The following is an 88,627-nucleotide window of genomic DNA, read 5'->3' as shown; positions in this document are numbered from 1 at the left end:
GTGCCCGCCGCGCTGGCCCGCGGCAACGCGGCGCGCAGCCCGCGCCGCACCGCCGGCGCCGCGACCGCGCTGATGATCGGCGTCGGCGTCGTCACCCTGCTCACGGTGTTCGTCGGCTCGCTGCGCGCGTCCCTGGAGGACGGCGTCGCCGGGTCCTTCAAGGGCCCGCTCGTCGTGGACGGCGGCGGCAACGAGACCGGCGGCTTCGCCCCGCGCCTCGTCGACGAGGCGGGCCGGCTGCCGGAGGTGCGCGGCGTCGCCGGGCTCGGCACCGGCGGCATGCGGGTCGGCGGCCGCGTCGCGACCGTGTCCGTCGGGGACCCGTCGGCGCTGCGCCGGGTCCTCGACCTGGACGTCTCGCAGGGCTCGCTCGCCGGCCCCGGCACCTTCGCGGTCTCCAAGAAGGTCGCCGACGACCGCGGCTGGCACGCCGGCTCCCGCGTCGGCCTCACCTTCGCCGACGGCGCCGCCCAGCAGGTCACCGTGGGCGCCGTGTACGACCGGACCGACCTGACCGGCGACTACCTCGTGCCCTGGACGATCTGGGACGCCCACACCGAGCAGCCGCTCGTGACCAGGGCGTTCGTCGACCTGAAGCCCGGCGCGTCCGTCGCGGCGGCGCGGCGCGCCCTCACCGCGCTCGCCGGGCCGTACGGGGCGCCCGAGGTCGAGACCCGCGACGCGTTCGTCACGGCGCAGACGTCCGACATGAACGGGTTCATCGCCGTCGTCTACGGGATGCTCGCCCTCGCGATCATCATCGCGCTGCTCGGCATCGCCAACACCCTGTCGCTGTCGGTGCACGAGCGGACCCGCGAGCTCGGCCTGCTGCGCGCCGTCGGCGCGACCCGGGCGCAGATCCGCTCGATGGTGCGCTGGGAGTCGCTGATCGTCGCGCTCTTCGGCACCGCCGGCGGGCTCGGCCTCGGCGTGTTCCTCGGCTGGGGGCTCGGCGCCGCGCTCGGGAACCCGTTCGCCGCGCCGCCCGTCCAGCTGGCGGTGATCGCGCTGGTCGGAGCCGTCGCGGGCGCGCTCGCCGCGATCAGGCCGGCCCGCCGCGCCGCCCGCCAGGGGATCCTCGCCTCGATCGCCGCGCCGTGATCACGCCCTCCGGAGCCCGCCCCGCAGGCCCTGCGGGGCGGGCTCCCGGGCGGATTCCGGCACCGCGGCGCGGATATTGTGTGTCCATGCAGGTCAACCAGTCGGGCAAGCTGACCAACGTCTGTTACGACATCCGCGGGCCGGTGCTGAAGCGCGCCAAGCAGCTCGAGGCCGAGGGCCACAACATCCTCAAGCTGCACATCGGCAACCCCGCCCCCTTCGGGTTCGAGGCTCCGCCGGAGCTGCTCCAGGACATGATCCGCAACCTTCCGGAGGCGCACGGCTACAGCGACTCCAAGGGCATCCTCCCCGCCCGCCGCGCGATCGTGCAGCGGTTCGAGGACAACGGCGTGACCGGCCTGGACGTCGAGGACGTCTACCTCGGCAACGGCGTGTCCGAGCTGATCGTGATGACCCTGCAGGCGCTGCTCAACGACGGCGACGAGGTGCTCATCCCGGCGCCCGACTACCCGCTGTGGACGGCGTCGGTGTCGCTGTGCGGCGGCACCCCCGTCCACTACCTGTGCGACGAGGCCGCCGACTGGGCGCCGAGCCTGTCCGACATCGAGGCGAAGATCGGCGACCGGACCCGGGCGATCGTGCTGATCAACCCCAACAACCCGACCGGGGCCGTCTACCCGCGCGAGGTGCTGACCCAGATCGTCGAGCTCGCCCGCCGCCGCAACCTGATCATCTTCGCGGACGAGATCTACGACCGGATCCTCTACGACGACGCCGTGCACGTCCCGGTCGCCTCGCTCGCGCCCGACCTGCTGTGCCTGACCTTCGGCGGGCTGTCGAAGAACTACCGGGTCGCCGGGTTCCGGTCCGGGTGGGTGGTGCTGTCCGGGCCGAAGGAGCACGCCGAGTCCTACATCGAGGGCCTGGACATCCTCGCCAACATGCGGCTGTGCCCCAACGTCCCCGGCCAGCACGCGATCCAGGCCGCGCTCGGCGGCTACCAGAGCATCGACGACCTCGTCCTGCCCGCCGGCCGGCTCGGCGAGCAGCGCGACCGCGCCTGGAAGCTGCTCAACGACCTGCCCGGCGTCAGCTGCGTCCGGCCCAAGGGCGCGCTCTACGTGTTCCCGCGGCTCGACCCGGAGATGTACCCGATCGAGGACGACATGCGCTTCGCCCTCGACCTGCTCGAACAGCAGAAGATCCTCGTCGTGCAGGGCACCGGGTTCAACTGGCCGTCCACCGACCACTTCCGCGTCGTCACGCTGCAGTACGCCGACGACCTCGAAGAGGCCGTCGGCCGCATCGGCGAATTCCTCGGCGCCTACCGCCGCTGACGGGCCGTCACGACCCGGACGCGGCGGCGTCCAGGCGCCGCAGCGCGCCGCGCACCACGTCCGGGTCGGTCGTCGCCCAGAACGGCGGCAGCGAGTTCTTCAGGAAGCCGCCGTAGCGCGCCGTCGCCAGCCGAGGGTCGAGCACGGCGACCACACCGCGGTCGTCCATCGACCGCAGCAGGCGTCCCGCGCCCTGCGCCAGCAGCAGCGCCGCGTGCGTCGCGGAGACCGCCATGAAGCCGTTGCCGCCGCGCGCGGCCACCGCCCGCGCGCGCGCCGACGACACCGGGTCGTCCGGGCGCGGGAACGGGATGCGGTCCATGATGACGAGCTGGAGGGACGGGCCGGGGACGTCCACGCCCTGCCACAGCGACAGCGTCCCGAACAGGCACGTCCGCTCGTCCTCCGCGAACTGCTTGACCAGCAGGGACGTGGAGTCCTCGCCCTGGCACAGCAGCGGGTGCGACAGGTGGTCCTTCAGCTCGTCGGCGGCCTGCCGGGCGGCCCGCATCGAGGAGAACAGGCCGAGCGTCCGGCCGCCCGCCGCCTCGATCAGCTCGGTGATCTCCGTCAGGTACGCGTCGGCGAGGCCGTCCCGTCCGGGCTGCGGCAGGTGCCGCGCCACGTACAGGATGCCGGACTTCGGATGGTCGAACGGCGAGCCGACGTCCAGGCCCGACCAGACGATCTCCTTGCCGTCCTTGTCCGCGTCCTTGCCGTCGGTGGCGGTCTGCGCGAGGCCCTCGGCGGCCGTCTTCGCGTCCTTCGGCGCGTTCTCGCCGAGCGGAGGCAGCCCCCACTGCCGCGCCAGCGGCTCGAACGACCCGCCCAGCGTGAGCGTCGCCGACGTCAGTACGGCCGTGCGCTGCTCGAACAGCGTCGTCCGGAGCAGGCCCCCGACCCCGATCGGCGCGACGTGCAGCGCCGGCGGACGCTTCGGGCGCCCGTCCTGGACGAACGGCTTCTCCAGCCACACCACGTCGAACCGCTGCGACATCTCGGGCTGGAACGACTCCAGCATCCGGACCGCCGTGTCGTGCAGCTCCTCCAGGGACGACCGCGCCGCCTTGCGGGCGGCCATGTCACCGGGGTCGGCGTCCTTCTTCTCCGGCCCGATCGCCGTGACGCAGGCGTGCAGGGCGTCCCGCGTGGCCGCGAGCGTCGTGCCCAGCGCGGAGGGCAACACGTCCATGCGCCCCGCGGGCAGGTCCTCCAGCAGGACGGCGAGCCCCTCCGCGGACTCCTTGAGCCGGTCGGCGACGCCCTCCTCGACCAGCCGCCCGCAGCGCCGCGCCGCCATCTCCACGCCGGCCGCGCTCAGGTCGCCCGTCGCGACGGACGTCACCCGGTCGACCAGCTCGTGCGCCTCGTCGACGATCACCACGTCGTGCTCCGGCAGGACCTGGAACTCCTCCAGCGCGTCGATCGCCAGCAGCGCGTGGTTGGTGACCACGATGTGCGCCTCGCCCGCCTCGGCGCGGGCCAGCTCGGCGAAGCACTCCGTCCCCTGCGGGCAGCGCTGCGCGCCCAGGCACTCCTTCGCGGTGACCGCCACCTGCCGCCACGCCTGCTCGCTCACCCCGGGGACCAGCTCGTCCCGGTCGCCGGTCGTGGTCTCCTCGGCCCACTCGTTCAGCCGCTTGACCTGGCGTCCCAGCGTGGACAGCTGCTGCGGGTCGAACAGCCCGCCGCCGCCCTCGTCCTCGTCCGGCGCGCCCGTTTGGACCCGGTGCAGGCACAGGTAGTTGCGCCGGCCCTTGAGGATCGCGAACTTCAGCTCCCGGCCGAGCAGCGGGTTCAGCGCCTCGGCCAGCCGCGGCAGGTCGCGGTCGACGAGCTGGCGCTGGAGCGCGATCGTGGCGGTCGACACCACCACGGTGGTCTGCTTCTCGACCGCGTACCGGATCGCCGGGACGAGATAGGCCAGCGACTTGCCCGTCCCGGTGCCCGCCTGCGCCGCGACGTGCTCGCCCGACGCGATGGCCTTCTCCACCGCGCCGGCCATCTCCACCTGACCGGGGCGCTCGGCGCCCCCGATGGCCTCGACGGCAGCGGACAGCAGGGTCGGCATGTCCGGAATCTGGGTGTCGCTGTCGGTCAGCAGATCAGGGGCGGGCACGTCGCCCAACGCTACAGCCCGCGGCGGACACCCGCGTCCGGACGCGGGGACGAGCACCGCGCGACCGGCCGGTCATCTCCGTGGCCGCCCCGCACCGGCCGGTCCGGGGGCGGTGCCGGGCCTGCGCGGGATCATCATCGACCTGTGGCCGGTCCGGTTAACGCCCTTTGCGGCGGGTCGGCCAAGATAGGGGCCGTGTCTGCTGAAAGAGAAGTCCTGACCTGGGAGTTGTTCGGCACCGCCGGACGTGAGCTGGCCCAGGAGATCGCCGCCAGCGGTTACCGGCCCGACCTGATCCTGTCCATCGCCCGCGGCGGGCTGTTCGTCGCCGGCTCCCTCGGCTACGCGCTGGACGTCAAGAACCTGCACGTCATGAACGTCGAGTTCTACACCGGCGTCGACCAGCGCCTCGACCTGCCGGTGATGCTCCCGCCCGTGCCGAACGCCGTCGACCTGTCCGGCGCCAAGGTGCTGGTCGCCGACGACGTCGCCGACACCGGCGCGACGCTCAAGCTCGTCCGGGACTTCTGCGCCGACCACGTCGCCGACGTCCGCTGCGCCGTCGTCTACGAGAAGCCGCACTCGACCGTCAAGTGCGAGTACGTCTGGCGGCACACCGACCGCTGGATCAACTTCCCCTGGTCGACCGAGCCCCCCGTCGTCAGCCGGCCGCAGCAGATCCTCGACGCCTGAGGTTATCCACATTCTCGGCGGCGCTTTCGCCCCTCGGGCGCGGCTGCCAGTGTCGAGGGCATGACAGCACTGGTCATCCGCTCCGCTCAGGACGCCATCTCCGCCGTCCCCTACCTGCTGGGGTTCCACCCGTCCCGCAGCCTCGTCGTCATCGGCTACGACGGCCCGCACGGGACTTGCGCGGTCCGGCTCGACTTACCGGTTCCCGCCGGGGCCGGTGAACGCGTCGCCGGGCTGCTCTCCGGCAACGGGTTCCGCAAGGCGCTGCTGCTCGGCTATGGGCCGGCGGACGAGGTCGAGGGCTCCGCCGGCTCCACGGCCGCCGCCCTCACCACCGCCGGCCTGGACGTCCTGGAGTCCGTCCGGGTCTGCGACGGCCGCTGGTGGTCCCTCACCTGCACCGACGCCTGCTGCCCCGCCGAAGGCACGCCCTACGACATCTCCACCAGCCTCATCGCCGCGCAGGCCACCCTCGCCGGGCACGTCGCGCTCGCCGACCGCGACGAGCTCGTCCGGTCCGTCCAGCCCGTCGAGGGACTCGCCCGCGAGTCCATGCGCCGCGCCACCGAACGGGCCGAGAGACGCTTCCTGCGCTGGGCCCGGGAACCCGGGCCCCGGTTCCGGTCGCGGACCACCGAGGAGGGCCTCGACCACGTTCCCCGCGTCCTCGCCCGGGCCCGCGGCGGCACCCGGCCCACCGACGACGACGTCGCCCGGCTCGGCTTCCTCCTCACCGACCTGCGCGTCCGCGACGAGGCGTGGATCCGCATCGACGAGGACGCGCCCGCCGCCGACATCGCCTTCTGGCGGGACGTCCTCCGCCGCGTCGAACCGCCCTACGTCCCGGCCCCCGCGTCGCTCCTGGCGTTCGCCGCCTACATCGCGGGCGACGGCGGCCTGGCCAACGTCGCCCTGGAGCGCGCTCTGGAGGCCGACCCCTCGTACTCCATGGCCGTCCTGCTCCGCAGCCTCATCGACGCCGGCATCCCTCCCGCCCAGGCCCGCATCGGCATGACGCCCGGCGAACTGGCGGCCGCCTACCACGACGAACCGACCCAAGAGGCCGGCTGACCCCTCGTTACCTCACGACGCGCGTGGAGCGCGGGTGGTGTTGCGAGGAAACACCGGCTCGGGTTACCTAGGAGAATTAGGGAGTTACTTTGAAGGCATAGGCATGTGAGGGGGCCCGATGGCGCGGGCGGGGCTGAGCGCCGAGCGCGTGACGCGGGCGGCGGCGGAGCTGGCGGACGAGGTCGGCTTCGAGAACGTGACGGTGTCCGCGCTCGCGCGCAGGTTCGGCGTCAAGGACGCGAGCCTGTACTCGCACGTCAAGAACGTGCAGGACCTCAGGACCCGGGTGGCGGTGCTGGCGCTCGCCGAGCTCGCGGACAGGGCCGCCGACGCGCTCGCGGGCCGCGCGGGCAAGGACGCCCTGGTGGCCTTCGCGAGCGCCTACCGGGCGTACGCGAAGGAGCATCCGGGGCGCTACACCGCGGCGCGGCTCCGGCTCGACCCCGAGACGGCGGCCGCCAGCGCCGCGGGCCGGCACTCGGAGATGATGCGGGCGATCCTGCGCGGCTACAACCTGGCGGAGCCCGACCAGACGGACGCCGTGCGGCTGCTGGGCAGCGTGTTCCACGGCTACGTGAGCCTGGAGGAGGCGGGCGGGTTCGACCACTCGCGCGCGGCGCGCGATGTCGACGCGTCCTGGCACCGGACCCTGGACGCCGTCGACGCCCTCCTCCGCCACTGGCCCCCCGCCTGACACCCCGACACGGGCCCGTCTCGGCACGGGCCCGTCTCGGCACGGGGCGTCTCGGCACCGGGCCTCTTAGGCCGGATCGCTTGGCCCGAGAGCTGGGGTCGGGCGTTCAGGGCCGGGCGGCTCGGGACTCGGGGTCTCGAGCCGGATGGCCTGGGCGGGCGGGTCAGGGGCGGACGGCTTGGCCGGGGGTGCCGGGGTCGATGCGGCGGTCGCGGTTGCGCTCGTTCCAGGCGCGCATCCGCGGCGGGTAGCCGACGATCTGGACGTCGTAGGCGGGGACGCCGAGGTCGCGGGCGACCTTGCCGATGACCTTGGGGGAGCCGACGCGGCGGCGGGTCCACTCGCCGTCGTGGGCGACCGCGACCGCGGTGGTGTCGGTGGCAAAGGTCTCCGGCTCGACGTAGAACTCGACGCCCCGGCGGTCGCGGGCGAAGGAGATCAGCGCCTCGATGTCGGCGGCCGTGGCCTCGCGGTCGAGCTTGGCCACCGTCTGGCCGCGGTGCCGGCGGATGCCGAAACGGTCCCGGAACCTCATCGCCTGTCCTGTCGTCGGGCGGCCCCGGAGGGGGAACGGGACCTGTGGGGTGTCTGCGGACAACGAACACGCGGCGCGGCCGGGTTCCCGACACAGCGGCGGCGTCCCCGGCGAGCCGGGCACAGCACCCTAGACTGGCCGGGCCTGGGAGATCAACAGCGGGGGGTGTTGATGGACGGGCCGATCGTGGTCCGGCGGGCGGCCGCCGCCGTGCTCGCGGCCACCGTGTGCGGGGCGCTGAGCACCCTGGGCCCGGGGCCGCGGCGGGTGGGGCTCGCTTCGGCGTCCGCGCCGGCCGCGGGGACGGGGCACGCCGGCCGCAAGAGCGCGCCGCGCGGTCCCGCGCCGCCCGCCGCACCGGCGCGGGTGGACTGCACGCGGGCCAAGTGCGTGGCGCTGACCTTCGACGACGGGCCCGCCGAGAGCACGGGCCGGCTGCTGGACATCCTCGCCGCGCACCATGTGCGGGCGACGTTCTTCATCGTCGGGGAGCAGGCCGCGAAGTTCCCCGAGCTGGTGCGGCGCGAGCACGAGGCCGGGCACCAGGTCGCCGACCACAGCTACACGCACGCCGACCTCGGCCGGGCGCCCACGAAGAAGATCATGTCGGAGCTGACCCGGACCCAGGAGGCGATCCGGCGGGCGTCCGGGGTCACGCCGACCATGCTGCGGCCGCCGTACGGGTCGCTGTCGAAGCGGCTGACCGGCATCGCCACGCGGATGGGGATGGCGCAGGTGCTCTGGACGGTCGACCCGCTCGACTGGGAGCACCGGGACACGAAGTACGTCGAGCGGCGCGTGCTGAAGGCGGTCAAGCCCGGCTACATCGTGCTGATGCACGACATCCATCCGACGACCGTCGCGGCCATCCCGGCGATCATCGAGAGGCTGGCGGCGCAGGGGTACTCGTTCGTGACGGTGCCGGACCTGTTCGGCGGCACGCTCACCCCAGGGAAGGAGTACCTCCGGCTGGACTCAGGGGATCGTCAGGGTCTTCCCTGATGGCCCGCGGCGGGCGCGCCGCCGAGCATGGAGGCATGGACAGCAGTGACGCGGTGGGGCGGTTGCGGGTCTCCGATGCCGAACGGGACGCGGTCGTCCGGCGGCTCCAGGACGCGTACGCCGAAGGCAGGCTCGACCACGACGAGTTCGACATGCGCGCGCATCTGGCGATGACGGCGAAGACGCGCGACGACCTCGCGGCGGTGACCCGGGATCTGGAGCCGGTGCGGGGGCGCGCGGGAAGCGGTCTGGAACTCGCGGAGCCGACGGGGGAGGACCGGATGCTGGCCGCGGTGGCGCACGCGGTCGCGGTGCCGACGCTGTTCGTGGGCCCGCTGGTGCTGATGCTGGTGAGCGGCAAGCGCTCGGAGTACATCCGGCGGCAGGCGATGGAGGCGCTGAACCTCCAGGTGACGCTGCTGCTGATCACGATCGTGACGTTCGGCGTCGGGGGAGCGCTGTACGCGGTGACGTGGATCCTGTCGGCGATCGCGGCGGTGTTCGCGCTCGCCGGGCACGGCTTCCGCTACCCGTGGATTCTGCGGCTGGTGAAGTAGCGGCCCGCGGACGGCCCGGGCGGGTTTGTCGGCGCGCAGGGGCGGGGAAAGGTCAACGTTGGCCGCCCCGCCGGCGGCCTGCCCCGAGGAACCGGACCGCACATGATCATCGCCGTGGCTTTATTCCCCTCCCTACCTGTGATGACCCTAACGTCCGGGTTATGTGGACGGTACATGGGATCATGGATTAACTATGCAAGGGAGGGGTAGATGACGGAGCTTGCGCTCAAGGGCGATCACCAGCGGGCGGTGGAGGCGCTCAGGCGATCGTACGAGGCGATCCCGGCCGGCACGCCGGTGCGGCTGGCGAAGAAGACCTCGAACCTGTTCCGGTGGCGCGACCCCTCGGCGGCCCCGGGGCTGGACGTGTCCGGCTTCGACCGGGTGCTCAGCGTCGACGCGGACGAGCGGACCGCGCAGGTCCAGGGGATGACCACCTACGAGGACCTGGTCGACGCGACCCTTCCGCACGGGCTGATGCCGACGGTCGTCCCGCAGCTGAAGACGATCACGCTGGGCGGGGCGGTGACGGGGCTCGGCATCGAGTCGACGTCGTTCCGGGACGGCCTCCCGCACGAGGGCGTCCTCGAGATGGAGGTGCTGACCGGCGACGGCCGGATCATCACCGCGACGCGCGACAACGAGCACGCCGACCTGTTCTACGGCTTCCCGAACTCCTACGGGACGCTCGGCTACTCGCTGCGGCTGAAGATCGAGCTGCGGCCGGTGCGGCCGTACGTCCGGCTGCGGCACCTGCGGTTCGGGGACGCGGCGGAGCTCGCGAAGGCGATGGGCGAGATCACCGAGTCCGGGGTGTACGAGGGCGAGACCGTCGACTTCGTCGACGGCACGGTCTTCGGCCCGGACGAGCAGTACATCACGCTCGGCTTCTTCGCCGACGACGCGCCCTACACCTCCGACTACACCGGCCAGGGGATCTACTACCGGTCGATCCAGGAGCGCTCGGTCGACTTCCTGACAGTGCGCGACTACATCTGGCGCTGGGACACCGACTGGTTCTGGTGCTCGGGCGCGTTCGGCGTGCAGAACCCGACCGTCCGGCGGCTGTGGCCCGACAAGTACAAGCGGTCCGACGTGTACCGCAAGATGGTCGCCTACGACCGGCGCCACCAGCTCCTCGCGCGCGTGGAGCGGTGGCGCGGGCTGCGCCCGCGCGAGGACGTCATCCAGGACATCGAGGTGCCCGTCGAGCGGCTGCCGGAGTTCCTGGAGTTCTTCCACGACAAGATCGGGATGAGCCCGATCTGGCTGTGCCCGCTGCGCGCGAAGGAGCAGTGGCCGCTGTACCCGCTGGAGGTCGGCCGCCCGTACGTGAACGTCGGCTTCTGGGGGACGGTCCGGCTGCCTCCGGGCCAGATCCCCGAGTACCACAACCGGCTGATCGAGCGCGCGGTCGCCAAGCTTGACGGCCACAAGTCCCTGTACTCGACCGCTTTTTACAGCAGGGACGAGTTCTGGCGGTACTACGACGGGGAGACCTACCGGCGGCTCAAGGGGGAGTACGACCCCGGCGAGCGGCTGCTGGACCTCTACGACAAGTGCGTGCGCGGACGCTGACCGGCGTCCGCGGTTTCGGGGGGTGTGCCCCGGAGGGGCCGGCGGTCGACCACCGTCGTCCCGTCCGGGGCGAAGAGACAGGAGGATCAAGATGACGCTGGCCAGGGTCTTCGAGCAGCTCGCCGGGGCTGAGGCGCCAGTGGAGTTCACGGCGTACGACGGTTCGCGGTCGGGCGTGCCCGGCGCGCCCATCCGGTTCGACGTGCGCTCGCCCTACGCGGTGTCCTATCTGGTGCACTCGCCGGGGGCGCTGGGGCTGGCCCGCGCGTACGTCACCGGCATGATCGACGTCAGCGGCGACATGATCGAGGCGCTGACGACGATGCAGCAGGTGCTCAGCGACGTGACGCCGCGCGACAAGCTGCGGATCGTGGGCGGGGTGCTGGGGGACCCGCTGCTGCGCGCGGCGATGTCACGGCGGCTGGACCCGCCGCCGCAGGAGGCCCCCTTCAGCCGCATCCCCTCGTGGCTGCGGCACTCCAAGCGGCGCGACGCGAAGGCGATCTCGCACCACTACGACGTGTCCAACACGTTCTACGAGTGGGTGCTCGGGCCGTCCATGGCCTACACCTGCGCCTGCTTCCCCGAGGAGCACTCGACGCTCGAGGAGGCGCAGTTCCACAAGCACGACCTGGTGGCCAAGAAGATCGGTCTGAAGCCGGGGATGCGGCTGCTGGACGTGGGCTGCGGCTGGGGCGGCATGGTGATGCACGCCGCCAAGGAGTACGGCGTGAAGGCGCTCGGCGTGACGCTGTCGAAGCAGCAGGCCGAGTGGGCGCAGAAGGCCATCGCGGACCGGGGCCTGTCGGACCTGGCGGAGGTCCGGCACATGGACTACCGGGACGTGACGGAGACGGGCTTCGACGCGATCAGCTCCATCGGGCTGACCGAGCACATCGGCAAGAAGAACCTGCCGTCGTACTTCTCGTTCCTGTACGGGAAGCTGAAGCGCGGCGGGCGGATGCTGAACCACACCATCACCCGCCCGGACAACCTGGCGCCTCCGCGCAAGGAGAACGGGTTCATCAACCGGTACGTGTTCCCGGACGGTGAGCTGGAGGGCCCGGGCTACGTCCAGCAGCAGATGAACGACGCGGGCTTCGAGATCCGGCACCAGGAGAACCTGCGCGAGCACTACGCGCGGACGCTCACGGGCTGGTGCCGGAACCTGGACGAGCACTGGGACGAGGCCGTCGCCGAGGTCGGCGAGGGCACCGCCCGGGTGTGGCGGGTCTACATGGCGGGCTGCGTGCTCGGCTTCAACCAGAACTGGATCCAGCTGCACCAGACCCTCGGTGTGAAGCTCGACGAGGACGGCAACAGCCACATGCCGCTGCGTCCCGACTGGGGCGTGTGACGGCGCAAGGACTCCCGCGAATCGGCGGTGGCGGGCCGGCCGGGTCATCCGGCCGGCCCGTCGCCGTCTTCGGCCGCCGATGCCGTCTTCGGCCGTAGCCGCCGTCTTCAGCCCCCGATGACGGCTTCCAGCCGGGCGAGCCAGGCGTCGACGGGGCCGAGGGTGAGCAGCCCGCTGCCGGCGCCCGCGAGCTCCCCGGCGGCGGGCCGGAGGCGGTCGCGGCCGCGCCGCAGGGCGGGCGGGTCGCCGAGCCGCAGGGCGGCCGCGGCCTCCAGGCAGCACGTCGCCTCGTACATCAGGTCGGCGGGCGGCTCCGGCAGGGCGTGCAGTGCCGCTCGGGCCTCGCCGTCCCGCCCGGCGTCCAGCAGGGCGAGCGGCTCGGCCCATGGGCGGTACGGGCCCCAGCCATCGGCCAGGTCGACCTCGAACGGCCTGCCGTAGGCCGGGTCGCGGGGATCGAGTAGGCGGGCACCGAGCAGGCGGGCGCTGAGCAGCGCGAACGGGAGCAGCCCGTCGGACAGGCCGGGCATGCCGGCCCCGTCGAGGGTCTCTGCCGCCGCCCGGTAGGCCGCCTCCATCTCCGTGACCGGAGCCCGTCCGGACGCGGCCAGGCGCAGGGCCTCGTACCACCGCGTGAACACACCGACGAGCGGGCGCTCGTGGCGCTCGGCCAGCTGGTCGGCGGCGGCCGCGTGGCCGTCGGCCGCCGTGAAGTCGCCGAGCGCGGAGCGCGCCTGGAGCCGGACGAGGTGGCCGAGGACCTCGAAGGTCGCCATCCCGTGCCGGGCCGACAGCCCGACCAGCTCGGCGCCGATGGCGTCGCGGCGGGCGGCGAGCCCGGCCCGCGTGCACGACTGCATGAACGCGCCGTTCAGCGCGAACGCCAGCACCGCCGGATCGTCCAGGTCGCGGGCCATCGCCTCGGCCTCCTCGGCGGCCTCTGGGCCCCGCGGCGACCGGGTGCCGCGCATCTCCAGCGCGATCGTGGCGAGCAGCCGCGCCCGCGTCGCGTCGTGCGCCGGACCCGCCGGGAGCCGGGGCAGGACGCGTTCGGCCGCCTCGACGATCCGCCGCGCGCCCTCCGGGTCGTCGCTGCGCGTCCAGATCGCCGGGACGTCGTAGGCGCCGATCACCCGGGCGGTCAGCTCCGGGTCGCCGAACTCCTCCGCCGCGGCGACGGCCGCCGGCCGGTGCTCGCGGGTGGCCTCCAGCCCGCCGCCCCCGCTCAGCGCCAGGTCGCGCAGCAGGCCGACCGTCGACTCCAGCCGCGCGCGGGCCCCGGCCGCGACCGTCCGGTCGTAGTCGGCCGCCGCGCGCGTCCACAGCCGCGCCGCCGCCGACTCCGGCTCGGCGGGACGGTCCAGCTCCGGGGCCTGGGCGAGCACGTCCGCCTCCATCCGCCGCAGCTCCGGGCCGGGGTCGAGGCCGAGCTGCCCGGCCAGGATGCCGCGGGCCCGGCGCAGCACCGCCAGCGCGTCGGCCTGCCGGCCCGTCCGGTACAGGGCGAGCGCCAGCAGCCGCCAGCCCGATTCGCGCCACGGATGCTCGCTGACGTGCGCGTCGAGGTCCGGGACCGTCTCGGCGGCCAGCCCGGCGTCCAGCCGCGCCTGCGCCCGCCGCTCCACCGCGTGCAGCCGCAGCTCGGCCAGCCGGGAACGCTCCGCGCGGGCCCAGGGCTCCTCGGCGAAGTCGGCGTAGGCGGGGCCCCGCCACCGGCCGAGCGCCTCGTCCAGCAGGTGCTGCGCGCGGTCGGGCGGCAGGCCGGCGGCGTCGGACACGGCCTGCTCGAACCACCAGGCGTCCACCTGGCCGGGCCCGGCGCGCAGCGCGTAGCCGGGGCCCTCGGTGACCAGCAGCCGGGACGGCGTGCGGGGCGGACGGCCGGGCTCCAGGGCCCGGCGCAGCGCGGCCACGAACGTCCGGACGGCGCCGACCGCGCCCTCCGGCGGGACGTCCCACAGATCGTCGACGAGCAGCCCGACCGGGACGATGCGCCGCCGGGCGACGATCAGCCGGGCCAGGACCGCCCGGTGCCGCGGCCCCTTCAGCGCGATCGGGTCGCCCGCGGCGTCCCAGGCCGTCACCGGCCCCAGCACCCCGAACACGACCCCCACCGGCCCGCCCCTCCCCAGGAACTCCCTCGAAGCTCACGCTAGCGCGCTGACCGGATGCTCATTCGCGCCCGGCAACCTGTGGACAACGGTTCGAGAGAGCTTTCGAGAGAGTTGAGGACGACCTCATGACCACGACCATCAGCGGCTTCGACTACCGGCGCGTGCCCGTCGCCGACGGCGTGTCCCTGAACGCGGCGGTCGGCGGCTCGGGCAGCCCGATCGTGCTGCTGCACGGGTTCCCGCAGACGCACCTGATGTGGCGGCACGTCGCCGCCGACCTCGCCGCGGACCACACCGTGATCTGCCCGGACCTGCGCGGATACGGCGCGAGCGACAAGCCGGAGGAGGACGGCCCGGACACCTACTCCAAGCGCACCATGGCGGCCGACGTCGTCGCCCTCGCCCGCGCGCTCGGGCACGAGCGCTTCGCGCTGGCCGGGCACGACCGCGGCGCCCTGGTCGCCTTCCGCGCCGGCCTGGACCACCCGGACACGATCACGCACCTGGCCTGCCTGGACGTGCTGCCGACCCTGGAGATGTGGGACGCGATGCACGGGGTGAGCGCCGCCGTCGGCTTCCACCTCTTCCTGATGGCGCAGACGCCCGGCCTGCCCGAGCAGATGATCGCCGCGACCGCCGACGCGTTCTTCGGCCACTTCCTCGACGCCTGGGGCACGGCCCCGGAGGCGATCCCCGCCGACGTCCGCGCCGCCTACCTGGACGCCTGCCGGGCCGCCGTCCCGTCGATCGTCGCGGACTACCGCGCGTCCGCCGGCATCGACGTGACCCACGACCAGGCCGACCGCGACGCCGGCAACCGGCTGCGGATGCCGGTCACCGTCCTGCAGCAGGACTGGGGCGCCGCGCTCGGCTACGACGCGCGGGCGCTGTGGTCGCGGTGGGCGCCCGACCTGGTGCACGGGACGGTGGACCACGGCCACTTCATGGCCGAGCAGGCGCCCGCCGAGATCGCCAAGGCCCTCCGCGACCTGGTCGGCCGCTGAACCGCCGGCCGAGCGCCGGCCGAGGAGCCGTTCGCATGGCCCCCTGGCCGGTGCCGACGGTCAGGCGGACAGCCAGTCGAGGATGCGGCGGTTGACGTCGTCGGGGCGGTCCAGCTGGAGGAAGTGGCCGCCGCCGGGGACGAGTTCCGCGCGCGACCCGGCGGGGAGCCCCGCCAGGACGCCGCTGACATCGTCCCCGGGGGCGACGATGTCGGCGCCCAGGCAGCCGTCTTCGGCGCCGTGCAGGTACAGGACGGGCCGGACACCGACCGAGGTGGCCGCCTTCTGCTCGGCCGCATAGCGTTCGATGTGGCGCGACGTGTCGAGCATGGCGCGGTAGTAGCCGAGCGCGGCCGACAGGTTGTCCGGCGTGGCGAGGCACTCCATGACGTGGTCGACGTCCTCGGCGGCGTAGCCGGTGTCCTTGGGGGACCAGTCGCGCCACAGGCCCTCGATGAAGGCGCGGTTCACGGCGGCCTCCGCCAGGGGCGTCTGGAACACGAAGATGTAGAACGAGCGCTTGAGCTGCTCGTAGTCGAAGAAGGCCGTCGCCATGACCGCGATGGGCGGGACGGACATGGCGACGGCCTTGCGCCAGCGGTCGGGGGCCGCCGCGGCGGCGCCGTAGGTGGCGAAGGCGCCCCAGTCGTGCCCGATGACGACGGCGTCGGAGCCGCCGCCGAACGCCTCGTGCAGCGCGTTGGCGTCGGCGGCGAGGGCGCCGCCCTGGTAGGCGCCGTCCTCGGGGACGGACGTGGGCGCGTACCCGCGCATGAAGGGCGCGACCGCGCGGTACCCGGCGGCGGCGAGCTCGGGGAGCAGGTGCCGCCAGGTGTGCGCCGAGTCCGGGAAGCCGTGCAGGCACAGCGCGAGCGGGCCGCTCTCGGGCCCGGCCGCGAGGTAGCCGAATTCCAGGCCGTTCGCCTTGACCGAACCGGTCGTGATGTCGCCCATGCGGTGTTCGCCTCCTTGATCCCGGGGCGACGCTACCCCGGCCGCCGTCCGGCGGTGCGGCCGGGGGTCGCGGCCAGGTGAGCACATCGCTACGGATACATGTGTCTGAATACGTATTTACATCGAATTTCGTCGTCGCTTAGCATCATCACAACTGGATCGCTCGCATCTGCGTGCGTCCTCGGGTCGTAGCAAGGGAAGCGTGATGACGGAGCCGGACGTGACCAGCCAGCAGAACGAACCGATGCAGAGGGCGGCCCGCGACCACCTGTGGATGCACTTCGCCCGGCACTCGGCGTCCCAGGACGGCGGCGAGATCCCGATGATCGTCCGGGGGGAGGGCCCGTACGTCTACGACGCGGCGGGCCGGCGCTACCTCGACGGGCTGTCCGGCCTGTTCACCGTCCAGGCGGGGCACGGGCGCGAGGAGCTCGCGCAGGCCGCCGCCAAGCAGGCCGCCGAGCTGGCCTACTTCCCGATCTGGTCGTACGCGCACCCCAAGGCCGCCGAGCTGGCCGAGCGGCTGGCCGGGCTGGCGCCGGACGGCCTGGACCGGGTGTTCTTCACGACCGGCGGCGGCGACGCCGTGGAGAGCGCCTGGAAGCTCGCCAAGCAGTACTTCAAGCTGACCGGCAGGCCCGCCAAGCACAAGGTGATCAGCCGCGCGGTCGCCTACCACGGAACCCCGCACGGCGCGCTGTCGCTGACCGGGCTCCCCGGCCTGAAGGCGCCGTTCGAGCCGCTGGTGCCGAGCGCGTTCCGGGTGCCGAACACCAACATCTACCGGGCGCCCGAGCACGGCGACGACCCGGAGGCCTTCGGCCGCTGGGCCGCAGACCGGATCGAGGAGGCCATCGAGTTCGAGGGCGCCGAGACGGTCGCGGCGGTGTTCCTGGAGCCGGTGCAGAACGCGGGCGGCTGCTTCCCGCCGCCGCCCGGCTACTTCGAGCGCGTCCGCGAGATCTGCGACCGGCACGACGTGCTGCTGGTGTCGGACGAGGTGATCTGCGCGTTCGGCCGGCTCGGCACGATGTTCGGCGCGCAGCGGTTCGGCTACACGCCCGACATCATCACCTTCGCCAAGGGCGTGACGTCGGGGTACGCGCCGCTCGGCGGGATGCTCGTCGCCGACCGGCTATTCGAGCCGTTCCGGCACGGCACGACGATGTTCGCGCACGGCTACACCTTCGGCGGGCACCCGGTGTCGGCGGCGGTGGCGCTGGCGAACCTCGACCTGTTCGAGCGCGAGGACCTGCTCGGCCACGTCATGCGCAACCGCGACGCGTTCCGGGCGACGCTGGAGCGGCTGCGGGACCTGCCGATCGTCGGGGACGTCCGCGGCGACGGCTACTTCTACGGCATCGAGCTGGTGAAGGACCGGGACACGCGGGAGACCTTCGACGAGGAGGAGTCGGAGCGGCTGCTGCGCGGCTTCCTGGACAAGGCGCTGTACGAGGCGGGCCTGTACTGCCGCGCCGACGACCGCGGCGACCCGGTCGTCCAGCTGGCGCCGCCGCTGACCTGCGACCAGACGCACTTCGACGAGATCGAGCAGATCCTGCGCTCGGTGCTGACGGAGGCGTGGGCACGGCTGTGACCCGTCCGGGCGCCCCCTTCCCGTGCCGGGGGCGGGGAGGGGGCGCCCGGAGGCGGAACGATCCACGGCGAACGTGCGGAACCGCCCCGGAGCCGTCCGGAACGGTCTAGGCTCGGGCTGCGGTGTGATGCGGGTCACCGCGCCGTCCGGTGTCGGTCGCGCACTTTACTTTGAGACAGTGCATGTAAACCGAATCGCGTTCGGACGAGGTGAAAGCACGTGCTCAACGTCGAGGACATCAACCTGACGGACTGGGAGTTCTGGCGCCGCCCGCACGACCAGCGGCACGAGGCGTTCAAGGCGCTGCGATGGCATCCCGAACTCGTCAGGTTCGAGGAGCCCGACATCGTCATCGCGCCGCAGGGGCCGGGGTACTACGCCCTCACCCGGCACGCCGACGTCGTCGAGGCGTCCCGCCGCCCGCAGGACTTCTGCTCGGGCCGCGGCGCGATCAGCATCCCGGACATGCCGGGCGACATGCACGAGTACTTCGGCTCGATGATCAGCATGGACGACCCCCGGCACGCCAAGATCCGCCGGATCGTGTCCCGGGCGTTCTCGCCGCGGATGATCCAGCGGTTCGAGGACCGCGTCGAGGCGGTCGCCGCCGAGATCGTCGGGAACGTCGCCGCGGGCGGCGGCAGCGGCGACTTCGTCGCGGACGTGGCCGCCCGGCTGCCCCTGAAGATCATCTGCGACATGATGGGCATCGCGGAGGACGAGTACCGGACCGTCCTCGACGCGACCAACGTCATCCTCGCCGGCAACGACGCCGAGTTCGTCCCCGCCGGCGACCCCGAGCAGCTCGCGCTCGCGCTGCTGAACGCGGGCGAGACGCTGCGCGGCCTGGTCGAGGAGCTCGGCCGGAAGCGCCGCGAGGACCCCACCGACGACCTCACGTCCGCGCTGGTCAACGCCAACATCGACGGCGAGTCGCTGACCGACCAGGAGCTGGGCTCGTTCTTCATCCTGCTCGTCGTCGCCGGGAACGAGACGACCCGCAACGCGATCGCGCACGGGCTGGACCTGCTCACCCGCAACCCCGACCAGCGCGCCCTGCTCACCGAGGACTTCGAGGGCCGGATCGCGGGCGCCGTCGAGGAGATCGTCCGGTACGTCTCGCCGGTCATCTGGATGCGCCGCACCGCGACCCGCGACACCACGCTGAACGACCACGAGATCAAGGAGGGCGACAAGCTCGTCCTCTACTACTGGTCGGCGAACCGGGACGAGTCGGTCTTCACCGACCCGGAGAGGTTCGACATCCTGCGCGACCCCAACCCGCACGTCGGGTTCGGCGGGCCCGGCCCGCACTTCTGCCTGGGCGCCCACCTGGCGCGGCGGGAGATCACCGTGATGTTCCGCGAGCTGCTCGCCAAGGTCCCCGCGATCAGGGCCGGCGAGCCCGACCGGCTGGAGTCCAACTTCATCAACGGGATCAAGCGGCTGCCGTACACGATCTGACCGGAGCCGCGCCCGGCGGAGCCGCCGGGCGCTGCGGCGGGTGCTTCGGCGGCTTTGTCCGGGATCGCGGCAACCGGTGGTCGACGGCTCGGTGAACGTTGCGCGACGTCCCGCCGGCCCCGGTCCCGGCCCGGTTAACGTGCGAAGAAGCCCAGTTCCGCACGTTCCGGGAGCGCCCGTGCCCGAGACCGACCCGACCGCCGAGCCGCGCGCGGCCCGGGAACGGGGCGACCGGCTCGCCGCCGACAACGCGGCCGTCCGGCTGCGGCTCGCCGAGCTGGAGCGCGAGCGGGCCGACCGGGACGAGCAGATCGAGCGGCTGATCGGCGCGCTCAACGAGGCGGCCCGGCGGATCGGCGACCTCGACCGCCGCCGGGCCCTCGCCGAGCACCGCGCCGAGCGGGCCGAGTGGGAGCACGAGGCGCTGCGGGCGCGGCGCTGGTCACGGCTCGGGCCGGCGCTGACCGCGCTGCGCGGGCGCCCGGCGGCGCCGGACTCGTACCAGCGCGTCCGGGAGGCGCTGCGCCCCCTTCCCCCGCCGCCCGAGCCCCCCGGGGAGCCCGCGCGGACCCGCCGTCCCGACGTCCTCGTGGCCGAGACCGAGCCGATCGAGGTGACGCCGCCCGCGGCGCCGGACGGCCCGGTGAACCGGCCCGGCCTCGTCGCGGCCGTCGTCCTCGGACCCGTCCTGGAGGCGAACCTCCGCTACGAGTGGACGCAGGTCACCGCGTCCGGCGGCTGGCGGGAGGCGTTCGAGGAGCGGCCGCCGGGGCTGCTGCTCGTGGAGTCGGTCGGGACGGCCCTGCCCGTCGCGGAGATGGCGGAGTGGTGCCGGGAGCGCGGCGTCCCCACCGCCTACTGGGACACCGGCGCCGGTCTCGGCGACGCCGCCGGGCACTTCGACCACGTCTTCACCGTGGACGCGGCGGCGGTGCCCGAGCACCGGCGCAGCCTCGGCCACGACCGCGTCCACCACCTGCCCTTCGCCGCGCAGCCCCGCCTGCACAACCCGACGCGCGTCCAGGACCACGGCCGCTACCCGCTGCTGTACGAGGGCGAGTACGACCAGGCCGCGGAACCGCTCATCGCGCCCGCGCCCCGGCTCGGCGCCCACTTCTACGCCACCGGCTTCCCCCGCCTGTACCGGCAGCGGGTGGCGCCCCCGCGCCCGTACGCGGAGGCCGTCGCGATCCGCAAGCGGTTCCGCGTGCTCATCGCGCCCGCGCCCCGCCTGGCGTACGAGGCGGCGGCGGCCGGCGTCCCCGTCATCCATCACCGGGCGGACGCGAGCCCGCTGTTCGGCCCGGCGGCGGAGGACACCAAGGCGGCCCAGCGCAGCCTGCGCGCGCTCCTGCGGGCCCCGGAACTACGCGACCGGCAGGCGCATCTGGCGCTGCGGCGGGTGCACGCCCGGCACACCTACCGGCACCGGGTCGACTCCCTGCTGGAGCGCCTCGGAACCGGCCCGGCGCCGGCGGCGCCGCCGACGGTGTCGCTCGTCCTATCCACCTGCCGGGCCGAGCAGATCGCCTCCTCGATCGAGCAGATCGCGGCGCAGACCTGGCGGCCCCTGCAGCTCGTGATGATCCTGCACCGCCTCGACCTCGATCCCCGGGACGTGGAGAAGCGGGCGATCGCCGCCGGGATCGACGACGTCGTCGTCCGAAGCGCCGACGCGTCCCTGTCCCTGGGGGAGTGCCTCAACCTCGGCATAGAGGCCGCCGACGGCGCGTACATCGGCAAGATCGACGACGACGAGCTGTACGGGCCGCACTACGTGTCCGACCTGCTTCCCGCCTTCTCCTACACGGACGCCGGCGTCGTCGGGAAGCTCGCCCACTACGCGCTGCTGGAGTCCATGAACGCGACCGTGCTGCGCTACCCCGAGCACGAGCACCGCTATGTGGACGTGGTGCGCGGCGGGGCGCTGCTCGGCGACGGCGACCTGATGCGCACGTACCGGTTCGCCGACCGCGGATGCGGCGAGGACACCGACCTCTTCCGGCGGCTGCGCGCGGACGGGGTCCGGGTGTACGCGGCCGACAGGTTCTCGTTCGTCACCGTCCGGCACGCGGACGCCACCCGCCACACCTGGCGGCCCACCGACCTGGAGCTCCTCGACTCCGGTCGGCTGGTGTTCTACGGCCTGCCCAAGGAGCACATCCTCTTCTGACCCGCCACTACCAGGGCACCGGCCCGTCCTCGGCGATGAACGCGCCGTTCGGTGCGGTGCCGGTCGCCGCCCCGGCGATCACGGCCGCGCCCTGCGCCGGCGTCCGGGGACCGGTGCGCCCGTTCAGGTCGGTGGCGCAGTACCCGGGAGCGGCCGCGACCACGGTGACCGGGGTGGCGGCCAGTTCCTTGGCGTAGGCGACAGTGACCGCGTTCAGCGCCGACTTGGACGCGTTGTAGGGAAGCAGGTTGACGCGGTTCACGGGGGCCGTCGGGTCGCTGTGCAGCGTCAGCGAGCCGAGTTCGCTGGAGACGTTGACGATGCGGGCGGCAGGGGAGCGGCGCAGCAGCGGGAGCATCGCGTTGGTGACGGCGACGACGCCGAACACGTTCGTCTCGAACGCCGCCCGGACCTGGGCGACCGTCGTCCGGCTCGGCGGGGTGGAACGGCGCGGGTCGGAGGCGTCCGTCGAGGTGATCCCGGCGTTGTTGACGAGGATGTCCAGCCGCCCGTACTCGGACCCGATCCGGTCGGCCGCGGCCGTGACGGTGTCCTCATCGGTGACGTCGATGCGGATGAACCGGGCGTCGAGGCCCTCGCCCGCCAGTTCCGCGGCGGCCTTCTCGCCGAGCTCCTCGGATCGCGCGCCGATCAGCACCGTCCTGCCGCCGGAGCCGAGGATGCGCGCCGTCTCGAAGCCGATTCCCTTGTTCGCGCCGGTGACGAGCGCGATCTGTGCAGTGGTCATGCCTTCAGCCTGTGGCCGCCGCGCGCGCGTGAGGAGAGACCGCCCGAAGCTGGGATCGGCGGTACCACCCTCCGCGTGGCGGCCGCTCGGCGGCATCGGCCATGCTGGAACGCATGGACAGGCAGGAGTTGGCCGCGTTCCTACGCTCGCGCCGGGCCCGCGTACGACCGGAGGACGTCGGGCTGAAGGCGGGGACGCGGCGGCGGACGCCGGGCCTGCGCCGGGAGGAGGTCGCCCAACTGGCCGGGATGTCGGTGGACTACTACATCCGGTTGGAACAGGGGCGCGGCCCGAGGCCGTCCAGGCAGATCCTCGCCGCGCTGGCGCGCGCGCTGAGGCTCACCGATGACGAGCGCGGCCACCTCTACCATCTGGCGGGCGAGGCGCCGGAACCCCCGGCAGGGCCGTCGCGGGAGGTCCCGCCAGGCATCCTGCACCTGCTGGAACGGCTGGACGACACGCCCGCCTACGTCCTGAACGCCCGCCACGACATCCTCGCCTGGAACCCCCTGGCGGCGGCGCTGATGACGGACTTCGCCGCGCTGCCGCCCGGGGAGCGCAACGTGATCCGGTGGCTGTTCACCGGTCCGGCCGCCGCCCGGTACGACACCGACGCGTACGTGGCGGAGCTGGCGGGTGACTCGGTCGCGGACCTGCGCGCCGCCGCCGGCCGCTACCCGGGCGACCCCGGTATCGCCGAGCTGGTCGCGGAGGTGTCCGCGCGCAGCCCGCTGTTCGCCCGCCTGTGGGACTCGGGGGAGGTGGGCATCAGGCGCAGCAGCCGCAAGCGCATGGTCCACCCGGTCGTCGGGCCGCTGGAGCTGCACTGCGACGTCCTGTACGTGCCGGAACGCGACCAGCGCGTGGTCCTCTACACCACCACACCCGGCACGCCGTCGCACGAAGCCCTCAAGACCCTGCGCGAAGCCGGGCGGGACGCGCTCGCCGCACGCTGAACCGCGAGCGCGCCGCGCGGCGACCGGCCCCGCGACCGGCCCCCGCGACCGGCCCCCGCGACCGGCCCCCGCGACCGGCCCCCGCGACCGGCCCCGCGAGCGGGTCACCAGGGGACGGGCTGCCCCGGCTCCTCGGCGCCGCCCTGGAAGGCGCCGTTCGGGCCGTCCTCGTCCAGCGTCGCCAGCAGCACGACCTCCGCCGCGCCCTGCATTGGCGTGCGGAACCCGCTGTTGCCGTTCAGGTCGGTGGCGCAGTAGCCGGGGTTGGCGAGGTTCACCTTGATCGCGGTCTCCGCCAGTTCCTTGGCGTAGGCGATCGTGACGGCGTTCAGCGCCGTCTTCGACGAGTTGTAGGCCAGCAGGTTGAACGGGAAGAAGGGGCTGGACGGGTCGGTCAGCAGCGTCAGCGAGCCGAGTTCGCTGGAGACGTTGACGATGCGGCCGGCGGGGGAGCGGCGCAGCAGCGGGAGCATCGCGTTGGTGACGGCGACGACGCCGAACACGTTGGTCTCGTAGGTCTCGCGCATGCCGGCGAGCGAGGTCTCGCTCGGCGGGCCGTACGCGGAGGCCGGCGAAATGCCGGCGTTGTTGACCAGGACGTCGAGCCGCCCGTGCTCCTCGCCGATCCGTTCGGCGGCGGCCTCGGCGCTCGCGGCGTCCGTCACGTCGATCCGGACGAACCGGGCGTCGATCCCCTCGCCGGCCAGGAGGGACGCGGCCTTCTCGCCGCGTTCGGGATCGCGGGCGCCGACCAGGACGGTCATGCCCTTCCCGCCGAGGAGGCGGGCGGTCTCGAAGCCGATCCCCTTGTTGGCTCCGGTGATGAGCGCGATCTGCGTGGTGTTCATGGCGTCACCGTGCCGCCGGCGGGCGGGCGGTGGGAGAGACCGCTCGAAGCTGGGATCGGCGATACCACCTTGGAGGCGGCCGACCGTCCGTTTCGTCCGCCATGCTGGAAGGCATGAACAGGCAGGAGACGGCCGCGTTCCTGCGTTCGCGCCGCGCGCGCGTGCAACCCGCGGACGTCGGGCTGCAGGCGGGGGTGCGCCGCCGGACGCCCGGCCTTCGCCGGGAGGAGGTCGCCCGTCTAGCCGGGATGTCGGTGGACTACTACATCCGGTTGGAACAGGGGCGCGGCCCGAGGCCGTCCAGGCAGATCCTCGCCGCGCTGGCGCGCGCGCTGAGGCTCTCCGATGACGAGCGGAGCCACCTGTACAACCTCGCCGGCGAACGGCTCGGCCCGCCACCGGGACCTCCTCAGGAAGTGCCGGCGGGCATCCTGCATCTGCTCGAACGGCTCGACGACATCCCCGCCTACGTCCTGGACGCCAAATACGACGTCCTCGCCTGGAACGACATGGCGGCGGCGCTCATCGTCGACTTCTCGAAGATCCCGCCAGGCGAACGCAACCTCGTGCGGGCCTTCTTCCTCCACCCCGACGCCTGCCTCATCGAGGGCGACGACGAATACGGAAAATTCGCCCAGCAGAGCGTTGCCGATCTGAGGACGGCGGCCGGGCGCTACCCGTGCGACCCCGGAATCGCGTCGCTCGTCGACGAGCTGAAAGGCGGGAGCGGGCTTTTCCGGCGGCTATGGGACCGGCACCAGGTCGAGGTACGGCGCGGCTCCAGGAAACGTATGCGGCACCCGGTCGTCGGCGAGCTCGAGGTGTTCTGCGACGTCCTCGTCGTGCCGGACCGGGACCAGAAGGTCGTCCTCTACAGCGCCACGCCCGGCACCCCGGCGCACGAGGCGTTGAAACTGCTCCGCGTCATCGGCACCCAGGACCTCACCTCCGGCTGACGCTCCCGCCGACGTGCGGTGAGCGGTCGTGATGGGACGCCCCATCACGACCGCTCACCGCGGGCCAGGGCATCCGGGGCTCAGCGCAGCTCGCGCTTGAGGATCTTGCCGGTGGCGGTCATCGGGAGCTCGTCGCGGAACTCCACGATGCGCGGGTACTTGTAGTTGGCGAACTGCTCCTTGCCCCACGCGATCAGCTCGTCTTCGGTCACCGTGGCGCCCGGCCTGCGGATCACGTACGCCTTGACCTCCTCGCCGTGGCTCGGGTGCGGGACGCCCACCACGGCGGCCAGCGAGACGTCCGGATGGGTCATCAGGACCTCCTCCAGCTCCCGCGGGTACACGTTGTAGCCGCCCCGGATGATCATGTCCTTGGAGCGGTCGATGATGTAGTAGTAGCCGTCCTCGTCGCGGCGGGCCACGTCGCCGGTGCGGAACCAGCCGTCCTTGATCGCCTCGGCGGTCGCCTCGGGCCGGTTGTAGTAGCCCTTCATGATGTTGTGGCCGCGCACGGCGATCTCGCCGGGGCCCTCGCCCTCGACGTCCTTCCACTCGTCGTTGACGAGCTTCATCTCCACGCCCCAGACCGGCAGCCCGATCGAGCCCGGCTTGGTCGGCCGGTCCGGCCGGTTGAACGAGCAGACCGGCGAGGTCTCCGACAGCCCGTAGCCCTCCAGGACGTTCATCCCGAACTTCTCCCGGACGCCCTTGATGACCTCCATGGGCAGCGCCGCGCCGCCCGACACAGCGACCCGCAGGTTCTCCCGGATCGTCGCGACGTCCTCGGGGGAGGTGTCGTCGCTGAGCAGCGCCCAGTACATGGTCGGGACGCCGGCGAAGATGTTCACCTTCTCCTTCACCATCAGCGCGACCGCCTCCTTGGCGTCGAACCGCGGCTGCATGACGAGCGTCCCGCGCCGGTAGAACCCGACGTTCATCACGCACGTCTGCCCGAAGATGTGGAACAGCGGCAGCGTCACCAGCGACGTGTCGTGCAGCGTCCGCGCGAACAGCGTGTCGTCGACCATCGCGTTCATCAGCAGGTTGCCGTGCGTGAGCTCGGCGCCCTTCGGCTGGCCCGTCGTCCCGCTCGTGTAGATGATCACCGCGGTGTCGGTGCCCTCGGTCCGCTCGGTGTCGAACGTGTCCGGCTGCCCGGCGAGCGCCGCCCAGAACAGCTCGGCGCCCTCGATGGGCGACTCGGTCGCGGCCGGGTTCGCCGGCAGCAGGAAGAAGTGCTCGCAGCCCTCGGCCTGCTCGAACCCGGCGCGGCCGGCCTCGCCGAGCGGCAGCTGCGGCGTGCCCTCGAAGCAGAAGAACGCCTTCGCCTCGGAGTCGCCCAGGTGGTAGGCGATCTCGCGCGGCTTGAGCAGCACGTTCAGCGGGACGACCACCGCGCCCGCCTTGAGCGCCCCGAAGTACACCATCGGGAAGTACGGCAGGTTCGGGCTGGACAGCGCCACCTTGTCGCCGGGGCGGACGCCGCGCGACCGCAGCAGGTTCGCGACCTGGTTCGCGACCGCGTCGACGAAGGAGTACGAGAGCCGCAGGTCGCCGAAGACCACGGCGTCGCGGTCGGGGGTCTCCCTGGCGGCGTCCTCCAGCAGCACGGACAGGTTGAGCATGGCACTCCTCGCGCGGAACGGTGACCGGCCGGTTGGTTACCGAGGAGTCTATGACCAGGTGGCCAGGTGACCAGGTGGCCAGGCGGGACGCGGGGTCCCGCCCGGCCACCTGGGGCGGGCGCCTGGAGCGGGGCGGCCCGCCGGAGGGGGGTCGGTCACGGCCGTGCGGCCGCCGCGGAGATCAGCCGAAGTCCACGTCCGAGCACTGGTAGAAGGCGTTGCCGGTGTCGGCGATGTCCCACACGGCGAGGATCATGTGCCGGCCGTGCTTGGCGGGCAGCGTGCCGCTGTGGCTGACGTCGTAGGGCGGCTGCTTCCCGCCGTAGTTGACCTGGAGGAAGGGCGCGGTGTCGAGCTGCGCCCGGGTGAGCGGCTGGGCGGGGTTCCAGCCGTCCCTGGTGATGAAGTAGCGGAACGAGGTGGTGGCGTGGGCGGCGGTCAGGTGCCAGGTGAAGGTGTACGGCCCGCTGGACAGCCTCGTGGCGGGCCAGGTGCCGCCGCGCGGGTCGTCGAGCGGGGCCCAGCGGCTGTCGCCGGCCGCGCAGATCGTCCCGTCGGCGGGACCGGACTGGGGGAAGCCCTTGGGGCCTTCCGTGCTCTGCGGCTCCCACTGGATGGGGCCGCAGTTCTTGACCACGCCCTGCTTGCACAGCAGTGCCCGGCTGGGCGGGGTGCTGGTGTAGCCGTGGGCGAGCGCGGGAGCCGCGGTCAGGACCGAGGCGCCGACGCCCACGGCGGCGGCGACGGCGAGGCCGGCCCTGCGGGGCATGCGGGGCGTGCGGAATCGGCGGGGCATACGCGATCCTCCTTGGCGGGGGGTGGGTCGGAGTCGGCAGCCGCTCACGAGGCGGGCGGGTGGGAGCGCCCGTCCGCCTTCTAATAGGAAACTTTCCTGTTTGAAAGGATCGACGATCCCGCGCCGCGCGTCAAGCCCCTCCAGCGCGCCGGATCCGGGCACCCCGTCCGGCCGCCCGCGCCCGCAGGACCCCGCGTGAAGGCTTGCGGTTGCGCTACTCTTGATGTATGTCGGCCAGGCTGCTCCTTCAACGACCACGTTGACGCATCGACGTCGACGTGGTGGCCCCTCCTTCGCGAGGGGTCGTTTCATGTGACGGACGGCCCGTTGGCCCTGTGACCCCAGATGGAGACCGGAGCGGAAGCGTGAGCAGCGACGAGCAGTACGACCCACGGGCGGTTCAGGACAAGTGGCAGGCCCGCTGGGCGGAGCTCGACCCCTTCGCGGCCGAGGACAAGGACGACGGCCGCGAGCGGCGCTACGCGCTGGACATGTTCCCCTACCCCAGCGGCGACCTGCACATGGGCCACGCCGAGGCGTTCGCCATCGGCGACGTCGTGGCCCGGTACTGGTTCCAGCGCGGCCACAACGTCCTGCACCCCATCGGCTGGGACTCCTTCGGCCTGCCCGCCGAGAACGCCGCGATCAAGCGCGACTCGCACCCCGCCGAGTGGACCTACGCCAACATCGAGACGCAGGCCGCCTCGTTCCACCGGTACGCCCCGTCCTTCGACTGGACGCGCCGCCTGCACACCTCCGACCCCGAGTACTACAAGTGGACGCAGTGGCTGTTCCTGCGCTTCTACGAGCGGGGCCTGGCCTACCGCAAGGGCGGGCACGTCAACTGGTGCCCGAAGGACCAGACCGTCCTGGCCAACGAGCAGGTCGTCGGCGGGCACTGCGAGCGGTGCGGCGCGCTGGTCGAGAAGCGCGTGCTGACCCAGTGGTATTTCAAGATCACCGACTACGCGGACCGGCTGCTGGACGACATGGCGCAGCTGGAGGGCAAGTGGCCCGAGCGCGTCCTGCTGATGCAGCGCAACTGGATCGGCCGCTCCACCGGCGCCGACGTCGACTTCGTGATCGAGGGCCGGGACGAGCCCGTCACCGTCTACACCACCCGCCCCGACACCCTGTTCGGCGCCACGTTCATGGTCGTCGCCGCCGACGCCGCGCTGGCCGAGGAGATCTGCCACCCCGACCAGCGGGCCGCGTTCGAGGCCTACCGCGAGGAGGTCTCCCGGGAGAGCGAGATCGAGCGGCTGTCCACCGAGCGCGAGAAGACCGGCGTGTTCCTGGGCCGCTACGCCATCAACCCGGTCAACGGCGAGCGGCTGCCGGTCTGGGCGTCGGACTACGTGCTGGCCGAGTACGGGCACGGCGCGATCATGGCGGTCCCCGCGCACGACCAGCGCGACCTGGACTTCGCGCTGAAGTTCGGGCTGCCGGTCCGCGTCGTCGTGGAGACCGGGCTGCCCGACCCCGCCGAGACCGGCATGGCCACCCCCGGCGACGGCCGGCTGGTCAACTCCGGCCCCATCGACGGGCTGGCCAAGGGCGACGCCATCGCGCGCATCATCGAGGTGCTGGACGAGCGCGGAACCGGACGCGCCTCCGTCAACTTCCGGCTGCGCGACTGGCTGGTGTCCCGGCAGCGGTTCTGGGGCTGCCCGATCCCGATCGTGCACTGCGAGGCGTGCGGCGAGGTCCCCGTCCCCGACGACCAGCTGCCCGTCCGGCTGCCGGACGGCCTGCGCGGCGCGGACCTGGCGCCCAAGGGCACCTCGCCGCTGGCCGCCGCGTCCGACTGGGTGAACGTGGCGTGCCCCAAGTGCGGCGGCGCCGCCAAGCGCGACACCGACACCATGGACACCTTCGTCGACTCGTCCTGGTACTACTTCCGGTACTGCTCGCCGGGGTACGAGGACGGCCCGTTCGACGTCGAGCAGGTCCGCCGGTGGATGCCGGTCGACCAGTACACCGGCGGCGTCGAGCACGCCATCCTGCACCTGCTGTACAGCCGGTTCTTCACCAAGGTCCTGTACGACATGGGCATGGTCGACTTCACCGAGCCGTTCACCCGGCTGCTGAACCAGGGCCAGGTGATCCTGAACGGCAGCGGGATGTCGAAGTCGACCGGCAACCTGGTCGACCTGGGCGACCAGATCGCCGAGTTCGGCGTGGACGTCGTCCGGCTGGCGATGCTGTTCTCCGGCCCGCCGGAGGACGACATCGACTGGGCCGACGTGTCCCCGCACGGCATGTCGAAGTTCCTGACCCGGGTGCACCGCATCGCCGCCGAGGTGTCCTCCGCGCCCGGCGCGGACCCGGCGTCCGGCGACACCGAGCTGCGCCGCGCCACCGCCCGCACCGTCGACGAGGCCACGAGGATGGTCGAGACGCAGCGGTTCAACGTGGCGATCGCGCGGATCATGGAGCTGGTCACCGCGACCCGCCGGGCGATCGACTCCGGCCCCGGCGCCGCCGACCCGGCCGTCCGCGAGGCCGCCGAGGCGATCGCGGTGCTGCTGTCGCTGTTCGCCCCCTACACCGCCGACGAGGCGTGGGAGCTGCTGGGACGCACCGCGCCGGTGATCCGCGCGGGCTGGCCGCAGGCCGACCCGGCGCTGCTGGTGGAGGAGTCGGTGACCTGCGTCGTGCAGGTCGCCGGCAAGGTCCGCGACCGGCTGGAGGTGCCGCCCGGCATCGCCGGCGAGGAACTGGAGCGGCTGGCGCTGGCCTCCGCCAAGGTCCAGGACGCGCTGGGCGGCGCGGAGATCGCCAAGATCATCGTCCGCGCCCCCAAGATCGTGAACATCGTCCCGAAGCGCTAGCGGACACCAGGGCGGCACGCTGAGGCGGCCGCGGGGATCGTCTCCCGCGGCCGCCTCTCAGCGTCGCCGCCGCGCCCTCACGGGGCCGCGTGCGCCCCTGTGGGGGCGCCGCGCTACATCTTGCGCAGGACCGCCACCACGCGGCCCAGCACGGACGCCTCGTCGCCGGGGATCGGCTCGTAGGCGGAGTTCTGCGGCATCAGCCAGATGTGGCCGTCCTTGCGCTTGAACGTCTTCACCGTCGCCTCGCCGTCGATCATGGCGGCGACGATGTCGCCCTGCTCGGCGACCGGCTGCTGGCGGACCACGACCCAGTCACCGTCCGCGATCGCCGCCTCGATCATCGAGTCGCCGGTGACCTTCAGCAGGAAGTGGGTTCCCTCGCCGACGAGCTGCTTGGGCAGCGTGAAGACGTCCTCCACGGCCTCCTCGGCCAGGATCGGGCCGCCGGCGGCGATCCGGCCGACGAGCGGGACGTAGGCCGGCGCGGGCCGCGTCGCGGTCTGCTGGCCGCCCACCGCCTCGTAGGAGTCGGGCTCGGTGCGGACCGGCGCCGCGCCGGGGACCCGCACCTCGACCGCGCGCGGGCGGTTCGGGTCGCGCCGCAGGTACCCCTTGCGCTGCAGGGCCCGGAGCTGGTGCGACACGCTGGAGGTGCTGGTCAGGCCGACCGCCTCGCCGATCTCGCGCATCGAGGGCGGGTACCCCCGGCGCTGGACGGAGTCGCGGATCACCTCCAGCACCATGCGCTGCCGCTGGGTCAGGCCCGTCTCGTCCATGGGCCCGTCGGGCAGCTCCCGGACCTTGCTCATCGCTCGTCGCCTCCCGGGCGCCTCGATCCGTCACTCCTTGTCATGAACGCTATCGCGTCCGGACGAAATGATCAAACAATTGTTCGAAGATGTGCTCGCGTTTCGCCGGTGTGCTGCGGTACAACATCGTACAGGCGTTCGATCGAAAATTCATTCGAAGTCGAGGAGGGTGGAGATGCCCGATTCGCCGTCCGGTGAACGCGCCCCGCTGCGGCTCACCCGCCGCGGGCGGGCGGTCCTGGTCGCCTTCGCCGCCGCCGTCACGCTCGCCGCCCTCTGGCTGGACGGCGGCACCGGCGCCTTCGCGGGCGGCCGCGCCGACCACCACGGGCGCTCCGGGCACGTCCGGACCGCCGTCGTCGAGCCCGGCGACACCCTCTGGGGCATCGCCGCCGCCGCCGACCCCGGCGCCGACCCGCGCGTCACCGTGCAGCGGATCATCGACCTCAACGGGATGGGCGGCGACCCCACCGTACAGCCGGGCCAGCGGCTCGTCCTGCCCGGCTGACCCGTTCCGGCCCGCCTCCGCGGACGCCCCGCGGCGACACGCCCGGGGCCGGAATCCGATCGTCCGACGTGACCTGGATCTACGCGGCGGATGTGACGCGGGTCTACTCCTGAGGCCGCGGATCAGGTTGCGTAGCCCTGCGCCGAGCCGTACGGTTGACCACAACATCTAGTAGTCACACCGATGTAAGTCACCTATATATGGCGGGTCGTGGGTGTGACTCGTTTCCGTCAGGGGAGGGATAGCGCGTGCACTGCCCGTTCTGCCGCAACCCTGACACCAAAGTGATCGACAGTCGCGCCACCGATGACGGCGGCGCCATTCGGCGCCGCCGCGCGTGTGCGGAATGCGGCAAGCGATTCACCACGCAGGAGAATGTGCTCGTGATGGTGGCCAAGCGCAGCGGGGTCACCGAGCCGTTCTCCCGGGAAAAGATCATCGCCGGGGTGCGCAGGGCCTGCCAGGGCCGCCCGGTGGACGAGGATGCGCTCGCGAAGCTGGGGCAGCGGGTCGAAGAGGCGATCAGATCGTCCGGATCCGCGGAAATCCCCTCGCACGAGGTCGGCCTCGCGATCCTGGGGCCCCTTCGTGAACTCGATGAGGTCGCCTATCTGCGATTCGCCTCGGTCTACCGGAGCTTCGAGTCGCTGGACGACTTCGCCAAGGAGATCGAGGCGCTGCGGAAGGCCGGTTCCTCGGGGGAGCCCGGCCCGCCCCGGTAGGGGCGGTTCCGGAAATACGAGAAAGCACATAGTGAAGGCGCCTCCGCACGGGCATGGCCCGGGCGGCGGCGGAGTTGTTCCTGTACAGGGCCCGGCGGGAGGGCCCGGGAGGGGGAAGGCATGACGGAGACGGTCAGCGGCCCGGCACGGCGCGGCAAGGGGGGCCGCAAGGGGCTGAAGGTGGAGCGGATCTTCACCACGCCCGGCGTCCACCCCTACGACGAGCTGCGCTGGGAACGCCGCGACGTCGTCATGACCAACTGGCGCGACGGCTCGGTCAACTTCGAGCAGCGCGGTGTGGAGTTCCCCGACTTCTGGTCGCTGAACGCCGTCAACATCGTCACGTCCAAGTACTTCCGCGGCGCCGTCGGCACCCCGCAGCGCGAGTGGAGCCTCAAGCAGCTCGTCGACCGCGTCGTCGGCGTGTACGTCCGGACCGGCCTCGAGCACGGCTACTTCGCCACCGAGCAGGACGCCGAGGTCTTCGAGCACGAGCTGAAGTACGCGCTCGTCCACCAGATGTTCAGCTTCAACTCGCCGGTCTGGTTCAACGTCGGCACCAAGTCGCCGCAGCAGGTGTCGGCCTGCTTCATCCTGTCCGTGGACGACACGATGGAGTCGATCCTGGACTGGTACAAGGAAGAGGGCGTGATCTTCAAGGGCGGCTCGGGGGCCGGCCTGAACCTGTCGCGCATCCGCTCCAGCAAGGAGCTGCTGTCCTCCGGCGGCACCGCCAGCGGCCCCGTGTCGTTCATGCGCGGCGCCGACGCGTCCGCCGGGACGATCAAGTCGGGCGGCGCCACCCGCCGCGCCGCCAAGATGGTCGTGCTGGACGTCGACCACCCCGACATCGCCGAGTTCATCGAGACCAAGGCGCGCGAGGAGGACAAGATCCGCGCGCTGCGGGACGCCGGGTTCGACATGGACCTCGGCGGCAAGGACATCGGCAGCGTCCAGTACCAAAACGCCAACAACTCCGTCCGGGTCTCCGACGAGTTCATGCACGCCGTCGAGTCCGACGGCGAGTTCGGGCTGCGCGCCCGGATGACCGGCGAGATCGTCGAGAAGGTCAAGGCCAAGGAGCTGTTCCGGCTCATGGCCCAGGCCGCCTGGGAGTGCGCCGACCCCGGCATCCAGTACGACGACACGATCAACGACTGGCACACCAACCCCGAGTCGGGCCGGATCACCGCGTCCAACCCGTGCTCGGAGTACATGTCGCTGGACAACTCGTCCTGCAACCTCGCCAGCATCAACCTGCTGAAGTTCCTCACCGACGAGGGCACCTTCGACGTCGCGAAGTTCGTCAAGCTCACCGAGCTGATCATCACGGCGATGGACATCTCCATCACCTTCGCCGACTTCCCGACCGAGAAGATCGCGCAGACCACCCGCGACTACCGGCAGCTCGGCATCGGCTACGCCAACCTGGGCGCGCTGCTGATGGCGACCGGCCACGCCTACGACTCCGAGGGCGGCCGGTCCCTCGCGGCGGCCATCACCTCGCTGATGACCGGCGTCGCCTACCGCCGCTCCGCCGAGATCGCCGGCGTCGTCGGCCCGTACGAGGGCTACGCCCGCAACGCCGAGGGCCACAAGCGGGTCATGCGCAAGCACGCCGCCGCCAACGACGACATCCGCACCCTCGACGACATGGACAAGGCGATCCACGCCGCCGCCGCCAAGCAGTGGCAGGAGTGCCTGAAGACGGGCGAGAAGCACGGCTACCGCAACGCGCAGGCGTCGCTGCTGGCCCCGACCGGCACCATCGGCCTGATGATGGACTGCGACACCACCGGCATCGAGCCGGACCTCGCGCTGGTGAAGTTCAAGAAGCTCGTCGGCGGCGGCTCGATGCAGATCGTCAACCAGACGGTGCCGCGCGCCCTGCGCAAGCTCGGCTACCAGCAGGAGCAGATCGAGGCGATCGTCGAGTACATCGGCGAGAACGGCCACGTCGTGGACGCGCCCGGCCTGCGGCCCGAGCACTACGAGGTGTTCGACTGCGCGATGGGCGAGCGGGCGATCAGCCCGATGGGGCACGTCCGGATGATGGCGGCGACGCAGCCGTTCCTGTCCGGGGCGATCTCCAAGACCGTCAACATGCCGGAGCAGGCCACCGTCGAGGACATCGAGAAGGTGTACTTCGAGGGCTGGCGGCTCGGCCTGAAGGCCCTGGCGATCTACCGCGACAACTGCAAGGTCGGCCAGCCGCTGTCGGCCGCCGGCAAGAAGGAGGAGGCCAAGACCGAGGCCGCCCCCGCGGAGGCCGGCGCGGCGGCGACGCGCCCCGTCCGCAAGCGGCTGCCGAAGCAGCGGCCCGCCACCGTCACCCGGTTCTCCGTCGCGGGCGCCGAGGGCTACATGACGGCCTCGTCCTACCCGGACGACGGTCTCGGCGAGGTGTTCCTCAAGCTCGGCAAGCAGGGCTCCACCCTCGCCGGCGTGATGGACGCGTTCTCCATGGCGATCTCCATCAGCCTCCAGTACGGCGTGCCGCTGGAGACCTGGGTGGAGAAGTTCACCAACATGCGGTTCGAGCCCGCCGGGATGACCGACGACCCCGACATCCGCATGGCCACCTCGGTGATGGACTACATCTTCCGCCGCCTGGCGCTGGACCACCTGCCCTACGAGGAGCGCGCGGGCCTCGGCATCTTCACCGCCGAGGAGCGCGCGATGCAGGCCAACGGCGAGGACCCGGCCACCCTCCACGCCGAGGAGGAGATCGAGCACGAGACCCTCGCGCAGTCGGCGGAGATCGCCCGTCCGGCGGCCCCGGCGCCCGCGCCCGAGGCGCGCTCGTCGATGGAGGTCATCGAGAGCCGCCAGGGCCGCACCGCCGACGCGCCGCTCTGCCTCACCTGCGGCACGAAGATGCGCCCGGCGGGCAGCTGCTACGTCTGCGAAGGCTGCGGCTCCACCAGCGGCTGCAGCTGATCCGGGGTAAGGCCGCGGGGCACGCGGCGTCCGGCGTCCGGATGCCGTAGGCGCCGGTCACGGGCGGTGGCGGGACGAGTCGTCCCGCCACCGCCCGAACCTGTCGGCGCGGGCCGGCCCGGCGGTTCAGCCCGTGGCCCGGACCGGCTGGACGTCGTCGTCCGGGCGGTCCCCGTCGAGGCGCGCCACGAGCCGCAGCTCCTCCTCGGCGGTGCTCTCGATGTGCCGCATCGCCACCCGCAGCAGCCACGGGGCCATGACCGAGGTCACGATCGCGATGAGCACCACCACGGTGTACGCGGCGGTGTTGAGCACGCCGAGCCGGAGCCCGACCATCGCGACGATGACCTCGACGACCCCGCGCGCGTTCATCCCCGCGCCGAGGGCGAGCGCCTCCCAGCGGTTCAGCCGGCTCATCCGGGCGCCGAGGTACGCCCCGGCGAACTTGCCGAGGACGGCGATGAGCAGCAGCGCCGCCGCCGACGCCAGGACCACCGGGCGGGCGAGCGCGCCGAGGTCGATCCGCAGGCCGGCCGTCGCGAAGTAGACCGGTGCCAGGAACGCCAGGATGAACGTGCGCAGCGGGGCGATCCGCGGCAGGTCGACGGCCCCGCTGGAGCCGATGACGATGCCCGCGACGAAGGCGCCGAAGACCGACTCCAGGCCCATGGCCTGTGTCGCCGCCGCCCCGAGCAGGATCAGCACCGCCGTCCCGGCGATGACCGGCATGGGGTCGGAGTGCCGGGCGAGCGGCCGCAGCGCCAGCCGGGCCAGCGGCCTGCCCGGCAGCGCCGCGAAGAGCACCACCACCAGCAGCCAGCCGGCGGAGCGGGCGATGTTCCCGGTGGTGACGCCGGACGTCGCCATCGCGGAGACCACCGAGAGCATGAACCAGCCGAAGGCGTCGTCGATCGTGCCGGACGCCAGCGTGAGCTGGCCGACGTTGCGGTGCAGCAGGTTCATGTCCGCCAGCGTCTTGGCGATCACGGGGATGGCGCTGACGCACATCGCCACGCCCACGAACAGCGGGAACACCGCGGTGTCGCCGTGGCCGGCGCGCAGCGCGCCCGGCAGCAGCAGGCCCGCCGCGATGCCGAGGGCGAACGGGATGACCAGCCCGGTCCCGCTGACCCACAGCGCGGTCCGGCGCTGCCGGCGCAGGAACCGGAAGTCCATCTCGGTCCCGGTGACGCCGACGAGCAGGATGACGCCGACCTGCCCGACGGCGTCCAGCATGTGCGTCGGTTCCGGCCGGTGCGGCAGCAGCCAGGCCGACAGGTCCGGCGCGACCCGCTGGAGGACCGACGGGCCGAGGAGCACGCCCGCGCACAGCTCGCCGACGATCGCCGGCAGGCCGAGCCGCCTCGCCAGCAGGCCGAGCAGGAGGGCGAGCAGGCCGAGCGTCCCGACCTGGAGGAGAAGGACCAGCAGGGAATGAGGGGGCATCGGGGGGACGGGCGCCGCGAGCACTCGAGCCTCCAGGGTGCGGGAACCGGCGGGGGACGGTCAGGCGTTCCGCTCGGTCTCGTGCACCCGCCCGTCCTAGCCAGAGGGTAAGGCGGTGCCTTGGACCCGCTCTGGTGAGTCGCTGGGGAACCGGTAAAGGCCCACGTTCCCGGGCCACTTTTCGTGGCCCGTGGTGTCAGGTGACGGGACTGCTCGGCGGGTTGCTGTGGCTGATCGCCGCCACCGCGCTGATGCCCGCACCCGCCACGAGGTGCGGGCGCGGGACGGGGTCGCGGCGCCGTGAACGTGCGATTCCCGCGTGCGGCGCGGGATCGCGCCCGGAAACCGGCGGCGGACGAGTCCGCCGCCGGTTTTCCATTGGCGCCGTCAGCCGCTCCGGAAACTGCCGGTCGGGGACACGTGCGCGCCGTAACCGGGGGAAATGAAGGTGAACGGCGGCGGGACGGGGACGGCGCAGAACGGGTCCGAGTAGAACAGCAGCCGGGCGGTGCCGTAGTTGGCGACCACGTGCGCGCCGGGCGGGAAGGATTGGCAGTTCGGCGAGGCCGGATATTCCTTCAGCCGGGTGCCGGCCCAGGAGACCTGCGCGCCCTCGGTGACGAAGACGACGATCTTGCCTTCCGGCTGCGCGGCCCGATCCCGCGCCTCGGCGGCGGGGCCGGCCGACGCGGCCAGGACCGCTGCCGTGAGCGCGGTGGCGACGGTTGCGATGCGTGAGGGCAGGGGCATACGGCTCCTTACGAGTCGGATGGGGGACGCCGCGATGATGCCCGGGCCGCGCCGACGCATAACGATGAGCAAGTGCCTTGTCACCGTTCGTGGTCAATGTCGACGAACCATTGGCCTCTGACGTGCGGTTTCCTTGTGATCGACATTTTCGGTCACGGATCGTCATTGACCGGTGACGATGGGTCAATTAGCTTGGCTCGCTGTCGGGAAGGCCGCTTCCCGGCCGCCCGAACCGCCTCCCGCGTGTGCTCTGGAAAGGGCTCTGACCTGCAATGTTGCATACTCTCATCGTCGGGATGGGCAGGGCGGGTCAGGGCCTGCACCTGCCCTCGCTGGCCAAGGTGCGCGCCACCGCGCCCGGGCTGCTGGCCCGGGGGCCGATCGTCGCCTTCGACCCGCTCCGCCCGCCGGCCGACGTCCCCGGCATGGTGCGGGCCGAGTCGCTGGAGGAGGCGGCCCGGTGCCGCCCGCCCGCGCGGACCGTGGCGCACCTGTGCACGCCGCCGCAGGCCCGCGCCGCGCTGCTGGACCGGCTGGCCCGGCTCGGCTACCGCAAGATCATCGTGGAGAAGCCGCTGGCCGTGGACCTGCCCGGGCTGGTGGAGGTGGCCCGGATCCGGCGCCGCTGGGGGCTGGACGTCACGGTCGCCACGCACTGGATCGACAGCGTCCTCACCCGGCGGCTGCGGACGGCGGTCGCGTCCGGCGAGTTCGGCGCGCTGCGGCGGATCCGCGTCGTCCAGAACAAGCCGCGGTTCACCCGCAGCATCGCGGCCCGCGACCACCCGACCGCGTTCGACGTCGAGCTGCCGCACGCGCTCGCCGTCGTGCTCAGCCTCGCCGGGGGCGCGCGGATCGTCGACGCGTCCTGGGACGACCTGGTCCTCGAACGCACGCGGGTCCCGCGCCTCGGCCGCGCCCGGCTGCGGCTGGAGCACGCCACGGGCGTCCGCAGCGAGATCGACTCGGACCTGACCTCCCCTGTCCGCGAGCGCAGCATCACCCTGCACTTCGACGAGGCCGTCCTCGTCGGCCACTACCCGTGCAGCGACGCCGACCACACCGCCCAGTTGCGCACCGTCCGCCCCGGGGAGGAGGCGACCCGGACCGTGTTCACCGACGACGCGTTCCCGGCGTTCCTGCGCGGCGCGTACGCCCGCTACGCGCGGCCGGCGACCTCGATGCACCGGACGCTTCCGGTGCAGGTCGACGCGGTCCGGCTGCTCACCGAGGCGAAACGGCTGTGCGCGGCGGCCGGCGAACGGCGGGAGGGGGTCCGGGGTGCCGGGGCGATCCGCTGAGGGCCCGCCGGACGGGATCCGGCTCGCCGGCATCGGCGACGAGGCCGCGCCCGGCCTCGCGGACCAGATCGGCGCCGTGGCCGAGCTCGGCTGGAACCGGCTGGAGCTGCGCACGATCGGCGGCACGCCCGTCGCGCGGCTGGACGAGCGGGCGTTCCGCCGGGCGGCCGACCGGCTGGCGGCGGCGGGGACGGACGTGGCGGCCGTCGCGTCCAAGATCGGCGACTGGTCGCGGCCGGTCACCGGCGACTTCGCGCTCGACCTCGACGAGCTCGACGTCCTCGCCCGCCGCTGCGCCGTCCTCGGCACCCGGCTGGTGCGGATCATGTCGTACCCCTCCGGCGGCCTGGACGACGCGGAATGGGGCCGCCGCGCCCGCGAGCGGCTGCGCGAGCTGGCCCGCCGCGCCGAGGACCACGGGCTCGTCCTGGCGCACGAGAACTGCGCCGGATGGGCGGGCGACCGCGCCGACCGGATGCTGGACCTGGTCACCGGCATCGGGGGCCCCGCGCTGCGGCTGCTGTTCGACATCGGCAACGGCGTCGCGCACGGGTATCCGCCGCTGCCCATGCTGCGCGAGATCCTCCCGTACGTGGTGCACGTCCACGTCAAGGACGCGCTCGTCGGGAAGGACGGCGAGGTCGCCTTCGTGCCGCCCGGGACCGGGCAGGCCGAGGTCGCCGAGTGTCTGCGGTCGCTGCTGCGCGGCGGCTACCGCGGAGTGCTGTCCATCGAGCCGCATCTCGCGCTGCGCCCCCACCTCGGCTCCGGCTCGGGCGACCCGGCCGCCTTCGTCGCCTACGGGCGGGCGCTCGAGAGCCTGATCGCCGGGCTCGGCGCCGCCGGAGGCGGGCGGTGACCGCGGCCGGGCTCCCCGCCCCGCTCGACCCCGGCGACCGCGACCTCCTCCTCCGGCTCCTCCGCCTGCCGACCGCCGGGCCGCTGGAGCCGGACGCGCCGCCGCCGCGGCTGGCCGAGGCCCAGGTCGCCTACCGGCGCCACGCCGCCCGGATCGGGCTGCGGACCGTCCGGCACGCCCCGGCCGGGCCCGCCGACCTGGACGGCGGGCCGGTCCCGGCGGCGGTCCGCGCGGCCGCGGCCCGTCCCGGGTTCCTCGAATGCCAGCCCAGCCTCGTGCTCCGCCTCGGGCCGGACGACCTCCCCGCCGAGCGCACGGTCATGTTCAACGTGCACCTCGACACTGTCGCGGGCCGGCAGCCGGTCTCGTTCGACGGCGACCGCTTCCACGGGCGCGGCGCGATCGACGCCAAGGGCCCCGCGGTGGCACTGCTCGCGGGCATCCGCGCCGCGCGCGCGGAACGTTCCGCCCTGGGCCGCGACGTCGGCGTGCTGGTGCAGGCCGTCGCGGGGGAGGAGGGCGGGGCGATGGGCGTGTTCGGCACCCGGCCCCTCGTCCGGCGCGGCTACACCGGACGCCTGAACGTCTTCTGCGAACCGACCGGCGGACGGTTCCTGACCCGCAGCACCGCCGCGATGACCGCGCGCATCGTCGTGGACGGAGACGACGCCGTCGACGACCGGCCGGGCCACGGCCACAACGCCAGCGTCCTGCTGGGCTTCCTGGCCCAGCATCTCGGCACCGCGCTCGGCTCCTCCGTGCCGGACGCGACCGTGTGCGTGGCCGGCCTGCACACCGGCACCCGGCACAACAAGGTCTACGGCGGCGGCTCCCTGCTGCTCAACCTCGCCTACGGCTCCCCGGAGGCCGCGCGCCGCCTGGAACGGCGCCTGCGGGACGCGCTGAGCGAGGGGCTGACGGAGTTCGCGTTCGCGTTCGCGGGCACGCCGCTGTTCGGCCGGACCGCCGCCGACGCCCGCGCCGTCACCCGGCTCGAATGGCTCAAGCGCGGGCTGCCGGTGCTCGACGACCGCGACGCCTGGGGCCACGCGCTGCTGCGCGACCGCGCCGGCGTCGCGCCCTGGCCGCCCGGCGAGCCCGCCTTCACCTGCGACGCGATCTGGATGTCGCAGGTCCCGGGCGCCTGCACCGTCGTGCTCGGCCCCGGGGACCTCGCCGCCAACAACGCCCACGCCGACGGCGAGTTCGCCGGCGCCGGCCAGCTCGCCGACTTCGCCGCCACCGTCTCCCGCGTCCTCACCGCCTTCACCGACGACCTGAATGGATCACCGTGACCACGACCTCGCCGTTCCGGCGCCCCTCGCCCGTCCCCGACCCGCCGGACGATCCCGGCACCGCCCCCCGGACGGCCGCCCCGTCCGTCCGGGCGGCCTACACCGACCTGCTCGACTTCGCCGCGGCCGTCTTCCAGCACCAGGGGCTGCCGTCCGCGCGGGCGGACGCGGCGGCGCGCGCGCTGTGTTACGGCGACCTCACCGGCATGACGTCCCACGGCCTGACCAACCTCACCCGCCTCTACCTGCCGCTGTTCGAGGACGGGCGGGTCGACCCCGGCGCCGAACCGCGGCCGGTCGCCGACCGGGGTGCGTCGGTCCTGCTCGACGCGCGGCGCGCGCTGGGCCTGTGGGCGGCGGAGGCCGCCATGGACCTCGCCGTCGAGCGCGCCGCCACCTTCGGGATCGGGATGGTGGCGGTGCGCGGGGCGACGCACTTCGGCTGCGCCGGGCACCACGCGCTGCGCGCGGTGCAGCACGCCATGATCGGGCTGGTCGCCGCCAACTGCGGCGGTCAGCGGATCGCGCGGCCGCCCGGCGGCGCGGTGGCGATGCTGGGCACCAACCCGCTGAGCGTCGCCGCGCCCGCCGGCCCGCATCCGCCGTTCGTGCTGGACATGAGCACGACCGCCGCCCCCACGGGCCGGGTCCGGCAGGCCGCCCGCGAGGGGCGGCCGGTCTCCGCCGGGGTGCTGCGCGACGACGACGGCGCTCCCGTCACCGACCCGTCCGCCTTCGACGAGGGGCGGGCGCACCTGATGTGGCTCGGCGGCGAGGCCGGGCAGCACAAGGGGTTCGGGCTCGGCATCGCGGTGGAGGTCCTCGCCGCGGTCGTGTCCGGCGCCGCGCTCGGCGCGCATCCGGACGCGCTCGACGGCGACGGCGGCCCCACCGGCCGCGACGACGGCATCGGGTTCTTCGCCGCCGCGATCGCCCCGGACGCGCTCCGCACCGGCGCCGCGCTCGACGCGGGCACGCTGTTCGGCGCCCTGCTCGGCTGCCCGCCCTCCGACCCCTCCGAACCCGTCCGGTATCCCGGCTGGCACGAGCACCGCCGCGCCCAGGAGCGCCTGCGCGACGGCGTCCCGCTGAGCGAGGATCTCTACCGGGAGTTGCGCCGCACCGCCGCGCGCCTCGGCGTCCCCGCCCCCGCGGCGCTGGAGCGGGCATGACCGCGCCGCTGCGGGTCGCCGTCATCGGCCTCGGCGTCATCTCCCGCTTCTACCTCGCGGCGCTGCGCGACTCGCCCTCCATGCGGCTGGCCGCCGTGTGCGACAGCGACCCCGCGAAACCGGACGCCTCGCCCGTGCCCGGCTACACCGACCACCTCCGGCTGCTCGACGAGGAGCGTCCGGACGCCGTGGTGGTCACCGTGCCGAACGACGTGCATCTGCGGGTGTGCGCCGACGCGCTGGAACGGGACGTCGCCGTCTGCGTGGAGAAGCCCCTCGCGCTGGACGTCGCGCAGGGGGACGCGTTGCGGCGGCTGGCCGACCGGCGGGGCGTCCCGCTGTTCACGGCCTTCCACCGCCGCTACAACGCGGCGGTCGCGCGGCTGCGGGAGCAGTGCGCCGGCTCCCGGATCACCGAGGTGACCGTCCGCTACCTGGAGCGCATCGAGGAGCACGCCGGCGACGACGGCTGGTATCTCGACCCGGGCCGCTGCGGCGGCGGGTGCGTCGCCGACAACGGCCCCAACGCGTTCGACCTGCTGCGGCTGCTGCTCGGGCCCGCCGACACGGCGCCCGAGGTGGTGTCCGCCCGGATCGAGACGGACGCCCGCGGCACCGACCGCCGCGCCGACGTCCGGCTGCGGAGCCGGACGGCCGCCGCGCGGATCCTGCTCGACTGGTCGTACCCGGGCGAGCGCAAGGACGTCGAGGTGCGCCTCGCCGACGGGCGCACGCTCCACGCCGACATGCTCGACGGCCATCCCGGTTTCAAGGGCTCCCTGTGGCACGAGTACGTGGGCGTGCTGCGGGACTTCGACCGGCGCATCCGGGCGCCCCGGACGCCCGACGGCGGCCTCGCGGCGCTCCGGTTCGTCCGGGCCGCCTACCACCTCGCGGAGACCCGGATCGCCGAGCGCCGCGCGCCCGCCTCCTCCGCGCCCTCAGCGCCCGCGGTGCCCGCTCCGCCGCAGGCCGGGACGGGGCCGGGGAACGGTGCGCGGACGGGAGGCGGCGGATGAACCCGTTCGAGGACGGCCCGAAGAGCGCGGTCGCCGCGACGCTCGTCAAGATCCTGGCGCACCGCCGGACGGACCGGGGCATGCGGCTGGAGCCGTTCGCCAGCCGCTGCGTCCGCGCCGGAGAGGTGCACGAGCTGGTGGCCACCGACCACGCCGAGACCGCGGCGGGCGCGCGCATCGACCGCGTCGCGTTCCTCGGGTTCGCCGAGATCGGCGCGGGCGGCGTGCTCGACCGCGGCGACGAGCTGTGGATCGCCGGGCGGCGCATCGGCGTCCTGCTCGGCTTCGACGGCTGCCACCTGCCCAACCACTACAACGTGCTGGTCCGCGCCGAGCCGCCGCGCAGCGGGACCGAGCTCGGCCTGGCGCCGGGCGAACGGCTGGCGTTCCGCCAGGGCGCCCCGCCGGACTGAGAAAGGGCCGAAAAGCGCCGGCGCCCGAAATGGCGGGCCCGGCCATTCGGCATGCCCTGAGGGCGATCCATTCCCGTGACGCGACATTCGTCGGAGAGATATCAATCCCTTACCCGCGGCGCATGTTCCGGCGGTGACGGGCTCGGGCAGAGTTAACGACGCGAAGCGGAATCCGGGCCACCGCCACGGATACGCGGAGTTTCGCTCGTCCACCCGGTTCACCGAATGGTGCAGGAGGAGAACGAAAATGGTCATGGCCACCACCCAGTCCAATCGCCTCGAAGAGCGGTTCCGGCTGTGGGACCGCAACGGCAACGGCGTCATCGAGCGGTCCGACTTCGAGCGCGAGGCCGACGACATCATCGCCCGGCTCGGCGCCCAGGGCACCCCCCAGGCCGACAAGCTGCGGGAGACCTACCTCGGCATGTTCGACAAGCTGTCGGAGGCGGCCGGCTCCGCGCGGATGACCCGCGGGGAGTTCCTGAACGCCGCGGAACAGGAGATCATCAGCAAGGGCGACGCGGGGTTCTCCGCCGTGGTGCGGCCGACCATCGAGGCCATCGTCGGCATCCTGGACCGCGACGGCGACGGCGAGGTGTCGCCGCCGGAGATGCACGGCTGGTTCGCCGCCATCGGCCTGGACGGACAGGTCGCCGACCAGGCCTTCCGCCAGCTCGACACCGACAACAGCGGACGGCTGACGGTGGACGAGCTGGTCGACGCGGTCCGCGACTACCACCTCGGCCGCAACGACATCCCGCTGCTCGGCCGCTGACCCGGACCTCCAGGAAAGAGCGCCGTCCGGGAGGATCCGCCGCCATTCGGCCCGCGGGGCCGGACCGCGGGCCGGGAAACCTCCCGGACGGCCCCCCGCCCTCTCATCTCCGGGTAGGAAATCGTGCAGACAACACCGTCGGAAGCCCCTTCCCCCGTTCCGTCGGCCGCCATTCCCTTCTTCGATCAGGCCGCGAGTTTCCAGCAGCACTGGGAGGGGATCAGAAAGCATCTCGACGACGTTCTGGACAACGGCAAGTTCTCGCACGGCGCGAAGGTCGCCGAACTGGAGGGCCGGCTCGCGGCGTGGACCGGGGCGGGCCATGTCGTGGCCGTCAACTCCGGCACCGACGCGCTGATCCTGCTGCTGCGCGCCGCGGGGCTGGAGCGGGGCGACGAGGTGATCGTCCCCGCCTACTCGTTCATCGCCACGGCCAGTGCCGTGGTCCTCGCCGGCGGCGCCCCGGTCTTCGCCGACATCGAGGAGCACGGCCACGGCCTCGACCCGCGCGCGGCGGACGCCGCGGTCACCGCCCGCACCCGGATGATCATGCCGGTGCACCTGTTCGACCGCATGGCGGACCTGCGCGGGCTCGGCGCGGTGGCGCGGCGCCACGGCCTGACGATCGTGGAGGACAGCGCCGAGGCGATCGGCATGCGGGCGGACGGCGTCCACGCCGGGCTGCACGGCGCCGGCGGGGTGCTGTCGTTCTTCCCCGCCAAGACGCTCGGCGGCATCGGCGACGGCGGCGCGGTGCTCACCCCCGAGGAGTCCGTCGCCGAGACCGCCCGGATGCTCTGCCACCACGGGCGCGGCGGCCGCACGATCGACAACTTCCCCGGCATCTCCAACGCCACGGTCGTCCCGGGACGCAACAGCAAGATGGACGACGTCCAGGCGGCCGTCCTCCAGGCCAAGCTCACCACCCTCGACGCCGACATCGCGCGCCGCGCGGAACTCGCCGCACGCTACGACGAGCGGCTGAGCGGGGTGCCCGGCGTCCGCCGCGTCCCCGGCTCGATCCCGCCGCCCCCCGGGAGCGACCGCGTCTCGTACGTCCACCTCCTGCACGTCGAGGACCGCGACGCCCTCGCCGCGCACCTGGCCGGCCGGGGGATCGGGACGGAGATCTACTACCCGGTCCCGCTGCATCTCCAGCCGTGCTTCGCGCATCTCGGCCACCGGCCCGGCGACTTCCCGCGCGCGGAGGCCGCGTGCGCGGGCGCGCTCGCCGTCCCCCTCTATCCCGACCTGTCCGACGAGCAGGTGGACCGCGTCTGCGACGAGATCGAGCGCTTCTACGAAGGGACGCCGCGATGACCGCCCCGCCCGTCGCGACGATCCCGTTCTTCTCACCGGACCTGTTCGAGGAGGACCGCGAGGCGCTGCTCCACATCGTCCATGCCGTCGGGACCGGCCGGGACCAGAAGTTCATCCTCGGCGAGCGGACCGCGCGGCTCGAACGCGCGCTCGCCGCCCGGATCGGCGCCGGCGACGTCGTCGCCTGCTCCAGCGGCACGTCCGCGCTGACCCTGGTGCTGGCCGCGATGGACGTCGGCCCCGGAGACGAGGTCGTCGTCCCGGCGTTCGGGTGCGCGCCGCTGGCCGCCACCGTCATCGACGCCGGCGCCCGGCCCGTGTTCGCCGACATCGACCCGGTCCGGCTCACCGTCGACCCCGCCGCCGCCGAGGCGCTGATCACGCCGCGCACCCGGGTGCTGCTGGCCGCCCACATGTTCTCGGTGATGGCGGACATGCCCGCGTTCCGGGCGCTGGCCGACCGGCGCGGGGTCCGCCTGATCGAGGACTCGGCGCTCGCCCAGGGCGGGCGGCTGCGGGGCCGGCCGGCGGGCCGCTGGGGCGACGCGGGGCTCTACTCCTTCGTGCAGGTCAAGACGTTCGGCATGCCGGGGGAGGGCGGCGTGGTGATCACCGACGACGCCGGCCTCGCCGCCGACGTGCGGATGCTCCGCAACCACGGCCAGGACGGCGTCCACCGCTTCGTCCACCACCGGATCGGCCACAACAGCCGCTTCGACGAGGTGATGGCCGCGTTCCAGCTGTACCGGCTGGCCGGCCTCGACGACCGGCTCGCCCGCCGCGCGGAGATCTGCGCCTACTACTCGCGCCGGTTCGCGCCGCTCGCGGAACGCGGCCTGACCGCGCCGCCGGAGGGCGGGGACGGCCGGTTCCCCTACGTGTACACCGTCCTCACCGACGACAGGGACGCGCTGGACGCCCATCTGGCGGCGCACGGCGTCACCGCGCACGTCTACTACCCGCGCCCGCTGCCGGCCCAGCCCGCGTTCGCGCCCTACGCGCGGCCCGGCGGGTCGTGGCCGAACGCCGAGTCCGCGGCGCGGCGCACCATCTCGCTGCCGCTGTATCCGAACCTGACCGACGCGCAGGTGGAGTACATCGCCGACACCGTCTGCGCGTTCACCGACGTCCACAGGGGGACCAGATGAACACGGGGGCCAGATGAGCCAGCAGACCGCTCTCCAGAGGTCCGGCGTCACCGGGCGCGGCGACCTCGCCGCGTACGCGCGCCTGGCCAAGCTGGACATCTACGACTACTACCTCGGTCTCCTGGTCGTGTGGGCGCTGCCGGCGTCCACCGCCCGCTGGAAGCCGCAGACGTTCGGGCTGCTCGCGCTGGTCCTCGTGGCGGAGGTGGTCGTGGTGGCCGCCATGGTGGGGTTCGACGACGTCACCGGGTACCGCGACGGCAGTGACGCGGCCAACTACGGGTCCGACGCCGCGCGCCGCCGTCTGGCCCGCAAGCCCCTCGTCGCCGGGACGCTCACCGAGGCGCAGGCGCTGCGGTTCTCGTGGGCGGCCACCGCGCTCGGTTCGGCGCTGTGGGTCGCGGTGGTCGCCGCCGCCCCGCACCGTCCGCTGTGGGCGGTCGCGCTGGCGGCGGTGTGCGTGGCGGCGTCCGTGCAGTACTCGTGGGGGCTGAAGATCAGCTACCGGGGGTTCCAGGAGCTGTTCCTCATCGGCCTCGGCGTCGGCTGGACGCTGGTGCCGTACGCCCTGCTGACCGGCGGGGCGAGCGGCTTCGCCGTCGTGCAGGCGGTGCTGTTCGGGTCCGGTCCGATGCTGTTCGGGCTGTACTCCAACACCAACGACGCCGACGGCGACCGCGCCGCCGGGCGCATCACCGTCGCCACGCTCGTCTCCGCGCCGGCGCACCGGGTGTTCGTCGCCGCGATGACCGGAGCGCAGGTCGCGCTCATCGCCGGATCGGCGGTGGCGGGCGCCGCGCCGTGGTGGTTCCCCCTCGCCCTGCTCCCGCTCGTCGGGATGCGGCTGGCTCACCTGGTGATCGGCTTCCGTGGCGACATCCTGCGCGCGCGCCGGATCGCCATCCATGCCCACCGCGTCACGGTGGTGCTGCTGGTCGTCGCCGATCTGATCGCCGGGGCACTGGCATGACGGCCGGGCGGCCCGCACTGGACGTCGCCGTGGTGGGCGCGGGCCCCGCCGGTCTCGCCACCGCGTACGCGCTGGCCGAGGCCGGGTGCACCGTCCGGGTTCTGGAGGCCGCCGATGCCGTCGGCGGCCGGACGCGGACCGTCCGCGAGCACGGCTGCCTGATCGACACCGGCGCCGAGATGTTCCCGGGCCGCGCCGGCTACCCCGCGACCTGGCGGCTCATCACCGCGCTCGGCCTGGACCGCGATCCCGCCGCCGTGCCGAACGTCCGCGGCGCCCTGGCGGTGTGGCGGGACGGCCGCCCGCGCCCGCACGCCGGCCGGCCCCTGGGGCTGCTGACCGGCGCGGGCCTCGGGCCCCGGGCACGGGTCGACCTGCTCCGGCTCCAGGCCCGGCTGGTGCGGATGGCGCAGCGCGGCGACCTCGATCCCACCCGTCCCGAGGCCTCCTCGCTCGGCGCGGACACCGTCGCGGACCTCGTCCGGCCCTACCACCGGGACGTGTCCGACCACCTCATCGGCCCGCTCGTCAGCGGATTCTTCGGCTGGGACCCCGAACGCTCGGCCGCCGCGCCGCTCGCCGCCCATCTGGCCACGTGCGGCAGCTCCGCGACCTGGCACACATACCGCGACGGCATGGACACCCTCGCGCGCGCCCTCGCCGACCGCCTGGACGTCAGCACCGGCCATCCCGTCGCCCGCGTGACACAGCAGGGCGACGCGGTCCGGCTGGAATCGCCGCGCGGTGACGTCGCCGCGCGCGCGGCGGTGCTGGCCGTGCCCGCCCCCGTCGCGGCGCGCCTGTACGCCGACGAACGTCCCGCCGTACGGGCCTTCCTGGACGCCTGCGGGTACACGCCGATGCTGCGCGTCAGCCTCGTCCTGGACGCGCCGCTGGCGCCCGGCGGATCGCGGGCCGGCTTCGCCACGCTCATCTCCGCCGCCGATGACCGGCTGCTCGGCGTCGTCACCGCCGACCACCACAAGCATCCGGGGCGGGCGCCCGCCGGCGGCGGCCTGGTGTCGCTCGTCGCCTCGCCGCTCGGCTGCGCCGACCTCTTCGGACAGCCCGACGGGACGGTGGCGGAGCGGCTGGTCGCGCGCGGCGAGCGCTTCGTCCCCGGACTGGCGGCGCACGTCGTCCACGCCCGGGTGCACCGGTTCGAGCACGGGCTGCCCGAGGCGACGCCGCGCGCGCTGGGGCTGCGCGGCGCGTTCGCCCGGCGCCCGGTCTCGGCGGTCGAGTACGCGGGTGACTGGGTGACGCTGCGCCCGTGCGGCGAGGGCGCCGTCGCGTCCGCCGCGCTCGCCGCCGAACGGGTCCTGGCCTGCCTCGCGGCGCGCTCGGATCCGCCGGAGACGACCCCCGTCCCTCCGGCCGCCCTGAGCCGCACGGCGGAGTCCCGGACCGCAGGCGATTCCCGTCCCGACGACCAGAGGTGAGGCGATGGCGCCCTTCAGCAGACGGATCGAGCTGGGCACGCTGTTCGAGGACGTGGCCGAGCGCGGCCGCACCACGACCGTGCACCTCAGCCGGCCCCTGGACATCGCTCCCGGGCTCGGCACCGCCCTCGACCCCCCGGCGGCGGCCCGGCTCGTTCTGGACGCCGCCGGATGGTTCGCTGCGGCCGGGGCCGTGCCCGGCGACCGCATCGCGATCGTCAAGCGCAACCACTGGGACCTGGTGCTGCTGTGCTGCGCCGCCGCCCGGATCGGCGCGGTGCCCGTGCCGCTGTCGGCGCACCTCGATCCGGACGTCCTGGAGATCCTGCTCAAACGGCTGGATCCGGCGCTGCTCGTCGCCGACTCCGCGCGGGCCGCGGACGGCGCGCTGACCTGCCTGGCCTCCCGGACGCTGCTGCTCGACGGCCGTACCGGCGGCGCGGAGGGAGGCGGGAAGGTGCTGTCGCTCGACGACGTCCGCGGCCACGCCGCTCCGGCGCCACGGCGCCCGCCGGTCGACGACCCGCTCGTCATCCTGCACACGTCCGGGACGACCGGGGTCCCGAAGCTCGTCGTGCACTCCACCCGCACCCTGCTGAGGCGCCTGGCCGGTTTCGAGGCGCACCGCTGGCCCGTGCTCGCCAGCCGTCCCGGCGACGTGGTGGCGGGCGCCTTCTCCTTCGCGCACGGCCGCGCGCTGGCCTGGACCGCGAGCGTGATGGCGCTCGGCCCCGAGAAGCTGCTGGTGGTGTCCGGCTCCGGCTGGGACGAGGCCCGGCCCCTGCTGGAGCGGTACCGCCCCACCACCGTCGAGGCCCAGCCGTCGACGTTCGTGCGCTGGCGCCCCCACGTCCGGGCGCAGGACGGACCGGCGCGGACCGGCGCGTTCGACCGCGTCCGCCTCTACATCAGCACGTTCGACGCCGTCCACCCGCCGACGGTGCGGACGTTCCTCAACGCCACCGCCCATCCGCGGCCGATCTGGCTGCAGGGCTGGGGGCAGACCGAGACGGGTCCGCTGACCTTCCGCTTCCTCACCCGCCGCGCCATGCGCGCCGAGCGCGAGCGGCATCCGACGACCCGCGACCTCGGCCGTCCCGTCCCCGGACGCAGCCGCCTGCGCGTCGTCGACCGGGACACCCTGCGGCCGGTGCCGCGCGGCACCGCCGGCCTGCTGGTGTGCGGCACCAAGGCGCTGTGCCTGGACTACGTCGGCGAGCCGCAGCGGTACCGGCGCAAGCTCGCGGGGAAGTGGTTCATCACCGGCGACGTCGGCGTCCTCACCCGCGGCGGGCGCCTGCTCCTTCTGGACCGGGAGGCCGACGTCCTGCCGGAGGGCAGCTGCGTCGAGCTGGAGGACGTGCTCGAAGACCGGCTGCCCGGCGTCGCCGAGTGCGTCGTCCTCGGTGTGCCCGGCGGCCGCTGCGTGCCCGTCCTCGTCACCGAGGACGGCCGGCTCGACCCGGTCTTGTGGCGGGAGGCGACCGCCGACCTGCCCGAGTTCGCCGATCCGGTCGTCGTGCCCTGGGACCGGATACCGCGCACCGGGACCGGCAAGGTCCGGCGCGCGGCCCTGCGCGAGCGCCTCGGCGTGACCCCCGAGACCTACGGGACGGGGAAGTGGACGTGAGGACGGTCGTGTGCTCCGTCGAGGCGCCGGTGTCGCGTCCGCTGGACGGGACGGTCGTGCGCGCGTCCGGCGACTCGGTCGTGGTGCGCGTCGCCGCGTCCCGGTTGCGGGCGCTCGGCTGCGCGATCGAGACCCGTGGCGAGCCGCCCCCGCCGGACGCGCCCGCCGGTCTGCTGCGCGTCGAGCGGGCAGCGTGGATCTCCGGTGAGCGCGCGCTGCCCGAGTGCCGCATCGGCTGGTCCGGGCCCGTGGCGGTGCCGATGTCCGGGGAGCGGGACGTGCAGGCCGCCTGCGGCATCATGCACGTCCACGGGCGCGCCACCGGCGAACCGCGCGCCCTCCACGTCGACTACGCCTCGGTGTGCGCGGGCGTCCTCGCGGCCCAGGCCGTGACGGCGGGGATGCTGGCCGTGCAGCGCGGCGGGACGGCCGTGCGTGCGGCGACCTCGGTCGCCCAGGCGGCGGCGCTCGCCCTCACCCAGTACGTCGCCGTCGCCACCAGCGACCCCGGTTCCGGCCCCTCCCTGCCGGAGCCGGGCGCGGAGCGGACGCCGCCGTTCCGTTCATCCGGCGGCGTCCGCTTCGAGATCGAGACGTTCCGGGCCGAGAGCTGGCTGCGCTTCTGGACCGAACTGGGCGCCGAACGCTCCGCGATCGCCGCCGGCTGGCCGCCGTTCCAGCAGCGCTTCGCCACCGGGACCTGCGTACTTCCGCCCGGATTGCAGGCTGTTGCGGCGGCGTGGGACTACCCGGCGGTGCGCCGCGCCGCCGAGGCCGCCGGCGTCAGCATCGTGGTAGTGAACGACGCCGGGACCCCGCTTCCTCCGGCGCCCGCGTCCCCGTGGCGGCTCCGCCCCTTTCCCGCCGCGCCGGTACCCGCTCCCGGCGGACGGCCGCGGACCGGGGACGGCCCCCTCGCCGGGATCCGGGTCGTCGAGTCCGCCAACCGGGTCCAGGGACCGCTCTCCGGGCACGTGCTCGGCCTCCTCGGCGCCGACGTCGTCCGCCTCGAACCGCCCGGCGGCGACCCGATGCGCGGCGTCCCGCCGATGGCCGGGGAGGTCTCGGCCCGGTTCCTCGCGCTCAACCGCGGCAAGGACGCCGTCGAGGCCGACCTGAAGTCGCGGGCGGGCCGCGAGACGGCACTGCGGCTCGCCGCCTCGTCGGACGTGTTCCTGCAGAACTGGGCGCCGGGCCGCGCCGCCCGGTTCGGGCTGGACGCCGCGGACCTGGCCGCCGTCCAGCCCCGTCTCGTCTACGCGTACGCGGGCGGCTGGGCCGAGGTCCTCCCCGCGCCGCAGCCGATGGGCACCGACTACCTGGTCCAGGCGCACACCGGGGTCGCGGCGCTGCTGTCGCCGCCGGGCCGTCCTCCCGCGCCGACGCTGATGACGATCATCGACGTGCTCGGTGCGCTCATCAGCGCCGAAGGCGTCGTCGCGGGACTTCTCGGCGCCGCCCGGACCGGCGCGGGCGTGCGGGTCGAGACCGCCTTGGCCGACGCCGGCCGCCTGCTGCGCGACACCCACCAGGCCGGCGGCCGTACCGCAGGCGAGACGGCGCCGGTCGTGTCCGACCTCGCCGCGATGGCCGCCGACCCCGCGTACGCCGCCCTTTTCGAGACCGATGGAGCCGCCGCCTACAGCCGCGCCCCGTGGACGTTCACGCGGCCTTCCGAACACCGCAGAGAGGAACCATGAGAACCTCCGCATCTCCGGTCTGGACATCGGCCAACGGCGTCACGTTGACCGACCGGGTGCCCGCCGCGACGCGAGCCGCCTGGACGGCGGCCGGGGCGTGCCCCGGCCGGGACCTGTACACGCTGTTCCGCGAGCACGTCCGGGCCTCTCCCGAAACCGAAGCCGTCGTGGACGACGCGGGCGCGCTCACCTATGCCGCGCTCGACGCCCGCGTCCGCCGCGGCGCCGCCGCACTGCACGCCGCGGGCCGGGGTCCTGCCGACATCATCGCCATCTTGGTGCCCAACGGACGCGACGCGGTCGTCGCCGAACTGGCCGTCGCGGCGATCGGCGCCGTCGCCCTGCCGATCCCTCACACGCACGGGCCGGGCAGCGTCGCCGGCCTCGTCCGGCGGTCCCGCGCCGCGGCGGTCATTGCGGCGGCGGACGCGATCCCGTCCATCGAGAACGCTCCCGACCTGCAACTCTGGGCGCCGGGCACCCCGCCGCGCGCGGACGTCCGTTCGCTGGACGAAGCCGATACCGGGCAGGCCCGCGCGTGGCGGCCCGCCCGTGTCCACGCGGAGGCACCGGCGCGCATCCTCGTCTCCTCCGGGTCGGAGTCGGAGCCGAAGATGGTGGCCTACTCCCACAACGCCATGGCGGGCGGCCGGGGCAACTACGTCGGCGCCCTGCGGCGCGGTGTCGAACGGATGCGCGCGCTGGTCCTGGTGTCGCTGGCCTCGTCGTACGGGTCGCTCGGGACGTCGGCGATCCTTGCCCGCCACGGCGGCACCCTCGTGTTGCTACCGCGCTTCGACGCCGCCACGGCGCTCCAGGCCGTCGACCGGCACCGCCCCACCCACCTGTTCGGCGTCCCCACCATGCTCTGGCGGATGGCCGAACACGAGACCGGCGCGGACGTCTCGTCGCTGCGCGCCGTCGTCTCCAGCGCCGGGCCCGTGCACCAGCACGTCAGGGACGCCTGCGTCCGCCGGTTCGGCATGCCGCCCATCAACATCTACGGGTCCAGCGACGGAGTGAACTGCCACACCGGCCGCGACCCGGACCGCTGGGAACCCGGCCTGGCCGGCGTCCCCGATCCGGCCGTGGCCCGGATCGGCATCCGCGATCCGCGAGGACGGCCCCTGCCGCCCGGCGAGGCGGGGGAGATCTGGGCGCTCGGCCCGATGACCCCGCTCTGCTACGTCGCGGCGCCGGACCTCGACGACCGGTACCGCGCCCCCGGCGGCTGGGTCCGCACCGGCGACCTCGGCAGCCTCGACGCCGACGGGACGCTGCGGGTGCTCGACCGCCTCAAGCGCACCGTGATCCGCGGCGGCGTCAGCCTCTTCCCGGCGCAGGTCGAACGCGCGCTCATCTCCCATCCCGACATCACCGACGCGCACTGCGTGCCCGTGGACGACCTGGACCTGGGCGAACGCATGTGCGCCTGCGTGGCCCCGCGGGCGGGCGCCCGGCCCCCGTCCCCCGCCGCCATGCTCGCCCACCTTGCTGAACTCGGCATCGACCGGCGCCAGCTGCCCGAACGCTTCCTGATCCTCCCGGAACTGCCGGTCGGTCCCACCGGCAAGGTGAGCGTGAGCGCCCTCACCCGCATCGCCGCCGAATCGGCCGTCCCCGCGGACACCGCGCAGGTGCCGGCACGCCCGGACGGGAGGGCCGGCTGATGAGCCGGGCCGCGGCTCCGCCGCCGTCCCGCATCTTCGGCGGCCGGGACGAGCACAACGGCGAGCAGCACCGCCTCCTGAGCCTCGCCTACGACCCCTTCACCATCGAACGGCTCGCGCGGACGGGCGTCGGGCCGGGATGGCGATGCCTGGAGGCCGGCGCGGGCAACGGCACCGTGGCGGTGTGGCTGGCGCGTCGCCCCGACGGGCGGCGTCACGGCCACGGACGTCCGTCCTTGCGGGGTTCCGGCCGTTCCGGGGCTCGACGTCGTCCGGCACGACATCGTCCGCGACCCGCTTCCCGAAGGCGAGTTCGACCTCGTCCACGCCCGGCTCCTGCTGCGGCTGCTGCCCGAACGCCGCGCGGTGCTGTACCGGCTCGTCCGCGCGCTGAAACCCGGCGGCATCCTGCAGATCGACGAGTTCGACGCCACCTGCGCCCCGTCCCTGTGCGCCCCCGACCCCGCCGCACACGAGCTGTACCGGACGCTCATTGCGGCCAAGAACCGGCTGATGGCCGGGCGAGGCGTCGATGTGGCCTGGGGACGCAGAGCAGCCGGCGCCATGCACCAGGCCGGGCTCGTCGACATCTCGTCCCATCGCCGCCTGGAGCTGTGGACCGCGCGGTCGCCGGGGCTGCGGCTGCTCGCCCACCACACCCGTCACCTGCGCGACGAGTTCCTCCGCGCGGGGATGAGCGACCGGCAGTTGGCCGACGTGCGCGCGCTTCTGGCGCACCCCGATTTCCGCGCCTGCTCTTACGCGTTCTATTCGGTCCAGGGCCGTCGGCCTGAGGAGGCTCGATGACCGCGCAGCGTATCGACGTCCACGCGGCCGCTCCGGACGTCCACGCCGCGATGGCGGACGTCGACGCCGCCGCGAGCGAGCCGCTCGAACCGGCGCTGGCCGAACTCGTCCGCATCCGCGTCTCGCAGATCAACGGCTGCGGCCTGTGCCTGTCCATCCACACGCGGGCGGCCGAGACGGCGGGGGAGGGCCGGGACCGCCTCCGGGCCCTGGCGTCCTGGCGCGCGAGTCCGCTGTTCACCGGCGCCGAACGCGCGGCCCTCGCCCTCGCCGAGGCCATGACCGTGATCACCGACGCCGGAGTGCCCGACGGGGTCCTCGCCGCCGCCCGCGAGCACTTCGACGAGACCCGGCTGACGCACCTGGTCTGGACGATCGCCGCCATCAACGCCTGGAACCGCGTCGGCATCGCCGCGTCCCCGCCGGCCTGACCGCCGCCGCCACGATCCCGACGGGAGCCGGGCGCGAGGAGGTTTCGGGTTTGCATGCAACGCATCCATTGCATACATTGCATGCGTGCAGCAGACCGATGTGGTGTACCGGCGGCTCCGCGACCTGATCGTCGCGGGGCGGTACACGCCGGGCGAGCGGCTCACCGAGCTGTCGGTGAGCGCCGCGCTGGAGGTGAGCCGGACGCCGGTCCGGGAGGCCCTCCGCCGGCTGGAGGGCGACGGCCTCGTCGAGGGGACCGGGCGGGGCGTGGTGGTCAACGCGCTGTCCCCCGAGCGGCTCGGCCACGCCTACGAGGTGCGCGCCGCGGTGGAGGCGCTCACCGCCGAGCTCGCCGCCGACCGGCAGCGGGCCGGGCGCGTCCCGCCCGCTGACCTCGACGACCTGGAGCGGCACGCGTCGCTGCTCGAGGAGGTCACGGCGGCCGGCGACCTCGACCGGGCGATCGGCCTGAACCGGGCGTTCCACCGCGGGATCGCGGAGATGGCCGGCAACCCGATCGCGCTGGAGACGCTCGACCGGCTGTGGGACCAGATCATCGTCTCGACGCGCGACTCGCTCGCCGCCCCGGACCGCCCGGACGCGGTGGCCGGCGAGCACCGCCGGCTGCTGCGCGCGATCGCCGAGGGCGACCGGGAACTCGCCGGCCGCATCGCCGGCGACCACGCCCGCACCACCAAGGCGACGCTCACCTGAGACGCCTGCCGGGCGGGGCCGGACGTCCGGACGACCAGAGGAGGACCTGCGATGCCGAAGACCCACCACTACGAGCTGACGGTGACCTGGACGGGCGACACCGGGTCCGGGACCAGCTCCCACCGCTCCTACGAGCGGGCCCACGACGTGGAGGCCGAGGGGAAGCCGGCGATCGCGGGCAGCTCCGACCCCTCGTTCCGCGGCGACCCGTCCCGCTGGAACCCGGAGGAACTGCTCGTCGCGGCGCTCTCGCAGTGCCACATGCTGTCGTTCCTCGGGCTCTGCGCGGGCGCGGGGATCGTCGTCACCGGCTACGTCGACCGCCCGCACGGGACGATGATCGAGACGCCGGACGGCGGCGGCCGGTTCGAGGAGGTCGTCCTGCGCCCCGAGGTGACCCTCGCGGACCCGGCCCGGGCCGACGAGGCCGCGCGGCTGCACGAACGGGCCCACGAGGTGTGCTTCATCGCCAGCTCGGTGAACTTCCCGGTCCGGCACGAGGCCCAGATGGCGAAGGTCTGACCCCTTCTATCGGTGAGATGCTGGCGTGATGATGGGATCACGCCAGCTCGAGTACTTCAGGGCCGTCGCGCGGGAACTGCACTTCACGCGCGCGGCGGAGGCGCTGCGGATAGCGCAGCCGGCGCTGTCCCAGCAGATCCGCAAGCTCGAACGGCACCTCGGTGTCGCCCTGTTCGACCGCAACAACCACCGGGTGGAGCTCACCCCGGCCGGTGCGGCGCTCCTCGAACACGCGGAACGCATCCTCGCCGACATCGCGGCGGTGGAGGAGGAGATGCGGGGCTGGGCCGGCGGGACGCGCGGCCGCATCCGGCTCGGCGTCGCGCGCGGGCTGACCGCGCGGCTGGCCCGCCTGCTGGCCGCGTTCTCCGCCGAGTTCCCCGGCGTCGACGTCGAACTGCGGGAGACCAACACCGAGGAGATGGTCGCCGGCCTGCACGGCGGGCGGCTCGACGCGGCGACCGTCGTCCGGCTGCCTCCGCAGGAGGAGGGGCGCCGGCTCGACGCGCTCCCGCTGGGCGAGGAGCCGCTCGTCCTCATCACGGCGGAGTCGGCGCCGCTGGCGGGCCGCTACCGGGTGCCCGTGTCGGCGCTGGACGGCATCGACCTCGCCTGCTTCTCGCCCGGATCGACGATCCGGGAGATCGTGCTGTCGGCCCTCGCCGAGGCGGGGGCGGCGGCGCGGATCCGGCTCGAGACCCGCGAGTACAGCACCGCGCGGGCCATGGCGAGCGTGGGCCTCGCCGCTGCCGTCGTCCCCCGCTCGATCGCGGAGGAGCCGGGGCTCCCGGTCGCCGTCGTCCGGCTGGATCCGGAGCCGACGTGGGCGCCGTCGCTGGCGTGGCCCGCGGGCCGCAGGCCGGGCCCGGCACTGTCGGCGCTCATCGCCTTCATGCGCGACCATCCGGAGCTCGCGTCCGTCGGGTCATAAGCCAGATGTCTCATGAGCAGCTCATTCATGTCTTGGACATCTGACCCGCTCCGGCGCGACGATCAACGAGTCCCGCACAGCGCGGGGGATGACCGGAAAGTGGAGCGGAACGATGGACCGTGACGAGCGTGGGCGCAGGGCGTACAAGGGCCTGATGGGCGTGCGGGCCGAGGAGGCCTTCGACGACGTGCGCCGGATTTCTTCGCAGATGTACGAGACCGTGCTCGACGGGGCGTTCGGCGGGCCGCTGGCGCGGGCCGAGCTGAGCCGCCGGGACCGGGAGATCGCGAGCACGGCGATCGTGGCGTCCCTCGGCGGCGCCGACCGGCGCCTGGCCAGCCACGTGCGCGCCGCGCTGCACCAGGGGGTCGCCCCCCACGAACTGCTCGCGCTTGCGGAGCACATCTCGGTCTACGCGGGCTTCCCGCGCGCGCTCAACGCGTTGGACGTGGTGCACGAGGTGCTGCAGGAGGCGGGCGTCCCCGACCAGCCGACGCTCCACCGCGTCAAGCTGGCCGACCACGAGACCGTGGTCGCGCAGAAGGGCGACCACGGCCCCGCAGTGATCCTGTCGCATTCCCTTGGCGTGGACTGGCGGATGTGGGAGCCGGTCATGGAACGCCTCTCGCAGGGACGCCGCGTCTTCGCGTACGACTTCCGAGGCCACGGCGCGGCGGCCGGCGCGCCCCGCCCGTTCTCCATGGACGACCTCTCCCGCGACATGGGCGGCGTCCTCGACGCGTTCGGCGTGGACCGGGCGCACGTGGTCGGGCTGTCCATGGGAGGCGGCATCGCGCAGACCTTCGCGGTGCGCTCGCCCGAGCGCGTCGAGTCCCTGGCCCTCCTCGCCACCACCGACCACCCGTTCGCCTCGTTCGAGGGACGGGCGCGCTCCGGGGAGGTCGACGGCATGGAGGCGCAGATCGTCCCGACGCTGACGCGCTGGTTCACCGCCCCGGCGCTCGCCACGAACGGGTGGGGCGTGCAGTACGCGCGGGAGCTCATCCGGCGCTTCGACCCCGCCGACTGGGCCGCCGCCTGGCGCGCCTTCAAGGACGTCGACGTCCAGGGCAAGCTCGCCGCGCTCGACGCGCCGACCCTGGTCATGGTGGGGGAGGAGGACTACTCCACCACGCCGGAGATCATGTCGGGCGTCGCCGAGCGCATCCCCGGCTCGACGTACCGGGTGCTGCCGGAGACGCCGCACATGCAGACGCTGGAGAAGCCCGACCTGGTCGCCGACGCCCTCGACCGCTTCCTCCCGGCCGACCGCTAGAGCACGCGCGAAGAGCCGTCCCGAACGAGACGGCTCTTCGCATGCTCGCCCGGACGGGTGAGGCGAATGGTCCCCGTGGGGGAGGCGGCGCCCCGGCGCCCGCCGGAAGGCTCGCCACCATGGACACAGGTTGGACGCACCGGTGAGCGGCACCGCGGCACCGGTGGAGACGGAACGGGTCGGCGCCCGATGGTCGGCGATGCGCGTCGCGGGCGGCTACGGGGCCGCCCTGTCGCTGTCGCTCTACCTCTTGGTGAAGGTCGTGTGGGTGGTGGCGGCGCTGCTCGGGCACACGCCGTCGTCCTTCAGCGACGGCGACTGGATCGTGCTGAACGCGGTCACCGTCGCCATGTCGGTGGTAGGCGTCGTCCTGGGGCTCGTCCTCGCGCAGCGCTGGGGGCGCCGCGTCCCGGCGCCGCCCCTGGTCTTCTTCGCCTGGACGGCCGCGGGGTTCCTCATCCCGATGATCCCCTACATGCTCGCCAGCGCGTTCCTGGGAGGGGACTCGGGAGGCGGCGCTGACGACGGGGACGCCATGCCGTCATGGGAGGTGGTCTTCATCACCATCGGATTCGCGGGCATGGCCGTCGGGCTGGCCGTGGCGCTCCCCGTCTACCTGCGCGAGAGGTGGCCGGCCGCCTTCCTCGGACGGGTCGGCGACCGCCGCCCCGCGAGCCTCGGGCGGACCCGCCTGCGAGCCCTGTACCTCCTGGTCGCGGTACCGGTCCTCCTCTGGACGTACTGGACGGCGGGCGGCACGCTCGGTCTCGCGCACCGCGACGTGATGGATGCCAACGGGCGGCTGCTCCTCGGCAACTCCGCGCTCTGGGCGGTCATGGGCGCCGTGGCGATCCGCGTCGTCACCATGGGCCGCCCGAGGATGCCCTTGTGGATCCCGACGGCGGTGGCGTTCACGTCGTCCGGATCGCTGTTCGCCTGGGCGGCGTGGAAGCTCCCGTGGGCGCTCATCAGACCCGGCGGTTACACGGCCGCCGAGTACCCGGCCGTCTCCGTCGTCGAGTACGGGCTGAGCATCGCCGCCGGAATCCTCATGCTGGCCGCGCTCCTCAAGACCGCACGGTCGCAGGACGCCGCCCCCCGATGACCTCTCGCCCAGCAGCCAGCCCACACTGCCCGCCTCCCGCTAGCCCACGGCGTCCAGGTCCCACCGCCCTTGGTACCTGCCTCCCGGCGTCCCGCACTGCCCCGGCTTCCAGCGGCCAGCGCTGCCCCGGCCTCCGCCAAGGCTCAGCGGCCGGCCTGGATGATCGGTGTCAGCAGCAGATCGAGGCGGTCGTCGGTGCGGCCGGGCCGGAGCCGGTGCCCGTGCGCGAGGGTGGCGAGGCCGTGCAGCGCCCCCCAGGTCACCTCCGCGAGCGTCTCCACGTCCCGCTCGCCCGCGAGCGGCTCCAGCGCGGACACGAACTCCCCGAACGCGTCCCGCAGCGGCTCGGGCGACTCGCCGGTGCCGAACGTCACGTCGATCCGCTGGACGAACATCGCGTCGTACAGGGCGGGCCGCTCCTGGGCGAACTCCAGGTACGCCCCGGCCATCGCGCGCAGAGCCTCCTCCGGGGCCGACTCCGCCGTTCGCGCCTCCCGCAGGAGGCCGGCCAGCTCGCCGAACCCGTCCAGCGCCACCGCGGCGACGATGGCGTCCTTGCCCTTGAAATGGCTGTAGAGGACGGGCTGGCTGTACTCGACGCGCTCGGCCAGCCGCCGGGTGGTCACCGACTCCCAGCCCTCGGTCTCGGCCATCTCCCGGGCGGCCCTGATGATCAACCGGTGGCGTTCTGCTCGCTCGCGCTCTCGGCGTTCTTGTACGGACACGGTTCGAATCCTAGCATTGCTAGACTAGCGAGCAAGAGTAAAGCTAGCTTGAATCGGAAAGCTAGCGATGCTAGGAACCGTCGGTCAGCGCACGCGTCCCCGCGGCTTGAGCGGCACGTCCGGAAGGGCCGGCGCCGGGATCGGGGGGCCGTCGTAGCCGTGCACGACGCCGAACGCGCCTCCGGACGTCCAGTCCTCGCGCGCCCGGCGGATCTCCTCGCCCGACCGCGCGACGAAGTTCCACCACATGACGAGCTTCTCCGCGAACGGCTCGCCGCCCAGCAGCACGAGCCCGCTCGCCCCGTCGGCGCGCAGCCGCAGCTCCCGGCGGCCGCACCCGAGGTAGACCATCGAGCCCGGCTCGGTCCGCACCCCGTCCACCTCGGTGATGCCCGACATCGTCAGCGCCGCGTACTCGAAGTCCGGCTCGACGGGCAGCCGGACGTCCGCCCCGTCCGCCAGCGCGATGTCCGCGCCGACGATGGGGGTGAACACCGTCCCCGGCGAGGCGGCCCCGTCGAACTCGCCGAGGATCACCGTCCCGCTGAACCCGGGCCCGGTCACCACCGGCAGGTCGCCGTGGTGCTCGAAAGCCGGGTCCGTGCGGCGGTGCGCGTCCGGCAAGGCCACCCACAGCTGCGCCCCGTGCAGGAGGCGCGCGTGCTCGCGCGGGGACTCCTCCGAGTGCGCGATGGCCCGCCCCGCCGTCATCAGCCCCAGCTCACGCGGCCGGACCGTCCGCAGGCTCCCGAGGCTGTCGCGGTGCAGCACCTCGCCCTCGTGCAGCCAGCTCACCGTCTGCAGCCCGATGTGCGGATGCGGCGGCACCTGCATGCCGGGCTGGTCGGCGATGTCGTCGGGGCCGTAGTGGTCGACGAAGCACCAGGCGCCCACCATCCGCCGCCCCAGGCTCGGCAGCAGCCGCCGGACGAACGTGCTCTCGCCCAGCGGCACCCGCCGCGGCGGCAGCACGTCGTGCACCGGACCCCCGGGAACGTCCTCCCGACCTCCGCACGCCACGGCCTTCGGCCGAACATCAAGATTGCTCACGACACCGCCCCCTCTTTGGGAACACCGTATGCAACGCTCCCGCCGACTCCCCCCGCCGGGATCGCCCGCGCCGCACTCCGAGCCGCCAACGGCCCCACTCCCCGGCAACCAGAGAGGGCACTCGCGAGGCGCCAAGGACGGCACTCGCAGGTCGCCCAAGGTGTACTGCCGGGTCGCAGGAGGTGGTGGGACTCGCGGTTGCGCTCGAGGTGGCACTTGCGGGTCGCCGGAGTTGGGGCGGGGGTCACTGCGCGGGGGTGGAATCGGCGGGGGTGCGGTGGGGTTTGAATCAACGTGATGCACGGTGAGTACAAGGTCCCCGGCGGCAAGCTCGTGGTCGCCGACGTCGAGGTGACGGACGGACTGCTGCGCCGTCCCAGGGTCAGCGGCGACTTCTTCATGGAGCCCGACGAGGCGCTCGAGGCCATCAACACCGCCCTGGACGGGCTGCCCGCGGGCCTGGAGGCCAAGGAGATCGGCGCGCGCGTCCAGGCGGGGCTGCCGGCCGGGACCGTGATGCTGGGCGTCACCGCCGAGGCCGTGGGGATCGCGGTGCGGCGGGCGATCACGCATGCGTCGGACTGGCGCGACCACGAGTGGCGGCTGATCCACGAGCCGCCGCAGGAGCCCGCGCTGCACATGGCGCTCGACCAGGTCCTCGCGGAGGAGGTCGGCGCCGGCCGCCGCCCGCCGACGCTGCGGGTGTGGGAATGGGCGTCGCCGGCCATCATCATCGGCAGCTTCCAGTCGCTCCGCAACGAGGTCGACGCCGAGGAGGCCGAGCGGTACGGGGTCGAGGTGGTGCGGCGCATCAGCGGCGGCGGCGCCATGTTCGTCGAGCCCGGCAACACGATCACCTACTCGCTCTACGCGCCGGGGTCCCTCGTGGCGGGGATGTCGTTCGCGGAGAGCTACGCGTTCCTCGACGACTGGGTGCTGGGCGCCCTCGCCGAGCTCGGGATCCGCGCCTGGTACCAGCCGCTCAACGACATCACCTCCGACGAGGGCAAGATCGCGGGCGCGGCGCAGAAGCGCCTGGCCGGCGGCGCCGTGCTGCACCACGTCACGATGTCCTACGACATCGACGCCGCGAAGATGCTGCGGGTGCTGCGGATCGGCCGGGAGAAGGTGTCCGACAAGGGCATCGCCAGCGCGGCCAAGCGCGTCGACCCGCTCCGGCGGCAGACCGGCCTGCCCCGCGAGCAGATCATCGACCGGATGATCGCGCACTTCCGGAGCAGGTACGGCCTGGTCGCGGACGGGTTGACCGACGAGGAGCTCCGTCTCGCGGACAAGTACGTCGCCGACAAGTTCACCACTCCCGAGTGGACCGCCCGCGTCCCCTGACGGTGGTGCACGGTCGGGTGTCCGCATAGCGGGGGCGGTGGCTCGGCGGGGAGAGCGGGCGTTCACGGCTGCGTCACCTTCTGTCGCGTCCCGGTCGCGGCGGACAGCCGGACGGCGTCGAGGAGCCGGTGCACGTGCAGGCCCGTGTCGAAGCCGGGGACGGTCCGGCCGCCCGTCCGGAGGTCGTCGGCGAGGCGGGCGTAGAACTGCGCCACGTTGAGGACCTCGACGTCGCGCGCAGGCTCCGGGACCCACAGGTATTCGTCCGGGACGGGCAGGTCTTCCCGTGGTGATCCGTGCCGCCGGGAGCCGCGGAGCGCCAGGGCACCGATCTGGACGCCGGCCGCGGCGCCCGGACCGGGGGAGACGAGCGCGAGGTCGCCGTCCGTGCCCGCGATCTCGATCCGGGTGCGGGCCGCGGTGGCCTTGGCGTCGTGGACGTGCACGGAGGCGGTGGCGCCGCCGGCGAGGACGGCGGCGACGGCGATCTGGTCGGGGCTGGTGACCGCGACCGTGTCGTCCGTGCCGGCCACCCGGTACTCCGTCCACTGCACGGCCAGCTCCGCCGAGAGGGCCGCGATGTCCCCGGCGAGGTACTCCAGGGCGTCGAGGGTGTGGCCCGCCCCGACCTCGAGCGTCCCGGCCCCGTTGGACGGGTCGAGCGTGTAGGCGGCGAAGTCGGGGATCTCGCCTCCGGCGCCCTTGCCGCGCGCCGCGTACACGTTCACGGAGGTCACCCGGCCCACGTAGCCGTCGGCCACGAGGTCCCGCGCGTACCGGACGGCGGGGGAGAAGCGCGCCTGCAGGCCGACCGCGTGCCGCACGCCGGTGCCGTGCGCGAGGCGCAGGAGGTCTTCGGCCTCCGCGGTGGTGAGCGCCAGGGGCCATTCGCAGTAGACGTGCTTGCCCGCGTCGAGCGCCGCGCGGATCAGCGCGTCGTGGGCGGGCACCTTGACGGTGATCGCCACGAGGTCGACGTCGGGGTGCGCGGCGAGTTCGGCGGCGTCGGTGAAGGCGTGTGGGACGCCGAACCGGTCGGCCGCCGCCCGGGCGCTGGCGGTCCGGGTGGTGCCGACGGCCGTGATCTCGTAGTCCGGCAGGGCGCGGAGCGCGGGGATGTGCGCTCGCGCGGCCCAGCCCCGGTCGGGGTTCGCCCCGACGATGCCCACCCGGATCCTGCCGTCCGCCATGTCGCACTCCTCCCGATAACCGGACCATCGCCGTCCGCTTGCCCGGGAGCGTAGCGCAACCGGACGTCGTTCGTCCACTTAAACGGAGCGGTTCCGTCCGGTTGCCGAGGCGGGCGATCTGGCGGGGGGCACGGAACTCCGCGGTCGTGTCGTGCGTCCACCTCACATGCAGGTCGCCGTGCCGTGCGTCTGCCCGTAGGTTGTCGACGTCGGTTGATGACGAGGAGCGTTATGTCCATGCAGAAGGGCGCCAACACCGCGGTGCCGGTCGCCGCGGTGCGCGTCGAGGTCGGTTGGCAGGGCGGCCCGGGGGTCCCGGACGCCGACGCGTCCGCGCTGCTGCTGACCGAGTCCGGCCGGGTGCGCTCGGACGGCGACTTCGTCTTCTACAACCAGCCGGCGCACGCGTCCGGCGCGGTGCGGCACGAGGGGAAGCGGCCCGGGCCCGTCATCGTGGACGCCCTCGCGGCCGACCTCGACCGGGTCGAGCCGGGCGTGGAGAAGATCGTCATCGCGGCGTCGGCGGACGGCGGGACGTTCGGCCAGTTCCAGGGCCTGTACGTGCGGGTCGTGGACGCGTCCGGCGGCGCCGAGATCGCGCGCTTCGACAGCCAGGGCGCCACGAGCGAGACGGCGTTCGTGCTCGGCGAGCTGTACCGGCGCCAAGGCGCGTGGAAGTTCCGCGCGGTCGGGCAGGGATACGACACCGGGCTCGCGGGCCTGGCCACCGACTTCGGGATCAGCGTCGACGACCCGGGCCAGGGGGCCGCCCCGCCGCCTCCTCAGGCGCCCGCTCCGCCGCAGGCCCCACCGCCTCCGCAGGCGCCGCCCGCCCCGCAGGTACCGCCGGAGCAGTACGCGCCGCCCGGCGGCCAGTACATGCCGCCTCCGCCCGGCCAGTATGCGCCGCCCCCTCCGCCCCCTCCGGGACCGGGCCAGTACGCCCCGCCGCCAGGGCCCGGCCAGTACGCGCCCCCGCCCGGCGAGTACACGCCGCCCCCGCCGCCTGGTGGCCAGTACACGCCGCCGCCACCGGGGCAGTACGCGCCTCCGCCCGGTCCTGGATACGCGCCTCCGCAGGCGCCGCCTCCGCAGGGACCGCCTCTCCAGGCGCCGCCTCCTCAGGCGTCCGCGCCGGACGGCGGGAAGATCTCCCTGACCAAGAACAAGCCGACGGTGTCGCTCACCAAGCACGGCGCCACCTCCGGCCACATGCGGGTCAACCTCAACTGGACCGCGCGCGAGGGCGTCGCCAAGGGACGGCTCGGGAAGCGCCGCCGCGGCGTCGACCTGGACCTCGACCTGTGCTGCCTCTGGGAGCTGCAGAGCGGCCGCAGGGGCATCATCCACGCGCTCGGCGACATGGGCGCGCTGGACCGCCCGCCGTTCATCAAGCTCGACGCCGATGACCGCACCGGCGCGATCGAGACCGGCGAGAACCTCACCATCAACCTGGACCACACCGCCGACTTCAAGCGGATCCTGGTGTTCGCCGAGATCTACGATGGCGCGGACGACTTCCGCGGCCTGGACGCGATCGCCACGCTGTTCCCGGTGAACGCGCCGCCCATCGAGATGCGCATGGACGACTGCGTGGACGGCTCCCGCGACGCCGTGCTCGCGCTCATCGAGAACGTGGGCGGAGAGCTGGTCGTCCGGCGCGAGGGCCGGTTCGTGATGCCGCCGCCGGGACGGCCTCGGTGGGGCAAGATGTCGGTCGACGAGGCGTACGGCTGGAACCTGGAGTGGGTGGCCGCGCGCGGTAAGGACTGAGCCCGGCGGCGGCGCGGCGAAAGCCGCGCCGCCCGCGCGCGCCGGGCGCGCGTATCAGGCCTTGACGGCGTCGGCGAGCTTCTTGTCGCGGGCCACGCGTACCAGTGCGGCGCTCAGCCGCGCCAGGTCCTTCTCCGGGACCTTGGAGGCGAGCTTGCCGGCGTCGGTGGGCAGCCCCACCCGCTCCGCGCCCTTCTTGACCTGCGAGTCGACGTAGGGGCGCAGCCACGGCCACATCGCCTGGGCCTCCCGGCAGAAGATGTCGACGCCCGTCGGCCCGATGCCGGGGAACTCCTGGAGCAGCTCGGCGGCCTTGTGCGGATCGCGTCCCGCCTCTATGGCGAGCTTGCGCAGGTCCCCCTTGTACTTGTCCTGGACTATCTCCGCCATGTCCCCGAGCCGCGTCGCGGTGCTCTCGTCATAGCGGACGTAGTGGCCGCGCCCCAGCGCGTCCACGCGTTCCTGCCAGGTCAGCTTCGCCATGCCGCGCGGCGTCCCGCCGCCCGCCTCGAACAGCTCCCGCGCGGCCGCGAGCGCGATGTCCGACGAGATGCGGGCGCTCAGCAGGTTCGCCATGACGAGCAGCTTGAACAGCGCTGCGGGCTGGTCCTTCAGCGGGATCCCGGCCTCCTCCGCGAACGTCTCGCCGGACTCGCGCAGCAGCTTCTTGATGACGGCGTCCATGGCTTGCACCTCCCGTAGACCGACGCGTACCCGGGCTGAGGGGGATGACTCATGCGCCCGCGCGGAGGCGCCCTCACAGGAGGCTGAGCTGCCCCTCCCCGGCGAGCGGGTCGCGGTGCTTCTTCAGGTGCCGCCATCGCGGCAGGTCGTCGAGGTAGGACCAGGAGAGCCGGTGGTGCGGGGTGGGCCCGGACTCCTCCAGGGCCCGCTGGTGGACGGGAGACGGGTATCCGGCGCTGTCGGCGAACCCGTAGCCGGGATGGTCGTGCTCCAGATCCGCCATCAGGCCGTCCCGGTGGACCTTCGCCAGGACGGACGCCGCCGCGACTGTCACCGACCGCTGGTCCGCCTTGATCTCGCAGCGCACCCGCCAGGGGCGGCGCAGGAAGTCGTGCTTGCCGTCCAGGATCACCACGTCCGGCGGGTGCGGCAGCGCCTCCAGCGCGCGCACGGCGGCGCGCCTCAGCGCCTCGGTCATGCCGACCTCGTCGATCTCCTCCGGCGCGGACGCGCCGATGGCGTGCCCGGCGAGCCATCCCGCAAGCACCTCGGCGAACGACGCGCGATGCGTGGCCGTGAGCAGCTTGGAGTCGGTCAGCGCGACGGTCCGGTCACCGCGCCCGCGCAGCACCGGCGGCGCGCTGAGGTCGGTCATCGCGGCGCACACCACGACGGGGCCCGCCCAGGCGCCGCGGCCGACCTCGTCCACGCCCGCGATCCTGACCGGGCGGTCGCCTCCGGCGAGCGCGTCCCGCAGCTCCCGCTCGATCTCGTAGCCCGCCGCGCGCGTGGCGTCCCTATGCGCTGGGGTAGCGGGATCGAGACCGGGCAGCGCGTCGGCCGGGCCGGTGGAAGGGGCGTCCTCAGGGACGTGTTCGGTGGTCACAGCCAGCCATTGTGGCGGGCCGTCCCCACCGCCTCGATGCGATTGCGCGCACCCGTCTTGCCGATCGCCGAGGACAGGTAGTTGCGGACGGTGCTCTCCGACAGGTGCAGCCGCCCGGCGATGTCGGCGATGGTCGCGCCGTCGGACGCGGCGGTCAGCACGTCCCGCTCCCGCTCGGTCAGCGGGTTCGGTCCCACCGACAGCGCGGCGGTCGCCAGCGCGGGGTCGACGACCTGCTCCCCGGCCAGGACGCGCCGGAGCGCGGCGACGAGGTCCTCGATCGGGCCGTCCTTCACCAGGAAGCCGCTCGCGCCCGCCTCCATCGCCCGCCGCAGGTAGCCGGGGCGGCCGAACGTGGTGACGATGAGGACCTTGCAGCCCGGCAGTTCGCGGCGCAGGTCGGCCGCCACGTCGAGGCCGCTGCGGCCCGGCATCTCGATGTCGAGCACCGCCACGTCCGGGCGCGTCCGCAGGGCCTCTTCGAGCACCCGCGCGCCGTCGCCGACCTGCGCGACGACCTCCAGGTCCTCTTCGAGGCCCAGCAGCAGCGCGAGCGCGCCGCGCATCATGCCCTGGTCCTCGGCGAGCAGAACTTTGATCACGGGCTTCCTCCAGGCCCCATTCTCCACCGGCGTCGCGGCGCGCCGTCCGGCCGCCGCGCCGCCCTGGTCCGCTGGTCCGCGCCGGCGGCGCCCGTCAGATCGGCACGGTGGCCGTCAGCAGGAACCCGCCGCCGGGCGCGGGCCCCGTGCGGAGGGTGCCGCCGGCGGCCTCCATCCGTTCCGCCAGCCCCCGCAGGCCGTGCCCGCCGGAGCCCAGCGAGAGCCCCGGGGTCTCCGCGCGGGACCGGTCGCCGTCACCGCCGTCCCGGCCGGTGGCCGCGTGCGCGGCGCCGACCGCTTCGGTGACGGCGTTCCGGCCCGGGCCGGTCCCGTCGTCGCTGATCTCCACGGTCGCGCTGCCGCCGTCGTTGCGGATCGTGATGGCGCAGCTCCGGGCGCCGCTGTGCCGGATCACGTTCGTGACGCCCTCCCGCACCGCCCAGCCGAGCAGCGCGTCCGGTTCCGGCGGCAGCGGCGGCCCGGCCCGGCGGACGGCCGGGTCCACGCCCGCGTCGGCCAGCGCGGTGACCGCCGCGTCGAGCTCCTCGGCGAGGCCGCGCCCGCGGTAGCCGGAGACCGCCTGGCGCACCTCGCCGAGGGCCTGCCGCCCGACCTTCTCGATGTCGGCGGCCTGCTCGGCGGCCACCGCGGGATCGCGCTCGGCGACCAGCCGGACGGCCTGCGCCTTCACCACCATGACCGACAGCGTGTGGCCCAGCAGGTCGTGCAGGTCCCGGGAGAAGCGGAGCCGTTCCTGCTCGACGGCCGCCTTCGCCAGCTCCTCGCGCGCCGCGCGGAGCATGCCGATGACGGTGAACAGTCGCAGCACGACCGCCGTCACCAGCGCTGCGGTGACCACGCCGTACCAACTGCCCAGGACGGTCTGCGCGTCCTCCCCGGCGGCCGTGGAGACGAGGATGCACAGCGCAGAGACGCCTCCGATGCCGACGAGCATCGGCAGTTCCGGGCCCTTCGTCTGGCGCGGCATGTGCCCGACGACGATGCCGGTGGCCAGCCCCAGCAGCGGCCACAGCGTGAACCACCGGTGCTGGAACCCGGCTGTGGCGGCGGACGCCACGCCCGCCTCCACGAGCAGCAGCCCCACCGGCACCTTGATCGGCACCCGCCCGTCGAACGCGGTGCGGGCCACGGCGATGTGCACGGCCGCGAACGCGAGCAGTGCGAGGACGGCCAGCCACACGGGGTGCGACCGGCCCTCGACGATGTCGCGCAGCGGCCACAGCAGGATGATCAGCCAGAAGACGAACGCGCCGCCCTCGGGGCCGTTGCGGTCCAGCTTGTCCAGGTCCAGGTCGGGCGTCCGCCGGGGCGGGGCGTCCTTCCAGAGCCTCACCCGGTGCTCTCCTCGCTCACGCGCAAACGGTACGCGGATGGGGACGCTCACGCCGAACGCGCCGAGCGCCGGTAGCCGTACACGGCGACCGCAGCGAACAGGACCGCCCATCCGGCGAGCACCAGTACCCCTGTAAGGGACGGAGCGTCGCCGTCGGTAACGCGCCAGGAGAGCTCCCCGTAGCGGTTGATGGGGGTGGCGGTGGCGAGGCGTTCCAGCCATCCGGGGAACTTCGAGATGGGGACCCACAGGCCGCCGAGCAGGGACAGGCCCATGTAGCAGACGAGCCCCGCCATCTGCGCCTGCTGGCCCGTGAGTAGATAGCCGAGGCCGATGGCGAGCACGGCGATCGGCGCGATGCCCGCCCACAGCAGCACCAGTACGGCGGCCCACTGCCCGGCGCCGAGCGACACCCCGTTCACCAGGGCTCCGGCAAGGCACACCGACAGGATCGGCGGGAGGGTGACGACCATCGCGCACAGCGCCCGCCCGACGACGACGTCCAGTGGCCGTAGCGGCAGGAGGCGGAGCTGCCGTATCCAGCCGATCGGCTTGTCCTCGGCTATGGCGACGCCACTGCCCATGACCGCGCCGATGGCGCCGAAGCCGGCCATGCCCACCATCGAGTACAACGGGCCGCCCTGCCCGGAGTCACCGGTCAGGTCCAGCGAGGTGAACACCAGGTACATGGTCAGCGGCGAGACCAGGCTCATCACCAGGTAGCCGGGGTCGCGCAGGAGACGCACCATCTCCAGCCGGACGTAGTGCACGATCATCGTGCGCCTCCCTCCGCGTGCGCGCCGCGGGCATGGGTCAGGGTGAGGAACGCCTCCTCCAGCCGGGCGCCCGTCACCTCCAGGTTCCGGACGAGGCCCGCCTCGGCGAGCGCCAGGACGGTCGCGTCGGAGTCGGTGGTGTGGAGCCTGGCCCGGCCGGCGCCGACCTCGCTGCTGACGACGCCCGGCAGGACGTCCAGGGACGGCGCGCGGCCTATCAGGTCGAAGCTGACCGTGCGGCCCGGCACGCGCCGCTTGATGCCGTCGCTCGTGCCGTCGGCGACGACCCGTCCGCGGTCCATGACGACGATGCGGTCCGCATGGTCGTCGGCCTCCTCCAGGTAGTGCGTGGAGAACAGCACCGTGCCGCCCCTTTCCGCGTATCCGCGGACGGCCGCCCACAGTTCCAGCCGTGCCTCGATGTCGAGACCCGTGGTGGGCTCGTCCAGCACGACGAGGTCGGGCGCGCCCGCCATGGCGATCGCGAACCTGACCCGCTGCGCCTGCCCGCCCGACAACCGGTCGGCCTTCCGCCCGGCGAGTTCCGTGATCCGAGCCGTCTCCATCAACTCGCCCAGGGCGGGCACGGTGGAGGCGCGCCCGATCGCTTTGGCCTTTCTCGCATAGGCGAGCCTGACGAAACCGAGCAGTTCCCGTACGGTGACCCCGCCGATCAACCTGCCGCTCTGCGGCATCGCCCCGACACGACCGGCTCGCACCGCCTGCTCAGGGGGCGTGCCCAGGAGCGCGACCGTACCGGAGTCCGGCTGCAGCAGGCCGAGGAGCATGCCGATCGCGGTCGACTTGCCGGCGCCGTTCGGCCCGAGGAGCGCCACCGACGTCCCGCGGTCGAGCCGCAGGTCGAGGCCGTCCACCGCCCGCACGGCGCCGTAGCTCTTGGTGACGCCGGCGAACTCCACCGCGCTCGCCGCCTCCGTCGTCTGGACTGTCATGTCCGTGACGCTACGGACCGCGCCATGGCCGGCTGCAGAGCCGAACCTCTGGTTCTTCGCAGGACAAATGTCCTGGTCTCGCGGCGGTGCGAACAGGACTCCCGACCGGGCGGCCTCCACCGGAGTCAATGAACGCGGCGCGGGGAGTCCCGTTCGGGCCTGTCCTGCGCTTTACTCGCTTATTGATGGCTTTGTTTGGCAGGTCCCGCTCCCGCCCGGCGAAGGACGCCGCGGCGCGGGATCTCTTCGAGCGCCTGCGCTGGCGCTACTTCCAGATCCCGGCGGGGCTGCGGTTCCTCGGCGGGGTCCTGCTGGTCGCGCTCGTGCTGGCGGCGGTGGTCGTCGCCGGCGGGCCGGTCCTCGGCACGGCGGCGTTCGCGGTCATCCTGCTCATCGTCGTCCACCTGACGCTCCGCTCGCCCACCGGGATGGCGGTGGTCGCGGTCGTCGCGTCATGGCTGGCGCTGTCGGTGCCGCTGGGCCGGCTGTACCCGGACGGCGGGCATCCGCCCTACCTGGGCCCGGAACTGCTGCTCGCGCTGCTGGCCCTGCCGGTGGCGTTCATGGCCTTCCGCCTGCGCGGGTACGCGCCCTGGCGGACGGCGCTGCTCGCGCTCGGCGCGGCGGGGGTGGCGACCGCGGCGATCGCGCATCCGCTTCCGCAGGCGAGCGTGCTGCCGGGATGGGCCGCGGCCTTCGCGGTGCTCGCCTACCGCTGGGACCAGGCGCGGCGCGCGGTTCCGGCCGAGGCGTACGAGACCGGCTGGGTGCAGGAACAGGCCGCCCCGAAGGGGGACGCGACGGTGGCATCTCGGCGGAACCCCTCCGGCCCGGAGAAGCGCGACCGGCCCGACCGGCGGGATACCGGCGGGTCCGCGCGGCCCTCATCCGGCGCCTCGCGCGACGACGCGTCCGGCCCGTCCTCCGGGGCCCCGGCGGCCGCGCAGGCGGCCCAGCGGCCGCGTGCGGCGGCTCAGGCGGCCGAAGCCGCCGGTGCCGTGGACGCCGCGGCGACCGGTGACGCCGGCGGGACGGACGAACCGGGCATCTCCGTTGCGGAGGCCCTCGCCGAGCTCGAGGCCATGATCGGGCTGGAGCCGGTCAAGCGGCAGGTGCGCTCCATCGCCGCGTCCATCGAGGCCGCGCACATGCGCGCCGCCGCCGGCGTCCCCACGGAGAAGCCCATGCGGCACTTCGTGTTCGTGGGACCGCCCGGCACCGGCAAGACCACCGTCGCGCGCGTCCTCGCGAAGATCTTCTACGCGTTCGGGCTGCTGCCCCGGCAGACGGTGGTGGAGGCCCACCGCGCCGACCTCGTCGGGGAGTTCCTGGGCGCCACCGCCATCAAGACCAACCGGCTCGTCGACTCCGCACTGGGCGGGCTGCTCTTCATCGACGAGGCGTACGCGCTCGTCAACTCCGCCGAAGGACAGCCCGACCGGTTCGGCGACGAGGCCGTGCAGGCGCTTCTCAAGCGCGCCGAGGACGACCGCGACAACCTGGTGATCATCCTCGCCGGATACGACGCGCAGATGGAGGAGTTCCTCGGCTCCAACCCCGGCCTCGCGTCCCGCTTCGGCACCCGCGTGCACTTCCCCTCGTACCGGCCCGCCGAGCTCCTCCAGATCGCCGAGTACCACACGGGCCTCCGCGAGGACCGCCTCTCGCCCGGCGCCCGCGACCGGCTGTCCGCCCGCTTCGAGGAGGTCGAGCGCCGCGGCATCGTCGACGAGCTGGGCAACGGAAGGTTCGTCCGCACGCTCACCGAGGCGGCGGCGCGCGCGCGTGACGTACGGGTCGTCGACGCCGTCGCGTCGTCCGGCGAACCGGCCGCGCCGAGCGCGGACGACCTCGTCACCCTCCTCGAAGAGGACGTCGAGACGGCCTTCGCGGAGGTGACCGAGCGGTACCGCGGCTACGCCGAGACGCCGACCCTGGACGAGGCCCTCGGCTCGCTGGACGCGATGATCGGGCTCGAACCGGTGAAGCGGCAGGTCCGGGAGATCGCCGCGCAACTCCAGGTGGCGCGGATGCGCCGCGAGCAGGGGCTCGTCGCGCGGCCGCCGACGCGGCACTTCGTGTTCACCGGCCCGCCGGGGACGGGCAAGACGACGGTCGCGCGGGTCCTCGGCCGGATCTTCGCGGCGTTCGGGCTGCTCGCGCGGCCGGAGGTGGTCGAGGCGCAGCGCGCCGACCTCGTGGGCGAGCACCTCGGCGCGACGGCCCTGAAGACGAACAAGGTCGTCGACTCGGCGCTCGGCGGCGTGCTGTTCGTCGACGAGGCGTACGCGCTGACCAACCCGGGCTACTCGGGCGGCGACGCGTTCGGCGCCGAGGCGGTGCAGGTCCTGCTGAAGCGCGCCGAGGACGACCGGGACCGCCTCGTGGTCGTCCTCGCCGGATACGAGGCCGACATGAACCGCTTCCTGGCGTCCAACCCGGGGCTCGCGTCCCGCTTCGACGTCCGCGTGGACTTCCCCTCCTACGGGCCCGACGAACTGCTGCGCATAGCCCAGCTCATAGCCGAGCAGGGCGGCGACCAGTGGGAGGAGCGCGCCCTCGACGACCTCGCGCTGGTCTTCCAGCACGTCTGCGGGACGGGCCGTATCGACGAGCTCGGCAACGGCCGCTTCGCGCGGTCCCTGTACGAGAAGGCGTGCGCGTGCCGGGCGCTGCGGGCGGCCGGGCTCGGATCCGCCGCGACCGCCGCCGACCTGACCCTGCTGACGGCCGACGACGTGCGCGACGCCTTCGCCGAGCTCAGCCACCGCCTGGCCTGAGCCCCGCGCCGGGCGATTCTGTCGGCGGCCCGGTGTCTAATCGGGTGATGACCTCGGTTACGTGGGCGCAGGTGCTGGCCTGGCGGATGCGGCGGCAGTACATCGAACCGCCCGGCGACGTCTCGGCCGTCGACATCGCGCGGCGCCTGGCGGGCGTGCAGGCGCAGGTCGCCTCCGCCGCCGAGCTCGCCGTGGCGGTCCGTCAGGAGACGCCCAGGCCCGGCGAGGTGGCGAGCGCGGTCCTGGACGACAGGACGCTCGTGAAGACGTGGGCCATGCGCGGCACGCTGCACCTGCTTCCGGCGGACGAGGTCGCCGCCTACCTCGTGCTGTGCGCCGCCGTCCGCAACTGGGAGAAGGCGACCTGGCAGCGGAGCTTTGGCGCGACCCCCGCCGATCTGGAGGCGATCGCCGGAGCCGCCGCCGAAGCGCTCGCGGGAGGGGGCGCGCTCACGCGCGAGGAGCTGACCACCGCCGTGGTGGAGGAGACCGGCTCGCGGCACCTCGCGGAGGTGCTGGGCTCCGGGTGGGGCACGCTCCTCAAGCCGCTGGCCTGGTGGGGCGTCCTGTGCTACGGGCCGCCGCAGGGAACGCGGGTCACGTTCACGGCACCGGAGCATTGGCTGCCCGCCTGGAAGGGGCTGCCGCCCGTGGGCGAGGCCGCCCGTACGGTCATCCATGCCTACCTCGGTGCGCACGGTCCCGCCACGCCCGAGATGTTCGACAACTGGCTCATGCGCAAGGGCAACCGGAAGAAGGACGTGAAGGGCTGGTTCGACGCCGCCGCGGACGGGCTGTCCACGGTCGAGGTCGAGGGCGTGCCCATGCACGTGCTGGAGGAGCACCTCGATGAACTGGTGGACACCGCACCGGCCACGTCGGTACGGCTCCTGGGGGCGTTCGATCAGTACGTCCTGGGAGCGGGAACCAACGCCCTCTATCTGATCCCGGTCGAGCGGCGCTCCGAGGTGAGCCGTACGGGCGGCTGGATCTCCCCGGTCGTCCTGCACGAGGGACGCGTCGCCGGGGTGTGGGAGGCGAAGGACGGGAACCCGGCCGTGACGGCGTTCGAAGACATCCCGGCCGAGCCTCTCCAGGCCGAGCGGGAACGCCTGGGGCGGCTCCTGGCCTGACCGTCGGCGGCGCGCCCGGCCGCGCGGGATCCTTCGCACCCCGGCGTGATGCGGCCACGAGCGGCCCGCATAAGGTGCCTTCCGTGGACGAGCGGGACCAGCCGGTCGAATACCGGCAGAAGCGTTACCAGCCGCCGGAAGGCGCGACCGAACTGCTGCTGATCCGGCACGGGGCCTCCGCACCGGCCCGCCCCGACGCGCCGTTCCCGCTGGTGGACGGCCAGGGCGATCCCGAACTGGCGCCCGAGGGCCGCGAGCAGGCCGACCGGGTCGCGGAGCGGCTCGCGTCGACCCGGCTGGACGCCCTCTACGTGACCACGCTCCGCAGGACCGCGCAGACCGCCGCCCCGCTGGCGCGCAAGCTCGACATCGAGCCGCGCGTCGAACCCGCCCTGCGCGAGGTGCATCTCGGCGAGTGGGAGGGCGGCCTGTTCCGCAAGATGGTCGCCGAGAACGACCCGGTCGCCCAGCGCATGGTCGCGGAGGAGCGCTGGGACGTCATCCCCGGCGCGGAGTCCGACGAGGCGTTCGCCGCCCGCGTCCGGGAGGGCCTCGGCCGGGTCGCCGCCGCCCACCCCGGCGGGCGCGTGGCGGTGTTCACCCACGGCGGCGTGATCGGGCAGGCGCTCGCGGCCGCCACCGGGTCCCGGCCGTTCGCGTTCCTCACCCCCGACAACGGGTCGATCTCGGTGCTGGTGTGGAAGGACGGCCTGTCGTCGATCCGCGGGTTCAACGACGTCTCGCATCTGGACGGGTCCGCGCCCGCGCCGCTGTCCTGACCGGGCCGCTGTCCTGACCGGGCCGCCGTCCTGACCGGGGCGGCCATCCTGACCGGGGGCGGCGTCAGGTCCGGAACCGGACGCGCTGCCCTGGACGCAGTTGCGCCGCGTCCGGCACCGACGCCGCGGCGAGCACCGCGACGACCGGGTAGCCGCCGGTCGTCGGATGGTCGGCCAGGAAGACGATGGGCAGGCCGCTGGGCGGCACCTGGACCGAGCCGGTGACCATGCCCTCGCTGCCCAGTTCCCCGCCTCGCGACCGCGCCAGCGGGGGCCCGTCGAGCCTGATGCCCACCCGGTTGCTGTCCGGCGACACCTGGTAAGGCGCCGACGTGAGCGTCGCCATCGCGTCCTCGGTGAACCAGTCGGCGCGCGGGCCGGGCAGTATGCGCAGGACCGGCGTCTCCGGCATGCCTGGGACCGGCGCCACGTCCACGGTGATGGCGCCCAGGTCCGCCGCAGGCCCCACCGGAAGGCGGGCGCCGGGCGACAGGGGTGCGGGCCCGAGACCCGACAGCAGGTCGGTCGACATACTCCCGAGCACAGGGTCGACCGTTATGCCGCCGCGCACGGCGAGGTAACTGCGCAGACCGTGCGCGGGCGTGCCCAGTTCCAGCACGCCTCCCCGCCGCACATGGCACGGCGCGTTCGTCCCGTGCGCGCGCCCGTCGATGCACATCGGCGAGGGCGCGCCCGTGACGGCCACCCAGGCGTCCTCGTGGAAGCGCACGGAGCCGCCGCCGAAGGTGAACTCCACGCACGCCGCGCCTTCGGGGTTGCCGACGAGCCGGTTGGCGAGGCGCAGGGCGCGCTCGTCGGCCGCGCCCGAACGCGGCACGCCGAGGTGGGCGAAGCCGGGCCTGCCGAGATCCTGGACGGTCGCCAGCGGGCCGGGCCGGACGACCTCGATCAAGAAGGCTCCTCCGGGACGAACCGGACGCGCGTCCCCGGCCGCAGCAGGGACGGCGGTTCGCGCGTCACGTCCCACAACGGCAGCCGGCTCCTGCCGAGGAGCCGCCAGCCGCCCGGCGACCGGGACGGGTAGACGGCCGCGTACCGTCCCGCGATCGCCACCGACCCCGCCGGGACCGCCGTGCGCGGCGACTCGCGGCGCGCCACGTGCAGCGCCGGGTCCAGGCCCGTCAGGTAGCCGAAGCCGGGCGAGAAGCCCAGGTAGGCGACCGTGTACGCACCGGACGCGTGCCTGCGGACGACCTCCTCCCGCGACAGCCCGGTGAGGGCCGCCACCTCGTCGAGGTCCTCCCCGTCGTAGACCACGGGGATCTCGACCGGTTCGGCGTCGCCCTCCGCGTCGTCGGGCAGCGCCAGGTCCGGCAGCCGGGCCGCGAGACGGTCGAGGTCGGCGGACGGGTCGGCCACCACCAGGACGGTCTGCTCGCCCGGGACGACGTCCACCACGCCGGGCCAGGACGCCTCGCGCAGCGCCGCGTTCAGCCGATGGGCCGTCGCCAGGTCACCGGTCTCCACGAGGAGGGCCGCATCACCGGCCCTTAGGACTCTCACGCGAACGGCTCCAGCGCGACGCCCGCGCCGGACAGCGCGGACCGGACCGACTCTGCGAGCGCCACCGCGCCGGGTGTGTCACCGTGCACGCAGATGGAACGCGCCTGAAGGGGGACCTCGGTGCCGTCCACCGCGACGACCGTTCCCTCCACCGCCATCCGCACCGCCCTCTGCACGACGGCGTCCGCATCGTGCACGACCGCGCCGGGCTCACGGCGCGACACGAGCCCGCCCGATGGCGTGTAGGCGCGATCGGCGAAGCATTCGGCCACCACCGTCAGCCCTTGGGCGACCTCGTGCACGGCCGACCCGGGGAGCGTCAGCAGAGGCAATGTCGCGTCGTAGGCGCGCACCGCGTCCGCCACCGCAGCGGCCTGCACGGCGTCGCGGGCGATGCGGTTGTACAGCGCGCCATGGGGCTTCACATAGCTCACGCGGCCGCCCTCCGCGCGCGCGATGCCGTCCAGAGCGGCGATCTGGTAGAGCACCTCTGCGGTGAGCTCCGGCGGCGCCACGTCCATCTCGCGGCGGCCGAACCCCGCCAGGTCCCGGTAGGAGACCTGGGCTCCGATCGTCACGCCGCGCTCCACCGACGCGGCGCACACCCGCCGCATGATGAGCGGATCGCCGGCATGGAACCCGCACGCCACGTTCGCGCTCGTGATGACGTCGAGCAACGCCAGGTCGTCGCCCAGCTCCCAGATGCCGAACCCCTCGCCGAGGTCGGCGTTGATGTCGATGACCGCCATGCCCAAGACCTACCACCGATCGCCCGGCCGGCCGGGGCCGGGCTCGCCTCAGACCGACTCCTCGCGCACGTCCTCGACCTCGTGCTTGGAGGCCCATGCCTGGTAGACGCCGCGGTCGAACAGCTCCAGCCCGAGGCTCTCGGCCACCGGCGCCTTGCCGCCGGTGTACTCCACCCGCAGCCACCCCTGGTGCTCGCCGAGCACCACGAACGGTTCGCCGCGCCACGTGCAGTACGTGCTGACGTACCGGACGTCCTCGACCTCCGAGGCCGGCACCACCTGGACGAACCGGCCCGGGCTGATCTGCCGGAACCCGTCGGCGTGCTCGCTGACGTAGAGCCGCACCCGGTCGCCGTCCGGGCTGGCCTCGTACTCGGTGCCGCGCCAGCGCGCGAAGAAGCCGTGCCGGACCCTCATCCCCGTCCTCCCGGGAGCCTGACGAGCCAGCGGCGCAGGTCGGCGTCGTACGCCGCGACCAGCGACTCCCGCCCGGCCGCGTCGAGCCGGTACAGCTCGGCGCCGTGCGGCAGCCGCTGGCTCTCGATCTTGAACTCGGGGACGGCGGGGCCGTCGCCCGGCGCGTACCCCGAGCCGGGGAACGGCGCCTTCTCGATCACCCAGCCGCCCGGGATGATCCCCATGCTCCACTCGTCGATGCCGCCCAGCGGCCGCCGGAACAGCGACGGCTTCACCGCGGGCCACCGGACCACGAAGATCTCCTCGTCGCCGGGGGCGAACGGCGACCCCTCGTACACGAGGCCGAGGCCGCGGATCAGGGCGGCGGGGGTGTTCAGCTCCGCCACGTCCTGGAGCCGGTGCACGTACCCGGCGACGAGGTCGTAACCGCCCTCCAGGTAGTGTTGCACATGTTCGCGGCGGAGGACCTTCTGCATGACCACGGTCTCGGACGCGGCGTCCAGGCGGTCGGCGTTCTCCGGAGCCGCGTCGCCGCTCGGGACGGTCTCGCGGGGAGCATCGCCCACCGGCAGGGGCACGTCCTGGGGCACCACAGTGGGACGCGTTGGTCCCGGTGGGTCCAGGGGGACCTGGTTCGGCGTCGTCTCGCGCGGGGCCACGGGCTCTACGCGGTCGAACGCCGGAGCCTGCGGCGGCGGGCTCTGGACGAGGGGTTCCTCGTGCGTGCGCGCGGGGGCGGCGGGCGGCTGGAAGGAGGACGCGGTCGGCGCCTCCCCGGGCGGAACGGCGGCGCCTCTACGGCCGAGGTCCGACGGACGGGGAATGTCCCGCGCCGTTTGCTGCGGACCGGGGGGCGTTCCGGGCGCAGCCGGTGAGCCATGAGCCTGCGGGTTCGAGGGGACGCCTTGCGAACCGAAGGGCGCGGGCTGCGGGGTGGTGAGCCGGGCCGCCTGCGATCCGTGCGGGACGCTCTGCTCCTGCGACGCGGGCGCGGGCGCGGAGGTCGGGTGCGGGGCGCCGTGCAGCGGCGGAACAGGAAGCCCGTGAGGATCGGCCGGCGTCTCCCGCGCGGCCGCAGGCGCGGGCCGGGGCGAGGACTCGGGCTGCGGGGCCGCTCCAGGACGTTCGCGCCGACGGGGGAGCGGGGGCAGGTCGGCCTCCGGCGGTGAGGGCGCCTGTGCGGCCGCGGGAACGCCCTGGGGTGCAGCGGGCTCGTCCTGCGGGCGAGCGGGCGCCTGCGGCGTTCTGGCGGCGGCCCGGGAGGGTCCCGCGTCCGGCTGCCGGCGCCGCCGCGCCGCCGTCCGGGACGTCCGGGACGTCCGGGACGATCGCCCGGCCACCCGGACGTCGGACGGGTCCGGGGGCGCCGGGCGGGCGCGCGGTTCCTCCGGGACGGGCTCGAACAGGGCGTTCGCGTCCAGGTACGAGGCGCTGGGCAGACCCGGGTCGATCGCGAGCTGCCAGTCCGGATGCGGCCAGTGCCGGGACAGCTCCGACAGCGTCGCCTCCCGGTGGTGGACGGCCTGCCCCTGCAGCGACCGGTCCATCGCCTCAGGCGAGGTGAACGCCAGCACGAACGTCCCGTCGCCGAACTGCGCCGTGGCGAACCGGTGCTCGGCGGTCGGGTCGCCGGACGCGGGCAGGTACAGGGTGGCGCGCGCCAGCAGCCGCAGGTACGCCTGCTGGTCGCCGCGCTCGCGCGCCTCGGCGAGCGCGATCTCCAGGGCGGTGCCGGACGGACGCTCCGCGCGCGGCGCGTCCTGCGCGGCGGGACGGCTCTCGGACTCGGGCACGGCCAGCGGGATGCCCAGGCCGGGAAGGGCCAGCGGCCCGCCCTCCGGCCCCGTCTTGCTGGCCTGATAGACGAGCCCTAGCGGGGAGTCGATCCGGTAGACGTCGCGGAAGGCGCCGACCATCTGGCCCGCGAGCATCGCGGCGCATTCCAGCAGTTCGGCGGGTGCGCGGTTGCCGCGCTCACGCCAGGTGTAGCGGTTCCACCAGTTCCGCCGGTCCTCGCCGTCGGGCGGCTCCCAGCCGAGGGTGGTGAGGCGCCGCTCCTGGCGGGGCGCGAGCGGGCGGGGCAGGAACGCGCTGCCGACCGCCTCGGCGTCCAGCCCGCCTTCGATCCGCATGGCCTGCACGTACGGCAGTCCGCTGGGCCCCTGCACGATGAGGAACGACCTGACGGGGAGCCGTGACAGCTCGAGGGTCAGCCGTTTGTCGAAGTCGTTCCAGTCCACTCGGGGTCCACTCTCGCGTCCGGGGGTGGGATTGCCTTACCCGACGGTAGCCGAACGCTCCGTCACTCGGCCCGGGGAGCCGGGACGGCGTCGGTCCGCGCCGGGCTCCAGACGCCGCCGATGGCGTCGTAGACCGCGACGGGGGTCTCGTCGTCGTCTCCGGTGGAGCGCCACAGTCGGGTGCCGTGGGGCGGCTGCATCGGAATGCCTGCGGGCGGTTGCGGCACGGTGTGTTGCGCGATGGGCTGCTGCCCGGCCGCCCGGACGTCGGGCTGCCGCGCCTCAGGCAACTGCGTCTCGGGCTGTACCTGGGGCCGCACCTCGGGCTGCGGTGTTCCGACCTGCTGCGTCCCAGGGGGCGTCGCCGGAGGCTGCGGTACCTCGGGCTGCACTACCTCAGGCTGGATTGCTTCGGGCTGCACTGCTTCGGGCTGCGGTGCCTCAGGCTGCACTGCTTCGGGCTGCGCTGCTCCAGGTTGCGGTGCGCTGGGCTGGTGCGCGTCGGGTTGTGGCGCGCCGGGCTGGTGCGTTTCGGCGGGCTGGTGCGTCTCGACGGGGTCGGCTTCGGCGGGCGTCCCGTCCGTAGGGGCGCCCAGGGGAGCAGCCACGGACGGCTCGGGTGCAGGCTCCGGGGGCTCCGGCTTGGCCCTGCCCAGGTCCGGTGTACCGGCTTCCAGAGCCGCCCTCAGCTCCTCCGCCGTGTAAGGGTCTATCGCGGTACCGGAGTCGTCGTGGAAGTCGTCGGTTCTGGCCAGTCCGTTGACGCCGTGGATCCCGTTGAGGGAGGGCAGTCCGTTCTGCGCGGGCGAGCCGTTGACGCCCTGGGGCGGCCCAGGGACGCCGGGGAACCCGGGCACGCCCGAACCGTTGACCGCGGGTGAAGGGCCGCCCGCGACGGCGCCGGGCCCGGCCAGCGCGCCCGGATCGACCGTCCCGTACGGGTTGGGCGCCTCCGGCGCGGCCGTGGACGTCTCCCGCTGGGCGGCCTCCAGCCGGCCGAGCGCGGACGCGTCCAGCAGGACCTCGCTCGGCAGGCCGGGGTTGACGGCGAGCTGCCAGGACGGGTCCGGCCAGCCGGCCGCCAGGAGCGCGAACGACGTGCGCCGGTAGAGCGGATGCTGGTCGCCGGTACGGGCGAGCGCGCCGGGGGACGTGTACAGCGTGACGTAGGTGCCGGTGCCGATCGTGATGGTCGGCAGTTCGGCGCGGTCGGGGTTCTCCACCGCGTGCGCCGTGGCGGGGAGCACCAGATCGGCGCCCGCCAGCAGGCTGAAGTAGGTGGCGTGGTCGCCGCGCTCCTTGGCCTCGGCCAGGCGCGGTTCGAGGAGGTCGGCGTCGGTGCCGGGGACTCCGGGCGGAGGCAGCGGCATGGGCGGGCCGGCGGGCGGCGGGCCGGGCGCCGGGGGCGCGCTCTCCGGCAAGGGCTCAGGCGGCGGGATCGCGGCCGACGAGCGGCGCTTGCTGACGCGCGACGGGTCGGCGGTCTCGATGCCGAAGTCGAGCAGCTCGATCAGGCCGTTGCCGTGCCGGTGGAACGACTCGTACACCAGGTCGGAAGGGCGCCGGACGCCTTGGACGTCGCGCAGCGCGGTGACCATCACGTCGGCCAGCCGCGAGTAGTCGCCGCCGGCGACCGACCGCATCCCGCCGGGCGTGCCGGCCTCGGGCAGCTCGGTCCACCAGTTGCGGGGCGCGGGGTCGGCGGGCGGGCGCCAGCCCGCGTCGCTCATGACCTCCTCGTCGGCCGGCGTGAGCAGCAGCGGCCCGTCGAGGAAGTTGTTGCTGACCGCCTCGGCGTAGAGCCGGTCGGGCTCGCGCATCGCCTGGACGTAGTGCCGGCTCTCGTCGCGTTCGCGCACGATGAGGATGGTGTCCCGGTCGAGACCCGCCAGTTCACGGCCCAGCCGGCGGGCGAACTCGGACCACTCCAACAAGATCACTCCCTACGACCGGGGGCGGCCCCGGGCCCCCGCGAGACCATGCCCGGGATCCGATGATTGTCGCCGGGGAGCCCGCGCGCAAACCAGGAGTTCACTCGGGCGGAGGTTCGTGACGCAGCACACGCAGCGCCTCCCGGAGGGCGTCCGCGTCGTCGCCGCAGCGATCGAGGACGCCGATGAGTCTGTGCAGGATCTCGTGGCGTTCGTAGCCGATGTCGAGCAGTGCCTGCGCGGTCTCCCACAGCTGCGGCGGGTCGCCCCGCCACAGCCGGTCGGTGAGCCTCTCGTGCGCGTCGAGGTGCTCCTCGTCCGCGCCCGGGTGCTCGAACTCCAGGATCACGCGCCGGTCGTCGGGGTCGGAGGGGTCGAGCGTCGACAGGTCGATGGAGCCGTGCCGCCCGGAGCGGCGGTGGGTGCCGGACAGGAACGGCAGCGCGAACGCCCGCCGGGGGAGCGCCTCCAGCTCTCCGTCCGGGAGGAGGCGGGCGACGAGGTCCCGGTCGAGGCCGAAGGCGGACGGGTCGCGGTACGCCTCGGCGAACTTCGCCGTGGCGTCCCACACCGCGTCCAGCGTCGCCCTGACGCCCTCCTCGGGGAGCCCGGTGCGCTTGCCGGCCCAGCGCACCCAGGCGGCCAGCACGTGCGGTACGGCCTCCTGCTCGGCGGGGGACAGGAGCACCTTGCGCGGCAGCCAGTCGAGCAGGAACATCTCGCATTTGATCGGGCTGACCCGCAGCGGCCGCCCGAAATCGTGCGTGCAGCCGTAGGCGATGATGCGGTCCACGCAGCGGCTGGCGGCCGACAGGTCCGAGAGCCCTTCCGCCTCGTCCGACGCGAGGAACCGCGCGGCGATCGTGGCGCGGCGGTCGCGCCCGTACACCGGAGGCTGCGGCAGGCGCCCTCCCGGCGGGAGGATCCCTATGCGCGCGCGCACGAAGGCGTGGTACGAGCCGAAGTTGTCGTTCACCGGCGGGTCGGCCGTGTCGTTGGTGAGGGCGAGGGCGCTCTGCAGGAGGGCCTTGGTGTCGCGCGGGTCCAGTTGCTCGAACCGCATCAGGGCGTTGTCGCGGCCCTCGCGGCGGCAGTGGTCGAGGAGCTTGTCGACCTGGGACGACACCCACGCGTCCCGGACCATCCCGGAGGCCGGGGGGCGCGCGGCGCGCAACGCGGGCGGCGCCGCCGAGGGGAACGGGGCGTCGGCGTACTGGACGGCCCCGGCCTTGTTCCGGTCCACCAGGACGACCAGGGCGTGCCGCTCGGCTCCCCCGTAGGTATAGGTGCAGACGATGGAGTCCTGGTCGCCGTACACGTCGCGCGACACGAAGCACTCGTCCGGCGTGACCATGCCGACGCGGTCGGCCCATCCGGGGCGGGCGACGCCCCGCTCCATCAGCTCCAGCGCGGCGCGCTCGGCCTTGGCGGCCTGCCGCGGAGTGCCGAGGTAGGCCATCCCGGTGAGCAGCGCCAGCGCCGCCGGGGTCGCGGCGCGCGCCGCGTGGTCCACGAGCGCCTCGCCGATGACCACCTCGACGTCTCCGGCGGACACCCGGTGCCCCCACCACGACCCGAGGATCTCGCTGACGATCAGCTCCGCGTCCAGCGGGCTGCGCACGGCCAGCAGTTCGCGGGCGTGCCGCAGCATCCCGTCGAAGATCTCGGAGACCTCGCCGGGCGGTGCCGTGCCGTCCCGCGCCGGATCTCCGGACGGGGAGCGGCGGCTGCGAGGACTCACGGGCCCAGTTTCTCAGATCCCGCGGTGTCGCGTGTGCGTAAGGCGCGGGACCGGCGGGCGGGTTCGGGCGCGGGAGCGGCGGGGGTTCGGGCGCGGGACGGGCGGGTGGTTCAGCCGTCGACCCCGGTCCCCTGGGTCCGTCCTGAGGGCGGCTCGGATTTCAGCATGCCGACGAGGTGTTCGCGCGCCATGCGCTCCACGCGCGCGGGCGTCGGTTCGAGCCCCAGGTGGGCCATGCACGCCTGGACGTCGGCGACGCACTGGTGCACCGCGTCCGGGGAGAAGTGCGAGAACTCGCCGGTGAGCCGCCGCGTGAGCGCGTCGCGGGTCTCGCTCCGGTGATCGGCCAGTGCAGGCATCTGCGTACACCTCCGCGCACAGGGTTCCGGCGGGCGGGGACGCCGCCGGCGAGACGAAGCGCGGGGGCTCCCGTTTCGGGGCGTCCGCCCGAACCTCGCCTCGATGTCTCATTCCAGCGCGTTCACCGGGAGAGTCAAGACATACCGGGCCGTCGTTTCGTAAATTCCGGATGACCTTCTCCGCACGCGCCTGCGGCCGCCTCCCCGGACCCTCCGCCGGATGGGCCGTCGGGCGTCCGGGCCGCGATCCGTTGGACGGCGTCCACCCAGCCCGGATGGTGCCGCGCGGCCCAGCCGCGGTCGACCCGGCCGGTGAGCATCCCGCCGAGCGCCCCCGGGTCGCGGAGCGCTTCCCAGAGGTGCCCGACCACGACGATGAGGATGATGACGAAGAGCCAGTCGTGCACGAACGTGGCGCCGGTGCGCCAGCGGTCCGGCCACGGCCCGGGGAACGTCAGCACCTCGCCGGTGCCGAGCATGACGAGGATCGCGCCCGCCGTGAACGCCGCGTTCAGCTTCTGCCCGGCGTTGAACTTGCCCACGGGCAGGATGCCCCTGCCCCGCCGTACCGCTCTGCGGTCGCCGCGCTTGAGCCACTCCCAGTCATGTGGGGCGAACCTGTTGAGGCGCTGTAGGTCGGCCCTGAAGGCCCTGGAGGCGAGCCCTAGGACGATGGGGACCGGCAGCGCGAAACCGCACCACACGTGGACGGTCTTGACCAGCTCGCGGTGCCCCACCAGCGTGGACAGCACGGGCAGGTAGAGCATCCCCGCCGTGGCCAGGCACACCAGCATCAGCAGCGCGGTCACATGGTGGATCGACCGTTCGGCCCGCGTGAACCGGAGCAGCCTGGTGGACCCCGCCGGTTCGGGCCGGACCGCGTCATGTGGGTGCATCGTCACGTCCGTTCGACCGGCCGACCCAGGCGTCCACGTCGTAGCCGAGGTCCTCCCAGTAGCCCTGCTTGACCTTGTCGGTGAGCTCGATGCCGCCGAGCCACTTCAGGGACTTGTAGCCGTACATGGGGGCGACATAGAGCCGGGTGGGTCCGCCGTGGTCGTGGGAGACCGGCTTCCCGTCCATCTGGGTCGCGACCATGACGTCACGGCGCCGCGCCTGGTCCAGCGTCAGCGATTCGGTGTAGACGCCGTCGAACGACGTGAATCTGACGGCTCTTGCCTGCGGGGACACCCCCACCGCGTCCAGGATGTCGGGGAGGGCGACGCCCGCCCAGCGGACGTTCGGCACCCGCCACCCGGTCACGCACTGGAAATCCTTGTCGAGCATGGTCTGCGGCAGGCGCGCCAGGTCGGCCATGGTGAACGCCTGGGGCTTGTCCACCAGCCCGCCTACGGTCACCCGGTGGGTGGCGATGCTGTGCCGCTTCACGCCTCCGGTGACGGAGTAATAGCGGAAGCCTCCGGCGGCCGGAAGAACGTCCTGGATGCCGCCTACGGGCGCCAGGGCGCGGTTCACCTTCTGTTGTAGGGATGCACCTACGGCGACTCCAGCGGCGCCAAGGCCGAGCATCCCGAGCACGACCCGCCGTCCTACGGGGGTGCCCTCTGCCGGATCCTCGTTCACGCCTCCATTCGAGCACCGTGACCTGCGGGCCGCCAGGCTTCCGCCGGTGCTCGTAAGACTTCCGACAGATTCGCCGCGCCATGCCATGATCGTTGCCGCGCCGCGATCGCTGCCCGTGACGGACCGTGATCCGCGGCGGGTTCCCGCGCCCGGCCGACCCGCCCTTGGAGGCGGTCCTAAGCTGGCCCCATGGCCACGAAGGTTCAACTAGCGCAGCGCCCCGAGGCGGACGAACTGCTGGGCCGCAGCCCGCTCGCCGCATTGGTCGGGATGCTGCTCGACCAGCAGATCCCGATGGAATGGGCGTTCTCGGGCCCTTACACGATCGCCCAGCGGCTCGGAACGGACGATCTCGACGCGCACGAGATCGCCGCCTGCGATCCGGAGCGGTTCGCCGCGCTGCTGTCGGAGAAGCCTGCCGTGCACCGCTACCCCGGCTCGATGGCCCAGAGGGTGCAGCAGTTGTGCCAGTACCTCGTGGAGAACTACGACGGGGACGCCGAGAACGTGTGGAAGGACGCGGGCAGCGGCAAGGAGCTGTTCAAGCGCCTGAACGGGCTGCCCGGCTTCGGCAAGCAGAAGGCGCAGATCTTCCTGGCGCTGCTGGGCAAGCAGTACGGCGTCCGGCCGGAGGGCTGGCGGGAGGCGGCCGGCGCGTACGGCGAGGAGGGCTCGCACCGGTCGGTCGCCGACATCACCGGCCCGGAGTCGCTGGCGAAGGTCCGTGCCTTCAAGCAGGAGATGAAGGCGGCCGCCAAGGCCGGAAAGTAGGGCCTCGGGGTAAGAAGGCACCGATCCCTAAAATAGTCTTTACCGTGTTTTAGTAGACCAAATCGGACGGAAGCTGTGCGGGGCGGTCCCGGGCCGGAACTCGCCGAACCGGCGCGGTTGGCCGCCCATGAAGCTCCGGGCGCCGTAACATCGCCTACTCGGCCCTCCCCATGGGCCGCCACCGGCGGCCGATGGAGAAGGCGTCCGAATCCCGCGTCATCGCACGGAAGCGCAGACAACGTTGTCCATCAGGGCTTCCGTACGCGGCGAACCATCGGGATGATGAATACCTGACTCCGACGGTGTTGTGATGGAGGCGGGAGCGCTAGCCTGCTCCCATTCACTCATAGTGATGAAAACTTGCCGCGCGGTACGGGACCCTCTGGGGCGGAGGTGTTGTCCATGAGCACCGAGACGTCCGTTCCCCAACCCCGCGTCTCAGGGGTGGAGGGGCAGCCCATGGATGCGTCCGACTCCGCGCTGTACGCGACCCTTCTGAAGGAAGCCCCTGGCGGGCTGGCGTTCTTCGACGGCGACCTGTGCTGCCGGAGGGCCAACGACGCGCTCGCGGACCTGCTCCGCGTGCCCGTCCGCGACCTGCAGCAGCGGCGTCCCGCGGAGGTGCTGCCCGAGGCACTGGCGAGCGCGTTCGAGTCGGCGCTGCGCACGGTGCTCGCCGAGGACCGCCCGCTGAGCGACCTCGACCTCGTCGTCCCCGCCGCGCCGTCCGGACGGGCCGACGACTCCGGGACGGTCGCCACGGCGACCGAGGAGCGCATCCTGGCCTGCACGTGGCTGCCCGCCCGCGGACCCGGCGGCGAGCGCCTCGGCGCCGTCCTGACCGCCCTGGACGTGACCGAGCGGCGCCGCGCCGAGGAGGTCATCCGGCGCAAGGAGCAGCGCTACCGCTCGCTCGTGGAGGCCAGCGCCCAGGTCGTGTGGGTGGCCGCGCCCGACGGCGCCGTGATCGACGACGCGCCGGAATGGCGCGCGATCACCGGCCAGGCGCCGGACGACTACGCCGCCGGCGGCTGGATGGCCGTGGTGCACCCGGAGGACCGCCCGCGCATCGAGGCGGCGTGGCGCGAGTGCGTCGCGGAGAACCAGGTCTTCGAGACCAACTACCGGATCCGCACCAAGAGCGGCACGTACCGGCACTTCGACGTGCGGGCCGTGCCGATCCGGCAGGGCGACGCGGTCATCGAGTGGGTCGGCGCCAACACCGACGTCACCGGCCAGCGCGAGGCCGAGGAGATGCGCGGCCGGCTGACCGAGCAGCTGTCGGCCGCGGCGCTGCGCACCGCGCGGCTCCAGCAGGCCACCTCCATGCTCGCCGAGGCCCTCACCGTCTCCCAGGTCGTCCAGGTCATCACCGAGGTCGGACGGTCCGCCATCGGCGCCGACTACTCGGCCGTTGCGCTGCTGGACGACGACAAGCTGCGGCTGAGCATCGTGGCCCCGTCCCAGCCCGGCGCCGAGGCCGAGGGGCGGCCGCCCGCACGCGACGACATCAAGGTCGCCGACCA

At 73.6% G+C, this 88,627-nt stretch carries 77 protein-coding genes and 1 pseudogene (1 of these 78 running past the window's edge); 48 read left to right on the top strand and 30 right to left on the bottom strand.

Features of this window, described 5'->3' with window-relative positions; translation table 11 throughout:
• Together amrb99_RS20315 and amrb99_RS20310 are read left to right on the top strand one after the other, a co-directional pair.
• Window positions 1-1,101: ABC transporter permease (locus amrb99_RS20315; protein ID WP_190858153.1), on the top strand; the 1,101-nt coding region annotated here is incomplete at its 5' end.
• Window positions 1,102-1,187: 86 nt separating this feature from the next.
• Window positions 1,188-2,399, top strand: a complete 1,212-nt coding sequence (locus tag amrb99_RS20310; RefSeq protein ID WP_190858151.1) for a pyridoxal phosphate-dependent aminotransferase — start codon at window positions 1,188-1,190, stop codon at window positions 2,397-2,399.
• 7 nt (window positions 2,400-2,406) lie between these two features.
• Here amrb99_RS20310 and amrb99_RS20305 read toward each other — a convergent pair whose 3' ends face one another.
• Window positions 2,407-4,470: an ATP-dependent DNA helicase gene (locus amrb99_RS20305; RefSeq protein WP_190858187.1), complete on the bottom strand. Its 2,064-nt coding sequence runs from the start codon at window positions 4,468-4,470 to the stop codon at window positions 2,407-2,409.
• Between the two features lie 243 nt (window positions 4,471-4,713).
• Between amrb99_RS20305 and amrb99_RS20300 the strand changes: the two genes are divergently transcribed.
• The 3 genes from amrb99_RS20300 to amrb99_RS20290 all read left to right on the top strand — a co-directional run bounded on the left by amrb99_RS20300 (window position 4,714) and on the right by amrb99_RS20290 (window position 6,976).
• Window positions 4,714-5,211: a phosphoribosyltransferase gene (locus amrb99_RS20300; RefSeq protein WP_151544774.1), complete on the top strand. Its 498-nt coding sequence runs from the start codon at window positions 4,714-4,716 to the stop codon at window positions 5,209-5,211.
• A gap of 60 nt (window positions 5,212-5,271) precedes the next feature.
• On the top strand, window positions 5,272-6,282 hold the full coding sequence (locus amrb99_RS20295; protein ID WP_190858149.1) for a DUF4192 domain-containing protein: 1,011 nt from the start codon (window positions 5,272-5,274) through the stop codon (window positions 6,280-6,282).
• A 118-nt stretch (window positions 6,283-6,400) separates the two neighbouring features.
• On the top strand, window positions 6,401-6,976 hold the full coding sequence (locus amrb99_RS20290) for a TetR/AcrR family transcriptional regulator (protein ID WP_190858147.1): 576 nt from the start codon (window positions 6,401-6,403) through the stop codon (window positions 6,974-6,976).
• A 163-nt stretch (window positions 6,977-7,139) separates the two neighbouring features.
• Here amrb99_RS20290 and amrb99_RS20285 read toward each other — a convergent pair whose 3' ends face one another.
• Complete coding sequence (locus amrb99_RS20285) at window positions 7,140-7,511, bottom strand: hypothetical protein (RefSeq protein ID WP_190858145.1); 372 nt, start codon at window positions 7,509-7,511, stop codon at window positions 7,140-7,142.
• Between the two features lie 171 nt (window positions 7,512-7,682).
• Between amrb99_RS20285 and amrb99_RS20280 the strand changes: the two genes are divergently transcribed.
• The 4 genes from amrb99_RS20280 (at window position 7,683) to amrb99_RS20265 (ending at window position 12,005) form a co-directional block, all read left to right on the top strand.
• Entirely contained in the window at window positions 7,683-8,513 is an 831-nt protein-coding gene (locus tag amrb99_RS20280) for a polysaccharide deacetylase family protein (protein WP_206700022.1), read from the top strand.
• 35 nt (window positions 8,514-8,548) lie between these two features.
• Entirely contained in the window at window positions 8,549-9,070 is a 522-nt protein-coding gene (locus tag amrb99_RS20275) for a DUF1707 and DUF4870 domain-containing protein (protein WP_190858143.1), read from the top strand.
• Window positions 9,071-9,280: 210 nt separating this feature from the next.
• Window positions 9,281-10,648 (top strand): FAD-binding oxidoreductase, encoded by a 1,368-nt coding sequence (locus tag amrb99_RS20270; RefSeq protein WP_190858141.1) that lies wholly within the window; start codon window positions 9,281-9,283, stop codon window positions 10,646-10,648.
• 91 nt (window positions 10,649-10,739) lie between these two features.
• Window positions 10,740-12,005, top strand: a complete 1,266-nt coding sequence (locus amrb99_RS20265) for a cyclopropane-fatty-acyl-phospholipid synthase family protein (protein WP_190858138.1) — start codon at window positions 10,740-10,742, stop codon at window positions 12,003-12,005.
• A 107-nt stretch (window positions 12,006-12,112) separates the two neighbouring features.
• On the opposite strand, the gene amrb99_RS20260 is transcribed toward amrb99_RS20265, so the two are convergent.
• Window positions 12,113-14,119: a BTAD domain-containing putative transcriptional regulator gene (locus tag amrb99_RS20260; RefSeq protein WP_190858136.1), complete on the bottom strand. Its 2,007-nt coding sequence runs from the start codon at window positions 14,117-14,119 to the stop codon at window positions 12,113-12,115.
• Between the two features lie 125 nt (window positions 14,120-14,244).
• Here amrb99_RS20260 and amrb99_RS20255 point away from each other — a divergent pair, with 125 nt between their 5' ends.
• Window positions 14,245-15,123 (top strand): alpha/beta hydrolase, encoded by an 879-nt coding sequence (locus tag amrb99_RS20255; RefSeq protein WP_190858134.1) that lies wholly within the window; start codon window positions 14,245-14,247, stop codon window positions 15,121-15,123.
• A gap of 60 nt (window positions 15,124-15,183) precedes the next feature.
• Here amrb99_RS20255 and amrb99_RS20250 read toward each other — a convergent pair whose 3' ends face one another.
• Window positions 15,184-16,077, bottom strand: coding sequence for an alpha/beta hydrolase (locus amrb99_RS20250; protein WP_190858132.1), 894 nt, complete (start codon window positions 16,075-16,077; stop codon window positions 15,184-15,186).
• A gap of 205 nt (window positions 16,078-16,282) precedes the next feature.
• Between amrb99_RS20250 and amrb99_RS20245 the strand changes: the two genes are divergently transcribed.
• The 3 genes from amrb99_RS20245 (at window position 16,283) to amrb99_RS20235 (ending at window position 21,311) form a co-directional block, all read left to right on the top strand.
• Window positions 16,283-17,674: an aspartate aminotransferase family protein gene (locus tag amrb99_RS20245; protein ID WP_190858130.1), complete on the top strand. Its 1,392-nt coding sequence runs from the start codon at window positions 16,283-16,285 to the stop codon at window positions 17,672-17,674.
• 219 nt (window positions 17,675-17,893) lie between these two features.
• Window positions 17,894-19,138: a cytochrome P450 gene (locus amrb99_RS20240; protein WP_190858128.1), complete on the top strand. Its 1,245-nt coding sequence runs from the start codon at window positions 17,894-17,896 to the stop codon at window positions 19,136-19,138.
• Between the two features lie 178 nt (window positions 19,139-19,316).
• A complete protein-coding gene (locus tag amrb99_RS20235; protein ID WP_190858125.1) occupies window positions 19,317-21,311 on the top strand; it encodes a glycosyltransferase in 1,995 nt (664 codons plus the stop codon).
• Window positions 21,312-21,318: 7 nt separating this feature from the next.
• On the opposite strand, the gene amrb99_RS20230 is transcribed toward amrb99_RS20235, so the two are convergent.
• Window positions 21,319-22,059: an SDR family oxidoreductase gene (locus amrb99_RS20230; protein WP_190858123.1), complete on the bottom strand. Its 741-nt coding sequence runs from the start codon at window positions 22,057-22,059 to the stop codon at window positions 21,319-21,321.
• Window positions 22,060-22,172: 113 nt separating this feature from the next.
• Between amrb99_RS20230 and amrb99_RS20225 the strand changes: the two genes are divergently transcribed.
• Window positions 22,173-23,015: a helix-turn-helix transcriptional regulator gene (locus tag amrb99_RS20225; protein ID WP_190858120.1), complete on the top strand. Its 843-nt coding sequence runs from the start codon at window positions 22,173-22,175 to the stop codon at window positions 23,013-23,015.
• Between the two features lie 104 nt (window positions 23,016-23,119).
• Here the strand turns inward: amrb99_RS20225 and amrb99_RS20220 are convergent, their stop codons facing one another.
• Entirely contained in the window at window positions 23,120-23,863 is a 744-nt protein-coding gene (locus amrb99_RS20220; RefSeq protein WP_190858119.1) for an SDR family oxidoreductase, read from the bottom strand.
• A 113-nt stretch (window positions 23,864-23,976) separates the two neighbouring features.
• Between amrb99_RS20220 and amrb99_RS20215 the strand changes: the two genes are divergently transcribed.
• Window positions 23,977-24,819, top strand: coding sequence for a helix-turn-helix transcriptional regulator (locus amrb99_RS20215; RefSeq protein ID WP_190858117.1), 843 nt, complete (start codon window positions 23,977-23,979; stop codon window positions 24,817-24,819).
• An 80-nt stretch (window positions 24,820-24,899) separates the two neighbouring features.
• Here amrb99_RS20215 and amrb99_RS20210 read toward each other — a convergent pair whose 3' ends face one another.
• Both amrb99_RS20210 and amrb99_RS20205 read right to left on the bottom strand, forming a co-directional pair.
• Window positions 24,900-26,444 carry a long-chain fatty acid--CoA ligase gene (locus tag amrb99_RS20210; RefSeq protein ID WP_190858115.1) on the bottom strand — a complete coding sequence of 515 codons (1,545 nt, stop codon included), beginning with the start codon at window positions 26,442-26,444 and terminating at the stop codon, window positions 24,900-24,902.
• A gap of 181 nt (window positions 26,445-26,625) precedes the next feature.
• Window positions 26,626-27,240: a lytic polysaccharide monooxygenase gene (locus amrb99_RS20205; protein WP_241755717.1), complete on the bottom strand. Its 615-nt coding sequence runs from the start codon at window positions 27,238-27,240 to the stop codon at window positions 26,626-26,628.
• A gap of 365 nt (window positions 27,241-27,605) precedes the next feature.
• Here amrb99_RS20205 and leuS point away from each other — a divergent pair, with 365 nt between their 5' ends.
• Entirely contained in the window at window positions 27,606-30,074 is a 2,469-nt protein-coding gene (gene leuS / locus amrb99_RS20200) for a leucine--tRNA ligase (RefSeq protein WP_190858113.1), read from the top strand.
• Between the two features lie 113 nt (window positions 30,075-30,187).
• On the opposite strand, the gene lexA is transcribed toward leuS, so the two are convergent.
• The gene (gene lexA / locus amrb99_RS20195) at window positions 30,188-30,886 is read right to left on the bottom strand and encodes a transcriptional repressor LexA (protein ID WP_241755716.1); all 699 of its coding nucleotides are present in this window, start codon (window positions 30,884-30,886) and stop codon (window positions 30,188-30,190) included.
• A gap of 175 nt (window positions 30,887-31,061) precedes the next feature.
• Between lexA and amrb99_RS20190 the strand changes: the two genes are divergently transcribed.
• The 3 genes from amrb99_RS20190 (at window position 31,062) to amrb99_RS20180 (ending at window position 35,056) form a co-directional block, all read left to right on the top strand.
• Window positions 31,062-31,394 carry a LysM peptidoglycan-binding domain-containing protein gene (locus amrb99_RS20190; protein WP_190858110.1) on the top strand — a complete coding sequence of 111 codons (333 nt, stop codon included), beginning with the start codon at window positions 31,062-31,064 and terminating at the stop codon, window positions 31,392-31,394.
• Window positions 31,395-31,642: 248 nt separating this feature from the next.
• Window positions 31,643-32,116, top strand: a complete 474-nt coding sequence (nrdR, locus tag amrb99_RS20185; protein WP_151592730.1) for a transcriptional regulator NrdR — start codon at window positions 31,643-31,645, stop codon at window positions 32,114-32,116.
• A 120-nt stretch (window positions 32,117-32,236) separates the two neighbouring features.
• On the top strand, window positions 32,237-35,056 hold the full coding sequence (locus tag amrb99_RS20180; RefSeq protein WP_190858107.1) for a vitamin B12-dependent ribonucleotide reductase: 2,820 nt from the start codon (window positions 32,237-32,239) through the stop codon (window positions 35,054-35,056).
• A gap of 126 nt (window positions 35,057-35,182) precedes the next feature.
• On the opposite strand, the gene amrb99_RS20175 is transcribed toward amrb99_RS20180, so the two are convergent.
• Window positions 35,183-36,502 (bottom strand): cation:proton antiporter, encoded by a 1,320-nt coding sequence (locus amrb99_RS20175; protein WP_190858105.1) that lies wholly within the window; start codon window positions 36,500-36,502, stop codon window positions 35,183-35,185.
• A gap of 387 nt (window positions 36,503-36,889) precedes the next feature.
• Window positions 36,890-37,252, bottom strand: coding sequence for a hypothetical protein (locus tag amrb99_RS20170; RefSeq protein ID WP_190858103.1), 363 nt, complete (start codon window positions 37,250-37,252; stop codon window positions 36,890-36,892).
• 296 nt (window positions 37,253-37,548) lie between these two features.
• On the opposite strand from amrb99_RS20170, the gene amrb99_RS20165 reads away from it, so the two are divergent.
• The 22 genes and pseudogenes from amrb99_RS20165 (at window position 37,549) to amrb99_RS20070 (ending at window position 59,753) form a co-directional block, all read left to right on the top strand.
• On the top strand, window positions 37,549-38,553 hold the full coding sequence (locus tag amrb99_RS20165; protein WP_241755715.1) for an oxidoreductase: 1,005 nt from the start codon (window positions 37,549-37,551) through the stop codon (window positions 38,551-38,553).
• Window positions 38,534-39,412: a TIM barrel protein gene (locus amrb99_RS51235; protein WP_347256762.1), complete on the top strand. Its 879-nt coding sequence runs from the start codon at window positions 38,534-38,536 to the stop codon at window positions 39,410-39,412. Before amrb99_RS20165 ends, amrb99_RS51235 begins: the two co-directional genes overlap by 20 nt.
• A complete protein-coding gene (locus amrb99_RS20160; RefSeq protein WP_347256761.1) occupies window positions 39,409-40,707 on the top strand; it encodes a M20/M25/M40 family metallo-hydrolase in 1,299 nt (432 codons plus the stop codon). Before amrb99_RS51235 ends, amrb99_RS20160 begins: the two co-directional genes overlap by 4 nt.
• Complete coding sequence (locus amrb99_RS20155; RefSeq protein WP_190858097.1) at window positions 40,704-41,879, top strand: Ldh family oxidoreductase; 1,176 nt, start codon at window positions 40,704-40,706, stop codon at window positions 41,877-41,879. The genes amrb99_RS20160 and amrb99_RS20155 overlap by 4 nt, the downstream gene beginning before the upstream one ends.
• The gene (locus amrb99_RS20150; RefSeq protein ID WP_190858095.1) at window positions 41,876-42,898 is read left to right on the top strand and encodes a Gfo/Idh/MocA family oxidoreductase; all 1,023 of its coding nucleotides are present in this window, start codon (window positions 41,876-41,878) and stop codon (window positions 42,896-42,898) included. The genes amrb99_RS20155 and amrb99_RS20150 overlap by 4 nt, the downstream gene beginning before the upstream one ends.
• Complete coding sequence (locus amrb99_RS20145) at window positions 42,895-43,311, top strand: hypothetical protein (RefSeq protein ID WP_190858093.1); 417 nt, start codon at window positions 42,895-42,897, stop codon at window positions 43,309-43,311. Before amrb99_RS20150 ends, amrb99_RS20145 begins: the two co-directional genes overlap by 4 nt.
• A gap of 247 nt (window positions 43,312-43,558) precedes the next feature.
• Window positions 43,559-44,086 carry an EF-hand domain-containing protein gene (locus amrb99_RS20140; protein ID WP_190858091.1) on the top strand — a complete coding sequence of 176 codons (528 nt, stop codon included), beginning with the start codon at window positions 43,559-43,561 and terminating at the stop codon, window positions 44,084-44,086.
• Window positions 44,087-44,209: 123 nt separating this feature from the next.
• A complete protein-coding gene (locus amrb99_RS20135; protein WP_347256760.1) occupies window positions 44,210-45,406 on the top strand; it encodes a DegT/DnrJ/EryC1/StrS family aminotransferase in 1,197 nt (398 codons plus the stop codon).
• Window positions 45,403-46,554, top strand: a complete 1,152-nt coding sequence (locus amrb99_RS20130; RefSeq protein ID WP_190858090.1) for a DegT/DnrJ/EryC1/StrS family aminotransferase — start codon at window positions 45,403-45,405, stop codon at window positions 46,552-46,554. Before amrb99_RS20135 ends, amrb99_RS20130 begins: the two co-directional genes overlap by 4 nt.
• 13 nt (window positions 46,555-46,567) lie before the next feature.
• Window positions 46,568-47,524, top strand: coding sequence for a UbiA family prenyltransferase (locus amrb99_RS20125; RefSeq protein ID WP_190858088.1), 957 nt, complete (start codon window positions 46,568-46,570; stop codon window positions 47,522-47,524).
• The gene (locus amrb99_RS20120) at window positions 47,521-48,966 is read left to right on the top strand and encodes an FAD-dependent oxidoreductase (protein ID WP_190858085.1); all 1,446 of its coding nucleotides are present in this window, start codon (window positions 47,521-47,523) and stop codon (window positions 48,964-48,966) included. The genes amrb99_RS20125 and amrb99_RS20120 overlap by 4 nt, the downstream gene beginning before the upstream one ends.
• A gap of 4 nt (window positions 48,967-48,970) precedes the next feature.
• On the top strand, window positions 48,971-50,596 hold the full coding sequence (locus amrb99_RS20115) for a class I adenylate-forming enzyme family protein (RefSeq protein ID WP_190858077.1): 1,626 nt from the start codon (window positions 48,971-48,973) through the stop codon (window positions 50,594-50,596).
• A complete protein-coding gene (locus amrb99_RS20110) occupies window positions 50,593-52,296 on the top strand; it encodes a CoA transferase (RefSeq protein WP_347256759.1) in 1,704 nt (567 codons plus the stop codon). The genes amrb99_RS20115 and amrb99_RS20110 overlap by 4 nt, the downstream gene beginning before the upstream one ends.
• Window positions 52,293-53,966, top strand: coding sequence for a class I adenylate-forming enzyme family protein (locus tag amrb99_RS20105; protein WP_190858075.1), 1,674 nt, complete (start codon window positions 52,293-52,295; stop codon window positions 53,964-53,966). The genes amrb99_RS20110 and amrb99_RS20105 overlap by 4 nt, the downstream gene beginning before the upstream one ends.
• A gap of 282 nt (window positions 53,967-54,248) precedes the next feature.
• Window positions 54,249-54,317 (top strand): annotated as a pseudogene (locus tag amrb99_RS53230) (hypothetical protein); the annotation flags it as partial.
• Window positions 54,318-54,332: 15 nt separating this feature from the next.
• The gene (locus amrb99_RS51225; protein ID WP_241755714.1) at window positions 54,333-54,773 is read left to right on the top strand and encodes a hypothetical protein; all 441 of its coding nucleotides are present in this window, start codon (window positions 54,333-54,335) and stop codon (window positions 54,771-54,773) included.
• Window positions 54,770-55,204, top strand: a complete 435-nt coding sequence (locus amrb99_RS20095) for a carboxymuconolactone decarboxylase family protein (RefSeq protein ID WP_190858073.1) — start codon at window positions 54,770-54,772, stop codon at window positions 55,202-55,204. Before amrb99_RS51225 ends, amrb99_RS20095 begins: the two co-directional genes overlap by 4 nt.
• An 85-nt stretch (window positions 55,205-55,289) precedes the next feature.
• Window positions 55,290-55,919 (top strand): GntR family transcriptional regulator, encoded by a 630-nt coding sequence (locus amrb99_RS20090; RefSeq protein WP_190858070.1) that lies wholly within the window; start codon window positions 55,290-55,292, stop codon window positions 55,917-55,919.
• 51 nt (window positions 55,920-55,970) lie between these two features.
• Window positions 55,971-56,441, top strand: coding sequence for an OsmC family protein (locus amrb99_RS20085; protein WP_190858067.1), 471 nt, complete (start codon window positions 55,971-55,973; stop codon window positions 56,439-56,441).
• A 28-nt stretch (window positions 56,442-56,469) separates the two neighbouring features.
• A complete protein-coding gene (locus tag amrb99_RS20080) occupies window positions 56,470-57,372 on the top strand; it encodes a LysR family transcriptional regulator (RefSeq protein ID WP_190858065.1) in 903 nt (300 codons plus the stop codon).
• A 112-nt stretch (window positions 57,373-57,484) separates the two neighbouring features.
• Entirely contained in the window at window positions 57,485-58,648 is a 1,164-nt protein-coding gene (locus tag amrb99_RS20075; RefSeq protein WP_190858063.1) for an alpha/beta fold hydrolase, read from the top strand.
• Between the two features lie 142 nt (window positions 58,649-58,790).
• Window positions 58,791-59,753, top strand: coding sequence for a hypothetical protein (locus tag amrb99_RS20070; RefSeq protein ID WP_206700021.1), 963 nt, complete (start codon window positions 58,791-58,793; stop codon window positions 59,751-59,753).
• Between the two features lie 143 nt (window positions 59,754-59,896).
• On the opposite strand, the gene amrb99_RS20065 is transcribed toward amrb99_RS20070, so the two are convergent.
• Both amrb99_RS20065 and amrb99_RS20060 read right to left on the bottom strand, forming a co-directional pair.
• Window positions 59,897-60,478, bottom strand: a complete 582-nt coding sequence (locus tag amrb99_RS20065) for a WHG domain-containing protein (RefSeq protein WP_190858058.1) — start codon at window positions 60,476-60,478, stop codon at window positions 59,897-59,899.
• A gap of 84 nt (window positions 60,479-60,562) precedes the next feature.
• A complete protein-coding gene (locus amrb99_RS20060; protein ID WP_347256758.1) occupies window positions 60,563-61,459 on the bottom strand; it encodes a pirin family protein in 897 nt (298 codons plus the stop codon).
• Window positions 61,460-61,825: 366 nt separating this feature from the next.
• On the opposite strand from amrb99_RS20060, the gene amrb99_RS20055 reads away from it, so the two are divergent.
• Window positions 61,826-62,875 carry a biotin/lipoate A/B protein ligase family protein gene (locus tag amrb99_RS20055; RefSeq protein WP_190858054.1) on the top strand — a complete coding sequence of 350 codons (1,050 nt, stop codon included), beginning with the start codon at window positions 61,826-61,828 and terminating at the stop codon, window positions 62,873-62,875.
• 62 nt (window positions 62,876-62,937) lie between these two features.
• On the opposite strand, the gene amrb99_RS20050 is transcribed toward amrb99_RS20055, so the two are convergent.
• Window positions 62,938-64,065 carry a Gfo/Idh/MocA family oxidoreductase gene (locus amrb99_RS20050; protein WP_190858052.1) on the bottom strand — a complete coding sequence of 376 codons (1,128 nt, stop codon included), beginning with the start codon at window positions 64,063-64,065 and terminating at the stop codon, window positions 62,938-62,940.
• 231 nt (window positions 64,066-64,296) lie between these two features.
• On the opposite strand from amrb99_RS20050, the gene amrb99_RS20045 reads away from it, so the two are divergent.
• Window positions 64,297-65,838 (top strand): TerD family protein, encoded by a 1,542-nt coding sequence (locus amrb99_RS20045; RefSeq protein ID WP_190858050.1) that lies wholly within the window; start codon window positions 64,297-64,299, stop codon window positions 65,836-65,838.
• Window positions 65,839-65,892: 54 nt separating this feature from the next.
• On the opposite strand, the gene amrb99_RS20040 is transcribed toward amrb99_RS20045, so the two are convergent.
• From amrb99_RS20040 to amrb99_RS20015, 6 genes are all read right to left on the bottom strand, one after another.
• The gene (locus amrb99_RS20040) at window positions 65,893-66,522 is read right to left on the bottom strand and encodes an endonuclease (RefSeq protein ID WP_190858041.1); all 630 of its coding nucleotides are present in this window, start codon (window positions 66,520-66,522) and stop codon (window positions 65,893-65,895) included.
• 73 nt (window positions 66,523-66,595) lie between these two features.
• A complete protein-coding gene (locus amrb99_RS20035) occupies window positions 66,596-67,354 on the bottom strand; it encodes a ribonuclease HII (protein WP_190858173.1) in 759 nt (252 codons plus the stop codon).
• Window positions 67,355-67,404: 50 nt separating this feature from the next.
• Window positions 67,405-68,010, bottom strand: coding sequence for a response regulator transcription factor (locus tag amrb99_RS20030; RefSeq protein WP_190858039.1), 606 nt, complete (start codon window positions 68,008-68,010; stop codon window positions 67,405-67,407).
• A 94-nt stretch (window positions 68,011-68,104) separates the two neighbouring features.
• Window positions 68,105-69,364 (bottom strand): sensor histidine kinase, encoded by a 1,260-nt coding sequence (locus amrb99_RS53225; RefSeq protein ID WP_206700020.1) that lies wholly within the window; start codon window positions 69,362-69,364, stop codon window positions 68,105-68,107.
• A gap of 47 nt (window positions 69,365-69,411) precedes the next feature.
• A complete protein-coding gene (locus tag amrb99_RS20020) occupies window positions 69,412-70,140 on the bottom strand; it encodes an ABC transporter permease (RefSeq protein ID WP_190858037.1) in 729 nt (242 codons plus the stop codon).
• Entirely contained in the window at window positions 70,137-71,093 is a 957-nt protein-coding gene (locus tag amrb99_RS20015) for an ABC transporter ATP-binding protein (protein ID WP_190858035.1), read from the bottom strand. Before amrb99_RS20015 ends, amrb99_RS20020 begins: the two co-directional genes overlap by 4 nt.
• A gap of 185 nt (window positions 71,094-71,278) precedes the next feature.
• Between amrb99_RS20015 and amrb99_RS20010 the strand changes: the two genes are divergently transcribed.
• The 3 genes from amrb99_RS20010 (at window position 71,279) to amrb99_RS20000 (ending at window position 75,785) form a co-directional block, all read left to right on the top strand.
• A complete protein-coding gene (locus tag amrb99_RS20010; RefSeq protein ID WP_190858032.1) occupies window positions 71,279-73,873 on the top strand; it encodes an AAA family ATPase in 2,595 nt (864 codons plus the stop codon).
• 47 nt (window positions 73,874-73,920) lie between these two features.
• Window positions 73,921-75,006, top strand: a complete 1,086-nt coding sequence (locus amrb99_RS20005) for a winged helix DNA-binding domain-containing protein (RefSeq protein WP_190858029.1) — start codon at window positions 73,921-73,923, stop codon at window positions 75,004-75,006.
• 83 nt (window positions 75,007-75,089) lie between these two features.
• Window positions 75,090-75,785: a histidine phosphatase family protein gene (locus amrb99_RS20000; protein WP_190858027.1), complete on the top strand. Its 696-nt coding sequence runs from the start codon at window positions 75,090-75,092 to the stop codon at window positions 75,783-75,785.
• A gap of 64 nt (window positions 75,786-75,849) precedes the next feature.
• On the opposite strand, the gene amrb99_RS19995 is transcribed toward amrb99_RS20000, so the two are convergent.
• The 10 genes from amrb99_RS19995 to amrb99_RS19950 all read right to left on the bottom strand — a co-directional run bounded on the left by amrb99_RS19995 (window position 75,850) and on the right by amrb99_RS19950 (window position 86,330).
• Window positions 75,850-76,698 (bottom strand): biotin-dependent carboxyltransferase family protein, encoded by an 849-nt coding sequence (locus tag amrb99_RS19995; protein ID WP_190858025.1) that lies wholly within the window; start codon window positions 76,696-76,698, stop codon window positions 75,850-75,852.
• Window positions 76,695-77,309: a 5-oxoprolinase subunit PxpB gene (gene pxpB / locus amrb99_RS19990; protein ID WP_190858023.1), complete on the bottom strand. Its 615-nt coding sequence runs from the start codon at window positions 77,307-77,309 to the stop codon at window positions 76,695-76,697. Before pxpB ends, amrb99_RS19995 begins: the two co-directional genes overlap by 4 nt.
• The gene (locus amrb99_RS19985; RefSeq protein ID WP_190858021.1) at window positions 77,306-78,058 is read right to left on the bottom strand and encodes a 5-oxoprolinase subunit PxpA; all 753 of its coding nucleotides are present in this window, start codon (window positions 78,056-78,058) and stop codon (window positions 77,306-77,308) included. The genes pxpB and amrb99_RS19985 overlap by 4 nt, the downstream gene beginning before the upstream one ends.
• Before the next feature lie 48 nt (window positions 78,059-78,106).
• On the bottom strand, window positions 78,107-78,475 hold the full coding sequence (locus amrb99_RS19980; RefSeq protein ID WP_190858019.1) for a hypothetical protein: 369 nt from the start codon (window positions 78,473-78,475) through the stop codon (window positions 78,107-78,109).
• Complete coding sequence (locus tag amrb99_RS52505) at window positions 78,472-80,715, bottom strand: SseB family protein (protein ID WP_190858017.1); 2,244 nt, start codon at window positions 80,713-80,715, stop codon at window positions 78,472-78,474. Before amrb99_RS52505 ends, amrb99_RS19980 begins: the two co-directional genes overlap by 4 nt.
• A gap of 62 nt (window positions 80,716-80,777) precedes the next feature.
• A complete protein-coding gene (locus amrb99_RS19970) occupies window positions 80,778-82,649 on the bottom strand; it encodes a hypothetical protein (protein ID WP_190858015.1) in 1,872 nt (623 codons plus the stop codon).
• Between the two features lie 97 nt (window positions 82,650-82,746).
• Entirely contained in the window at window positions 82,747-84,297 is a 1,551-nt protein-coding gene (locus amrb99_RS19965; protein WP_190858169.1) for a hypothetical protein, read from the bottom strand.
• Window positions 84,298-84,497: 200 nt separating this feature from the next.
• The gene (locus amrb99_RS19960) at window positions 84,498-84,746 is read right to left on the bottom strand and encodes a hypothetical protein (RefSeq protein ID WP_190858012.1); all 249 of its coding nucleotides are present in this window, start codon (window positions 84,744-84,746) and stop codon (window positions 84,498-84,500) included.
• Between the two features lie 134 nt (window positions 84,747-84,880).
• Window positions 84,881-85,642: a cytochrome b/b6 domain-containing protein gene (locus amrb99_RS19955; RefSeq protein ID WP_190858010.1), complete on the bottom strand. Its 762-nt coding sequence runs from the start codon at window positions 85,640-85,642 to the stop codon at window positions 84,881-84,883.
• Window positions 85,629-86,330, bottom strand: coding sequence for a molybdopterin-dependent oxidoreductase (locus amrb99_RS19950; protein WP_206700019.1), 702 nt, complete (start codon window positions 86,328-86,330; stop codon window positions 85,629-85,631). Before amrb99_RS19950 ends, amrb99_RS19955 begins: the two co-directional genes overlap by 14 nt.
• A 189-nt stretch (window positions 86,331-86,519) precedes the next feature.
• Here amrb99_RS19950 and amrb99_RS19945 point away from each other — a divergent pair, with 189 nt between their 5' ends.
• Together amrb99_RS19945 and amrb99_RS19940 are read left to right on the top strand one after the other, a co-directional pair.
• Window positions 86,520-87,101: an HhH-GPD-type base excision DNA repair protein gene (locus tag amrb99_RS19945; RefSeq protein WP_190858006.1), complete on the top strand. Its 582-nt coding sequence runs from the start codon at window positions 86,520-86,522 to the stop codon at window positions 87,099-87,101.
• A 402-nt stretch (window positions 87,102-87,503) separates the two neighbouring features.
• Window positions 87,504-88,627: the 5' portion of a SpoIIE family protein phosphatase gene (locus tag amrb99_RS19940; RefSeq protein ID WP_190858004.1), read on the top strand. 1,012 nt of this gene lie beyond the right edge of the window; only the first 1,124 of its 2,136 coding nucleotides appear in the window; its start codon is at window positions 87,504-87,506; its stop codon lies beyond the right edge, outside the window.

Source organism: Actinomadura sp. RB99 (genome assembly GCF_014706005.1).
GTDB lineage: Bacteria > Actinomycetota > Actinomycetes > Streptosporangiales > Streptosporangiaceae > Spirillospora.
This window is presented reverse-complemented; position numbering and strand designations above follow the sequence as displayed.

What these genes read in the sequence shown, in the direction of transcription:
- amrb99_RS20310 (WP_190858151.1), top strand. Translation starts at nt 1,188, where the DNA reads ATGCAGGTCAACCAGTCGGGCAAGCTGACCAACGTCTGTTACGACATC.
- amrb99_RS20305 (WP_190858187.1), bottom strand. Translation starts at nt 4,470, where the DNA reads ATGCCGACCCTGCTGTCCGCTGCCGTCGAGGCCATCGGGGGCGCCGAG.
- amrb99_RS20295 (WP_190858149.1), top strand. Translation starts at nt 5,272, where the DNA reads ATGACAGCACTGGTCATCCGCTCCGCTCAGGACGCCATCTCCGCCGTC.
- amrb99_RS20290 (WP_190858147.1), top strand. Translation starts at nt 6,401, where the DNA reads ATGGCGCGGGCGGGGCTGAGCGCCGAGCGCGTGACGCGGGCGGCGGCG.
- amrb99_RS20285 (WP_190858145.1), bottom strand. Translation starts at nt 7,511, where the DNA reads ATGAGGTTCCGGGACCGTTTCGGCATCCGCCGGCACCGCGGCCAGACG.
- amrb99_RS20280 (WP_206700022.1), top strand. Translation starts at nt 7,683, where the DNA reads ATGGACGGGCCGATCGTGGTCCGGCGGGCGGCCGCCGCCGTGCTCGCG.
- amrb99_RS20275 (WP_190858143.1), top strand. Translation starts at nt 8,549, where the DNA reads ATGGACAGCAGTGACGCGGTGGGGCGGTTGCGGGTCTCCGATGCCGAA.
- amrb99_RS20270 (WP_190858141.1), top strand. Translation starts at nt 9,281, where the DNA reads ATGACGGAGCTTGCGCTCAAGGGCGATCACCAGCGGGCGGTGGAGGCG.
- amrb99_RS20265 (WP_190858138.1), top strand. Translation starts at nt 10,740, where the DNA reads ATGACGCTGGCCAGGGTCTTCGAGCAGCTCGCCGGGGCTGAGGCGCCA.
- amrb99_RS20255 (WP_190858134.1), top strand. Translation starts at nt 14,245, where the DNA reads ATGACCACGACCATCAGCGGCTTCGACTACCGGCGCGTGCCCGTCGCC.
- amrb99_RS20250 (WP_190858132.1), bottom strand. Translation starts at nt 16,077, where the DNA reads ATGGGCGACATCACGACCGGTTCGGTCAAGGCGAACGGCCTGGAATTC.
- amrb99_RS20245 (WP_190858130.1), top strand. Translation starts at nt 16,283, where the DNA reads ATGACGGAGCCGGACGTGACCAGCCAGCAGAACGAACCGATGCAGAGG.
- amrb99_RS20230 (WP_190858123.1), bottom strand. Translation starts at nt 22,059, where the DNA reads ATGACCACTGCACAGATCGCGCTCGTCACCGGCGCGAACAAGGGAATC.
- amrb99_RS20225 (WP_190858120.1), top strand. Translation starts at nt 22,173, where the DNA reads ATGGACAGGCAGGAGTTGGCCGCGTTCCTACGCTCGCGCCGGGCCCGC.
- amrb99_RS20220 (WP_190858119.1), bottom strand. Translation starts at nt 23,863, where the DNA reads ATGAACACCACGCAGATCGCGCTCATCACCGGAGCCAACAAGGGGATC.
- amrb99_RS20215 (WP_190858117.1), top strand. Translation starts at nt 23,977, where the DNA reads ATGAACAGGCAGGAGACGGCCGCGTTCCTGCGTTCGCGCCGCGCGCGC.
- amrb99_RS20210 (WP_190858115.1), bottom strand. Translation starts at nt 26,444, where the DNA reads ATGCTCAACCTGTCCGTGCTGCTGGAGGACGCCGCCAGGGAGACCCCC.
- amrb99_RS20205 (WP_241755717.1), bottom strand. Translation starts at nt 27,240, where the DNA reads ATGCCCCGCCGATTCCGCACGCCCCGCATGCCCCGCAGGGCCGGCCTC.
- lexA (WP_241755716.1), bottom strand. Translation starts at nt 30,886, where the DNA reads ATGAGCAAGGTCCGGGAGCTGCCCGACGGGCCCATGGACGAGACGGGC.
- amrb99_RS20190 (WP_190858110.1), top strand. Translation starts at nt 31,062, where the DNA reads ATGCCCGATTCGCCGTCCGGTGAACGCGCCCCGCTGCGGCTCACCCGC.
- amrb99_RS20180 (WP_190858107.1), top strand. Translation starts at nt 32,237, where the DNA reads ATGACGGAGACGGTCAGCGGCCCGGCACGGCGCGGCAAGGGGGGCCGC.
- amrb99_RS20175 (WP_190858105.1), bottom strand. Translation starts at nt 36,502, where the DNA reads ATGCCCCCTCATTCCCTGCTGGTCCTTCTCCTCCAGGTCGGGACGCTC.
- amrb99_RS20170 (WP_190858103.1), bottom strand. Translation starts at nt 37,252, where the DNA reads ATGCCCCTGCCCTCACGCATCGCAACCGTCGCCACCGCGCTCACGGCA.
- amrb99_RS20165 (WP_241755715.1), top strand. Translation starts at nt 37,549, where the DNA reads ATGGGCAGGGCGGGTCAGGGCCTGCACCTGCCCTCGCTGGCCAAGGTG.
- amrb99_RS20150 (WP_190858095.1), top strand. Translation starts at nt 41,876, where the DNA reads ATGACCGCGCCGCTGCGGGTCGCCGTCATCGGCCTCGGCGTCATCTCC.
- amrb99_RS20145 (WP_190858093.1), top strand. Translation starts at nt 42,895, where the DNA reads ATGAACCCGTTCGAGGACGGCCCGAAGAGCGCGGTCGCCGCGACGCTC.
- amrb99_RS20140 (WP_190858091.1), top strand. Translation starts at nt 43,559, where the DNA reads ATGGTCATGGCCACCACCCAGTCCAATCGCCTCGAAGAGCGGTTCCGG.
- amrb99_RS20130 (WP_190858090.1), top strand. Translation starts at nt 45,403, where the DNA reads ATGACCGCCCCGCCCGTCGCGACGATCCCGTTCTTCTCACCGGACCTG.
- amrb99_RS20125 (WP_190858088.1), top strand. Translation starts at nt 46,568, where the DNA reads ATGAGCCAGCAGACCGCTCTCCAGAGGTCCGGCGTCACCGGGCGCGGC.
- amrb99_RS20120 (WP_190858085.1), top strand. Translation starts at nt 47,521, where the DNA reads ATGACGGCCGGGCGGCCCGCACTGGACGTCGCCGTGGTGGGCGCGGGC.
- amrb99_RS20115 (WP_190858077.1), top strand. Translation starts at nt 48,971, where the DNA reads ATGGCGCCCTTCAGCAGACGGATCGAGCTGGGCACGCTGTTCGAGGAC.
- amrb99_RS20105 (WP_190858075.1), top strand. Translation starts at nt 52,293, where the DNA reads ATGAGAACCTCCGCATCTCCGGTCTGGACATCGGCCAACGGCGTCACG.
- amrb99_RS20095 (WP_190858073.1), top strand. Translation starts at nt 54,770, where the DNA reads ATGACCGCGCAGCGTATCGACGTCCACGCGGCCGCTCCGGACGTCCAC.
- amrb99_RS20085 (WP_190858067.1), top strand. Translation starts at nt 55,971, where the DNA reads ATGCCGAAGACCCACCACTACGAGCTGACGGTGACCTGGACGGGCGAC.
- amrb99_RS20080 (WP_190858065.1), top strand. Translation starts at nt 56,470, where the DNA reads ATGATGGGATCACGCCAGCTCGAGTACTTCAGGGCCGTCGCGCGGGAA.
- amrb99_RS20075 (WP_190858063.1), top strand. Translation starts at nt 57,485, where the DNA reads ATGGACCGTGACGAGCGTGGGCGCAGGGCGTACAAGGGCCTGATGGGC.
- amrb99_RS20055 (WP_190858054.1), top strand. Translation starts at nt 61,826, where the DNA reads ATGCACGGTGAGTACAAGGTCCCCGGCGGCAAGCTCGTGGTCGCCGAC.
- amrb99_RS20050 (WP_190858052.1), bottom strand. Translation starts at nt 64,065, where the DNA reads ATGGCGGACGGCAGGATCCGGGTGGGCATCGTCGGGGCGAACCCCGAC.
- amrb99_RS20045 (WP_190858050.1), top strand. Translation starts at nt 64,297, where the DNA reads ATGTCCATGCAGAAGGGCGCCAACACCGCGGTGCCGGTCGCCGCGGTG.
- amrb99_RS20040 (WP_190858041.1), bottom strand. Translation starts at nt 66,522, where the DNA reads ATGGACGCCGTCATCAAGAAGCTGCTGCGCGAGTCCGGCGAGACGTTC.
- amrb99_RS20020 (WP_190858037.1), bottom strand. Translation starts at nt 70,140, where the DNA reads ATGATCGTGCACTACGTCCGGCTGGAGATGGTGCGTCTCCTGCGCGAC.
- amrb99_RS20015 (WP_190858035.1), bottom strand. Translation starts at nt 71,093, where the DNA reads ATGACAGTCCAGACGACGGAGGCGGCGAGCGCGGTGGAGTTCGCCGGC.
- amrb99_RS20010 (WP_190858032.1), top strand. Translation starts at nt 71,279, where the DNA reads ATGGCTTTGTTTGGCAGGTCCCGCTCCCGCCCGGCGAAGGACGCCGCG.
- amrb99_RS20005 (WP_190858029.1), top strand. Translation starts at nt 73,921, where the DNA reads ATGACCTCGGTTACGTGGGCGCAGGTGCTGGCCTGGCGGATGCGGCGG.
- amrb99_RS19985 (WP_190858021.1), bottom strand. Translation starts at nt 78,058, where the DNA reads ATGGCGGTCATCGACATCAACGCCGACCTCGGCGAGGGGTTCGGCATC.
- amrb99_RS19980 (WP_190858019.1), bottom strand. Translation starts at nt 78,475, where the DNA reads ATGAGGGTCCGGCACGGCTTCTTCGCGCGCTGGCGCGGCACCGAGTAC.
- amrb99_RS19965 (WP_190858169.1), bottom strand. Translation starts at nt 84,297, where the DNA reads ATGCTGCGGCACGCCCGCGAACTGCTGGCCGTGCGCAGCCCGCTGGAC.
- amrb99_RS19960 (WP_190858012.1), bottom strand. Translation starts at nt 84,746, where the DNA reads ATGCCTGCACTGGCCGATCACCGGAGCGAGACCCGCGACGCGCTCACG.
- amrb99_RS19955 (WP_190858010.1), bottom strand. Translation starts at nt 85,642, where the DNA reads ATGCACCCACATGACGCGGTCCGGCCCGAACCGGCGGGGTCCACCAGG.
- amrb99_RS19945 (WP_190858006.1), top strand. Translation starts at nt 86,520, where the DNA reads ATGGCCACGAAGGTTCAACTAGCGCAGCGCCCCGAGGCGGACGAACTG.